The following is a 113,603-nucleotide window of genomic DNA, read 5'->3' on the forward strand; positions in this document are numbered from 1 at the left end:
GCGATCAGTTCCCCGCCGGAGACCGCCTTCAGGAAGTCGGTCTGATTGGCCACCCCCACCACCCGGCCCTCGTCACCGAGCCAGGTCGCCGCGCCGATGCTCGCCGCGCTCTCCACCAGCGCGCAGTACGCCCCGCCGTGCACGATCCCGAACGGTTGGTGCAGCGCCGGGGTCACCGGCAGCCGCAGCTCCACCCGCTCCGCGGAGATCTCTTCGGCCCGTACGCCGAGCTGTGCGTCGAACCCACCAACTCGCCTGTCCATGGTGCCTCCCGTCGGAGGGCGGTGCCGCCCCGTCGGCGAGCGTAGTCAACCGGTGAGAGCGTCCCGCCGGGGATCCGGCCCGGTCTGCCGCCGGTCCCGCGTCGGCGGTTCGGGTGGTCCGGGCGGAGTTGCCGGCGGAGTCGGCCTGAGTCGACGCATCGCCGGCAGCTCGACCCACCGGTGTAGCGGCACCGCCAACAGGTAGGACCCGACCAGGAACGCCAGCGTCAACCCGACCGCCTGCCCGGTGGCCCACTCCCGGTCCCGGCCGACGAGGTGCATCACGGTCACGATCACCACGAGATGAAGCAGGAAGAACGCGTATGACACCTCGCCCAGGTGGACCGCGACCCGGTGGCGCCACCAGGACCGCCGGCCGTGCAGGTCGGCCAGTGCCGCCGCCGGGACCAGCAGACCGATCGTCACGATCGTCGCTGCGGTGTCGCGGGCCTGCGCCGGCAGCCACTCGACGGCGAGATAGTTCACCACCCACAGAGCGGTGGCCACCCGCAGTCCCGGACCCCGCCAGGCGCCCCGCCGCACCAGCAGCGCCAGCACGATGCCGAGCAGGAACTCCAACATCCGTACCGGCGGGAAGATGTAGACGAACCAGCGGCGGTGTTCCGCCGCGATCAGCAGGTCGGCCACCACCGGCATCAGCCAGACGGCGGCCGGCAGGGCGACGGCGGCGACCCGCAGCGCCGTCGTGCCGAGCCGGCGCAGTCCCGCGTACAACAGGGGGAACGCCAGGTAGAACGCCATTTCGCAGGACAGCGACCAGGTGACCGGGTTGATCCCCAGGTAGTACACGTCCGACGGATGCCAGGCCTGGACCAGCGGTGCTGAGAAGGCCAGCAGCCGCGGCCAGATGTCCGGCAGTCGTGCTGTCAGCATCAGGCCGACGACGGCCGGCACCAGGGCGACCAGATGCGCCGGGTAGACCCGCGCCAGGCGTCCCCACCAGAACCGACCCGGCCGGTAGCCGGGGCGGACCGACCAGGTGAGGACGAAACCGGACAGCACAAAGAAGAACGAAACGCCCAGGTCACCGCCGTTGAACAGGATGCCGGCGACCCGGTCGGCCGGCGGGTCAGCCAACGGGATGAACGAGTAGGCGTGCACGCCGAAGACCAGTAGCGCAGCGGCGAACCGCAGCCCGGTCAGCGACGGCAGCCGGCCCGGCGAGGGAGGGGTGGCAGGCACCGGGTCAACATATCCACCGACTTCGCACGTCAAACCGGCGATATCCGACCGAGCCATACGCCAAACGGACGATTGGTCGGCGGTGCGGCAGCGACCATCAGCCGCGACCGATCGGCCCCACCGTGGCGGGCCCGGCCTGACCAGGCTGACCGCCCCGTCACCTTGGTAAGGTGTCGGCCTGTTCGACGAATCAGCCGGTGAATGACATGTGCGCAGGGGCCATCGTGACGCGACCCGCGGCGCCGGGGACGGGACAAGCCTTGTCGTCATCGTTGCCGGCACTGGTGTTCGTGGCCTTCGGCGTTGTCGCCGCCGTGCTCTACGCGGCGTTCGACACGCCGATGATCGCCGGACCGGCCTTCACCGTCGCCGGGGTCGGTGGCGCGCTCGCCGTGACCCTGGGCCCCCGTTGGCACCGGGCCCAGCCCCGCTGGGCCTGGTGGCTGCTCGCTGTCGCCTGCGTGTGCTTCCTCACCGGGGCGCTGGCCCGGCCGTGGGCGGTCGAGCAGGACGGGCCGTACGCATTGGCCGCCGACGCCGCCACCGTGCCGGGTTACCTGTTCATGCTGCTCGGCCTGGCCGGGCTGCTGCGCACCCGGGGCCGGCTGCCGTCACACGCGGTGATCGACGGTCTGATCGTCTTCATCGGTGCGGCGCTGTGCTCCGTACTGCTGCTGGCGGTGCCGGCGGGCAGCATCACCGACCGGCCGGCCCTGGTCTCCGCCCTCGCCGCGCTGTATCCGATCTTCGACGTGATCCTGATCCTGCTGCTGGTCAGCCTGGCCTTCACCACCGCCGTTCGGCGGCCGAGCTACCTGCTGCTGGTCGCCTCCATGAGTCTGCTGGTGGTCGGCGACGTGCTGTACGCCATCATCGGAGTCTCCGGTCAGCTCACCGGATCCCGGCTGCTGGATCTGCCCTTCATGCTCGGCTTCCTGCTGATCGGCGCCGCCGCCCTGCACCCCTCCGTGGTCGACCTCGGTCAGGCGGCCCGGCTGCCGGTGCAGGCCTGGTCGTGGCAGCGGCTGCTGCTGATCGGCCCGGCGCTGGCCGCGCCGTTCGTGCTCACCGTCTTCGTCTCCGGGCGATCGACGGCCGACCGGCTGGTGCTCGGCGTGGGCGGTGCTGCCATGGTGGTGCTGCTGATGATGCGGGCGGTCTCCGCCGTCCAGGGGTACGCTGCCGCGCAACGCCGCTACGAGCACCGCGCCACCCACGACCCACTGACCGGCCTGCCGAACCGGTTGATGCTCGCCGCCGAGGTGCGCCGGTTGCTCACCGCCGGTCGGCGGCCAGCGGACGCCGGGGTCTGGGTGTTCTTCCTCGACCTCGACGGGTTCAAACTGGTCAACGACTCGTGGGGGCACCACGCGGGTGATCAGCTGATCGCCCAGGTGGCGGCCCGACTGCGGGCGGCGCTGCCGGCTGCGGCGACGGTCGCCCGGGTCGGTGGGGACGAGTTCGTCGTGGTCCAGCTGGGAAGCCGCGCGCAGGCCGTGGCGCTGGCCGACCGGATCATCGACTGTGTGCACGAACCGCTGCGGATCAGGCAGGTCGAGGCGGTGATCACCGCCTCGGTCGGGATCGCCGGGACCCAGCTCGACGACGGTGGCGCGGGCAACGATCCGCCGGTGACCGCCGACGCGTTGCTGCGCGACGCCGACACGGCCATGTACCAGGCGAAGGCCGACGGTCGCGGCCGCTGGGTGATGTTCGACGCGTCGATGCACGAGCGGGTCCGCGAGCGGGTGGAAATCGAGCAGGCCCTGCGGATCGCCCTCGGCGAGGACGATCTGCGGATCGCCTTTCAACCGATCGTCGACCTGGAAAGCGGCAGCCTGATCGGTGCCGAGGCGCTGCTGCGCTGGGAACATCCGGGCCGGGGCAACATCTCACCGGCGGTGTTCATCCCGATCGCCGAGGACACCGGGCTGATCGGCCCGATCGGACGCTGGGTGCTCGACCGGTCGGTGCGGCAGCTGGCGCAGTGGCGGGCGGACGGCACGGTGACGGCGGATTTCTGGATGTCGGTCAACGTGTCGCCCCGCCAGTTGCGTGACCCGGGTCTGATCCGGGCGCTGGACGACGCGCTCGACCGGCACCGGGTGCCGGCCTCCGTCGTCGTCCTGGAGATCACCGAGTCGGTGATGATCGACCCGACCAGCGTCACCGGCCAGGTGCTGGCTGACCTGCGGCAGCGGGGGATCCGGATCGTCGTCGACGACTTCGGCACCGGGTTCTCCGCATTGGGCTATCTGCGCAAGCATCCGGTGACCGGGGTCAAGGTGGACCGGGCGTTCGTCGCCGGCCTCGGCCAGAGCGCCAAGGACGAGGAGATCGTCCGGGCGGTGGTGGCGATGAGCAGCGCCCTGCACCTGACCGTGGTCGCCGAGGGGGTGGAGACCCCGCTGCAGCAGGGCGTGCTGGCCGTCCTCGGCGTGCTGTTCGGACAGGGCAGGCTCTGGGGAGAGCCGGTCGGCCCGGCTGAGTTCGCCCGACGGTGGGCGAGCCGACCCGCCGACCCGGTGGACGGGCCGGCGGTGCCGGCTGCCAGGCAGGTTCAGGGGCGCGGCGGCAACTCGTAGAGCCAGTACGTCTGCTCGTCCAGCCGGGTCGCCCGCGCTCCCTCGGTCAACGTCCCCAGGGTCTGATGGATGGCCCGGCCGAGCCCGATCTGGTCGTTGCGGCGGCAGATGTCCAACGCCGCGACACCGTCGCTGTCCTGCACGCGTTGCCACATGTCGGCGATCACCGATTCGAAGATGCCGCTGCCGCGGTACTGCGGATGGACGGCGAAGAAGCCGATGTACCAGATCCGGCGTTGCGCGTACAGGTCCGGCCAGCGGTGGGCGAAGTAGTCCGGGGAGATCAGCGGCATCGAATCCAGCTCGTTGGTGAAGGTGGCGAGCGCGGTAAGCAGATCGGGGGACCGGTCGTCGCGCCCCAGATACTTCAGCACCCGGGCGTCGCTCAGCACCTGGTCGAACTCGACCCGGTCCATCACGTGCCGTTGGACCGCGGTGACCCGGAGTTCGTCGAACGCGGTGGTGTACAACTGCCAGGTCGGTTCGGACAATTCGGGTGGTATGCTCGTTTCGACCTGAATGCGCATCACTGTCCTCCGGGGCTCGCGGCGGGTAGGCGGGGGTGGACGCGAGCCCTGACACCGAGTATGAGTGACCGCTGAGCCCAAGGTCAGGCTGCGGCCGGCATCCGAAACTTTCCGGCAGCGGCATCGATCCGCCGAACGTCCGGCTGCGTACTGCTGTACGGGCACAACGGTGCGCCGTGCCCGCGAACGCCGAGGAGGGGCAGCCATGCAGCGACCGGCACAGGGGGGCGAACCAGCCGCGATCGAACTCGGCGAGGTGCAGGCTCCGGCACCTGCGCGGGAAACCAGTCCGGTGCGGCGATCCGGTCCTGCCTGGCATGGTCCCACGGCCGGGTATCCACCTGAACCGGCTCACCACCCGCAGCGCCTCGACGACGAGCCGGTGACCGTGTCGCCACGTCTGTTGCCGCCGCCGCCGTGGCTGGCCCGGGAACTGGACCGACCGGAACCGGTCACCCCGGCGGTGCCGTTCTTCGACCCGGAACCCGACATGACCGGGCCGGCCGACGGCCGACCACGCCGACTCGCGATGGTCGTCACCGGGCTGGTGGCGCTGTTCCTGGTCGCCGCGCTGGTCGGGGCCGGCGTCGTCGACGCGCTGCGGACCACATCGGACACCACGGTCGCCGACTCCCCGCCGCCGGCCGACGGTCCCGGTGTGGTCGACCCGGCCGCCGTCGATTCGGAACCCGCCACCGAACGCCTGGTGACCGGCCCGCTCGGCGAACTACAGCAGGCTGAATTCGACCTGGTCAGTGGTACCACGACGGTCAACATCGTCGCCGCCGATCTCGGCGGCGACCTGTACCGGGTCCGGACCCCGATCGACGCCGACGTGCAACCACGGGTGATCGCCGACGGCAACCGGATCAAGCTGCACCTGGTGCCCAACGACCAGTCCGGACCCGGTGTCGTCGACATCGAGCTGCACTCGTCGGTGCGCTGGCAGTTGCGGCTCACCGGCGGCGTCGCGGAACACTCGATCGACCTGACCGGTGCCGAGCTGAGCGGAGTGGACATCGTCGGCGGGGCGGCCCGCATCGAGCTGTCCCTGCCCGCGCCGGACGGCACCCTGCCGGTGCGGATGACCGGCGGCGCCAACCAGTTCCTGATCAACGCCCCGGATGGGCCCCCGGCCCAGGTCCGGTTCGGGTCCGGGGCGGCCAGTGCCACCATCGACACCCGCAGCCACGACGGCATCGCCCCCGGTGCGGTCTTCACCGGCCAGGGCTGGGCGGGCGCGACCGACCGGTACGACATCGACGCCGTCGCCGGACTGTCCGTGCTCACCCTGCAACGGAACTGACCGGCACCGCTCAGACCGACCGGACCGACCCGGTCGGCGGCGGGACCGACCGGCTCACTCGGCCTGCTCGGCCTCGTCCATCGCCCGGTAGATCCGCTGCTCCGACACCGGGTACGGGGTACCCAGCGCCTGGGCGAACACGTTCACCCGCAGCTCCTCGATCATCCAGCGGATCCGCCGGGCGGCTTCGGTGTTGTGCCGGGCCGGCGGCAACCCGTCGAGCATCTGCTGGTACTCCCGGCGTACCGTGTCGATCCTGGCCTGTTGGTCGCGGTCCCGGCGCGGATTCTGCGGCAGCTTCTCCAACCGGCGTTCGATCGCGGTCAGATAGCGCGGCAGGTCCGCCAGCCGGGCGTACCCGGTGGCGGTCACGAACCCCGGGTAGACCAGGGCGGCGAGCTGCTCGCGGACGTCGCTGAGCGCCGCCACCAGCGCGAGATCGGTGGTACGGCCGAGCCGCTGCTGCACCGCGTACGCCGCCGCCAGCACCTGGCGTACCCGGGAAACGATCTCGACCGTGACGTCGACCAGCCCGGCGCGGACCTGCTCGCGCAGCGCGGTGAAGCCGTCGGCGTCCCAGGCCGGACCGCCCGCCTGCGTCATCAGCAGGTCCACCGCCGCCCCGGCGCAGTCGTCCAGCAGCTCGACGACGTTGCGGTACGGGTTGCGGCTCAACGCCAGCTTGTCCTGGTTGGACAACCGGCCGGAGACGAACTTCGCCGGGGACGGCAGGGTGAGCAGCAGCAGCCGCCGGGTGCCGGCCCACATCGACCGGTCCCGCACGGCAGCGCTGTCGAACACCCGGACCGCGACGCTCGCCCCCTCGTCGACCAGACCCGGGTACGCGGTGACCCGGTATCCGACCCGGTCCTGCTCGACGCTGCGCGGCAGCGCGCCGATGCTCCAGTCGCGCAACCCGCGGCGTTCCACGTCCGGCGCGGCGGCCGCCACCACCTTGCGTACCTCAGTGGTCAGCTCGCGGCGCAGCGCGGCCAGGTCCTTCCCCTCGGCCAGCGGCTTGTCGTTCTCGTCGACCACCCGGAAGGTGACCCGTAGATGCTGGGGCACCTTGGTCAGGTCCCAGGCGTCGTGCGGCACCATCACCCCGGTCAGCCGACGCAGCTCCCGACCCAGCGCGTCCAGCAGCGGTTCGGAGCCGGGGGTGATCGCGGCCAGCACCGCGCGGGCGAAGTCCGGCACCGGCACGAAGTTGCGGCGCAGTTGCTTCGGTAGCGACCGGATCAGGGCCACGACCAGCTCCTCGCGCAGCCCGGGCACGTGCCAGCCGAAGCTGTCGTCGGACACCTGGTTGAGCATCGCCAACGGCACGTCGACGGTCACCCCGTCGGTTCCGGTGCCGGGCTCGAACCGGTACGTCAGCGGCAGGGCTATCCCGTCGGAGTGCCACTCGTCGGGGAAGTCCGCCGGGTCGATGCGGCCCTTGCCCTGGTTGACCAGCATGTCCCGGTCGAAGGTGAGCAGGTCGGGCCGGTCCCGGCGGGTCTTCTTCCACCAGGAGTCGAAGTGCCGGCCGGAGACCACCTCGGCGGGCAGCCGCTGGTCGTAGAACTCGAACAGGGTCTCGTCGTCGACCACGATGTCCCGGCGGCGGACCCGTTCCTCCAGCTCGCCGACCTCGTCGAGCAGCGCCCGGTTGTCGTGGAAGAACCGGTGCGGGGTGTGCCAGTCGCCCTCGACGAGGGCGTGCCGGATGAACAGCTCCCGGCTCAGCACCGGATCGACCCGACCGAAGGTGACCTTGCGTCCGGCGATCAGCGGTACGCCGTACAGGGTGACCTTCTCGTAGGCCATCACCGCCGCCTGCTTCTTCTCCCAGTGCGGTTCGCTGTACGAGCGTTTCACCAGGTGGCCGGCGAGCGCCTCGACCCACTCGGGTTCGATCCTGGCGACCGTACGCGCCCACAGCCGGGACGTCTCGACCAGTTCGGCGGCCATCACCCAGCGGGGCGGCTTGCGGGCCAGCGCCGAGCCAGGGAAGACCGCGAACTTGGCTCCCCGGGCGCCCAGGTACTCCGGCTTGGCCGGATCCTTCACCCCGACGTGCGACAGCAGACCGGCCAGCAGCGACTGGTGTACGGCGGTCGGCGCGGCCGGCTCACCGCCCCGGTCGACCGGTACGTTCATCGACCGCAGCACCTGCCGGATCTGGCTGTTGATGTCCTGCCACTCGCGGACCCGCAGATAGTTGAGGAACTCGGCGCGGCACATCCGCCGGAACGCGCTGCCGGAGCGTTCCCGCTGCTGCTCCCGCAGGTAGCGCCACAGGTTCAGCAGCGCGACGAAGTCGGACTCCGGGTCGGCGAACCGGGCGTGCGCCTGGTCGGCCTGGGGTTTGTGCTCCGCCGGCCGCTCCCTGGGGTCCTGGATGGACAGCGCGGCGGCGATCACCGCGACCTCGTCGACGCAGCCGTTACTCTCGGCCGCGAGCACCATCCGGCCCAGCCGGGGATCCACCGGCAGCTGCGCCAGCCGCCGACCTACCTGGGTCAGCCGGGGCGGCAGGCCCGGCGACGGCGGCTCGATCGCGCCCAGCTCGTGCAGCAGGGCGACGCCGTCGGTGATCTGCCGGCGGTCCGGCGGCTCGACGAACGGGAACGCGGCGATGTCGCCCAGCCCGATCGACGTCATCTGCAGGATCACCGAGGCCAGGTTGGTCCGCAGGATCTCCGGATCGGTGAACTCCGGTCTCGACTCGAAGTCGGCCTCGTCGTACAGCCGGATGCAGATGCCGTCCGAGGTACGCCCGCAGCGGCCCTTACGCTGGTTGGCCGACGCCTGCGACACCGGCTCGATCGGCAGCCGCTGCACCTTGAGCCGGTTGCTGTAGCGGGAGATCCGTGCCGTACCCGGGTCGATGACGTACTTGATGCCCGGCACGGTCAGCGACGTCTCGGCGACGTTCGTGGCCAGCACCACCCGCCGGCCCGGATGCGACTGGAAGATCCGGTGCTGCTCGGCGGCGGACAACCGGGCGTACAGCGGCAGGATCTCGGTGTCGCGCAGCCGGGGCCGGTTGGCGACCAGCTTGCCCAGCGCGTCGGCGGCGTCGCGGATCTCCCGTTCGCCGCTGAGGAAGACCAGGATGTCGCCGGGACCTTCGCCGGCCAGTTCCTCGACCGCCGCGCCGATCCCGTCGACCTGGTCGAGGGTGATGGTGCCCGGCGTCGCGTCGGGGTCGTCCGGGTCGACGGTCTCCCGCAGCAGCGGCCGGTAGCGCACCTCCACCGGATAGGTACGCCCGGAAACCTCGACCACCGGCGCCGGTGGCCGGCCCGGCTCGCTGAAATGGTCGGCGAAGCGCTGCGGGTCGATCGTCGCCGACGTGATGACCACTTTCAGGTCGGGGCGGCGGGGCAGCAGCTGTTTGAGGTAGCCGAGGATGAAGTCGATATTGAGACTGCGTTCGTGCGCCTCGTCGATGATCAACGTGTCGTACTGGCGCAGCATCTTGTCGTGCTGCAACTCGGCCAGCAGGATCCCGTCGGTCATCAGCTTCACCAGGGTCTGGCCGCCGACCTGATCGGTGAATCGGACCTTGTAGCCGACCACGTCGCCCAGGGTGGTGCCGAGCTCGTCGGCGATCCGGTCGGCGACGGTACGGGCGGCCAGCCGACGCGGCTGAGTGTGCCCGATCAGCCCGCGTACGCCACGACCCAGCTCCAGGCAGATCTTCGGGATCTGGGTGGTCTTACCCGAGCCGGTCTCGCCGGCCACGATCACCACCTGGTGGTCGCGGATCGCCGCCGCGATGTCGCCGGCGCGTTCGCTGACCGGCAGCCCGTCCGGGTAGCGGATCTGCGGCACCGCGTCCCGCCGCCGCTGCACCGCCTGCTGCGCCGACGCGACCGCGGTGGCGATCTCGTCGAGCGCCGCCTGCCGGGCCTGCGGATCCCGGACCTTGCGTACCCCGTCGAGGCGTCGGTGCAGCCGCCGTTCGTCACGAAGAGTCAGCTCGGGGAGGAGTTTCAGCAGTTCAGAGGCGGAGCGCGCGGCAGAGGGCGGGTTCATGGCGCTGACCACGATACCCGCCGCCCCTCGCCCGGTCGCCCGGGTTTCCGGCCACCTGTCCCTGGTTCAGGCCACCGCGTTCAGCAGCCTCTCCAACGTCGTACGCGTCGGAAGCCGGGACAGCACGTGTCGCACACTGCGCTCGGCGTACCGCCGATCCTCGGTCGTCCGCGCAGCCAACGCTGCCTCGACCTGCTCGGACACGTAGTTGACCAGACCGGTCGCCGCGCCCCGGAAATCGGCCAGGCACCGTGTCGGCACGCCACCGGCCCGCCGACGGTAGCCGTCGACCAGCGCCCGCGCACCGACGGCGTCGACCCGACCGTGCGGTGCGACTGCCCAGTCCAGCAGGGCGTTCGCCAACTCCCAGGCCGGCGGCTGTCCACCGGCGTGCTCCCAGCCGACGACGACGAGGCGACCGTCGGGAGCGAGCCGGGTCTGCGCCGGCCCGAGCGTGTTGTGGGTCAGCACCGGATCCGGCACCGGCACGTCGCGGCCGACCGCCGCCAGGTCCTCCAGGGCCGGCACCGCCGCCGCCAGTTGCCCGGCCCAGGGCGCCTGCCGAGCGGTTGCGGTGGCCGCCAGCCCGGCCCAACTGGCCGGACCGATCCGTCTGGCGTGCCACGGGCTGACCCGACCGACCGGCAACGCCAGGCCGTGCAGCGTGGCGAGCACGTCGCCGACCGCACCGGCGACCGCCGCGCTCACCGGGGCCGCGAGCGGCGGTCCGGCCGGCAGATGCTGGTACGCCCGCCACCGGTGCCCACCGACGGACTCGACGACCTCGCTGTCGCGGCTGCGTACCGGGGTCGGCAGCAGCACACCGGCCGCTGCGGCGGCCAGCTGCAGGGCGACGTCAGTGTCGGCGTCGACGGTCGGCAGCCAGGTGTCCACCGTACGGACGGTGAAACGCCCTCGGTCGGTGTCGATCGACCAGCGGCGGCCGATGTCGTCCGGGCGGGCCAGTGAACGCATCGGGCCGGCGACGCTGCCCAGGTCGAAGCGGTCCGCGATCGCCTGGGCAAGCGACGGGTCGGCGGTGTCGGCCCGCCCGTGCATCCGGTCGACCTCGGCCTTGAGCTCCGGCCAGGTGCGGAAGCCGTACTGACCGGCCAGCGCCGCCTGCGCGTCGGCCAGGGTCGTGGTCGGAACGACGTCACGCAGCCCGGCCAGCAGCTCCTTGGCCTGTTGCCGCAGGTGGTCCAGGTGCGGATTGTCGGGGAGCGTCTTCACGGGAAACCTCGCTCTGCGCCCGGACTCGCACGGGCGGATTCAGAGCTCCGGCGTCCGTCGCTCGAACCTCGGACCTGGGGTGGCTTCGAGCCTTCCGGCGAGTCTCGGCGCGATCCCCGACGCGCTGCCGGTGAGCTTAACCGGCCACGGCGCTGCCGTCGACTGCCCCGCGCGCTGTCCGTCGCTTTCTGCCCGCCGCTCCCCGCTTCCCGCCCCCCGCCGCTTCCCCGCCCGGCCGCTCCGCGATGTGAGGCTGAGATACGTTATCTGGCGCGGAATAGGTATCTCAGCCTCACATCGATGCGTCAGGACCCGTGTGGACGTCGGGAATGGCCCGGAGTGCTCCGTCGCCCGCCCATTCGGTGGTGCCTCCCGGGCAGGGAATGCGGCCGGTCGGCCGCGCTGGACCGGCCGTCGTGGCGGACCCTCCCGGACGGGGGCTGGGGAGAGGACCGCCATGGGACCGGTCGCGGCGAGCGGGGGAGCGGAGCACCCCGGGTGTCTACGGGGGCTGGTCACTCGTCGTTGACGTCGTCACCCTGGTCGTTGCCTGCGTTGTCGTGCGGATAGCCGGCCGGCATCAGACCGGACAGTTGCAACACCGCTCGGACCCGTCGCGCCGAGCTCGGGTCCCACCGGTCCAGGATGGCGAGGGCGCGCAGCGACGGCCGGCACGGCGCGACCACCCCGCCGCACCGGTGGCACTCGCCGGTGGTCCGATTCGGAATATGCGTACGAGCCGTCTCGTTCGCCTGCCGGATCGCCGCCTCCAGCGCGGCGGAGCGTGGCTGAGCGCCCTTGAGCTGGAATGGCCAGTCGCGGTCCGGGTCGACCTGCCCAGGGGTTCGCTTCGGCAGCGGAGGCCGGTTCGGTGTCAAGTCGACATCGCGTGGCGTACTGATCGAGGTGTACCGGGCGAGCCGGGGCGTCCCGCCGATTCCGTCGTTCCTGGGCACTGTTCCCCCTACGTGGAGAGTGCGATTCGGGTGCCCCGGAGGGAACGCTTGCCGGTCATTCCCTCCGGGTCTGACTTCCACCCTGGACTATCCGTCGCCCGGCCGGGAAGATGTGTGGCGGTAATAGGATCACTACTTCATCAGCGTGGGGGAACAGATGGCGAACGCGAATGAGTTTCGGCATATCCTGCGGTTGCGGCGGACCGAGAAAGGACTGTCGCAGGACGCGCTCGGCTCACAGGTGCACGTGACCGGATCGCAGATCGGCCACTACGAGACGGGGCGCTCACTGCCGCCCGACGACCTGGCGGTCAGCCTGGACCGGGTGCTCGGCACCGGCGACGAGCTGCGCCGGTTGGCCGAGCAGGCGCGCGGCGAGGCGGTCGCCCCATGGATGCGCCCGTGGAAGCTGAACGAGTCCCGGGCGGTGCAGCTGCGCTGGTTCGAGCACTCGCTCATCCCGGGGCTGCTGCAGACCGAGGCGTACGCCCGGGAGGTCATCTCCGCCGGCACGCACACCGAGGTGCAGATCGAGGAGATGACCCGGGAGCGCATGGAGCGGCAGACGGCGGCGCTGGAGCGGGTGAATCCGTACCCGGTGCCGTTGACCGCCATCATCGGCGAGGCCGCGCTGCGGGTCGGGCCGTCGGCGCTGATGAAGGACCAGCTGGAGCATCTGGTCGACATCGGCCACCGGCAGACCGTGCACGTGCGCGTCCTGCCGTTCTCCGCCGGGCTGCACCCGGGGCTGGCCGGTGCGTTCGCGTTGGCGACCCTGCCGGACGGCGGAACGGCGGCGTACATTGACGACCAGATGGCAGGGCGGGTCTGCGAGACCGCCGACAAGCTCCGCCACCTGGTGCTCGCGTGGGAGATGGTCTGCGCGCGGGCACTGCCCTGTGACCAGTCCCGTGATCTGATCCTGAGAGTGATCGATGAGCATGAGCGAGCCGGTGTGGCGCACGTCCACCCGTAGCAGCAGCAACGGCGGCGCCTGTGTCGAGGTCGCCGACAACCTTCCCGGCCGGGTCCTGGTCCGGGACAGCAAGGACCGTGCCGGCGGGACGTTGACCTTCGCCCCGTCGGCCTGGTCCCGCTTCGTCACCTCGGCCAAGCATGCCATGTAACTGATCTTGGCGGTGGTCGTGGCAGCGCGAGCCTGCGTCGAGTGGCCACGGTCGAGGGCACCCACATGGTTGTCTCAGGGCCGGTTTGACGACAATGACGGTTCCCTCGACTTCGTGGATCAACGTTCCGAAGGTCGGGGCTGATCCGGTCGGCCCGAAAGGTCGTGACCTTGGGCCTGGTTGCCCGGGATCCCACCGGGAAAGGGTGGACGTGGGCGGGTCCGGGCGACCGGTCCGGGCCGCGCCGCCACAGGAGGTGGAACCCATGTCCGAGCAGCGGTACACGGGCAAGGTCGCGCTGGTCACCGGCGCCGGATCCGGCATCGGCCGGGCCGTGGCGCTGCGGCTGGCCGCAGAGGGAGCGACGGTGGTCGGCTGCGACGTCGACACCGACGGGCTGGACGGCACCGGCAAGCTGCTTGCCGCCGCCGGACACGCCGCTGACCTGGTCACCGCCGATGTGACCGTGCAGGCCGACATCGACGAACTGGTCACCCGGCTGCCCGGCGACCGGATCGACCTGCTGGCCAACGTCGCCGGCGTGATGGACTTCTTCCTGCCGGTGACCGAGCTCGACGACGCCACCTGGGACCGGGTGCTCGCGGTCAACCTGACCGGCCCGATGCGGCTGACCCGGGCCGTGCTTCCGCTGATGAAGGTGGCCGGCAAGGGAGCGATCGTCAACATCGCCTCGATCGGTGGGCTGACCGGTTCGGTCGCCGGGTCCGCGTACGTGGCGTCGAAGCACGGCCTGATCGGCCTGACCCGTTCGACGGCGTTCCTGTACGGCGCGGACGGCATCCGGACCAACGCTGTCTGCCCCGGCGGGGTGGAGACGAACATCGGCCGCAGCGCCCAACCGAAGGTCGAATGGGCGTACGAGCGACTGTCGAAGTCCTTCGCCGGTCACGTGACCCGGACCGCCGCACCGGACGAGATCGCGACCCTGGTCGCCTGGCTCGGCAGCGACGAGGCGGTCAACGTCAACGGCGCCGTCATCACCTCGGACGGCGGTTGGACCAGCTGACCCGCCACCGGAGGCAGCGCCCTACCGGACGGTTTCGCCGCAGCCGCCGGACGCGCTGCCGGGCCAGGGGGGCGCGGATGTCTGCCAGGTCAGCCGGACCCGCGCAACCGCTGGTACGCCCGGTCCAGCTCGGTCCGGGCGGGTGCGCCGCCGGACACCGGCTGCCAGAAGTCGGGGTCCGGCGGCGCTGTCACGTCGGCCCGCTTGCCGGCCGCGGTGTCGAAGCCGAGTCGCCAGGCGTGCAGATACGTGCGTACCCCGTTGGCGGCGGCTGCCCGGTCGAACAGCGGGTCACCGACGATCGGGTGGCCGATCCAGGCCAGGTGCACCCGGATCTGATGCCGGCGGCCGGTCAGCGGCGCGACGGCGAGCAGCCGGTGCGTGGCGTCGGCTGCCGCCGTACCGGATCCGGTGGTGCCCCCGTCGGACCCGGCGGTGACGGCGGTGATCCGGCTCTGTGACGGATAGCTCTTGACGTGGTCGAACTCGGCCCCGGCGGCGAGTGACCAGCGCGCGGTGGCGGCGTCGAAGCCGATGTCGGCTCGGTTGCCGGCGACCCGTACCCGGTTCTTGCGGCCGACACTCAGCGGCAGGTCGACGACGCCGACGTCGGGCAGCGGCGTGGTGCCGGCGGCGGCCGACACCACGGCCAGATAGACCTTCTCGACGGTACGGCGGTTGAACTGCCGGGTCAGGTCGCCGTGGTGGCGTAGCTCTTTGGCGAACAGGATCGCCCCGGAGGTGTTCTTGTCGATGCGGTGCACCGGGAAGACCGGCTCACCGGCCTCTTCGGCGAGGCGGGCCAGGTCGGTGCCGTGCCGTTCGCCCATCACCGACACACCGGGAGGCTTGTTCAGCACCAGGGCGGTGTCGTCCTCGAACAGGACGGCACCGGCGCGAAGTTCGGTCCACAGGTTCACCGGTGGCCGAGGATACGCCGCACGTGGCGGCGTACCCCCGGCGCACCCTGTGCTCGCATCAAGAGGCGATGCGCCGGACGGCTCAGCCGGCGGTGGACCAGATGGCGGTGAACGCGGCGGCCTCACCGGCCAGCCAGCGCTCCACCTGGTCGGGGCGGGAGGTGACGTCCGGGCGGCGGAAGGTGGTGCCGCGCCGCAGGTCGACCAGGACCGGCTCGGCGTGCGGCAGCACCTGGTCCATGTGCCGGGCCATCAGGTGCAGGGTCGCGGTGTACGCGTCGGGGCTGGGTGGCTGGTCGTCGAAGTGGATCCGGACCGCTTCGGCGTGCCCGTCGGCGTACCGCAGGCCGAAGTGTGGGTTGATCTTGACGGGGAGGTTGCCGACCATGCCGAGCGCGTCGTGGGTCTGCGCCAGCTCCACCTGGGTCAGATCCCCCAGCGACTCCAGGTAGCGCTGCGCGCCTGGGGTGAGGGTCGCGTACAGCGGCTGCCAGCGCTGGGCGACCTGCCCGACCACGGCCGCCAGGTGGCTGCCGCCGGTGCGGAACCGGATGTCGGCCTTGAGCGCCTTGACCAGCTGCCCGTGCGGGTTGAACCCGGAGCGGCTGACCCGCTGCCGGCGCAGCCCGCCGACGAAGGTTGCCTTCGCCGGCCCGGACTGCCCGACATAGCGGGTGAAACCGAGCAGAGTCGCGTACGGGACCGGGGCGGGGTTGGTCGGTGCTGCGGTGGGGGTCGAAGCGGTGGCAGGAGGGGGTGCGATCACGGCGTTCCTTCCCAGGTCAGGAGCCGGATTAGTACACCCATTCTAATCGAGATGTGACGCTGCGCCCAGTGTTTGATCACGCTGCGCCGACTGTCCTGCCCGCGCGAACTTTGTCGGCGTCCACGTTTGGTTGGCGTGTCGGCCGTGTCGATGGAGTGGTCGCGTCCAGGATGCTGGGCGTGTCGATGCTGCCGGCGGCGCTGGCCCTTCGGAGGGATCACGACGGTCTTATGACAGACGAACGCCACCACGTAGTCGCCCGACTCTGGGAAGAGCACCTGCAGGCCCCATTTCCGGCCCGGCTCAGGCGTGCCGAGGTTGCTGGTGCGGAGATGATCATGCTTGACGCTGACACTGCCGGATGCGTCAAGTCGTGGCTCGACAATCACGGGCGACTCGACGGCAGGCGGCGCGAGGTGATCGCATCCTGCCTGGACGAGCTCAACCGCGTCGTGCCGATCCTGGCCGACCAGGACGAAGTTGCCTACTGCGAACGGCTCCGTGAGCTCGCCGCGCTGATCTGTGGCCGGCCCGCGACGAAGTGAAGTAACGCACGCACCCAAGACCGCCGAGTCTGCCAACTTGGCCCGGACGTGCGGCGGCGGAGCTGTCGATGTCAACTGGTGAAGCCTGGTTCGGTGACTACCGCTCCGCCACGTGAATCCGGGCAAAACGGCGACGACTGGCGGTTGATGACGCCGACGCGGCCTGGTTGACGAGGTGGGCTAATGGTGTTAGCCTATTGGCTATCTAACTTAGCTGTCAGCCTGGAGGTTGCGATGACCGCGTACCTGTCCCTCGACGGCGGGCGCATCGCCTACGAGGTCACCGGGACCGGCGACGGCCCGCTCGTGGTCCTCGCGCCCGGCATGGGCGAGAGCCGTGCGGCGTACCGTTTCGTCGCCCCGCAGCTGGTCGCGGCCGGCTACCGGGTCGCCGCCACCGACCTGCGGGGCACCGGCGAGTCCAGCATCGGCTGGCCGGCGTACTCCCGTACCGACATCGCCGGTGACCTGGTCGCGCTGATTCGGCACCTGGGCGGTCCGGCCGTGCTGGTCGGGCACTCGATCTCCGGCGGGGCAGCCACCATCGCCGCTGCCACCGCCGCCGAGCTGGTCACCGCCGTGGTCGAGCTCGCGCCGTTCACCCGTAGACAGTCGATCAGCCTCGGTGACCTGCGGGTCAAGCGGTACCGGCAGGGCATGAGCCGGCTGATGGGCGCCGGCATGTTCGGCAGCGTCAAACAGTGGCTCGGCTACCTCGACGTCGCCTTCCCTGGGCAGCGGCCCGCCGACTGGTCCGAGCAGCTGGCCCGGACCGAGGCCCGCCTGCGCGAGCCCGGCCGGATGAAGGTGCTGCAGAAGATGGGCCAGTCCAGCCCGGCCGATGCCGGTGCGCAGCTCGGCAACGTCCGCTGCCGGGTACTGATCATCGAAGGGACGCTCGACCCGGACTGGGCCGACCCGCGTGCCGAGGGCGAGGCGATCGTCGCGGCGCTGCCCGCCGGCCTGGGTACGGTGGCGATGATCGACGGAGCCGGGCACTACCCGCACACCCAGTTCCCCGACCAGGTGGTCGCGCTCATGCTCCCGTTCCTGGCCGAGACGGCCGGTGCCGAGGGCCGGTCCTGACGAGTCTTCACCAGACAGTGCCGGATGACAGTATCGACAGATGGACAGCTCGGCGACCCGGGGCAACATCCGTACCGTCGCCGGTCTCGCCGGTGCCGCGCTGGCACTGGCTGTGGTCGTCAGCCTGGTGCCGCGCGACGAGCCGGGGCCGGCTGAGTCGTGGCGGCCACCCGCCGGTCACGTCGTCGTGGACACCGTCGACCTCGGTGACGACCGCGCGTTGCGGCTCTGGGTGAAACCGGGCAGCTGGTACGTGGAGAGCCTGATCGACGGCGAGCACGAGGCATTCATCGGCGCCGGGGGCGGGGGTGATCAGTTCACCGTCGCCGAGGTGTTCGAGGCGTACGTGGGGACGGTTCCCCTGCCGGACGCGCATGCGGTCCTGGTGCGGTCGTGGGGAGGCGTGGCCGTCCGCGTCGGGGTCCACAACGGGGTGTTCATCGTCGCGGATTCAGTGGCAGCGCCGGACGATCGGGAGTTGCTGGTGACCTCACTGGGCCCGGCCGACGTCATCCTTGCCGCCGAGGTGTACGTCCCGATCGCCGGGCGTGCCCAGTGAGGTCACCGTCATGATCACTTGACGTGCTGCAGGTCAGCTACCGGCGTGTCGGCCGGATTCTGCGCAAGTGATCACTCAGCTCTGGTCGCGGCGCGGCGCGGCACGCCACGGCTAACGTGCGTCCGACCGGTCGGCCGTCGCCAGGTCGAGGAAGGCCGACCAGGCGGCCGGCGCGAAGGTCAGGGTGCCGCCGTCGCGGTCCTTGGTGTCCCGGACCAGCACCCGCCCAGGCAGGTTCTCGGCGACCTCCACGCAGCTTGTGCTGTCGCTGTGCGTGCTCTTGTGCCACCGGGGCGCGGTGCTTACATCCATCTCTCAGCCGTCCTCATGATCAGTTCTAGGCTCTGCGGGCCAGATAGAGCGTAGTCGCGGATGCTCTCCCAGGTACGTTCAAGGCTGGACGCGTCGTCCGGATTTTCCACCACTCGCCCCTGCAGGTACCCCTCCAGGTAGCCGACGGATCTGCCGTCGACGGTGGCGATGACGAACGGTCCGTCCAGCCCGGGGTACGCCCCGGCGTCGGCCGGCACCACCTGGACCCGGATGTTCGGCTGCTCGCAGGCGGCCACCACCGCTGTCAACTGTTCGTGCATCACGCACGGGTCGCCGACCCGCCGGTGCAGGACGCTCTCGTCGATGACCGCGACGAGCTGGCAGGAGTCGGGCTGCCGGTAGAGGATCTCCTTACGGCCGAGCCGGGTGGCCAACGCGACGTCCATCGCCTCGCCGCGCTCGCCGTATGCGAGCAGCACCGCACGGGCGTACGCCTCGGTCTGCAGCAGTCCGGGCAGCGCGAGGGGTTGGAAGACCCGGATGAGCGTTGCCTTGCCCTCCTGCTCGATGAACGGCCGGTACCAGACCGGGGCGCGTTCACCGACGACGAATTCGCGATAGAACTTCACGAACGCGGTGCCGAATGCCCGGTCCACCGCGCCCAGATAGTCGGGCAGTGCGGGCCGTTCGCCGCGTTCTATCGAGCCGACGTGTGACGTCGAAAAGTGGATGCGCTCGCCCCACGCTTCCTGGGTGAGGCCGAGCATTTCGCGGACGCGCCGCAGCTCACCTACCAGATACTCGCTCCCGCTCACAATACCTTCACATCCCTCAATTTGCCGCGACTGACCCATCTGATCTTGTGTCAGTCATCGAATAGCTACGCTCGGTCGCCGATCATCTTCCGCTCGTCGGTCCAAACAGTCCAGGGTGGAAGCAGATCAGGTCCGATCAGGGCGACAATTCCACCCAGGAGGAACGGAAATGCGAAACGACGGCATCGGCGGAACGCCGCGCCTGGCCCGGTACACCTCGATCGGTACGCCGCCGCGCGGCCGACTGACCGGGCCGAACCCGAACCGCTCGCCGTCGGTGCGCCGCAGCACGACCGAGTCGGTCGTGCTCCGGGCCCGCGACATCGTCACCACCCACCTGCCGAGCCGCGTCGGCGAGTGCCGGGTGTGCGGCGGCGTCGCGATGTGCGAACCGTTCGCCAAGGCGATCGCGGTCCTGGACCGTTGGGATCCGGTTCGGGCCCGGCGGGTCAGGTCGGTGCTGGAGTACGCGGGACTGTGGCCGGACAGCCACCTGCCGGAGGCGGCGCGGGATAGCGACGCCGACCGTCAGAGCTGACCGACGGCGGACGGTCAGAGCTGACCGACGGCGGTGACGTGCAGCACCGCGCTGCCCGCCTCGTCCGAGGCGGCGAGGTCCACCTCGGCGCTGATCCCCCAGTCGTGGTCCTCGGCCGGGTCGGCGAAGATCTGCCGGACCAGCCACCGCTCCCGCTCCTGCGTGATCAGCAGCAGCGCCGGTCCACGGGCGTCCGGTCCGGTGCCGATCTCGTCGTACTCGTCGAAGTACGGCTCCAGCGCGTCGGCCCAGGCGTCGGCGTCCCAGCCGGAGTCGGCGTCCAGCTCGCCGAGCTCGTCGTAGCGGCGCAACGCGGCCAGCTCCACCCGGCGGAACAGCGCGTTGCGGACCAGCACCCGGAACGCCCGCGGGTTGCCGGTGACCGCCGGTGGCCGGTCGTCGGCAACCACGGCGGCCTCGGGGTCATCGGTCGGATTGCGCAACCGCTCCCACTCGTCGATCAGGCTGGAGTCGACCTGGCGGACCAGCTCACCCAGCCACTCGATGAGGTCGATCAGCTCCTCGGTCTTGGCGTCGTCGGGCACCGTCTGGCGCAGCGCCCGGTACGCGTCGGCCAGGTACCGCAGCACCAGACCCTCCGACCGGGACAGCCCGTAGAAGTTGACGTACTCGACGAAGGTCATCGCCCGCTCGTACAGGTCGCGGACCACCGACTTGGGCGCCAGCTCGTAGTCGGCCACCCACGGATGCCCCTGCCGGTACGTCTCGTACGCCATCTCCAGCAGCTCGGCCAGCGGCTTCGGGTGGGTGACCTCGTCGAGCAGTTCCAGGCGGGCCTCGTACTCGATGCCGTCGGCCTTCATCTGCGCGACCGCCTCGCCGCGGGCCTTGTGCTGCTGCGCGGAAAGGATCTGCCGGGGGTCGTCCAACGTCGCCTCGATGATCGACAGCACGTCGAGCGGGTACGTCGGCGACTCCACGTCGAGCAGTTCGATCGCGGCCAGCGCGAACGGCGACAGCGGCTGGTTGAGCGCGAAGTCGAGTTGCAGGTCCACGGTGAGTCGGACCCGGCGGCCCTCGGCGTCCGGCCCGGGTAGCTGCTCGACCACCCCGCCGGCGCGCAGCGCCCGGTAGATGGCGATCGCCCGGCGGATGTGCCGGCGCTGCGCCGCCCGGTCCTCGTGGTTGTCGGTCAGCAGGTGGCGCATCGCGGTGAACGCGTCGCCGGGCCGGCTGATCACGTTGAGCAGCATCGCGTGGCTGACCCGGAAGCTGGAGGTCAACGGCTCCGGCTCGGCCTCGACCAGCCGTTCGAAGGTCGGCTTGCCCCAGCCGATCGACCCCTCCGGCGGCTTCTTGCGGACCACCTTGCGCCGTTTCTTCGGGTCGTCACCGGCCTTGGCGAGGGCCTTCTCGTTCTCGATGACGTGCTCCGGGGCCTGCACGACGACGGTGCCCAGGGTGTCGAATCCGGCCCGGCCGGCCCGCCCGGCGATCTGGTGGAACTCGCGGGCCTTGAGCAGCCTGGTGCGTACCCCGTCGTACTTGGACAGGCCGGTGAACAGCACCGTGCGGATCGGCACGTTGATCCCGACGCCGAGGGTGTCGGTGCCGCAGATGACCTTGAGCAGCCCGGCCTGGGCGAGGGTCTCCACCAGCCGGCGGTACTTGGGCAGCATGCCGGCGTGATGCACCCCGATGCCGTGGCGGACCAGCCGGGACAGGGTGCGTCCGAAGCCGGAGGAGAACCGGAAGTTGCCGATCGCCGCAGCGATCGCGTCCTTCTCCGCCCGGGTGCACACGTTGATGCTCATCAGCGCCTGGGCCCGTTCCAGTGCCGCCGCCTGGGTGAAGTGGACCACGTACACCGGGGCCTGGTGGGTGCTGAGCAGCTCTTCCAGGGTCTCGTGCAGCGGTGTCGTCGCGTAGGTGAACATCAGCGGCACCGGCCGCTGCGCCGAGGAGACCACGGCGGTGGCCCGCCCGGTCCGCCGGCTCAGGTCGTCGACGAACCGGGTCACGTCGCCGAGCGTCGCCGACATCAGCACGAACTGGGCCTGCGGCAGCTCGATCAGCGGCACCTGCCACGCCCAGCCCCGGTCCGGCTCGGCGTAGAAGTGGAACTCGTCCATCACCACCTGGCCGACGTCGGCCGCGGACCCGTCGCGCAACGCCAGGTTGGCCAGGATCTCGGCGGTACAGCAGATGATCGGCGCGTCGGCGTTGACGCTGGCGTCGCCGGTGAGCATCCCCACCTCGGACGCGCCGAAGATCTCGCAGAGCGCGAAGAACTTCTCCGACACCAGCGCCTTGATCGGCGCGGTGTAGAAGGTGACCCGGTCATCGGCCAGGGCCGCGAAGTGCGCGCCGGTGGCGACCAGGCTCTTGCCGGAGCCGGTCGGGGTGTTCAGGATGACGTTCGCCCCGGAGACGATCTCGATGAGCGCCTCGTCCTGGTGCGGGTACAGCTCCAGGCCACGGCCGGCCGCCCAGCCGGCGAACGCCTCGTAGACGGCGTCCGGGTCCGCGCCGCGCGGCAGCAGGTCGGTCAGGGTCGGGGCGGTCTGTGTCATGTCTGTCCATCCTGCCTGTCGCCGCCGCCGGCCGCCAACGTGGGTGACCGTCGTCAGCCGTCGGGCGTACCCCCGACGCGTTCGAAGACCAGGTCCAGCGCCGGTCGGCCGGCGCGGACCCCGCGCCGTTCGAACTTCGTCTCCGGCCGGTACGCCGGCCGGGGCGCATACCCGTCGTGCAGGTTGCGCAGCTGCGGGTCGGCGGTCAGGGTGGCCAGCATCGCCTGGGCGTACGGCGCCCAGTCGGTGGCGCAGTGCAGCCGCCCGCCGGGCCGCAGCCGGGAGCGCAGCAGCGCCACGTGCTCGGGTCGGACCAGTCGCCGCTTGTGGTGGCGCGCCTTCGGCCACGGGTCGGGGAAGAACGCGTACACCGCGTCCAGGCTGCGTTCGGGCAGGCAGCGGCGGGCCAGGTCGAGGGCGTCGCCGGTGGCGACCCGGACGTTGGTCAGCGCGTGCTGTTCGATCAGCGCCAGCAGGTTCGCGATGCCCGGGGTGTGCACCTCGACGGCCAGGTAGTCGCGGTCGCGGTCGGCCGCCGCCATCGTCGCGGTGGCGTCGCCCATGCCGAAGCCGATGTCGAGCACCACCGGTGCCGTCCGGCCGAACAACGCCGCCGGGTCCAGCGGCGCCGGCAGGTCGTCAACGACGGTCCGGTATGCGGCGGACAGCCGGTCGAGCGCGTCGTGGTGTCGGCCGCTGAGCCGTCCCCGGCGCGGGTGGTAGGTGCGGATGCTCACGTGGCGACAGCCTATATCCGACACCGAGCGTGTCCGGGGTGTCATCCAGGGCTGCGTGGTGAGAGGATCCCGGCAGCGTCGCGGAGAGGATGGTGACCGATGCCCGTACGCCGTTCACTGGCCACCGCAGGGCTCGGCGTGACCCTCGCGGTCGTCGCCGGGCTGCTCGGCGCGGCCCCGGCCCGGGCCGCCGACGTGTTCGTCGATCTCAATCCGAGCACGGTGGAGTCCGGTTACCTGGTGGGCATCCGGGCCAGTTGTACCGACAACACCGCGCCGGCCACCGTCGAGTCCGACGCGTTCGGCACGGTCGAGGTGCGGCCGCAGTTCGAGGAGCTCACCGCGGCGGTGACCGTGCCGGCCGAGACGGAGGCGGGCAGCTACCGGGTGCGGTTGACCTGCCCGGACGACCGGTCGGCAGCCACCACGCTGTACGTGCTGGACCCGACCCGGCCCAGTCGTGGCCCGGCCACCGGCTTCGGTGGCACGGCCGGTGACGACGGTGCCGGCGGCCTGCTGACCGGGGTCGGCGTGATCGCTCTGGCCGCCGGTGCGGTGCTCGGCGTACTGACCCTGCGTCGGCGCCGGTCGGCCTGACCAGGCGCGGCAGGGGAGGGGACGGGCCGTGGCGAAGGGCGGTGGCCGGGGCTGGACCGGGCCGGCTGCGATCGTGCTGGTGCTGGTCGGGCTCTTCGCGATCGGGTCCGGCGGCGACGGCGACTGGCGGGACATCCTGGCCGGTGGCAACAATCCGCCGCCCCGGGAGTTCCCGGTGCTGGAGCCGAGCCGGCCGATCCGGATCGCCGTCCCGTCGCTCGACATCCGCGCCCCGGTGCACTCGGTCGGGCTCGCCGACGACGGGTCGATCGCCGTACCGGCGCTGCACCGGCACAACCAGGCCGGCTGGTACGACGGGGGACCGACGCCCGGTCAGTTCGGGCCGGCGATCATCGTCGGGCATGCCGACACCCGGGACGGGCCGTCGGTCTTCCATGATCTGGCCGACATCGAGCCGGGGGCGACCGTCGAAGTGACCCGGCGGGACCGGGTGGTGGCCGTCTTCGAGGTCAACTCGGTCGAGCACTTCGGCAAGGACGAGTTGCCGGTCGAGCAGGTGTACGGCGACTACGCCCGACCCGGCCTACGGATGATCACCTGCGGTGGCGAGTGGCTGGGCGACGGCATCGGGTACGCGGACAACATCGTGGTGTCCGCCTCTCTGGTGTCGACGAGGAAGGCCTGAGGTGCCACTACGAACAGTGATGAACTGAGCGGTGGTCGGGGTACGTGTTCGCAGACATGACCTCAACAGCCAAGCCCAGACCGTCCCGAGTCGCTCGTAAACCCGTCCTGGTCGCTGGCGCTGCCGCTACCGCTGGGATCATGCTGGCGGTGACCGCAATGGCCGGAGCGGAAACGACGTCACCGGCAGCCGGTGAACCGGCTAGCACTTTCGCGGCCGAGCTCGTCGGATGGGCGACACAGAACGGTGGTACCACCGGTGGCGCCGGCGGCGAGACCGTTCAGGTGGACAGCGTGGCGGCGTTCACCGAGGCGGTGACCGACGGGCAGGCACGGGTGGTTGAGGTGACTGGAGCGCTCGCGCTGCCCGACATGACGCCCGTGGGGTCGAACAAGACGATAGTGGGGGTCGGCGGCGATGCGACCATCACCGGCGGCGGCCTTACCCTGAGTGAGTCGACCAACGTCATCATTCAGAATCTGACCTTCGACGACTGGAACGACGACGCGATCAACATAGAGGACGAGTCGACCAATGTCTGGGTCGATCACAACAGCTTCGGTGTCGGCTTCGACGGCGCGGTCGACATCAAGCGCGGCTCGGACTTCATCACGGTGTCCTGGAACCGCGTGACCGGCCACAACAAGGTGATGCTGCTGGGCCACTCGGACAACAACGGCGCGCAGGACATCGGCAAACTGCGGGTGACGTACCACCACAATTTTTTCGAGGGCACTGTGCAGCGCAACCCTCGTGTGCGATTCGGCAATCCGGTACACGTGTTCAACAACCTCTACCAGGACGTGTCCGGCTACGGCGTGGCGTCCACCGAGGACGCGGGGGTGCTGGTCGAAGGCAACGTGTTCGTCGGCGTCGACGACCCGTTCCACCTGGCCGAGGCAGCATCCGGCCCCGGCACCTTGATCGCCCGGGACAACCTGCTACTCGATTCGGGCACCGGAGAGGCCGGTGGCGACGTCGCTGACATCCCGTACGCGTACCAGCTTGATCCAGCCTCGGAGATCGAGGCGCTGGTGACCGCCGGGGCGGGAGCTGGCCGGCTGTAGGCCGCCCCGGCCGACCTCCGGGGCGGCCGGTGGAGCGTGCCCCCGTCGCCACCGGCTGCCCCGGAGTGTCCCGCCATCCGGAAGGCGGAAAGATGGTCAGCACACCCAGCAGCACCGAGGAGGATTCATGAGCCAGACGGCGCAGATCGGGGTCACCGGTCTGGGGGTGATGGGCCGTAACCTGGCCCGCAACCTCGCGCGGCACGGCCATGTGGTGGCGGTCCACAACCGGTCGGCCGGCCGGACCAAGGAGATGATGGCCGAGTTCGGCCACGAGGGCACCTTCCTGCCGGCGGAGAGCCCGGCCGAGTTCGTCGCCTCGTTGGAACGCCCCCGCCGCGTGGTGATCATGGTCAACGCGGGTGCCGCCACCGACGCGGTGATCAACGAGTTCGCGCCCCTGCTGGAGCCGGACGACATGATCATCGACGGCGGCAACGCCCACTTTCTGGACACCCGTCGGCGGGAGGCGGAGCTGCGCGAGCGCGGGCTGCACTTCGTCGGCACCGGCGTCTCCGGCGGCGAGGAGGGCGCCCTGCACGGGCCGAGCATCATGCCCGGTGGTTCGGCCGAGTCGTACGCCGCGCTCGGCCCGCTGCTGGAGGACATCTCGGCCAAGGTCGACGGTACGCCGTGCTGCGTGCGGATCGGCCCGGACGGTGCCGGCCACTTCGTCAAGATGGTCCACAACGGCATCGAGTACGCCGACATGCAGCTGATCGGTGAGGCGTACGACCTGCTGCGCCGCGCCGGCGGGCTCACCCCGGCGCAGATCGCCGACGTGTTCCGCAGCTGGAACTCCGGTCGGCTCTCCTCGTACCTGATCGAGATCACCGCCGAGGTGCTCGGCCACACCGACGCCGTCACCGGCAAGCCGTTCGTCGACGTCGTGCTCGACCAGGCCGGCCAAAAGGGCACCGGCCGGTGGACCGTGCAGGGCGCCCTCGACCTCGGGGTGCCGGTGAGCGGCATCTCCGAGGCGGTCTTCGCCCGGTCGCTGTCCGGCCACGCCGACATCCGGGCCGCCGCCGCCGACCTGCCGGGCCCGGTGGAGAGCTGGGCCGGGTCGGCCGACGAGCTGATCGCCGATGTCGAGCAGGCGCTGTACGCGTCGAAGATCGTCGCGTACGCGCAGGGTTTCCACCAGATCCAGGCCGGCAGCGCCGAGTACGACTGGGACATCGACCTTGGCGCGGTGGCCCGGATCTGGCGCGGCGGCTGCATCATCCGGGCCGCGTTCCTGGACAAGATCCGGGCGGCCTACGACGCGGCGCCGCAGCTGCCGACGCTGCTGACCGACGGGTACTTCGCCGAGGCCCTAACCGGTGCCCAGCTGGGCTGGCGTCGGGTGGTTGCCACGGCGGCGCAGGTCGGGGTGCCGGCTCCCGGGTTCGCCTCCGCGTTGGCCTACTACGACGGGCTGCGCGCGCCCCGGTTGCCGGCCGCCCTGATCCAGGGGCAGCGGGACTTCTTCGGCGCGCACACCTATCGCCGGGTCGACGCCGAGGGCAGCTTCCACGTGCTGTGGGCCGACGACCGCAGCCAGGTCGAATCCCGCTGATCCGACCCGGCCGTCCGGTTCGCCGTGGCGGGCGTGCCCCGTCAGCCACGGCGACCGGCACCGGCGGCCGGTGTCAGCGACCCCGGTGTCAGTGCCCCGGCACCGCGGGCTCAGTCCAGGTCGACGACGACCGGGGCATGGTCGGACGGGGTCGGGCCCTTGCGGGCGTCGCGGTCCACGTAGGCCGCCCGGACCCGTCGGTTGACGGTGCCGCTGGCGTAGACCAGGTCGATCCGCATGCCCATGTTCTTCGGGAACATCCCGGCCCGGTAGTCCCAGTAGGTGTACGGGTGCGGGCCCTTCATCGGCTGCGGCACCACGTCGACCAGGCCGAGGGCGAGCAGGTCGGCCAGCGCGGCCCGTTCGGCCGGGGTGACGTGGGTGGAGCCGGCGAAGACCGTCGGGTCCCATACGTCGGCGTCGGTGGGCGCGACGTTGAAGTCGCCGCAGATCAGCAGATCGGTGGCGGCCTCTGCGGCGAGCGCGCGGCGCAGCCCGGCCAGCCAGTCCAGCTTGTAGGTGTAGTGCGCCGAGTCGGGGCTGCGCCCGTTCGGCACGTACACCGACCAGACCCGGACCCCGGCGCAGGTCGCCGCGACGGATCTGGCCTCCGGCAGCGGGAAGCCGGGCTCGGCGTCGAACCCGGTCCGGACGTCGTCGAGCCCGACCCGGGACAGCACCGCGACGCCGTTCCAGCGTCCGTCGCCGTGCGCTGCCACCGCGTAGCCGAGGTCACCGACCTCGGCGGTCGGGAACGCGGCCGCCGCGCACTTGGTCTCCTGCAGACACACCACGTCCGGGGTGGTGTCGGCCAGCCAGCTGAGCAGCCGGTTCAGCCGGGCCTTGACCGAGTTGACGTTCCAGGTGGCGATCCGCACCCGGCCAGCGTGCCACAGTACCGGCCGGGTGACCCGGGGGAGGGCCGCCCCCGGGCCGGTCAGCCGGGCAGGTCCCCGGGCCGGGTCTGCTCGGCGAGGAAGCGCTCCAGCTCCGCGCCGAGCTCGTCGGCGGTCGGCAGCGGCCCGCTGGACTCGGCGAGCAGGTTGGTGCCGGACCGACCCCGGGTGAAGCTGTCGTACTGCTCCTCCAGCGCACTGACCAGGGATCCGGCCTCTTCGGTCTGGGCGACCTGCCGGTCGATGTCCTCCCGGACCGCCTCGGCAGCGCTGTGCAGCTGCTCGGTGGGCAGCAGCAGACCCGTGGTCCGCGAGACGGAGTTGAGCAGTAGCTCGGCGGCGGCCGGATACTCGGCCTGGGCCACGTAGTGCGGGACGTGCACGGCGAAGCCCACCGCGTCGTGGCCCTGCTGACCGAGGCGGTACTCCAGCAGGTGCCCAGCGCTGCCTGGCACCTGGACCCGCTGCAGCCAGGGTTCGTAGCCGCTGATCAGCTCGCGACGGCTGGCGTGCGCGGTGACCCCGGTCGGCCGGGTGTGCGGCACCGCCATCGGGATGGCGTTCAGCCCGATCGTGGTGCCGACGTTGAACTGGCGGTGCACCGCGATCGCCGCAGCGGTGAACCGTTCCCACTGCAGGTCAGGCTCGGGGCCACCGAGCAGCAGGAACGGCGTGCCGGCGTCGTCACGCATCAGGTGGACTTCGAGCCGGGGCTCCTCGTAGTGCTCCCAGTGGTCCTCGACGAAGAGCATCACCGGCCGGCGGGACCGGTAGTCGAGCAGCTGGTCGATGTCGAAGGTGGCCACGACCTCGTGCTCGAGGGAGGCGAGCAGGTGTTCACGGGCGAGTCGGGTCGCGTTGCCGGCGTCGACGAAACCCGTCATCGCCTGGATCAGCACCGGCTGACCGAGCTCGGGCACCTCGTCGACGACGTCGTAGAGCTCGTGTGGGTCGAGCACCGGGCGCAACCTCCTCAGAACGGTACGGCGGGTACGGCATCTCCAATTGCGGCAACGCTAGTCCCATGCCGGCGCATTCCGGTTTCCGGGCGTCGATCCGACGCGGCGGACTACTCACGGTCCGGTAGCGGACACGACAAGTCGGCAGTCGCTGGTCGGCTCCTGCCTGTCCGGGGGATGCCGCATTCGGCGGGACGGGTGATGCCCGCCGGTCGGACGGGGGAGTGGCGGGGTGGTGGCGGGAGGTGGTCAGTTAACAGGTGATAAAGGCTGTAGTAAACAATGATGGGCGAAATATCGTTTACTGGCGGTTTGCCGTGATCGACGTGTCATGCCGATGTCGCTGAGGGATCGCCCGATTACCTGGTGAAGAATTGTGGTGTCCATCACAAAATCACCCTGGGTGATCGAGCTGCGGTCTGCCTAGCCTCGTCGAATGCCTGATGACGACACCACAAGGAGCGAGGACACCACCCTGAGTCGCGATGACCGTTCGGCTGATGTCCCCTCGGACACCACGCCGACCGGCGCGGCCCGGGCCGTCGCCCGGTGGGAGCGCCTTCGCAACCGGCTGCCCGCCCTGTCATACCCACACTCCGCCCGACCAACCCTCCCATCGCTCGGAGCTACCCTGCGTCACCGCGCCAATGCCCGGACGGCGCTGGCCGCCGCCGTCGTCTGCGCCCTCGGCGTAGTCGCGGCGGTCGAGTCGACCGCCGATTCGCCGGCGGCGACCGGGCCGGCTCCGGCCGCTGCCGAGGCCGACCTGCAGCGCCGGGCCGACGCGGCCGACGCCGCGTCCCGGGCCCAGCGCCCCGAGCCCGGCGAAGGGGAACCGGCGGCCGCCGCCGCAGCCCAGGCCGCTGAGACCACCGAAGCACCGGCCGACCCGGACGTCGCCGCTGCGGAGCCCACCGAGACCGCCGAGCCCGCCCCGGAACCGACCTCGACCACCGTCGCCCCGGTCGCCGGGCTGTCCCAGGTGCAGATGGACAATGCCACGGCCATCGTCGACGCCGGCCTGGCGTTGCAACTGCCGCGCCGGGCCATGGTGATCGCGGTGGCCACCGCGATGCAGGAGTCGACCCTGCTCAACCGGGCCAGCGAGGTGCTGCCGGAGTCCAAGAACTACCCGCACCAGGGCACCGGCTGGGACCACGACTCGGTCGGACTGTTCCAGCAGCGCACCAGCACTGGCTGGGGGGCGGTGGCAGACCTGATGAACCCGACCTACTCGGCGACCCAGTTCTATCTGGCCCTGCAGCGGGTGGCCGGTTGGGAACAGCTGCCGTTGACCGTCGCCGCCCAGGCGGTGCAGGTCTCGGCGTACCCGGGGCACTACGCCCAGCACGAGGCCGCTGCCGACGCCGTGGTCACCGCGGTGCTCGCGGCCCGCTGAGTACCGCCTGTCCCGTTCCGCCCGTCCCACGGACCGACCGGAACACCGGTCACGCCCTTCGGCGGCGTACGCCGCCAGCGGCCCTTGGTCACCCGGCCAGGCCGCTGGCGGCGTACGCCACTTCGGCCAGCAGGTTCTGTCCGTCGGTGTCGGGGTGGAAGTAGTCCAGCCGGTTCAGCTGGTCCACGGTGAACCGGGTGTCGTGCACCGCTCCGTCGTCGAACCGGCACCGGTCGCCGTACGCCCGGCAGACCCCGGCCAGCTCCCGGTTGTACGCCGCGACCCGGTCGCGTACCGCCGCCCGGCGCTGTGTCGCGGCCTCGTCAGTCGCTGTCGCGTTGGCCAGCAGCGACGGACATACGCCACGGTCCCAGGCCCGCACCACCCGCTCCTCCCCGTGCCCGATCTCCCACAGCCGGTACAGGTCGGGGATGCTCAACAACAGGACCTCCGCCTGCGGCACACCATCGCCCAGCACCCGCAGGGCCCGGTCGACGTCGTCACGGAACGCCGCGACCGGGGTCATGTCCTGCGGCGTCGCCCGGCAGGCGTCGTTCGCGCCGATCAGCACCGTCACGTACTGGGCCGAGACGTCCACCGCCGACGCGGCCTGGTCGGCCAGTGCCGCGGCCCGCGCCCCTGGCACCGAGAAATCGTGCTCCTGCCCGTTCATCGCTGGATTGACCTCGGCGATCCGCTGGTAGAGACTCTCCACCCGAAAACCGTCGCCAGTGGACCACGAATTGCGCCGGCAACTGGTCAGCACGACGCAGGAGCCGTACCCGGCGGTGATCGAGTCGCCGAGCGCCGCCATCGACGACGGTAGGTCGGTGCCCGGCGGTGGCGGCGATGTCGGGTCCGGCCCGCCGCCGTCCTCGCCGGCTTCGCAGGCCAGCGCCACGAGGGCGCAGACGGCGGCGGCGCCGGCCACCCAACGTCGGTGCATCCGGACCTCCAACGAGACGGAAAGCGACGGAAGGATAACTATATGCGTCGGCGTGGATCTGGCGATACCTACCGGGCCGGGCCGGTCGACAGCTCCGCCAGGAAACCGGGCAGGGCCCGCCGGGGCACCCACCCCTGGGCGTACGCCCGATCCAGATCCAGCACCGTGCCGTACGCCAACTGCTCCACCGCGTACCGGGAGATCCGGCCGGTGCCCGGCAACCCCAGCCGGGCCGCACCATCGACCAGCACCGCCGCGCCCAGCGCCACCGGCACCGGCACCCGCAGCGGCCGCGCCGGCCGGCCGGCCGCCGCAAGCACCCCGGCGACCACGGCGTCGCGTGCGTACGGCGTCGCGTCGGCCACGTTGAACGGACCCGGCGGCCAGCTCAGCGCCGCCAGGCACGCGTCCGCCAGGTTCTCCACCGCCGTCAGGCTCATCGCAACGTCCGGACCGGGCACCGGCACCCGACCCCGCCGGACCGCAGCCAGCAGCCGGGGCAGCAGATGCGGGTCACCGGCCCCGTAGACCGCCCTGGGCCGCAGCACCACCGCACCGGCCGCCAACGCCAGCCGCTCCCCGGCGGCCTTGGTCCGCCCGTACCCGGTGCGCTGGCCGTCCGTCGGGTGATCCTCGCGGATCACGGTGCCGTGTCCACCCGGCCGGTAGACGCTGGCGCTGCTCACCCAGACCACCGGCCGGTCGGCCGCTGCCCGCAGCAGCCGGGCCGTGCCCGCCACGTTCACCGCGTGGTACGCGGCCTCCGCCGCCGCGCCCGGCGGCGGATCCCCGACCGCCGCCGCCAGATGCACCACGACGTCGACGCCCCGCAGGTCTGGAACCTCCCGGGCGGCGTCCCACGGCACGTGCCGACCCACCGGGCCGGGTCGACGGCCCACCGCCACCACCTCGGCACCGGCCGCTGCGGCGGCCCGTGCCACCGCCGATCCGCAGAAGCCACTGGCACCGGTCACCGCGACCCGCAGCCCGGCCAGCCGGATGCTCACCACCGGGTCGCCCGGACCGTCAGCCGGGCCCAGCCCGGCAGCGCCGAACGCCGGTCCACCCGCGCCCCCGTCACCACCGGCCGGTACGGGGCCAGCGCGGCGAGCACATCGTCGAGCTGGGCGTGGGCCAGCCGGGCACCGGGGCAGTGGTGCGCCCCGGTGCCGAACACCAGATGCCCGACCGCCACCGGCACCGGCACATCCGGATTCGGGTGCGGCGCATCGGCGCGGGCCGCGTGCCGGGCGACCAGCAACAGCCGGTCGCCGGCCCGCAGCCGGGTACCCGAGCGCAACCGGCTGCCGGCCCGTCCGGCGGTGCCGGCCAGCTCGGCGGCACCCGCCACCACCCGGGGCAGCACCGGGCTCGGCGCGGTCACCCGCAGCAGCTCCGACACCAGCACGGCCCGCGAGTCGGCGCGGTCCGCCGCCGGCCACAGCCGGTCGTCGGCACACCAGGCGACGGCCCGGGGGATCGCCGCCACCGTGGTGTTGACCGAGGCGACGGCCAACATGCCGGCCCGGGCCGCCTCGTCCGCCGGACCGCCGAGCAGCCGGGCCAGCTCGGCGGCGGCCGACGCCGTGGCGGCGCGGTCCCGGGCGGCCCGGCCCGGCCAGCGCAGCCCGGGCAGATGCTCTCGGGCTGCGTGCGCCGCAGCGGACCTGGCCGCGGCGGTCAACGCGTGCGCCGACACCGACACGTCCAGCATCGCGGCGGTACTCGCCCCGGCCAGCTCGGCCACCAGATCGACGACATCCACCTCGGCCCCGTCGCCCAGTGGTACCAGCCGCCGCCGCAGCACGTCCAGCCAGACCGGGCGTAGCCGGACGACCCCGTCGGCGCCGTACACCGACGCGGCGGCCCGGCGGGTCCGCCGGTGCCCGGCGCCGTCCTGGTCGAACAGGAACCCATCGCCGCCGGTGGCCCGGCGTGCCGTCCCGGCGGTGGTCCGCTCGGCCGAGCGGTCCAACGGGACCCGACGCAGCGCTTGGGCGAACGGCGCGGCGTCGTGCACCAGAACGGTCCGGCCGATCCGGCGCACCGGCGCGCGTCGGGTCGCCGCCAACAGGGCGAACAGCACCGGATGGCTACCCAGGTAGACCAGCCGGTCCCGGCGGCGGCCCCGCCGGGTCGGTCGCTGTTCATCCATCGCCGGCCACCCGCGCCGCAGCTCGCGCCGTTACCTGCGCCGCCACCTGAGCCGCCGCCTGCCGGTCCGGCTTGCGGGACCGCCCGGCCAGCGGAACCCGGGCGAACACCACCCGGTCCGGCCGGGCCGATCCCATCCGGTCCAGCACCGGCCGCAACGCGACCCGCAGCCGGGCCCGGTCGGCGCCCGGCTCCGGCTGCACCACGGCCACCAGCCGTTCGTCCCCGTCGTCGGCCGGCACGCCGACCAGCACCGCCAACGCCACCCCCGGCACGTGCAACGCCGGCTCGTACAGGCCCGGGTAGATGTTCTCCGCCGCCCGCAGCACCATGTCCTTGCACCGGCCGGCGAGCACCAGCCGGTCGCCGTCGAGCCGGCCGACGTCGCCGGTGGCCACCTCGGCCATCGGCGGTTCGCCGAGGTACCGGTCGGCCTGCCCCGGACCGGACAGTCGCACCTGCCCGGTGTCGTCGACCCGGGCGGTCACCCCCGCCAGCGGCCGGCCCACCAGGTCCCCGTCGGCGGCGTACCCGCGCTTGTCGGCCTCCTCAACGGCTGCGGCCGGGAACAGTTCGGTCAGCGCGTACACCCCGTACGCCCGGTCCGCGCCGGCCCGCTTGACCCGGCCCAGCAGGGCGGCGCTGACCGGGGCCGAGCCGCTGAACACCCGCCCGGTCAGTCGGGGCGAGTGCTCCAGCACCGCGCGCAGTTGCGGTGGTGTCAGGTACGTCGCCTGCGGCCGCAGCCGGATCAGCTGCCGGGCCAGCAGCGACGGCGACCGGGCCGGCAACGCCACCGGCGCGCCGGCCGCCAACGCCGGCACCAGCACGAAGAACGTGCCGCCCAGCACCGGCACATCGGGCTGCGGGCCGACCAGCCCGGTCACCGCCCGCATCCCGGCGGACAACCCGGCCCGGGTGTGCACCACCGCCCGTGGCCGGCTGGTCGTCCCCGAGGTGAAGACGATCACCGCGTCACCGTCGCCGTCGAACGCCGCTGGTAGCGGGCCGGTGCCCGCCGGCAGCGCCGGCGCGCAGCCCGGCAACCGGCGCCCGACCGTACGGACCGGGGCGATCCGGGTCAGATCCGGCAGCGCCAGGTGCGCGCGGCGGGCCAGCGGACCGGCCCAGCCGGCCACCGCCTGCGCCACCGAGTCGGCCAGCACCAACGCTGGCTCGGCCACGGCGAGCCGGGCGGTCAGCACATCCGGACCGGCCGTCGGGTCCAGCACCGCCACCCGCACCCCCAGGTGGTACGCGGCCAGCAGTACCGCCAGCGAGCGGAGGCCCGGGCGTACCGCCAAGCCCAGGGTGTCCCCGGCGGCGAGCCCGTGCCGGGCCAGCGTGGCGGCGTACCGGTCGGTGAGACCGGTCAGGTCACCGGTGGTGGCCCGGACCCGGCAGCGGCCGGTCAGTGCCGTGGCGGTCAGCACCGCCGGCCGGTGCGGGTCGGCGCGCAACGTGGCCGCGAGTCGGTCCAGCATCAGCGGCCTCCGTCCCGGCGTGCGGTCACCGGGGATCCTCGGTCAACGGGCCGGCACCCCGGTCCAGGTACCAGGCGGCGGTGCGCCGCAGGCCGTACGCCCGCAGCCGCCGGGTCGAGTTCTCCACCACCATGTCCCGGCGGTGGATGATCGCCGACGTGTTGCTGCGTACCCGGTTGAGGAAGGTCCGGTCGGTCGGTGACGGCCGGCGCGGCATGCCGCCGCACGCCTGGTACAGCTCGGTGGTGACCGCCATGTTGTTGCCGGCGTGCATCCGGTACGGCGCCAGGTAGCCGTCGCCGCGTCGGTGTGCCGGCCGCAGCCGACCGAACGCCGCGGCGAGGAGCACCAGCAGCCGGAACCCGGCCCGACCCAGCGGGCCGTGCTCGTCGCGGCGGGCCCGGATCGCGCCGCAGACCAGCCCGGCACCGCCGGCCAGCCCGGCCCGGGCCGCCGCCACCCAACCGGGGTGCGGCAGACAGTCGGCGTCGGTGCGGGCCAGCCACCGGGCGCCGTGCGCGATGGCGTACCGGAAACCGGTGTCGACCGCGGCGCCGACGCCCTTCTGCGGTTCCTGCAGCAGCCGGACTGGAAACGGCGCGGCCGCGGCGAACCGTTCGACCACGGCGGCGGTGCCGTCCGTGGAGCCGTTGTCGACCACGACCAGGGTGAAGTCCCGGTCGGTCTGGTCGGCTAGCGCGGCCAGCGTGGCACCGATCCGGGCCTGCTCCTGGTACGCCGGCACCACCACCCACAGCGGCCCCGCACCGGCCGCCGCCGGTGCGGCGGGTGGCTGCTCGACCGCCCGGGTCACGGCTTCTCCCAGACCATCGTCATCACACTGACCCCGCCACCGAGGCCGACCGCCAGCACCCGGTCGCCGCTGCGCAGTCCGGCGTCGATCCGGGCCAGCTGCACGCCGAGGGTGGCGCTGGCCAGGTTGCCGAACTCGGTGACCGTCACCTCCAGCTTCTCCTTCGGCACCCCGGTGACCTCGATGAAGCGTTCCAGGTACGGCACGCTGACCTGGTGCACCAGGACGCGTTCGTAGTCGACCCAGTCCCAGCCGGTGCGCCGCCGAACCCGGTCCAGGATGTCGGTGCCGATCCGCTCGAAGACCGACCGCAGGGCGTGCCCGTCGCCGTGGAAGTAGGTGTGCTCGTCACCGCGCGGATGCCGGGAGCCACCGCCGAAGATGCCACCGACCGCCCAGTGCCCGGACCGGGTCTCGGTGTCGACGTCGACGATCCCGCCGTTTGACACCGGCTCGACCAGCACCGCCGCCCCGCCGTCGCCGAACGTGTAGCCGGCGAACGACGACCGGGCCTGCGCCATGCTGTCCAGCCGGGGACGCATGACCCGGGTCGGGGTCTCACCGGTGACGACCAGCGCCCGCCGCGCCCGTCCGGCCACGATCATCGACCGGGCCAGGTCGATGCCGTTGATGAAGCTGTTGCAGGCGTTGCTGACGTCGACCGCGTGCGCCGATCCACCCAGCTCGGCCTGGACGATGTGCGCGGTCGCCGGCTCGACCATGTCCCGGCTGGCCGAGGCGAACAGCAGCAGGTCGACGTCGTCGGCGGTGCGTCCGGCGGTGTCGAGCGCCCGCCGGGCGGCCCGCACCGCGAACGTCGAGGCGTACTCGTCGTCGGCGGCGACCCGGCGCTGTCCGATGCCGGTCATCGTGGCGAACAGGCCGGGTGGCAGTGCGACGTCACTGGCGGCGGTGATCCGGTCCTGCAGGTCGGCGGTGGTGAGGGTACGGTCGGGGAGGCTGACGCCGACCCCGGTGATGCCGACCCGGGGGACGGGCCACTCCGGTCGCGACGAAACGTTCATCGGCTCAGCTTCCTGCCGGACCGGCCGGTCCGGATGAGTAGGGGTGCTCAGCCCGACCTGGTGGTGCGGGCCGACGTCGGTAGCTCGTCGTCGAGCCTCAACGGGCGCGTTCGCGAGGTTACGGCCCGGTGTCTGCCGGGTACAGCCCGGGGATGGCCACGAAGTCGCAGCCCAACAGGGCCCGGGGTACCGTCGGTCACGCCTACAGCGCGTTGAATCTGCGGCTGGCGATGGCCGGTTTCGGGCTGGTCTTCTGCACCGTGCTCGGGGCGCTCGCCTGGCGGGCCGACCTCACCGCCGGCGCGGTCGTGCTGTGGGTGTTGGCCGTGATCGCCGTGGTCGACCTGGTCGTCGTCCAGCGTCGTCGCCGGGCCCGCCGGCGGGAGCAACCGGGCGTACGGCATTCACTGTTCGAGTGACGCGGGGCTCGCGCCGTCCGCGCGACCCGGGGTCTCGCCGTTGGTGTGAGCCGGAATTCGATGGCCCGGCCCGGCGTTACCGGCTAGCGTGACCACCATGTTCGGCACCGTCGGCGCTGTGCGGCCCGCAGGTCTTCACCTGCCGGGCGCCGCCGTCGTGTGCGCGTGGCTGGCTGATACCCGAGGCTGACCCTCCTCCCGCTGCGGCAGAACCACGGAGGAGGGTGGCCCGGTCCTTCCGGCGCTGCCCGTCGACGGGCGCGCCGGGCGGCGTGGTTCTGACGCGGTCGGGCGGTCTGGCACCCGCCCGCGTTCGTCGTCCGCCAGCTCGTTTCCCATCCCTGGAAGATCATCATGGCGAAGAGTCAGTTCGTGCGGGCGAAGCCGCACCTCAACATCGGCACCATGGGTCACGTCGACCACGGCAAGACCACCCTGACCGCCGCGATCACCAAGGTTCTCGCCGACCGGGACCCGGCGGCCAACCGGTTCGTGTCCTTCGACGGCATCGACCGGGCGCCGGAGGAGGTCTCGCGGGGCATCACCATCAACATCTCGCACGTCGAGTACGAGACCGCGACCCGGCACTACGCCCACGTGGACATGCCGGGCCACGCCGACTTCGTCAAGAACATGATCACGGGGGCGGCGCAGGTGGACGGGGCGATCCTGGTCGTCTCCGCGCTCGACGGGGCGATGCCGCAGACCCGCGAGCACGTGCTGCTGGCCCGTCGGGTCGGGGTGCCGTACCTGGTGGTGGCGATGAACAAGGCCGACGCGGTCGACGACCCGGAACTGCTCGACCTGGTCGAGCTCGAGGTCCGCGACCTCGTCACCGAGTACGGGTTCCCCGGCGAGCAGGTGCCGGTGGTCCGGGTGTCGGCGCTGCGGGCGCTGGAGGGCGACCCGCGCTGGGTGGACTCCATCGTGGAGCTGCTCGACGCGGTCGACCGGTACGTCCCGGTGCCACCCCGCGAGCTGGGCGAGCCGTTCCTGATGCCGATCGAGAACGTGCTGACCATCTCCGGTCGGGGCACCGTGGTGACCGGCGCGGTCGAGCGGGGCACCCTGCGGCTCGGCGACCCGGTGGAGGTGGTCGGACTCGGTCCGACCCTGTCGACCGTGGCGACCGGGCTGGAGACGTTCGGCAAGTCGCTGGACACCGCCGAGGCCGGCGACAACGCCGCCGTACTGCTGCGCGGGGTCAAGCGGGACCAGGTGCAGCGGGGCCAGGTGGTGGCGGTGCCCGGCAGCGTCACGCCGCACCAGCGGTTCCGGGCCCGGTTGTACGTGCTGACCACCGCCGAGGGGGGCCGGCACACGCCGTTCTTCGCGAACTACCGGCCGCAGTTCTACTTCCGTACCACGGACGTGGTCGGGTCGGTGCGGCTCGCCGACGGCACGATGGCCATGCCGGGCGACACCGTCGAGGTGACGGTGGAGCTGGGCAGGCCGGTCGCGATGGACGTCGGGCTCGGCTTCGCGGTCCGTGAGGGCGGCCGTACGGTGGCCGCCGGCACGGTGGCCGAGCTGCTCGACTGAGCCACGGGGTACGGCCCTCCGGCCCGGCCGGAGGGCCGTACCCCGTGGACGGCGCTCGGATCGCCTTCTGCTCACAGCAGATCTCCTGTCAGCAGAAAGGGCAGCGGTCCGGACCGTCGCCAGTCGAAGCTGGTAGCCACATCACCGTGATCGAGAGGGGCGTCACTGATGCGGCACACCAGTCCCGCGATGGCTGCGGACGGCGCGACCACCGGCTTCGGCGACCAGGTCTTCCAACAGCTGCTCAAGGAGCGGGTGATCTTTCTCGGCACCCAGGTCGACGACACCTCGGCCAACACGATCTGTGCGCAGATGTTGCTGCTGGCGGCCGAGGACAGCGAGCGCGACATCTTCCTCTACATCAATTCGCCGGGCGGCGTGATCAGTGCCGGCATGGCGGTCTACGACACGATGCACTACATAGGAAACGACGTGGCGACCGTCGGCCTCGGTCTCGCCGGGTCGATGGGACAGTTCCTGCTCTGTGCCGGCGCGCCCGGCAAACGGTACGCCCTGCCGCACACCCGGATCATGATGCACCAGTTGTCCGGCGGGATGGGCGGCAGCGCCGCCGACATCGCCATCCAGGCGGAGAACATGCTGCACATCAAGCGGACGACGATCGAGCGGATCGCGTTCCACACCGGGCGCACCCGCGAGGAGATCGAGCAGGACTCCGACCGGGACCGGTGGTTCACCGCAGAGCAGGCCCGCGAGTACGGCATCATCGACCAGGTGATCGCCACCACTGCGCAGCTGTCCGCCGGTGGCGTCTCCAGCTGACCGGGCGAGCCAGGACGGAGACTTTCGATGCTGCTGCGACAGGTCATCGGGCGGGTGCTGCGCCGGCTCCGGCAGGACCAGGGTCGCACCCTGCAGGACGTCGCCCGCGCCGCCGGCCTGTCCACGGCGTACCTGTCGGAGCTGGAGCGTGGACGCAAGGAACCGTCCTCGGAGATGTTGGCGTCGATCTGCCGGGCGCTCGGCGTCGCGCTGGAGGAGCTGTTGGCGCAGGCGATGCAGGAGCTGACCCGCAGCCGTCCGATGGCCACCGTCCGCTGTCGACGATCTGTCCGGCCCTCGGGCGGGTCTCCGTCGGCCACCCGAGGGCGACGGGGACGGGTGGGTCCGTCCGCCGGTCGGCCGGGCGAGCGGTGGGCCGGCCGGCTGGTGGCCGACCCGCCGCTCGCGGCGCAGCGGCGGGTCGGCCAACAGCACAGGTTCAGGAGCAGGCCACCCCGTTGACGGTGATCAGCTCCGGTGCCGGGTTGGCTCCGCCGGCGGTGGTGGCGTTCAGCCCGAACATTGCCGTCTCGCCGGGCTCCAGCCGGCCGTTGTAGGTCTCGCTGCGGGCCGTCACCGTCGCCCCGCTCTGGCTGACCTTGGCCATCCACGCCTCCCGGAGCCGCTGGTCACCGGTGAACGCGAAGCGGACCGTCCAGCCGTCGACTGTGGCGTCCCCGGTGTTGGTGATGTCGACCTGGGCGGTGAAGCCTCCGCCGCCGGCCCATTTGCCGTAGTTGATGTACTCGGCCCGGCAGCTCAACGGCGCCGGTGCCGGCACCGCGTCGCCCTGGTCGGCCAGGAAGGAGGCGATCCAGCTCAACGCCGAGTTCCAGTTGATCGCCACTTCGTTCGTCGCGTACGACTCGATGTCGTCGACGTAGCAGAACATCGGCGCGCAGCCTTCCAGCAGGTCCCGGGCGAACGGGTCGTCCAGGCCGGCGTTGGCACCGCCGGCGATCGACCCGGCCGGCGGGATCGGCAGGTCCGGGTCGAGCTGGTTGCCGAAGATTCGGCTGTGCTGGTTGCGCGGGTACACCGAGCCCCAGCCGGTGACGTACGAGTGGTTCAGCGCGTTGCGACCGAAGATGTAGTCCATCGCCTGCACGGCACCGTCGCGGTACCCGGTGTCCCCGGTCATGTCGTACGCCGTGGCGAGCACCACCGCATTGTTGATGATGTTGCTGTTGGCACCCCAGAAGTAGGCACCCCGGTTGCCTGGCATCGGCAACCCGTACGCCTGACCGTCCCCGGTATCGAGGTAGGAGTCGGCGGCGGCCACCACCGAGGCACGGATCCGGTCCCGCTCCTGCGGGGCGAGCCCGTTCGGCACGGTGGCCAGGTCGAGCCGGCCGAGCGCGGCGGTGGAGCCCCAGCCAAAGCCGGTCGCGTCGAAGACGTCCCGGGTGTGGTGCGGCGAGGCGGTGACGTCGTCGAGGTAGCTCTGCTCGCCGGTGGTCAGGTACATCTCGGCCGCCGCCCAGTAGAACTCGTCGCTGACGTCACCGTCGCTGTAGGCGCCGCCACCGTTGCCGTCGGCCGGGTCGGCGAGCCGGGCCGGGTTGGCCTTGGCAGCCGCGTAGGCCGTCGTCGCCGCAGTCCGGCACTGGTCGGCGAACGCGGTGTCGTACGGGGCGTACAGCCGGGCGCACTGGGCGGTGACGGCCGCCAGGTTCAGCGTGGCTGCGGTCGACGGCGGGTGCAGCTCCCGCAGCTCCGGGTCGTCCTCCGGCTGCAGCGGCAGGCCGGTCCAGTTCCGGTCGTGGATCTTGTGGTGCGCCATCCCGGCGAGCGGTTCACCGGCCGGCACCTGCATCCGCATCAGGAACTCCAGCTCCCAGCGGGCCTCGTCGAGGATGTCCGGCACGCCGTTGTCCCGCTCGGGCACCCGCAAGGTGCCGTCGCCGAGCCCGGCCCCGCCGTCGGCGCTGGGCGCGGTCTTGGTCCGCTCGAACGCGCTGAGCAGCTGGTAGGTGGCGATGCCACCGTTGACCACGTACTTGCCGTGGTCGCCGGCGTCGTACCAGCCGCCGCGTACGTCGAGTCGGTAGTCGCAGACGCCGGGCTGGCACGGCACGTCGATGTCGCCCTGGTTGGGCGCGACGCCGACATGGCCGGCGGGGCGGGCGTACTCCTCGCCGACCAGGTCTGCGTCGATGGCGATGCCGCTGCGCTGGATGTAGAAGAACTGCAGCGCGTCGGAGCGCAGCTGCTGGTAGATGTCGCCGGAGATGGCGAACGGGTAGCTGGTCTCGCCGTCGGTGACCAGGGTGAACCCGGTGCCGGTGCCCCGGTACGCGGAGAAGTCGATGCTGTGCGTCTGCTCGCCGGAGGCGCTGTCCAGCCCACGTACGGTGCTGGTGCCGCTGGCCACGACCGTCCCGTCGGCGTCGTGCAGTTGCCAGTCGAGCGGCTCGGTGGCGTCGGTGACGACGGTGGCGTTCTTGGGTCCGCCGGGCAGGTAGCCGACCTGGTTCACCCGTACCCGTGGCCCGGTGTCCGGCATGTACGGCGGCTCCTCCTCGCCGCCGCGCAGCGAGACGTCGTCCAGGCAGAAGGTGTATTCGTCGGCGTTGCCGCCGACCTGGAAGGCGAGCTGGGCCCGTTCGGTGTCCTCGCTGGCGACGAAGGTCGCCTCGACCCGCGAGGGTTCGGCGGTCAACGCCAGGTCGCGGCCGAAGTAGCCGGTGTACGGGTCGGCACCGAGCTGGACCACCGCCCGTACGGCGGCGGCCGGTTCGGCGGACGCCGTGAAGCCGATGGTGTACTCCTCGCCGGTGATCAGCGGCAGGCCCTCCTGCAGGATGCCGGCGTCCCACGGGTTGGCCAGCCCGGTCGGGACGGTGGCGCAGAGCCGTCCGTCGACCACCCGGGGGCTGGTGGTGCCGTAGCTGATCCAGCTGTCGGTGCCGTTGCTGAAGTCGCCGTTGGTGATCTGCTCCGGCCCGCCGGGTGGGGGACCGACAGTGTCGTCGCTGAGCAGCGAGACGTCGTCCAGGCAGAGGGTGTAGTCGGCGGCGCCGCCGCCGAGTTGGAAGGTGAGGGTGCCGTCGGGGGAGTCGAGGTTGGCGGTGAACTCGTAGGTGAACGTCTCGGCGTCTGGCACGAGGTCGAGCTCGCGGCTGAGCACGGTGGTGTAGGGCTCCGCGTTGAGCTGAACGTTTGCCCGTACGGACGCGGGAACGTCGCTGGCGGCCGTGAAGGCCAGTCGGTACGCGGCACCGTCGATGAGTTCGATGCCGTTGTGTCCGATGCTGGCGTCCCACGGGTTGGTGGTGCCGCCGGGCACGCTGGCGCACAGTTGGCCGTCGGTGGCGGCCAGGGTGACGTTCTCGGTGCCCCACCAGGGGGCTGTTCCGTCGTCGAAGGTGCCGTTGACGATATGTTCGCGTTCCTCGGCGTACGCCGTCGTCACGGTCAGGGTGGTCAACGCCAGGACGCTGGCACTGGTGCCGGCGAGCAGCGCGACCGTCCGGCGTCGTCTGGATCGGGTCACGGGGTTCCTTCCGCGCGGGGGACTGGGAGCGCTCCCATTGATCTGAGACGATGTTGCCAGGGCGTTACCGGCGTGTCAATCACGTCATGTGTGGCGGGTCGCGCGACCGGTGCTAGGTGTCCGTTATGCGGTATTTAGTAGTTTATGCCCAGCGGGCGGCTGTGATTCTCCATGATCTTTAACATCTGCATGCTGATCTACTAGAGACATTTCGGCCCTGTTCCTGGCAGGCTGCCAGCCATGACCCTGAAGCTGCGTTCCGCGGCGGTGACCGACCGCGGCCTGATCCGGAGCGGGAACCAGGACTCCGTGCACGCCGGCGACTGGCTCGTCGCCGTCGCCGACGGCATGGGTGGGATGGCCGCCGGGGATCTGGCGAGCAAGATCGCGATCGAGGCGATCGCCCCGCTCGATGCGGCCGTCGCGGACGATGAACTGGTACCGAGGCTGCAGTCGGCGGTCGAGACCGCCAGCGCCGGAATCCGGCAGGCGATAGCCGAGGATCCGGCGCGGGAGGGGATGGGAACGACCCTGACCGCCCTGCTCTTCGCCGGGTCCGGCGTGGCGATCGCACTGGCACATATCGGCGATTCGCGGGCGTACCTGCTGCGGGGCGGCGCGCTGGAGCAGGTCACCCGGGACGACACGTTCGTGCAGATGCTGGTCGACGAGGGCGTCATCACTGCCGAGCAGGCCGCCAGCCATCCGCGCCGAGCGGTGGTCACCCAGGCGTTACAGGGGGAGAACGTCAACCCCGCCTACCAGGTCTTCGAACCGCAGACCGGCGACCGTTGGCTGCTGTGCAGCGACGGGCTGTCGAACGTGGTGCGGGCGGAGAGCATCGCCGAGGTCCTGGCCACCTACGCCGACCCGCAGGCGGGCGCGCAGCGGCTGGTCGACCTGGCGATCCGGGCCGGCGGGCCGGACAACATCACCGTGGTCATCGGCGACATCACCGAAGTCACCGGCGACATCACCGGGTAACGGTCGCCGAGACGCCGGCTGCGGCCGGCCCGGGAGGTCGGGGCCGGCCGCAGCCGGTGGGAGCCTTCAGCGTGGGTCGCAACCAGGCGGCGGGCACCGTCGGACCCACCGATCGGGCCGATCAGTACGTCGACTGCAACTGCCCGCGGAGCTTGGTCAGTGCCCTGGCGAGCAACCGCGACACGTGCATCTGGGACACGCCGATCTGATCGGCGATCTGCGACTGGGTCAGGTTGCCGTAGAAGCGCAGGGTGAGGATGCGCTGCTCGCGTTCGTCGAGGGTGGCCAGCGCTGGGCCGAGCGCGACCCGCAGCTCCGCCAGCTCGTACTCGCGGTCCTCGGCACCGAGCATGTCGGCCAACTCGGTGGCGCGCTCGCCGTCGCCGGTCGGTGTGGACAGCGACACCGCGTTGTACGCGCGGGCACCTTCCAGGCCTTCGAGCACCTCCTCCTCGGTGATCCGCAGGTGTGCGGCGATGTCGGCGACCGTCGGTGACCGGCCCAGCGTCTGCAGCAGGGTGCTGTTCGCCTCCGAGATGCTCAGCCGTAGCTCCTGCAGCCGGCGGGGCACCCGGATGTCCCAGGTCCGGTCCCGGAAGTGCCGCTTCAGTTCACCGATGATCGTCGGGATCGCGTAGCCGGCGAAGTCGACGCCGCGCGCGGGGTCGAACTTGTCGATGGCCTTGATCAGGCCGACGGCTGCGGTCTGAGCGAGGTCGTCGGTTGGCTCACCCCGGCCGCTGTAGCGCTGGGCGAGGTGCTGAGCCAGCGGAAGCCATGCCTCGATGGCTCGGTCGCGCAGTGCCTCCCGGGACGGGTGACCGGGCGGCAGCGCCGCCATCGCGGCCAGCAGATCGGCTGCGCTGTCCTCCGGTGCGGTCACCCGCCGGTCCAGTGTGGCCGGCGCTGTGATCGTCCGGTCCGGTGTCATCGTCCGGTCCACTGTATTCGGCTCGGCAAGTGTCGTCGGCTCGGTCACCGTGCGGTGTCCGGTCAGTGTCGCGGTCATGGTGGTCCTCCCTGCACCTCGTCCGCGGATATGGAAAGTGGTGCGTTCTGCTGTGTCCGCTAGGGTCTTTCGGCCTCCAACACTAACCCGGTCGGTCAATCAAAAGCTAGCCGAAAGTACGATGTATTTATCGCCCATGACAGATCAAGTCGGACATTTCGCTGTGCACTCGCACCGCTTCCGGGCCCCGGTTACCCCGTTCAGGGTCAATGAAGCGCCACCAGCGCCTCGTGCTCGTCGACCGGTAGGTCGCCTGGGGCGACCGCGAGGACGGACATCCCGGTCAGCTCCGACACGCCGTCGAGGGCGGTCGCGAAGGCGACATCCGCCGCGTCCCGGCCGGTCGCGATCCGCACCATGCTGGGCCGGGGTGCCAGCCGGGTCGCGTCCCACACGTACCACCGGTCACCGACGGCGGCCTCGGCGACCAGATGGAAATCCATCGGAGCCAGGCCGGGTGCGTAGACCGCGACCACTCGCGCCGGGATGTCGACGGCCCGGCAGAGCGCCACCGTCAGGTGTGCGTAGTCGCGGCAGACGCCGACCCCGCTCAGCAACGTCTCGGCGGCGTCGGTGCCGGGCCCGCTCGCCCCGGCCGTGTACGAGGTCCGGCTGTGGACGTAGTCACAGATCGCCCGGAGGGAGTCGACGGAGTCGGGGTAGCCGGCGAACCGGGCGGCCGCGAATCCCGTCATCCGGTCCGACGGACAGTAGCGGCTCGGCCGGGTGTAGATGACGCGATCCAGTTGACTGACCGCTGACCCGGCCGCTGCCGGGGCCTGGTCCGACGCCGGAGGCGGCAGAGTGGTCACGCGGTACGAGACCGTGAGATCTCCGACCGGTGCACTTACCAGATGCTGACGGCCGCCGGCGGCCCAGCTCCCGTCGATCTCCGTCACGGCAACGTCGTCGCCGTCCGCGGTGCTCGCCACCAACCGGGCCGGCGGGGCCGGCCGGTACGCAGTGACCTGCAGTACCAGTGTGGCCGGCGCTTCGATGTGGTAGCTGAGCCGGCAGCCAATCTCTCCTGTAGCCGGAGTCGTCCGATGGTCACCTATCGCCCATTGGTACCCGTCGGACGCAATCGTCGCACCGGCTGCCGGGAGCGACCCCGTCACGTCCGGTGGATGGTTGAACCCTTGATCAGAGCGTACGCTGCAACCGGTGGATGTCTGGTCGGAGTCGATGACGCGGCCGCCAGCGCAACGCGCACATCGCCCGGAAAACCAGCGCAAAGCGCATATCGTCCGGAAATGAGGACTCCGATGCCAGCCATCACCGTCGACGACGTACTCGTACTGCCGCGCCTGCCGGCCCACGATCCGGCCGCCGGCACGATCCGGCCGGTCCACCGGGTCACCACCGCCCCCAGCGGCTTCGAGGGCGAGGGTTTCCCCGTCCGCCGGGCGTTCGCCGGCGTGCCGGTCGGCGAGCTCGACCCGTTCCTGCACCTGGACCAGATGGGCGAGGTGGAGTACGCGCCGGGTGAGCCGAAGGGCACCGCCTGGCACCCGCACCGCGGCTTCGAGACTGTCACGTACATCATCGACGGGATCTTCGACCATCAGGACTCGCACGGTGGTGGGGGCACGATCACCGACGGGGACACCCAGTGGATGACCGCCGGTTCCGGACTGTTGCACATCGAGGCACCACCGGAACACCTGGTCGCCAGCGGCGGGCTCTTCCACGGTCTCCAGCTGTGGGTCAACCTGCCCCGGTCGAAGAAGTTTGCTTCGCCCCGGTACCAGGACATTCGGGGCGACCAGGTCGCCCTGCTCAGCACCCCGGACGGAGGAGCGCTGATCCGGGTGATCTCCGGCTCGGTCGCCGGGAACGACGGTCCCGGCTCCACCCACACCCCGATCACCATCAGCCATCTGACGGTGCAGCCGGGGGCGCAGGTGGACCTGCCCTGGCGGGCCGACTTCAACGCGTTGGTGTACGTCCTGGGTGGTCGGGGATCCGTCGGCCCCGATCTGCGGCCCGTGCACACCGGTCAACTGGCTGTCCACGGGCCCGGCGACACGCTGCGGATCGCCGCCGACGTCCGACAGGACAGCCGCGTACCGCAGCTCGACGTGTACGTCATGGGCGGTCGGCCGATCCGGGAACCTGTCGCGCGGTACGGACCGTTCGTGATGAACACCCGGGCGGAGCTGCTCGCCGCGTTCGAGGACTACCAGGCAGGTCGACTGGGGGTGGTGCCGGCGGTCGACGTCCCGCACGGCACCGGTCAGCAGCTGCCACGTTGAGTTCACCGACGTGCTGACAGCCGGACTGGGCGGTCAGGACACCAGGAACACCCCGAGTACGCCCAGCACCACCATCACCAGGACCGCGAGGAGCAGTCCCTGTTCACTCTGGACGGTCCGGTTCGAGTAGGTCTGCTGGGGATCCGGGGTTACGATCTCGGTGCTCATCGTGCCTCCTCAGCGTGCTGCCCTGGCATCTCGACAATGACGGTAGGCGCCAGGCCGCGTCCGTGAATCCCGGAGCTGTGCCATCTGTGGGTGTCGCCGCAGCAACCGGGTACCCGGCCGGCCCCGCCCAAACACCCTCCTGGGAATAGCAAAGTGACGGGTGCCGGAGGCACGGGCAGGTGGTGGGGTGCCGGAGGTGCCGGCAGGTGGTGGGGTGCCGGAGCGGCGCGGGACAACACCCGGGGTGCCGTCCCGCCCCGCCACTCGTGATTGCCGGCTGGGGCCGGCCCTCGTCAACGGGATGTGCGTCCGGCCTGCTGGGTCGACTCCCGTAGCACCTGGTGGGCCCGGTCGGCGTATTCGGCGTCGACCGTCACGCCGTACTGGCTGGCCTGTAGCAGGCTGCGGGAGGAGAAGTCCCGCCGGCCTCCGGTCATCGCGTGCGCCACCGCACCGAACACGGCACCCCAGACCGCACCGATCACCACGGCGGTGACGATGATGCCCAGCCAGTTCACCACCGCGAAGATGCCGATCAGCAGGCCGATGAACAGTCCGAACCAGGCGCCGGTGCCCGCGCCGGCCAACGCTGCCCGGCCGGTGGTGAGTCGGCCGGTGACCTCTTCCACCAGCCGCAGGTTGGTGCCGACGATGGCGGTGCGTTCCACCGGGAACCGGTTGTCCGACAGCCGGTCGACGGCGCGCTGCGCGGAGGCGTAGTCCGGATGGCTGGCGACGGTCACACTGGTCCGTGCGGGACCGCCGTTCTGTGGCGCGGCACCGGGTGCGGTGGCTGGTCCGGCTGGTCCGGCCGGCAGGTTGCTGGCCGGGAAGTTGGCGGTGTCGCCGAACATGCCCGGCGACGGATTATCCGTACGGGTCGTGGATCTGGTCATGTTTGGCCTCCTCTCCTCGGCAGGAGTGCCCGGTGAGCCGCCCGGGTAACCCGGTCCCCGCACGGACTTCGGCCCCTCCCGATGCCGGGAGGGGCCGAAGTGTACCTGGGGATCCTGACTTGGGCGTCAGCTCGCGCAGGCCGCGCCGTTGAGGGTGATGTTGCTCAGCGGCGGCAGGGTGCTGCCGGAGAAGGTCCCCTGGAAGCCGATGCTGACGGTGGCACCGGAGGCCAGTGAGCCGTTCCAGGCAGCGTTGCGGACCGTGATCTGGCTGCCGGACTGGGACCAGTCGCCGTTCCAGCCGTTGCTCAGGCTGACGTTGGATCCTGCGGTGAAGGCGAGGGTCCAACTGCTGACCGAGCCACCGGTGTTGGTGATCCGGACATCCCGGGTGAAGCCGCCAGGCCACTGGTTCGTGGTGTAGCTGACGCTGCAGGCGCCGGCCGGCGGGTTCGTGGTGGGCGGCGGAGCGGTGGTGGGCGGGGGTGCCGTGGTGGGCGGGGGTGCCGTGGTGGGCGGTGGAGCCGTGGTGGGCGGTGCGGTCGTCGGCGGTGCGGTGGTCGGCACAGGGCCGGCCGCAATCGCCAGGTCGTACGCCCGTTGCGGTACGAACTGGCCCGCGTTTGCGATGCAGCCGTCAGCTTCGCCGGGCAGTTTCACCCAGAGGTATGCCTCGATCTTGCTGTCGCCGGTGTTGGTGGTGCTCGCCGTGCCGATGGCCCGACCTTCCGGGTCGCACCACTCGGAGCCGAGCGGGCCGTTGCCGTTACGGCTGGTGTCGATGACCGCGGTGAGGTGGTTGGCACCGGTGGCGCTGATGACCGCCTTGACGTAGTTGACTGCCTCGCTGGTGCTGCGGTAATTGGACACGTTGCTGGAGATGCCGTCCGCGCTGTTCGCCACGTCCGCACCGACCAGCAGGCCCGCCATCGTCGACGGGGCGTGCCAGGCCGAGTGTCCGGCGTCGAAGAACACCTTGGCCTGGGACGATCCCGCCTTGAGCGCCCTGCCGGCGTAGGCCATCGAGGCGCGTACCTCGGCCTGCTCCGACTGGCTCATGCAGGTGCCCATGAGGGCGAGCACGTCGGGCTCGAGCACGATGTATGCGGGCCGGTTACCGAGCCCGGCCGCGACCTGGTCGACCCACTGCCGGTAGGCGCTGTGGTTGGGCGCGCCACCGCTGCTGTGGTTGCTGCAGTCGCGGTTGGGGATGTTGTAGACCACCATGATCGGGATCTTGCCGGCCGCGGCGGCGGCACCCACGAAGGCGTCGACCTGGCCGCGTACCTCGCTTGGGTTGTACTGGGTTAACCAGCGGCCCTGGGGCACCGAGGCGATCCGGTCGCGGATGACATTCGCCCGGTAGTCACCGGGGTTCGCCGCCACCCAGCGAGCGGCCGAGGTGTCCGGGTCGACGTAGAAGGCGGAGTCGGCGGCCTGGGCTGCCGTGGGCTGCAGCAGCCCGACACCGACCGCGGTGGCCGCTGTGAACGCCATGACGGCGGCGGCGCCAACTGCGGTGAGCGCAGATCTTCTGCGCATGCGTGCTCCCTCCGGATAGGGACGATATATTGAGAGCGTTCAGTGGAAGCGCTCCCATGGATATCGACCACCGTACGGGGATGTTGCTGATATGTGAAGAGCTTGTGACGCCAACTGCCCCAAAGGCGGTATAAAGTGAAATATCAGACGCGGCCGGCAGTCGGGTCAGTCGAGCGGCGTGCGGAACTCCGGACGCACGGCGATGATCCCGAACGCGGCACCGAACGGGTCGGTCAACTGTGCGTAGGTACCCGGACCAGCCTGGTACGGACCAAAGGAGACCGTTCCGCCGAGCGCCTGGCAGCGCTGCACCGCCGCCTCGCAGTCGTCGACCTCGAAGGTCGTCCGCCAGTGCGCCGGAACCTGCGGCGGGTACATCTCGCCCATCTCGATCAGCCCGGCCACCTCACTGGTCTCCCGCAACCACTCCTGGTATCCGGACCCTTCGCTGTAGATGCTGGGTCGCGTGGTCCACCCGAAAACCGAGCCGTAGAAGGCCCCGGCACCGGCCACGTCCCGGGTGGCGAGTTCGTTCCAGCAGGTAGCGCCGGGCTCGCCGGTCACCTGCGCGCCCGGGAAGGCCCTCCGCTGCCAGAGCCCGAACACGGCACCCTGCGGATCGGCGATCAGGGCGAAGTGGCCCCGCTCGGCAACCGGGGCGGGCGGTGAGAGTGTCGATCCGGCGGCCCGGGCCACGCTTTCGACTGTCGCGGCCAGATCGTCCGAGGCGAGGTAGGTCAGCCAGGCCGCCGGCTGGCCTGCGGCGAGGGGCGGGGCGAGCCCAGCGACGGCCATGTCTCGCAGGTGGAACTCGACACCGGTGCTGTTCGGCTCGTCAACCGGCTTCCACCCGAACAGTCCGTGGTAGAAGTCGCTCGAACCCGCGGTGTCGCTGGTGCGTAGTTCGGACCAGCAGGGGGTTCCCGTGGCGTAGCCTCTGATTCGCACCGCTTTGTACCTCTTCGCGTCGTTTATCCGATTGGCGTAGTCAGTTACCCTACGCCACGGAGACGCCCGCTGCGACTCGGCTGAATGGCCCAATTGATGTCACTTTGGGTAAACATCGGAGTTACGAGTCGATCGGCAACATGATCTCGAACCACACGGTTGAACCCCGTACCGAGGGGTCCGTGCCCCAGGTGTCGCTCAACTGCTCGATCAGACCCAGACCCCGGCCGCGGCTACTCAATGTGTCGATGTGCGCCCGACTGACCGTGCCCCGGGTGCCACTGTCAGCTACCGAGACGAGTAGCCGCTCCTGGCTGAGATCGATCTCGACCCGTGCCTCGGTGCCGGCGTGCAGCAGGGCGTTCGTGGTCAACTCGCTGGCACAGAGCACCGCCGGCCCGATCACCGACTCGGGAACCTGCCACCCGGCCAGTTGGCCGGCCAACCAGTGCCGTACTCGGCTCGGTGCGATCGGCTCGGCAGGAACCAGCAACCCCGCCGACCGGCTCGGCGCGGCCGCATGCTCCACCGCGAGTACCGCCACGTCGTCGTCGGTGGTACCGGGCACCGCCGCACTGGCCACCGCGCAGAGATTGCGCGGATCGCTGGTGCTGGTCTCGGCGACGGCTGCGGCCAGAGCGGACATCCCGTCGCCGAGATCCTGACCGCGTCGTTCCACCACGCCGTCACTGAACATCAGCAGCGTGTCGCCGGGGCGCAGCTCGACCCGGGTCGGTCGCCGTGGCCCGGCCAGACCGAGTGGCGGCCCGGGCGGCACCGGGACGAACTCGGCGCTCGCGGTGGTCGACGACCAGCGTCGTATCAGCGGAGCGGGATGACCAGCGCTGGACACGGTCAACCCGCCGGTCGCCGGATCGAGCACCCCGTACAGCACGGTCACGAACAGTTCCTCGTTGCGGCTCTCCGCGCCCAGGCTGTGCACCAGCCGGTCCAGCCCGTTCAGCACCGCCGTCGGCTCCGGTTCGGCCAGCGCGAGCCCGCGCAGCGCGGCCCGGACCTGGCCCATCAGCGCCGCTGCCCGCACATCGTGCCCGACGACATCGCCGAGCACCACGGCCAGCCCGCCATCGGGAAGCCGGAACGCGTCGTAGAAGTCGCCGCCGGCCGAATTGCCGTCCACCCCCGGGTCGTAGCGTGCGGCCAACCGCAGCAGCGGCAGGTCCGGCAACTGCTCCGGCAGCATGCTGCGCTGCAGCAGTTGAGCCGTACCATGCTGGGTCTCGAACCGCCGGGCTCGCTCGGCCGCCTGGGTGACCAGTTCGGCGACGGCCGAAAGCAGTGCCCGTTCGGCCGGCGCCCACGAATGTGGATCTCGGTACCCGAAGGTGATTCCACCGCGTAGTGATCCGGCTCGCAGCGGCAGGGCGGCGAGCGCCGTCACCAGCTCGTCGTGCCGGTCCGTGGCGTACCGGGCGAGCGGCCGGCCCTCCCCGGTGAACCGGGGGACACCGGTGCCGGCGACGGTGGCCAACGGGGTGGCCGCGTCCCGGGGGATGCGGCGCCACACCGGAGGCAACCGCTCGTCGGCTTCGTCGAGCAGCTCACCGCGGACCCGGCGGACCACCCGCCACCCGCCACCGTCGTCGATGCCGAGCGCCACCTGATCGACGTCGAGCGAGGCCAGGCCGTACCGCAGCGCGACCCGGGCGACGTCGTCGAGGGTGAGTGTGCCGGCCAATGCCGAGGTCAGCTCGCTGAGGCTCTGCAACCGGTGGGTGATGGTGCCGGTCTCGGTCGCGACTGAGAGCATCCCGACGATCCGCCCGTCGCTGTCCCGGACCGCCGAGTAGCCACGAGTGAATGCCGTACCGCCGAACGGGCCCGACTCGCCGGTGCCAAACGGTGCCACGGCCTCCGACTCGAGGAACGGTTCGCCGGTGCGGTAGACCCGTGCCACCACGTCGCCGACGCCCGGCCGGTGCCACGCGTCGGCGAACACCGCGGCGGCGGGCTGGGCGAACGCCTCCGGGTGCTTGGCACCGAGCAGCTCCGCGTAGGCGTCGTTGTAGATCATCAGGAAGTCGTCGCCGTAGACCAGAGCCATTGGCACCGGTGAAGCGAGCACCAACTCGACCGCTGCCCGTACCGCAGGATCCCAACCATCCGACCGACCGAGCGGCGTGCTCGCCCAGTCATGCCGGTCGACTTGCCCGGCTGGTACGGCGTTGTCCGGTGCGGCGTTGTCCGGGTTGGTGCCGGCCGGGGTGGCGGAACGCGCAGCCGGAACCCCCGACGGGGTGTCCCGGGTCTGCCCGGCGGTGCCTGCCATGGGTGGCAGCCTATCCGGGGCCGCCGTCGGCGGGTGGCGTGGACCGGCGCAAGGTGGGTATGCGGGCCGGCGGTAGGCGATGCAGCGCGTCCGTACGACAACGAGGCGACGCATCGGTAGATGAGCCGGAGAGGGGGGACCGGATGTCCTCGACGTACGCGTCGGCGCAGGTCGACATCGGCAACGCGCTGACTGACATGTGGCGGTCCGTGATACTTTTCGTGCCCCGGGCCATCGCGTTCATCGCGATTCTGGTGGTCGGATGGTTGATCGCACGGGCAGTGCTGAAGGGCGTCGACAAGGCGCTCGAACGGGTCGGGTTCGACCGGGCGGTGGAGCGCGGCGGCATCGGCAAGGCCTTGGAACGGACCCGGTACGACGCCAGCGACATCCTGGCCCGGTTGGCGTACTACGCGGTGCTGCTGTTCACCCTGCAGTTCGCGTTCGGAGTCTGGGGGCCGAACCCGATCAGCGACCTGATCAGCGCGGTTGTGGCGTGGCTGCCGCGGGCGTTCGTCGCGATCGTCATCGTGGTCGTCGCCGCTGCCATCGCGACCGCGGTACGTGACCTGGTGTCGGGTGCGCTCGGCGGGCTCTCCTACGGCCGGCTGCTGGCTACCGCCGCGTCGGTGTTCATCGTCGCGCTCGGCGTCATCGCCGCGTTGAACCAGGTCGGCATCGCCACCACGGTCACTACCCCGGTGCTGATCGCGGTACTCGCCACCATCGCCGGTGTGCTGATCGTCGGCGTCGGCGGTGGCCTGGTCCGACCCATGCAGCAACGGTGGGAGGGCTGGCTGACCCGGATGGCGGAGGAGTCACAGGCGATGCGGGACAGCGCGCAGGCGTACCAGGCCGGCCGGGACGACGCCGGTGGCCGGATGAACGAACCGACGCAGGTGATTCCGCAGACCCAGCAGGCGCCGGCGATGTCCGGTGGCCGGGAGGCGGCCAGCGGTCGGGGCATGGCCGGCCCGGGCGCCAACCGGCCCGGTGGTATGACCGGACCGGGCGGAACGTCCCGCGGTTGATCCGTCCGGTCGGGCCGGTGAGCCGGTACGGGCCGGGGTCAGCGCGGGGCCGCGCCGCTGATCCCGGCCAGCTGGCAGACGGCGACCAGCCGCAACGTCACCCAGTCGACCGTCGTCCACTGGGTGGTCGGCCCGACCACCGGGGGGCGCCAGCCGGCCTCGGTGGCCGCGTCGCGCACGCCATCGGCGTACCGGGCCAGCGTCACCGGGCTGAGCGGACGCAGATCCGCGAACAGCCGGTCCCGGATCGCGGCGGCGTGCTGATCCAGCTCGGCCAGCAGGCCGGGCAGGACTGCGGCGGCGGCCAGGCCGGCGGCGCCGAGCGAGGTGTGCAGATCGGCCAACGAGGTCTGCGCCGCCCTTCGGGCGGCCGGGACGGCCAGCATGCCGTGCGGGGCGGCGGGGAACGGACTCATGTGCGGTGCCCGCCCGGCTACTCGACGCGTCGGATGTCGGCCGGGGCCGGGCGGCGGCGGGCCGCGTCGTCGGCGAGGATCACCGTAGCCACCATCAGCGCCACGCAGACGCTGAACAGCCAGGAGCCGTCCGGCAGCAGGTAGGCGGAGACCGGCGCCTGGATCGCGGTCAGCAGGAAGCCGAGCCAGGCCCAGCGTCGCTGGCGCGGCGTGAGGAATCCGGAGGCGGTGGGGCGCATCCGAAAAGTCTCGCTCGGATGATCCTCACCGCCGTCAGCCGATCGGACGAGGTTGGCTGACCGATGCGTCAGGGGCCGGACTGGCGACCGACTGGCGACGTCAGTGCGGACCGGTCCGGCCGGTGGTCGACGGCCGGTACGGCCGCTCGGGGTCGGTCGTCGCCGGTCCGCCCGGGCGGCCGCCGATCCGGTCCACCGCTTCCGCGTCGTGGCCGAACTCCTCCTCGGCCGCGGCGTCGTTGCCCGTCATGTCGTCGACCTCACCGTCGCCCGCTGGTGCGGCTACAGCCCGCTCCAGCTCACGGACCGGCAGCCGGTCCTCGTCGCGCCAGACTTCGTCTGCGGAATCAGTCATGCCGGCCGGGTTACCCGGCCGGGTTGTCGCCAAACAGGGGCCGGCGGACGAGTACGGCTTGCGGCCGGACCCGGCCGGTGGCTGAGCGGGGCCGGCGGACGCGGCCGGGGCGGGTGGGCCGGTTTCGGCCCACCCGCCCCGGCCGTCAGGCCCACCGGTCGGCCGGCTCGGGAGGAGTCACCGCCGGCCGGCGGGCGCTGTTCGAGGTGCGGTGGTCGGTCGAATTGTCACGGCTGCGGTCGGGGGACCTCGCCACGCCAGGCCCCGGTCTCCACGCCGTGCCGGCTCTCGATGAAATCCTTGAAGCGCTTCATATCACCCTTCACCCGGCGGTCCACGATGCCCAGCTTGTCGCCGGCCTGCTCCGCCACTCCCTCCGGGTCGAACTCCATCTGCGCGGTGACCCGGGTGTGGGCATCGTCCAGGCGGTGGAACGTGATGACACCGGCCTGCTTCACCCCGCCGGTCGCGGTCCAGGCGACCCGCTCGTCGGGAATCTGCTCGGTGATCTTCGCGTCGAACTCACGCGACACCCCGGCGATCTCGGTCGTCCAGTGCGTCAGCGTCTCCGACACTTGAGTCACCTCGGAGACGCCCTCCATGAACTGGGGGAACTCCTCGAACTGCGTCCACTGGTTGTACGCGGCGCGTACCGGCACCGCGACATCGACGTACTCGGTCACTGCTCCCATGTGAGTCCCTCCTTTACTTCCGCCGGGCCGCAGGCGGCGCGGTCACCAGCGGGTCGTCTCGTTGGCATGGCCGAGTTCGGCCCACACCTCGGACACCGTCTGGAACGTGCGACCCGGCGGCAGCTGATCGATCTCGTCGAGCACGTCGTCGGGTGCCTCGTTCTCCAGCGCGCTGTCGCGCAGCGTGCTGCGGTCCCCGGGCAGCGCCGAGAGGTTGATGTAGCGGCCCAGCCTGCTCCGCTGCTCGACCTCCTCGCTGGTCATGCCCTGCGGCGTACCGGAGCGGTTGTCGCCGGCCGGAACCGCAGCCGGCTCCGGCTGGTCCTCGCCCGGGGGCTCCGCCTCGTGCCACTCCTCGGCCCGGCCTCCGGTGGTGCCCTGCGTGGTCCCACGGGTGTCGTGGGCCATGCTGTCGTCCACCCGGGGACTGTGCTTGCTGTTGCCGCGTTCCATAGCTGTTTGACTACCCGTGAGCGGCGTGGCTAAACCGGCGTGCGTGGCGGCAGCACCGGGTCGGCCGGTTCCGACTCACCGGCCTGGGCGGCCCGGCCGCGCTGCACCTCCGCGTTGATCTCGACGCCCAGCATCACCGCCAGGTTGGTCAGGTAGAGCCAGACCAGGAATGCGATCACCGCGCCGAGGCTGCCGTAGGTCACGTCGTATGAACCGAAGTACGCGACGTAGGTGCCGAACCCGGCGGAAGCCAGCGCCGCCAGCAGCAGGGTCACCACGCCGCCGACGGCCAGCCAGCGAAGCCTCGGCTGGCGGACGTTGGGAGCGAACCAGTACAGAAGAGACAAAAGCGTCGTGACGATGGCGATCAGCACCGGCCATTTGAGCAGACTCCAGGCGGTACGCGGGGCCTGGCCCAAACCGAGCCGGTCACCGAGCGCATCGGTGACCGGGCCGCTGACGATCAGCATCACGGCGACCAGCGCGAGCAGCATCAGCCCGGCGGTGGTCAACCCGAGTTGCTGCGGCTGCAACCGGTAGAAGGGGCGACCTTCGGCCACCCCGTAGATGGCGTTCGCTGCGCGGGTGAACGCCCGAACGTACCCCGACGCGGACCACAGTGCGGCAACCAGGCCGAAGCTGAGCAGCACACCGGCGGAACTGCGCTGGGCGACCACCTCGTCGATGATGTCGACGAAACCCTCGTCGCCCACCACCGCCCCGGCTCCGAGCTCCTCGGCCAGGCCGACCACGGTGTCCACCGTGCGTTCACTGTCGGAGACCAGACCGACCAGGGCGACGACCACGATCAACGAGGGGAACAACGCGAGCACCCCGTAGTAGGTCAACGCGGCGGCCCAGTCCACGCAGTTGTCCCGGACGAACCGGCGTCCGCTGCCGACCAGCACGGCGCGCCACGTCGTCAACCGGATCTCGCGTAACCGCGCCGGCCGTGCCGGACTGCTCACCAGCGGCCGTCCGGTCCACCCGGGGCCTGCAGATGCAGCACCTTGACGACGGTCATCTCGTCGAGCAGTTCCGGTCCGAATCCGAGGCCCTCGCCGCTGCCGCGCCGGGGGTGCGCGGCACCGCCCGGCGCTCCACCGAACACCGAGTTGATCTTCACGGTGCCCACCGGCAGTTCGCGCCAGGCCCGCTGCGCGTGGCTCATGGACCGGGTCAGCACGGTCGCCGACAGGCCGTACGGGGAAGCCGCCGCCCGGGACAGCGCCTCGTCGAACGACCCCACCGTCATCACCGGGGCGACCGGGCCGAACGTCTCCTGCCGCATCACCGCCATGTCATCTGTGCATCCGGTCAGCACCGTCGGCGGGTAGAAGGCACCGGGCCCGTCCGGGATCCGGCCCCCGCACCGCGCCGTCGCCCCGGCCGCCAGCGCCGCCGAGACCTGCGCATGCACCTGGTCGCGGTGCCGGCGGTCCACCAGCGGACCCAGCTCGGTGTACGGGTCACGGGCAGGCCCCAACCGCATCCCCGAGCAGAGGCCGGTGAGCGCCTCGACGAACGGCTCCGCCACCGTGCTGTGTACATAGATCCGCTCCACGCTGACACATACCTGGCCCGAGTTGGCCAACGCGCCGGCCGCCGCCTGCTGCGCGGCCCATCGCGGATCGACGCCCTCGTCGACGACCAGCGCGTCGCTGCCGCCGTTCTCCCGCAGCACCTTGGCCCCGGTCCGGGCGCACGCCTCGGCGACCGCCCGCCCGGTGTCGGTCGCCCCGACGTGGGCGACCAGGTCCACCCCGTCGGAGGCGGCGATCCGGGCACCGACGCCCCCGTCGCCGGTCAGCAGGGCGAAGACCCCGTCGGGAACCTCGTCGGCGACCATCCGGGCGAGCAGCGCGCCGGTCGCCGGGCAGCGTTCACTCGGCTTGTGCACCACCGTGTTGCCGGTCACCAGCGCCGCGCCGAGCAGCCCGCAGGCCACCGCTACCGGGTCGTTCCACGGCGTCAGCACCGCCACCACCCCACGCGGCACGTACGCCATCAGATCCAGGGCGGCCGGGTCGCCGGCCAGCGCCCGACCCCGGTGCACCGGCCCCAGTTCGGCGTACTGCCGCAGGGTCGCGACACCGGCAGCGATCCCGGCCCGAGCCCCAGCCAACGGCTTGCCCATCTCCGCACTCTGCGCCTCGGCCACCTGGTCGGTGGCACCGGCCAGAGCGTCCGCGATTCGTCGCAGCGCGGCGGCCCGATCCGCCGCCGGTGTCGCAGCCCACCCCGGCGCCGCCTCGCGGGCCGACTTCACCGCCGTGTCGACGTTCGCCTCGGTGGCGAGCGGACTGCGGCTGACCGGGGTGCCCTCGGACGGGTCCTCGACGACGATCTCGGCACCGTCGCCGAACCGCCCCCACCCACCGTCGATGAACTGCTCCACGTCGTACATCCGGCGGTCGTTCCCGGAGGTCGCGCCGGTAAACGTTTGGCCGCGCCCGGCCGGGGTAGCCGCGCGGAGATGGCAGAAACGGATGTGGAGACGGCGGACGCGGTCGTCATCGGCGCCGGACACAACGGCCTGGTCGCCGCCAACCTGCTCGCCGACGCCGGCTGGGACGTGCTGGTCCTGGAGGCGACCGGGGCGCCGGGTGGTGCGGTCCGGTCCGCCGAGGTGACCGCCCCCGGCTATCTCAGTGATCTGTACAGCTCGTTCTATCCGCTCGGATTCGCCTCGCCGGTGCTGCGGGAGCTGCGGCTGGCCGAGTTCGGGCTGCGCTGGCGGCACGCTCCGGACGTCTTCGCCCACCTGCTGCCGGACGACCGCGCGGCGGTGGTCAACCTGGACCCACGGCGGACCGCCGAGTCGCTGGAAGCATTCGCCGACGGCGACGGCGAGCGCTGGCTGTCGGCGTACGCCGAGTGGCGGGCCGTGTCGGCGCCGCTGATCGATGCGCTGTTCACCCCGTTCCCGCCGGTGCGGGCCGGCGCCGCGCTGCTGCGCCGGCTCCGGACCGCCGGATCGCTGCGGCTGGCCCGGCGCCTGGTGCTGCCGGTCCGCCAACTAGGCCGGGAGACCTTCGCCGGCGCCGGCGGTCCGGCGCTGCTCGCCGGTTGCGCGCTGCACACCGACCTGGCCCCCGACGATGTCGCGTCCGGCGTGTACGGCTGGCTGCTGACCATGCTCGGTCAGGAGATCGGCTGGCCGGTACCGGCGGGCGGCGCGCAACGGATCACCGACGCGTTGGTCGCCCGGCTGCGTTCCCGGGGCGGCCGGCTGGTCACCGGCGCCGCCGCCGACCGGGTGCTGATCGCCCGCAGCCGGGCGGTCGGCGTGCGTACCGTCGACGGCCGGCGGTGGCGGGCCCGGCGGGCGGTGCTCGCCGACGTTCCCGCTCCGGCGCTGCTGCTCGACCTGGTCGGCGACCGGTGGCTGCCTCCCAGGATGGTCGACGACCTGCGCCGGTTCCGGTGGGACGGGTCGACGGTGAAGGTTGACTGGGCGCTCGCCGGCCCGATGCCGTGGCGCAATCCGGCGGTCGCCACCGCCGGTACCGTGCACCTCGGGGCCGACCTGGACGGCCTGACCCGGTACGCCGCCGAATTGGCCTGCGACGAGGTGCCCCGTGACCCGTTCCTGCTGCTCGGCCAGCTGACCACCACCGACCCGCAGCGATCGCCGACGGGCACCGAGTCGCTGTGGGCGTACACGCACCTGCCGCACCGGACCCGGTGGCACCCCGAGGAGATCGTCGAACACGTCGCGCGGATGGAGGCGGTGCTGCAGCGGCAGGCGCCGGGCTTCGGCGCCCTGGTCCAAGCCCGTCATGTGGCCGGTCCGGTGGACCTGCAGGAGCACAATCCGAGCCTGGTCGGGGGAGCGGTCGGTGGCGGCACCTCGGCTGCGTACCAGCAGCTGTTCTTCCGGCCGGTGCCCGGCCTTGGCCGCGCGGACACCCCGGTCGACCGGCTCTTTCTCGCCTCGGCGTCGGCGCACCCCGGCGGCGGGGTGCATGGCGCGCCCGGGTCGAACGCCGCGCGGGCGGCGCTGGTCCGCGACCGCGCGGCGACCGGGTGGATGTACGGGGCCGTGGTGTCGGCGGCGCAGCGGGCGGTCTACCGCTGAGCCGGTGTCGGAGCTCCGGCTGGAACCGCCGGGGTCACTGGCCGGGGGGACGCGGCCAGGACTCCTCAACCGGCGTCGGTGCCGGTGCGCGGGGCGCCGGTGGTGGTGCGGCTGCCGGTGTCGGTGGCGGTGGTGCGGCTGCCGGTGTCGGCGGTGCTGACGCCGGATCGGTCGCCGGTGCGACAGCAGGCGTGGCGGACTGGTCCCGCCCGGCCGGCGCGACAGCGGTCGGCGCGACCCACAGCGGGGCCTTTGGCAGCAGCGAACGGAAGTCGAACGAACACTTGCTGCAGGACCGCAGCGCCGTCTCGGTACGTCGGTCGCCGCACTGCCGGCAGAAGGTCACCACCGACTCGTCGGCCGACAGACCCTGGCAGCGTGGGCAGGCGAAGGCCGGACCCTTGGTCTGGGCCAGCCGCCCGGCCAGCACGAACGGGCTGATCACCGCGCTCACCGTGGTCGCCAGGTCGCGGGTCCGGCGGTTGCGTTCCTGCAGTCGCTCCAGTTCGGGGTTGACGATCTTCTCCAGCTTGCAGGTCGTGCAGATCAACAGCGTCCGAACCGGCAGCATCTCCCGTAGCTGGGCCTGCTGGTGCAGGAACGTCACCACCGGCACGTCGGCCGGGTCCACGGTGAACCGGAACGGCGTCGATGTGCCGGCCGAGGCGGCTGCCGCCGCGATGTACTCCTCGACCCGGTACACCAGCCCTTGGATCTGGGTGACCAAGTTCGCCGGCATCTGCCCGGGCCGGCTGGTGATCAGGGTCCCGACGGTGAGCATCCCGTCGGCTAGCTGGGTCGGCACCTCGGCGACCGTTTCCGCAGCGACGAAGGTGAACGTGCCCGCCCCGGTCCGGCTCACCGGGGCACCCTTTGCCGGGTCGGACCCGTCGAGGAACCGGGTGGTGTGGCGGGAGATCAACGAGCCGGCCTGGGCCGCCCACCCGGCGGCGTTCTGCATGGCGGCGACGTCTCCGTTCCCGGTGTTGCGCCACCAGCCGGCGAAGCCGGCGGCGGCGGCCGGGTCGAGACGGGCCAGAGCGGCGTCGACGGCGGCCAGGACGGACCCGAAGACGTCCTGGTAGACAGCGGTCGCGCCCCAGTTACGGCCGACCTTCGCCGGCCAGCGGTCGCTCACCTGGACGGTGACCCGGCAGGCGGCAGGGCCGGCCTCCAGACCGATCTGCAACTGCACCGGCATCCGGGCCGGTTGCAGGGTGACCGCGCCGAGCTTGGAGCCGCGTACCGCCTGGATGACGCTGAGCTGCTCGACGGTGAGCTGGAAACCCAGGTTCCGTACGGCGGCGAGCAGATGCTGCCGTACGACGGTGAGTGGAGCGGCGACGGTCCGCTCCGCTCCGGCGGCGAGCTGGTCGGCCTGCCGATCGTCGTCGGTGCCGATGCCGGTGGCCGGCGCCCTGCCGTTGCTGTCTGCCCAGGTCATTCCGTGCCGAATCCGGTGTCGAAGCTGGTGCCGGTGTCGAAGCTGGTGCTTTCGTAACTGCTGCTGCTGTCGTATGTGCTGATCTCGGCGGCCGCGGCGTCGACGCTGTAGTCCGTCGCGGCCGCGTAGTCGCTCGCCGTACCGGCCTCGTCGGCCGCCAGCGAGTACTGCCGGTCGGCAGCCTCGATCGAGGCGGTCGGGTCGAAGCCGGCGGCGACGCTGTCCGCCGCGTCCTGCAGGTGACCGTCGGCGGACTCGGTCCACGAGTCGCTCACGTCGGCGTGCCAGTCGGACCACTCCTGGTCGGCCACGGCCTGGTCCAGATGGGTCTCCACCGCGTCGGCGACCGGCTCGGGCAGCGTGGTCGAGCTACCTGCGAAATCCGTCGTGCCGGTGTCGGCGCTGGTGTCGCTGATCAGGTAGTCGTCCCAGCTCGGATCGGTTGTCATTGACCGCCCCCTCCTGGTCGGGGCGCGTCATTCGCCGCCCCATGATCGTCATCTGCGATCGATGATGCATCGGTGGGCGGGCGGGCTGTATCCCCCTTGTGTGCCTCGGCCGCCGGTTCGACGGCAGCGACCGGCGGCCCAACGGGCGGTGGCGGTGTCAGACAGTCACGCCGCCCGCCCGACCGGTCGACGGACCGCAGCCCGCAGCCGGGCCGGCCCGCTGCCGACCATCGCCCGCGCGGTGCCGAGCGCGGCGGCCAGGACTGCGGCGGTGACGGTCTGCTTGTGCGTCACGGCCCACAGCGCCAGCGAACGCCGACGTGCCTGGTCGTCGAAGGCGCCGTGTGCACCATGATCGACCTCGGCATCGGCCGGTACGTCCACATTGTCCCGCCAGTGGGCCCGGTCGATGACCTCGTCGGTCTGCTGGGAGTCGAATCCGACCTGCCGGATCGCCAGCAGCCGGTCGAGCAGCCCCGGGGCGATGATGTCGGCGAGCCGGGCCTGTAGGGTGGGGCCACCGACGTTGACCTCCCGCTTGCCGTTGTCGGCGGCCCAGCAGATCGCCGCAGCGGCCACCTCGGGTTGGAAGATCGGCGGTACCGGTTGCGGGTGTCGGGGCAGATGGGTACGCACCCAGGAGAACTGCGGCGTGTTCACCGCCGGCAGCTGGACCATCGACAGCTTGATCTCGGGGCTGGCCTGGAGCAACTCGGCCCGTAGCGAGTCGTTGAATCCCTGGATGGCGTGCTTGCTGGCGCAGTACGCCGACTGCAGCGGGATGCCCCGGTACGCCAGCGCCGAACCGACCTGCACGATCGTGCCGATTCCGGCCGGGCGCATCTGCCGCAGCGCCGCCAGCGTGCCGTGCACGGTGCCGAGGTAGTTGACCTCGGTGACCCGCCGGAACTCGTCAGCGCTGATTTCCCAGGTCGGGGCGAAGACCGACACCATCGCGTTGTTGATCCACACGTCCAGGCCGCCGTTGCGTCGGTGCAGGTCGTCGGCGGCCTCGTCGACCGCTGCGGCGTCGGCGACGTCCACCTGGTACGTGGCCACCGCCTCGGCACCCAGCTCCCGACACTGTGCGGCGGCTGCGGCCAGGCCGGCCGCTCCCCGAGCGAGCAACCCGAGCCGGGCACCGCGGCGTGCGTACCGCTGGGCGGTGGCGCGTCCGATGCCGGCGCTTGCGCCAGTGATCATCACGGTCTGGTTCATTCCGATCACCTCCCTGCGGGTGCCGTCCGGCACCCGTCCACTGACCTGCCCTGACTTGGTCTGCCCTGGCTGGCCCCTGCTGACGTGGGCCCGTCCGTCGGGCCCACGGCCGTGGCGTGCCGGCGTCACCCGACGGTCTGCCGGGTTGCGATGTCGGACAGCCGGCGCAGCGTCTCCCGGTTGCGGTGGTGCAGGACCAGATCGTCGAGCTTCGTACGGACCCAGCGCAGCGGCCCTCCGGTGAACGACTCGGCGATGGTGACCCGAGTGCCGTTGCCCGGGGTCGGCGCGAGCCGGAACACGATCGTCGCCTCGCCCAGCGGCCACAGCCCGGCCCGTAACGTCAGCTCGTCGCCCGGCTGGCAGGAGATCACCGTGGAGGCGTCGGACAACGACAGCGGCCAGGGACCGGCGGTGTGGTGCAGCCGGGCCCCGGCCTGCGGCCAGTGCCCGTCGACATCGCGGATGTGCACGGTCCCGACCACCCAGTCGCTGTACGACCAGCCGTTCGCCAGCACGGCGAACACCTGGTCCTGCGGGGCGGGGATCACCCGCTGCACGACAGCCACGATCAGCCGGGTACCCCGCGGGCGACCCGCTAACCCGGCCAGCGGCGAAATGGTGCGGACCGGACGAACGCCGTGGTTGGTTTACTCGCCCCGCACCCGGGAAACGGAGCCAGGTGCGAAGCGAACTGATCAGTCGGGGCCGCGGGCTCTTCGACGCGGTGCTCTTCGACCGTGACGGGACGCTCGTGCACGACGTGCCGTACAACGGCGACCCGGACCTGGTCCGCCCGGTGCGCGGTGCCCGCGCCGCGCTTGACCGGCTTCGCGCCGCCGGTCTGCGGCTCGGAGTCGTCACCAACCAGTCCGGCCTGGCGCGCGGCCACTTCACCACCCACGACATGCGTCGGGTGCACGACCGGATCGAGGAACTCCTCGGCCCGTTCGACACCTGGCAGGTCTGCCCGCACGACGACGGCGACGGCTGCCGGTGCCGCAAACCGGCACCGGGCATGGTCCTGGCCGCGGCCCGGGAGCTGGGCACCAGCGCCGGGCGGTGCGTCGTGGTCGGCGACATCGGCCGGGATATCGTCGCCGCCGGTGCCGCTGGCGCGACCGGCATCCTGGTACCCACCGAGACGACCCATCCGCAGGAGACGGCTGCCGCTCCCGCCGTCGCCGGTGACCTGGCCGGCGCCGCTGATCTCATCCTGCGTCGCCACCGGGCGACCGCTCCCGACGAGCCCGGCCCGCGCGGTGGCCGGGTCCTGGTCGTGCGCTCCGACTCGGTCGGCGACGTGCTGGTCACCGGGCCGGCGATCCGCGCCGTGGCGGCCGGGGCGGACGAGGTGGTCATGCTCTGTGGACCGCAGGGCCGGGCCGCCGCCGAACTGCTGCCCGGTGTGGGCGACCTGATCGAGTGGCCGCTGCCGTGGATCGACCCGGATCCCGGTCCGGTGGACCCCGCCGACCTGACCCGGCTGACGGAGCGGCTGGCCGAGGTCGGCGCCGACGAGGCGATCATCTTCACCTCCTTCCACCAGTCGCCGCTGCCGCTGGCGCTGCTCCTGCGGCAGGCCGGGGTGGATCGGATCGCGGCGATCAGTGACGACTACTCCGGCTCTCTGCTCGACGTGCGTCACCGGGTGCCGCCCGGCGTACCGGAGCCGGAACGCGCGTTGTCGCTGGCCGCCGCCGCTGGATTCGCGCTGCCCGGCGACGACGAGCCGGTGCTGCGGCTACGCCCGGGCTGTCTGCGGCCAGCCGCCGGGCCCGCACCACAGGAGCCCGGCTCGGGTGTGCGTCACCGGATGCCGGAGCCGGACCGGGCCGGGCCACCGGGCTACGTCGTCGTGCACCCCGGATCCTCCGTCGAATCCCGCGCCTGCCCGCCGGAGCGGTGTGCCGCGTTCGTCGACGCGCTGCACGCCGCCGGGCACCGGGTGGTGGTCACCGGCGGCCCCGGTGAGCAGGCGCTGAGCCGTCGGGTCGCCGGCCGGTCCGGTGCCGATCTCGGCGGGCAGACCTCGCTGGCCCGGCTCGCCGCGATCATCGCGGGGGCCGGCGCGCTGGTCGTGGGCAACACCGGGCCGGCACACCTCGCGGCGGCGGTCGGCACCCCGGTGGTCAGCCTGTTCGCGCCGACGGTGCCGTTCGGCCAGTGGGGACCATACCGGGTGCCCTGGGTCCGGCTCGGCGACCCGGTCGCCGGCTGCCGCAATACCCGGGCCGCCCGCTGCCCGGTGCCGGGCCATCCGTGTCTGTCGACGGTCTCCCCGGACAGCGTGGTCGAGGCCGTCGAACTGATCTGCGGGACGGCCGGATGAACATCTTGCTCTGGCACGTCCACGGATCGTGGACCACCGCGTTCGTCCACGGCAAGCACCACTACCTGGTGCCGGTCACTCCGGACCGGGGGCCGTACGGGCTGGGCCGGGCGCGCACCTACCCGTGGCCGGACGGCGTCACCGAGATCCGCCCCGGGCAGCTCGCCACCGCCGAGGTCGACCTGGTGATCCTGCAACGCCCCGAGGAGCTCGACCTGGCCACCAGCTGGCTCGGCCGGACCGTCGGTCGGGACGTGCCGGCGGTCTACGTCGAGCACAACACGCCAAAGGGTGACGTGCCGACCAGCCGGCATCCGATGGCCGACCGTGACGACCTCACCGTGGTCCACGTCACCCACTTCAACGACCTGTTCTGGGACACCGGCGGCACCCGGACCCGGGTGATCGAGCACGGCATCGTCGCCCCGGCCGCCCGCTACAGCGGCGAACTCGACCGGCTCGCCGTGGTCACCAACGAGCCGGTACGCCGCCGTCGGGTCACCGGCACCGACCTGATGCCCCGGTTCGCCCGGGTCGCCCCGCTGGACGTGTACGGGATGGGAGTCGCAGGGCTGCCCGGGGCCCTCGGCGGGACAGCGGCCGGTCGGTTGGCCGTCCACGACGACGTGCCGCAGTCGGCGATGCACGCCGCGGTGGCCCGCCGCCGCGCGTACCTGCATCTGTGCCGGTGGACCTCACTCGGCCTGAGCCTGATCGAGGCGATGGCGATGGGCATGCCGGTGGTCGTCCTCGGCACCACCGAGGTGGTCGCCGCGGTACCACCGTCGGCCGGGGTGCTCGCCACCCGGGTGCAGACCCTGGTCGATGCCGCCCAGTGGCTGATCGACGAGCCGGATTCGGCCCGCCGGCTCGGCGACGGCGCGCGGCGCGCGGCGCAGGACCGATACGGACTGGACCGGTTCCTCGCGGACTGGGACGAGCTGCTGGAGGAGGCGCTATGCGCATCGCGATGATCTCGGAGCATGCCAGCCCGCTCGCCGCGCTCGGCGGGGTGGACGCCGGCGGCCAGAACACGCACGTCGCGGAGCTGTCCACCGCGCTCGCCGCCGACGGTCACGAGGTCCGAGTGTTCACCCGACGGGACGCTGCGGACCTGCCGGAACTGGTGCAGCTGGACAACGGGGTTGCGGTGGTGCACGTGCCGGCCGGACCGGCCGAGCACATCGCCAAGGACGACCTGCTGCCACACATGGCGCAGTTCAGCCAGTGGCTGGCCGGGCAGTGGAGCCACGACTGGACTCCGGCGGTCGCACACGCGCACTTCTGGATGAGCGGGCTGGCCGCGGTGCACGCCGGCCGGCTGACCGGGGTTCCGGTGGTGCAGACCTACCACGCGCTGGGCACCGTCAAGCGTCGCCACCAGGGCGCGATGGACACCAGTCCACCCCGGCGCATCGGCTACGAGCGGGCGTTGGGCCGCAGCGTCGACCGGGTGGTCGCGCAGTCCCAGGACGAGGTCGCCGAGCTGATCCGGATGGGGGTGCCCCGGGGCCGGCTGTCGGTGGTGCCGTCCGGCGTCAACGAGCAGACCTTCGCCCCCGACGGACTGTCCGTGCCGCGCGACGAGGGCCGACCTCGGGTGCTGACCGTCGGCCGGCTGGTCGCCCGCAAGGGTTTCCAGGACGTCGTACGGGCCATGCAACTCGTACCGCACGCGGAGTGCGTCGTGGTGGGTGGTCCGCCGGCCGCCGAACTGGACACCGACCCGCAGGCCCGGCAGTTGCGCCAGTTGGCCGAGTCGTGCGGTGTCGGTGACCGGATCCGGCTGGTCGGCGGGGTACCCCGGGAACAGATGCCGTCCTGGTACCGGTCGGCCGACGTGCTGGTCGCCGCCCCGTGGTACGAGCCGTTCGGGCTCACCCCGCTGGAGGCGATGGCCTGCGGCGTGCCGGTGGTCGGCACCGCCGTGGGTGGGCTGACCGACACCGTCGTCGATGGACTCACCGGCGATCTGGTGCCGCCCCGGGACCCACGGGCGCTCGGCATGGCGCTGCGCGGGTTGCTCAACGACCGGGTCCGGAGGTTCGCCTACGCCACCGCCGCGCTGGACCGGGCGCGGCAGTGCTACTCGTGGCAGCGCGCTGCCACGCAGCTCACATCGATCTACGGCACCGTCAGCGGGGTGCGGCAGCCGAGCCGGGTGGTGGCCTGAGATGTCCGACGTGAACTCGCTCATCGACACCCACCTCGCCGGGCTGGCCGAGGCGTTGCTGCCGTACCGCCAGGTGGCCGCGCGGCTGGGGCGCTGGGGCGCCGAGCTGGCCTGGACGCTCGGTCACGGCGGCCGGCTGCTGGTCGCCGGCAATGGCGGCAGCGCCGCCGAGGCCCAGCACCTCGCCGCCGAGCTGGTCGGCAAGCTGCGCGACGACCGGACGCCGCTGTCCGCGATCGCATTGACCGCCGAAACCTCCTCGCTCACCGCGATCAGCAACGACTTCGGCTTCGACGAGGTCTTCGCCCGGCAGGTACGGGCCCACGGCCGCCCCGGCGACATCCTGCTGCTGCTGTCCACGAGTGGACGTAGCGGCAACCTGCTCGCCGCCGCCCGGGCCGGCCGTGACGTCGGGCTGCGCTGCTGGGCCTGCACCGGCCCGGCGCCGAACCCGCTGGCCGAGGCGTGCGCCGAGGTATTGGCGGTGCCGGCGGCCGATCCGCAGGTGGTGCAGGAGCTGCACCTGGTCACCGCGCACCTGCTGTGCGGCTACGTCGACCAGACACTGCCCGGCGTACTCGGTCTCACCGGTGCGGTCGACGTCCCCGCCCGTGCGGTCGATGCCGTCGCCGGCGCGCCCACGGCGCCAGCCGTGCCGGCCGGTCTGCCGGTGCTGGACGTGCGCGGCGGTGTCAGGTGACCGCCGGCCCGATCGTGGTGGTCGGCGACACTCTGCTCGACCGGGACGTCGACGGCGCGGTCACCCGGGTCTGCCCGGACGCCGCCGCGCCCGTGCTCGACGAGCGGTATGTCACCGACCGGCCCGGTGGTGCCGGGCTGGCCGCGGTGCTCGCCGCCGGGCAGGGGCACCCGGTGGTACTGGTCAGCGCGCTCGCCGCCGACCCGGCCGGATGCCGGCTCGCGGCGCTGCTCGCCGCAGCCGGCGTGGACCTGCATCCATTGCCGTTGGCCGGCGCGACCGCCGAGAAGATCCGGCTGCGAACCCGGGGTCAGGTGCTGCTGCGGTTGGATCGGGGCGGGGACGGCCGGGTGCACGGCGATCTGCCGCCGGCCACCGCCGAGGTACTCGCGGCTGCGGCGGCGGTGGTGGTCAGCGACTATGGCAGGGGAGTCGCGCGGATGCCGGGCCTGCGGGCGGCGCTGGCGGCGACCGGCGCACCGGTGGTGTGGGATCCACATCCGCGCGGTCCGGCGGCGGTCGCCGGTGCCCGGCTGATCACCCCCAACGAGGCCGAGGTCCGCCAGTTGACCGGGCAGCCTGTCGGGGACACCCGCGTGGCCACCGCCGCGCGTGGCGCTGACGAGCTGCGTCGCCGCTGGCGGGCCGGGGCGGTCGCGGTGACGATGGGCGGCGACGGTGCGCTGCTGTGCCACGCCGGTAGCGTGCCGCTGATGGTGCCGACGCCGATCAGCACCGACGGGGACACCTGCGGCGCGGGGGACCGGTTCGCCACCGCGGCGGCTACGGCGCTGGCCGCCGGAGCCGTGGTGTCCGAGGCGGTCCAGGCGGCGGTTGCCGAAGCGTCCCGGTACGTCGCCGACGGCGGTACGGCCGGGCTGCGTCGGCTACTGGCCGGGCCCGACCAGGCTGCGGTGCCGGTGGAGACCGGGGCGCTGGCTACGGCGGCGGCGGAGCAGGTCGGTCCGCGCGCCGCCGGGTCGCTGGCCGCCCGGGTACGGTCCGCCGGGGGCACCGTGGTGGCCACCGGCGGCTGCTTCGACCTGCTGCACGCCGGACACGTGTCGGCGCTGCAGGCCGCCCGGCAACTGGGTGACTGCCTGGTCGTCTGCGTCAACTCCGACGCCAGCGTGGCCCGGCTGAAGGGGCCGCAGCGGCCGGTGGTCGGCGAGCGTGACCGGGCCCGGCTGCTCGCGGCACTGGGCTGCGTGGACGCGGTGGTCGTCTTCGACGAGGACACCCCGCACGCGGTGCTCAGCTGGCTGCGGCCGGACATCTGGGTCAAAGGTGGCGACTACGCCGGTGGCGGCACCGCCGAGCCGGACCTGCCCGAGGCCGAAATGGTACGCCGGTGGGGCGGGCAGACGGCGATCGTGCCGTACCTCGACGGCCGCTCCACCACCGGCATGATCGCCGCCGCCCGGGCCGCGCGGCCCGTCCCGTCGACCACCACTGTGGAGGAATCACCGTGACGAACCATTCCGGCGGCCCGGCGGTGCTGGTCACCGGCGGCGCGAGCGGTCTCGGGGCAGCCGTCGTCGACCTGCTGGCCAAGTCCGGATACCGGCCGTGCGTCATCGACCGGCAGCCGCCAGTGGACGGCGTTCCCTGGCTCGACTGCGACCTGGCCGACACCCGGGCCGCCGAGGCCGCCACCCACCGGCTCGCCGAGCAGACCGGCGGGCTGAGCGCGGTCGTCACCGCAGCTGGGATGGACGTGCCGGGCCGGCTCGCCGACACCCCCGCCGAGGTGTGGGAACGGGTCGTCACGGTCGACCTGCTGGCCACCGCGGCGGTGATCCGGGCGGCGCTGCCCTGGCTGACCTCGGTCGGCGGTTCGGTGGTGACGATCGCCTCCACTCTGGGAATGAAGGCGGTAGGTGACGCCACCGCGTACTGCGCGGCCAAGTTCGGGGTGGTCGGGTTCACCCGGGCGTTGGCGGCCGAACTCGCCGGCACCGTCGGCGTCACCCTGCTGGTGCCCGGCGGGATGCGGACCGCGTTCTTCGACGAGCGCGATGCCCAGTACCGGCCGGCGGCCGACGCCGCGCTCAACGACCCCGACAACGTGGCGGCGGCGGTGCTGTTCGCGTTGCAGCAGCCGGCCGGGTGCGCGGTGCGCGAGATGGTGATCTGCGCGGACCGGGAGACGTCCTACCCGTGATCCTGGTGCTGCGGGCCCTCGGCATCGGCGACCTTGCCACCGCCGTACCGGCGCTGCGCGGGCTGCGGGCCGTCTACCCGGCCGAGACGATCGCCCTGGCCGCGCCGACCTGGCTGGCCCCGCTGGCCGGCCTGACCGGCGCGGTGGACCGACTGGTGCCGCTGTCCGGGCTGGACGCGGAGCTGGCGCTCGGATGCAGCCCGGACTGGGCGGTCAACCTGCACGGTTGTGGCCCGCAGTCGCACCGGTTGCTCGCCGCGACGCGGCCGGGCCGGTTGTGGGCGTACCGGTGTCCGGCGGCGGCGCACCACGACGGCCCGCCGTGGCGCGACGACGAGCACGAGGTGGTGCGGTGGTGCCGGTTGCTCACCTGGTACGGCGTCGACTGCGACACCACCGACCTGCTGCTGCCCCGTCCGGTACCGGACCGGGTGCCGGTCGGGGTGACCGTGCTGCACCCCGGTGCGGCGGCGCCGCGCCGCCGGTGGCCGGTCGACCGGTTCGCCGAGCTGGCCGGTCGGCTGACCGCCGCCGGGCACCGGGTGGTGGTGACCGGGTCGGCACCCGAGCGCCCGCTCGCCGAGGCGGTCGCCACCGATGCCGGGCTGCCCGGCACCGCGGTCCGCGCCGGGCGGATGGACCTCTACCAGTTCGCCGCGCTGCTGGCGCACGCCCGCCTGCTGGTCGCGGCCGACACTGGCGCGGGGCACCTGGCAACGGCCTTCGGTGTACCGTCGGTGCTGCTGTTCGGTCCCACCTCGCCGGCCCGCTGGGGCCCGCGGGTGCACCGGCCGCGGCACCGGGTGGTCCACTACCCGCTGCTGTCCGCCGGGGCCGAGGAGCCGGCGGCCCTCCCCACAGCCGCCGACTCCGCAGCCGGCGACCCGCCGGCCGCCGATGGACCGGCCGCCGACTGGCACCCGTCGATGGCCGCCATCTGCGTCGACGAGGTGCTCGCCGCGATCGGCGAGGTGGAACGCGATGCGCTTGCGGCGCAGTGAACTGCACCGACCGGGATACCGACGCCGTCACCGGGGCCGGGGGACCGCCTTCCTCGACACCCGGGGCCAGCCGGTCACCGACCCGGCGGAGCTGAAGCGGCTGCGTGAACTGGTGATCCCACCTGCCTGGCGGGACGTGTGGATCTGTCCGCACCCGTCCGGTCACATCCAGGCCGTCGGTGTGGACGCGGCCGGCCGGCGGCAGTACCTCTACCACCCCCAGTGGCGGGTCCGTCGGGACGTTGCCAAGTTCCAGCACGTCCGGCGGGTCGCGGACCGGCTGCCCCGGCTGCGGAACCGGGTCGACGCCGATCTGCGTGGCCGGGGTCTGGGCCGGCAACGGGTGCTGGCCGCCCTGGTGCGCCTACTGGATCTTGGGATGTTCCGGATCGGCAACGACCAGTACGCCGCCGGCGACGAACCCACCTTCGGGGTGGCGACGCTGCGGCCCGCACACGCCCGGATCGAGCGGGGTTGTGTGGTCCTCGAGTTCCCGGCCAAGGGTGGCGTCGCCCAGGTCCGGCGGATCGACGACGCGCAGGTGTGTGCCGTGCTGCGGGCGTTGCGTCGTCGCCGGCACGACGGGCAACGGCTGTTCTGCTACTGGGACGGGCGGCGCTGGCGGGACGTGCACAGCGACGAGATCAACGAGTACCTGCGTCAGGCCAGCGGCACCGAGATGACGGCCAAGGACTTCCGTACCTGGCATGCCACCGTGCTCGCCGCGACCCGGCTGGCGGCCGTCGGCGTGCCGCGCTCGGCGGCGGCCCGGCGGCGGACGGTGGCCGCGGTGATGCGGGAGGTCGCGGAGCTGCTCGGCAACACCCCCACCGTGGCCCGCGCCTCCTACGTCGACCCCCGGGTGGTCGAGTCGTTCAACCAGGGCCGGGTGGCCCGGCTCGCCGCCGTCGAGCCCAGTCGGACGGCCGCCGAACAGGCGGTCCGTCGACTGCTTCCGTTACGCTGAGTCGGCCCGGTCGGCGCTGTCCGTACCGCCGGACGCCGCCGGCTGCTCCTTGACGAACGTCGGGTGCAGGCTGACCGGTGCCGCCGCCTGTTTGCGCGACCGTAGCCGCAGGTTGAGGAACTCCACGAAGACGGAGAACGCGATCGGCCCGTACACGTACCCCTTGGGGATGTGGTGGCCGAGCCCTTCGGCGATCAGGCTGCCGCCGATCAGCAACAGGAACGACAGGGCCAGCATCTTCACCGTCGGATGCTGGTTGACGAACCCGCTGACCGCCCCGGCCGACACCAGCATGATGACCATCGCGACCACCACGGCGGCGACCATGATGAACAGTTGGTCGACCATGCCCACCGCGGTGATCACCGAGTCGAGCGAGAACACCACGTCGAGCACCAGGATCTGGGCGATCACCCCGGCGAACGACGCGGTCTTGCCGCTACTGGCGTGGTCGGCGCCCTCCAGGTGCTCGTGAATCTCGTAGGTCGCCTTCGCCAGCAGGAAGCCCCCGCCGAGCAGCAGGATCAGGTCACGACCGGATATCTCCTGCCCGAACACCTCGAACAGTGGTGCGGTCAACCCGATCACCCAGGACAACGAGGCGAGCAGCAGCAGCCGGGTGACCAGGGCCAGTGACAGCCCGATGGTGCGGGCCCTGGCCTGCTGGTGCTCGGGCAGCCGACCGGCGAGGATCGAGATGAACACAACGTTGTCGATGCCCAGCACGACTTCCAGCAGCAGCAGGGTCGCGAACGCGATCCACAACTCGGGGCTGGTCAGAAGCTCCATCGATGCTCCCGGGAGAGGGGTGTCCACCGGGCCGGTGCGGCCCGCGATCCCAGACCGTACTGGCGGCGGTCAACCGCCCGCACACCGGGAGTCCTCCCATTCAGTCGTTGAGCACGTGGGCGAGCCGGTCGCGGAACCGCCGCTCCGACTCGGTCACCGCCTCGCCGCCGATACCCAGCACCCCGCCGGTGCTCGCGGCGCCTACCACCTGTTCGGCGATGCCGACCAGCCAGTGCTTGTACGCCCCGGCCTCACCGTCGTCCACCCGGTCTGCGAGCAGTCGGGCCGCCGCACCCGCCCGGGCCAGCACGTCGGCGATCAGCGCCTGCGGGTCGGCCGGTTCGATCACCGGCAACTCCTCGCCGGTCTCCGGATCGCCGACCCGGCTGACCAGTTCCCCGGCGACCGCGGTGACCAGCGGGCTGGCCGACTCCCGGCCGGCGCCGATCGTCTCCAGCCCGGCGGCGTTCTCCGCCCGGGTCCGCCGTCCACCGTCGGACTCGGCCGCGCTGGCCGCGTTCAGCACCGCCTGCGGCAGCCCGACCAGCAGCCCCCATTCCTCGTCGGAGAACCCGAGTTCGGTGTACACCGGCAGTTCCGTCACGCTTTGCCCCTCTCAACCTGCTGTCCGCCGGACCGGTGTCCGACGGTGGCGATCCTCAGCGCTGCTCGGCGGCCAGCAGACCCTGGTCGCTGACCACCGGCACCGACAACGTCTTGTAGCCGACACCGTCGAACAGGACCGTCATCCGGTCCTGCTCGTACCCGAGCACCAGGCCGGCCCCCCATTCCGCGTGTCGCACCATACTGTGTACCGGGAACGGGCCGGCGGCGCCGTCGTCGGCGGTACTGGTCCCGGCGTGGCAACTGTCGCAATGACCACAGACGTCCGTCACATGCTCCCCGAAGTAGGCCAGCAGCCCCCGGGTGCGGCAACCCGTCGCCTCGGCGAAGGCCCGCATCATGTCGGTACGGGAGCGCTGCACGGTCTGGCGACGTCCGGCCGCCGCCACCGCGTCGGCGGCGGCCCGCGCCGGGTCCGGCGCGTAGAAGGGACGGACGGTCTGGGTGCCGGCGACGGTCCGGGCCGCGCCCACCTCTTCCAGCAGGGCGAGCAGCTGGCTCAGCTTGCGGGCGCCGAGCCCGGTGCGGCGGCGCAGCTCGGCGCGGGTCGCCGGCTCGACGTCCAGCACCTCGGCGACGTCCCGCAACTCGTCATGATCGGGCGGGCTGGTGGTGAAGTACCGCTGCAGACCGATGTCCTCGGCCCGCCACAACAGCAGCGCCCGGGCCGGCCGGCCGTCCCGGCCGCCGCGACCGATCTCCTGCAGATAGCTGTCGGGCGAGTCCGGCAGCGCGGTGTGCGCCACCCACCGTACGTCCGGTTTGTCGATGCCCATGCCGAAAGCGGACGTCGCCACCATGACCGGCACCTGCCCGGCGAGGAACTCGTCGTGCAGCTGCTGCCGGGCGGTGGCCGACATCCCGGCGTGGTAGCAGCGGGCCGGGTAGCCGGCGGCGACGAGCTGACCGGCCAGGTCTGTCGCGGCCCGCCGGGTCGGCACGTAGACGATGCCGGGCGGCTGTTCCACGTCGAGCAGGGCGACCAGCCTGCGCCACCGGTAGTCCTCGGTTGGGCAGTGGGCCACCTCGAGGAACAGGTTGTCCCGGTCGAGTCCGGCCACCACCAGGTGCGGATCGGTCAGCCCGAGCCGGTGGACGATGTCGTCGCGCACCGGCGGCGAGGCGGTGGCGGTCAGCGCCACCACCGGAGGGCGGCCCAACTGCTCCACCAGGTGGCCGACGGCCAGGTAGTCGGGTCGGAAGTCGTGCCCCCAGGCCGAGACGCAGTGCGCCTCGTCGACCGCGACCAACGCCGGGGACAGCTGACGTACCTCGGCCAGGCGGTCCGGGTCGCACAGCTGCTCCGGTGTGGTGAACAGGAACCGGGCCCGACCCTCACGGACGTCGTCGAGCGACGCCCGTCGCTGGGCCGGGCTCTCCGCGGAGCTGATCCTTACCGCCCGCAGCTCGGCCTGGCCGCGTTGGTTGAGCGCGGCGATCTGGTCCTGCTGCAGCGCGAGCAGCGGAGAGATCACCACGGTCGGGCCGGGCAGCATGGTGGCCGGGATCTGGTAGACGGCCGATTTTCCGGCGCCGGTGGGCAGCACCACCAAGGCGTCGCGGCCCTTCAGCAGGGCCCGCATCGCGCCGAGTTGGCCGGGCCGCAACGCTGACCAGCCGAAGCGTTGGCGCGCAGCGCGGCGCAGCCGGGGTGAGTGCAGGGGCAGCTTCATCGGATTCCGTGGTTACCCGGCGCCGACCACGGCCAAACGGCCGGTCGGTCCGGTGACCGGTCCGGCCGACCGGTCGGGGCGCTCGCCGGACCCGCGCTCACCGCCCTTTGCCGAACATTGCCCGCAACGCGGCGAGCAGGAGCAGGACACCGAGGACGGCACCGATCACCTGGACACCGGGGATGTCCTGCCAGCTGGTCTCCTCGGCGGCGTACTGGACGAACGGAACCACTCACGCACTGTGCCACACCGGGGCTGCCCGGCGACAGACCGTGCCGTACGGCGGGACCGGCGTCGTCGCCGCAGCGCGGGTCCCGGTTAATAGGAAGGTTTATTGACTAAAACTGTCCGTGATGTGAACATGAGCCGCATGGCCGATTCCAGTCCCAGTGTGCGGCGGATGGCGGCCACCGTGCTGCAGCCCGGATTCCTCGGCACCGGCCCACCGGACTGGGTGCGCCGGTGGGTCGCCGACGGGTTGGGCGCCGTGGTGCTGTTCGCCCGTAACGTCCGCGACCCCGAGCAGGTCGCCGCGCTCACCGCCGCGCTGCGCGCCGAACGGCCGGACGTGCTGGTCGCCATCGACGAGGAAGCCGGTGACGTGACCCGGATCGAATCCGGACACGGCAGCTCCCGACCCGGCAACCTGGCCCTCGGCACGGTCGACGACCCGGAACTGACCCGGCGGGTCGCCTACGATCTCGGCCTGGAGCTGGCCGGCGCGGGAGTCACCGTCAACTACGCCCCGGTTGCCGACGTCAACTCCAATCCGGACAATCCGGTGATCGGGGTACGCGCGTTCGGCGACGATCCGCGCCTGGTAGCCCGGCACACGGCCGCCTGGATTCGCGGGCTGCAGGACGCCGGAGTCGCCGCCTGCGCCAAGCACTTCCCCGGACACGGTGACACCAACGTGGACTCCCACGACGCCGTGCCCCGTATCGACGCCGACCGGATCCGGCTGGACGCGGTGGAGCTGACCCCGTTCCGGGCCGCCATCGCCGCCGGCACCCGGACGATCATGACCGGACACCTGCTCGTGCCGGCGATCGACCCGGCCAACCTGGCCACCCTCAGCCGTGCGGTCCTGGTCGACCTGCTGCGGGACCGGCTCGGGTTCACCGGCGCGGTGATCACCGACGGGATCGAGATGCGGGCGGTGACCCGGCGCTTCGGTCTGGCTCGCGCGACCGTCCGGGCGCTCGCCGCCGGGGTCGACGCGGTCTGCGTGGGCGGCGAACACGCCGACGAGGAGACCGTCCGGCGACTGACCGACGCGATCGTCGACGCGGTCGTCACCGGTCGGTTGCCGGCCCAGCGGCTGGCCGAGGCGGCGGAGCGGATCCGGCAACTGGCGGCCTGGTCGGTGCGGCACCGCCAACCGCACGGCAACGGCTCCGTGCCGGACAGCAACGGGGCCACCACGCTGGTGTCCGCCGGAGCGCCGACCGGCCCGGTACGGTCCGCCATCGGGCTCACCGCCGCCCGGCGCGCGCTGCGGATACGGGCCGAGACCCAGCTGCCACTGACCCGGCCCGCGTACGTGGTGGAGTTCGCGCCGCCGCACAACATCGCCATCGGGGCCGAGACTCCGTGGGGCATCGGCCAGGCCCTGGCCGCGCTGCGGCCCGGGACGCTCACCGTCCGACTGACCGAGCGGGATCTCGACGCGTCGACGGCGGCCGAGGTGGCTGGCCGACCGGTCGAGCCGCTGGACACCGCGCTGCTCGCCGCCCGCCACCACGCCCTTGTCCTGGTGGTCCGCGACCTGCACCGGCATCGGTGGATGTCGGTGGCGGTCGACCGCGCGCTCACCGTCCGACCCGACGCCGTCGTGGTCGAGATGGGGGTACCGGTCCGGGTCACCGGTGACGTGCACCTGTCGACCTACGGGGCGAGCTGGGCGAACAGTCGGGCCGCCGCCGAGCGGCTGGCCGGTTGGCAGACGTCGGTGGCCAGGACCGGCACGCCGGGTCCGACGGTGCCTGTCCCGACCGGGCCGGACCCTACGGCGGACCGGTCAGCCGCTGATCCGCAGGATCCGGTCGTCGTCGCCGGTGGGTGAACCGCGCCCGTCCCGGTTCGAGGTGAGCACCCACAGGCTGCCGTCCGGCGCCACCGCCGCGTGCCGCAGCCGGCCGTACTCGCCACTGAGCAACGTCTCGGCGTCGGTGCCGTCCGGGGCGACCCGGTACAGCCGCTGGCCACGCAGACACGCCAGCCAGAGCCGGCCCTGGTGGTGGGCGAGACCGCTGGGGGAGGCGTCCCGGGGGGCCCAGGTGGCCACCGGATCGACGAACTCCGCCCGGTCGGCCACCCCCTCGACCTCCGGCCAGCCGTAGTTGCCGCCGGCCTCGATTGGGTTCAGTTCGTCGTGCCGGTTCTGCCCGAACTCGCTGGCGTACAGCTGCCCGGCCGGATCCCAGGCCAGTCCCTGTACGTTGCGGTGGCCGAGGCTGAACACCGGCGACCCGGCAACCGGGTTGTCCGCCGGGACGGTGCCGTCCGGTCGCAGCCGCAGGATCTTGCCGGCCAGCCCGGTCGGGTCCTGCGCGGCCCCCCGCTCGCCGGCGTCACCGGTGCCGACGTACAGCATGCCGTCCGGACCGAAAGCGATCCGGCCGCCGTTGTGGGTCGACGCCCGGGGAATCCCGGTCAGGACCGGCTCAGGGGACGTCGTCGGGCCGTCTGGCCCGAGCCGGAACCGAACGATCCGGTTGTCCTCGGCACCGGTGTAGTAGAGGTAGACCCAGCCGTCGGTGGCATGCTGCGGGGACACCGCCACGCCGAGCAGGCCGCCCTCCCCGTCCGGGACAACCCCGTCGACCCCGGTGATCTCCCGGGTGCTGCCCTGCGCGTCCACAGCCAGCAACCGCGCGGTGTCCCGCTCCGTCACCAGGGCCGTGCCGTCCGGTAGGAACGCGAGATCCCATGGTGCGGCGAGTCCGGTCGCGACGACCTCGACGTCGGCCGACGCCTCGGGCGCGTCGGAGATCGTCGGATCGCTGAACCAGCCGAGCCAGCCGCCTGCCGCCACCACCGTGGCGGCCAGCACGAGTACGCCGGCCACCGCGACCGCCGTACGCGCCAGGCCGGGCCGGCGCTGCTCAGTCACCGGCGACCAGCGCGGCGAACTCGGGATGCCGATCGATGTAGGCGGCGATGAACGGGCACTGGGGCACCACCTGCTCTCCACGGTCGCGGATCTGACTGAGCAGCCCGTGGGCGAGGGCGTCACCGGCACCTCGTCCCCGGTACGCGGGATCGATCTCGGTGTGCGTCACGGTCACCGTCGCCGGACCCGGACGGTAGCTGGCGAACCCGGCCAGGCCGTCGTCGATCAGGATCTCGAACCGGTTTCGCGCCGGATTGTCCTCCACCAGCATCGTCACGGTCGGACACCTCCTCGGTTCAGGGGCCGACTCGCCTCAAGGCCGACTCAGCCGGGGCCGACGCGGTCGGCAGGCCGGCACGGCTTCGAGCCTAACCGTCGGCCCGCCGCCTCGCCGGCTGGGTGCGGTGGCTGGCACGAGTGCTCCGGGGCGCCGTCACGAGCGCCAAGTACGCTTGGCCGGTGACCATCGCACCCCAGCTGCCATCCGCCTCCAGCGCCGCCCGATCCACCAGCCGGCGGGCCGGTACCACCTCCCGGATCGCCGCTCTGGCCGCCGGGTTGGCGTTCGGCGCGGCGTTGCTCGCCGGTTGCAGCTCCGAGGGCGCCAGCACCGACTGCGGGCTGGACGCCTGCACGGTGACCTTCTCCCGGGGAGTCGAGGCCAGTGCGAGCTTTCTCGGCATCGAGGCCCGGTTGATCGGCGCCGAGAGCGACCGGGTCACTGTCGAGGTGGCCGGCGAGCAGGTCACCCTGACCGTCGGCGAGCAGGCCACCGAGGTCGGCGGGTTCGACGTGAGCCTTGAGCGGGCCACCGATTCGGAGGTGGCGATCCGGGTCGCCCGGCAACTGGGCTGACCACCGGTCGGGCACGTTTGGTGGCGGCGCTGACCGGTCATATGGAGCGCCATGCCGAAAACCAGGGATGCCCAGCGCACCGCCCACCAGCTTGGTAACAGTCGATCCTTGAAGCTGCTCGCCAGAGCCGGCTTCCTCGGGTACGGCCTGGTGCACCTGCTGGTGGCCTGGCTGGCACTGCAGATCGCCTTCGGCCGCCCGGCCGCCGACGGCGACCAGTCCGGCGCGCTGCGTACCCTCGCCGCGCAGCCGCTCGGCGGGGTGCTGCTGATCGCCGTCGCGGTCGGGTTGGCCGCGATGGCGGTGTGGCAGGGCATCGAGGCCGCCGTCGGGCACCGTGCCGAGCAGGGCAACAAGCGGACGGTCGAACGGGTCATCTCGGTCGGGCGGACCGTGGTCTACCTGTCCTTCGCCTGGACCGCCGTCCAGGTGTTCCGCAACGCCAACGCCGACACCGCCGACCAGCAGCAGGCGATGAGCGAACGGGTGATGTCCGCCCCCGGCGGCCGGTGGCTGGTCGGGTTCGCCGGCCTGGTGGTGATCGGCATCGGTGCCGGGATGGTCGTCAACGGCGTCACCCGGCGGTTCGCCGAACACCTGCGGACCGGGGCGATGAACGCCCGGGTGCGCAAGGTCGTCTGCCGGCTGGGTACGGCCGGCTACGTCGCCAAGGGTGTCGCCTACGGCACCGCCGGGGCGCTGCTGGTGACCGCTGCCGTCCAGTTCGAGCCGGAGCAGGCCCGGGGCCTGGACGCAGCCCTGCACACCCTGCGCGAGCAGGCGTTCGGGTCTGTCCTGTTGGCACTGGTAGCGGCCGGCTTTGCCGCCTTCGGTGTCTACTGCTTCGCCCAGTCCCGCTACCGGAAAGTGTGATCTAGCACCCATGGCATGGCCCAACTTCACCCGGCATCATTGACCTTTTGTCACTATTGATGGCGATGTGGAGGGGGATCCATCCGTGCATCCGGTTGTCTGGACGGTGCTCGTCACGGTCGCGGCGGCGGTACTCGCGGTGACCGCGGTGGCGATCGGCCACCGGGTCGTCCGGCGTCTCGGCCGACGTTCCGTACTGCTCGCCGAGGTCTCGACCCACGCGCACCGGGCGACGCGGGCGGCCGCGACCGTGACGGCCATTCAGCTCGCGGTCCGTTTCTCGACCGGTTACGCGGTCGGTGAGCCGTGGCGGCGTACCACCTTGCACCTGCTGGTCCTCGCGATGATCGCGGCGTGTGCCTGGCTGGTCGGGGCGCTGCTGCTGGCCATGGAGGACACCACGCTGGCCCGGTTCCGCACCGACGTGCCGGACAACCGGCACGCCCGCCGGCTGCACACCCAGGTGGTGATGCTGCGTCGGGTCACCATCGCCGTGATCGTCATCCTCACCGTCGGGGTGATGCTGATGACCTTCCCGGCGGTACGCGGTGTCGGCGCGAGCCTGCTCGCCTCCGCCGGGGTGATCGGTGTGGTCGGCGCGCTGGCCGCGCAGAGCCTGCTGAGCAACGTCATCGCCGGGCTGCAGTTGGCCTTCAGCGACGCGGTTCGTATCGACGACGTCGTGGTGGTCGAGGGTGAGTGGGGCCGGATCGAGGAGCTGACGCTCAGCTACGTGGTGGTGCACATCTGGGACGATCGGCGGCTGATCCTGCCCACCTCCTACTTCACCACCACGCCGTTCCAGAACTGGACCCGGACCAAGGCCGCGGTGCTGGGCACCGCCGAGTTCGACCTGGACTGGTCGGTTCCGGTCCAGGCCATGCGCGAGGAACTGCGCCGACTGGTGGAGGGCACCGAGCTGTGGGACGGCCGGGTGTGTGTGCTGCAGGTGACCGACGCCACCGGCGGTACGGTCCGGCTGCGGGCCCTGGTCAGCGCCGCCGACTCGCCGAGCCTGTGGGATCTGCGGTGCCAGGTCCGCGAACACCTGGCCAGTTGGGTCCGCGAACAGCGACCGACCGCGCTGCCCCGGTGGCGGGCCGAGGTCGGCGACGGGGACAGCCTGCTGGACTGGCTGGACCTGCGGCACCGGCCGGTCACCGGCGGGCAGCGCAACGGCCGTCACCCGGCCGGACCGGTTACGTCCACCACTGGCGGCGGGCACGAGGTACCCGACGACGCCCGGCTGTTCGGTGGTGACGCCGAGGGCGACGCCCGTGCGTCGGTCTTCGTCGGACCCGAGGAATCCGCCGCCGGGGATCGCAGTCAGCAGGATTGACGAAGGTCCGGGCCGGGCATACAGCGGCGAACAGCGGGAAAGGAGGCACCATGGCCGACACTTTGCACCGGCCGCCCGCCGAGCGGTCCACCGCGGAACTCGTGCAACAGGCCGGTGAGCAGATATCGCGACTGGTGCGCGACGAGATCGCGCTCGCCCGTGCCGAACTGACCGAAAAGGGAAAGCATGCCGGACTGGGGATCGGGCTGTTCGGCGGTGGCGGGGTCATCGCGCTCTACGGCCTCGGTGTGCTGATCGGCGCCGGCGTGCTGCTGCTCGCCCAGGCCTGGCCGCCGTGGCTGGCCGCCCTGGCCGTCGCGGTGCTGCTGTTCCTGGTCGCGGGCGTGTTGGCGCTCGCCGGGCGACGGCAGGTCCGTCAGGCGGCACCGCCGGTGCCGACGGCGGCGGCGGACAGCGTACGGGCGGACGTGACGGTGGTCGGCGCGGCAATGAAGCGGGGGCGGCAGTCGTGACGTCGCACAACGGCAGGTCCGGTAACGGCACCGGCGATCTTGACCTGCTCCGGGCCGAGATCCGGCAGACCCGGGCCGAACTGGGCCAGACGGTGCAGGCGCTGGCCGCTAAGACCGACGTGAAAAGCCGGCTGCGGCTGGGGGCCGACCGCGCCCGGCTGCGGCTGCGTGATACGGCCCGACAGGCGGCGGCCACGGCGCGCCGGCCCGACCGGCGTACCGTCACGGTCCCGGCCCTGGTGGTGGCCGGCACGGTGGTGACGGTGGTACTGGTGTGGTTGACGAGGAGAGGGAGGCGCGGGTGAGCAAACCGCTCAACAAGTTGGCCTACCGGCCGGTCGGCCTGGTGCTCGGCCTGGCGGCGGGTGCCCTGGCCGGGGCGATATTCCGGCAGGTGTGGAAGCTCGCCGCCGGCGACGACGAGGCACCCAACGCCATCGACGAGGAGCGTGGTTGGGGCGAGGTGCTGGCTGCGGCCGCACTGCAGGGGGCGATCTTCTCAGTCGTCCGGGCCGCGGTGGATCGCGGCGGCGCGACCGGCGTGCGCCGGCTCACCGGCCGTTGGCCGTCGTGAGCGCCGCCGCCGCTGGTCAGAGGCGCGACGACCAGACCGGACCGGGCCCGGACGGCGACCAGATTCGGGCACGCCACGAGGGCGCGAACGGCGTCTCAGGTCACATGTCGGAGACGTTCGTCAGGTAGGCTGTGCGAAGTTTTTGCGTACGTGGTTTGCTGTCCACGCTGTTGCGAGACAGCGTGGGTTGAGAGAAGTCCTCCTTCGTCGGGGGCCACCTCAGGCGCCGCTGCTCGAAAACGGCCAACCGGCCGCACGGCGTGCTTGGCCGCCAGTTTCAGAAGGAGATACACATGGCGCAGGGAACCGTGAAGTGGTTCAACGCAGACAAGGGCTTCGGCTTCATCACCGTCGACGGCGGGGGTGCTGACGTGTTCGTCCACTTCTCGGCCATCCAGACCAGCGGCTACCGCACGCTGGAGGAGAACCAGCGGGTCGAGTTCGAGATCGCCCAGGGCCAGAAGGGTCCGCAGGCCGAGCAGGTCCGCCCGATCTGACCTCGGTCGCCGGTGCCGTCCGGCGGTCGGGCTGGCACCGACCCGCGAAGGTCGTGACGAGGGCCCCGTTGTTCCGGCCGGAACAACGGGGCCCTCGCTCGTGCGCGACCGGGCCCCTGCTCGTGCGCAGCGCCGGGCGGCGGGTCACCACCGGTGGTGCACCTGGGGCCGGATCAGGTCGTCGTAGACCTCCCGCACCGTCCGCTGGGTGGCGTCGTCCAGCGGCGCGAGCTCCGCGGCTGCCGCGTTGCCCTGCGCCTGGGCGGGGTTGCGGGCACCAGGAATCGCCACCGTCACCCCGGGCTGGTCCAGGATCCAGCGCAACGCGAACTGGGCCATGGTGGCCTGCGGCGGCACCAGTGGGGCGAGCCGACGCACGGCGGCCAACCCGGTGTGGAAATCGACTCCGGAGAACGTCTCACCGACGTCGAACGCCGAGCCGTCCCGGTTGAAGGTGCGGTGGTCGTCGGCGGCGAACCGGGTGTTCTCGTCGTACCGGCCGGAGAGCAGGCCACTGGCCAGCGGCACCCGGGCGATGATCCCGACCCCGGCGGCGGCAGCGGCCGGCAGCACCCGCTCCAGCGGCTTGAGCCGCAACGCGTTGAGGATGATCTGCACGCTGGCCACGCCCGGCCGGGCGATCGCGGCCAGCGCCTCGTCGACCGTCTCCACGCTCACGCCGTACGCGGCGATTCGCTGCTCGGCGACGAGGGCGTCCAGCGCGTCGTAGACCGCGTCGGTGCGCAGCACCTCGGTCGGCGGACAGTGCAACTGGACCAGGTCGAGGCGGTCGACGCCGAGGTTCGCCCGGGACCGGTCGGTCCAGGCCCGGAAGTTGTCCAGCACGTACGCGGACGGGTGCTGCGCCACCCGGCGTCCCATCTTGGTGGCGACGAACAGATCGTCGCCGGCCGACTCCCGCAGGAACCGGCCGATGATCCGTTCGCTGCGCCCGTCGCCGTACACGTCGGCGGTGTCCAGGAAGGTGGTGCCGGCTTCGACGGCGGCGCGCAGCGTTGCCTCCGCCTCGTCCTCGCTGACCGTCCCCCAGTCGGCGCCGAGTTGCCAGGCACCCAGACCGATCGCCCCTACCGTGCGGCCGAGCCGCGGAAACGTACGCTTGTCCACCGGGCGAGCCTAGACGACCGCCCGAGCGGTACGCTCGGCGCAGCCGGGCCCCCGTCGGGGATGTCCGTTTTCCCGAGGAGGTCGAACGCCACGGTGAGCCAGCAACCGTCGTCTCCGCCCGTGCTGTCGGAGTCTCAGTCCGTGCTGTCGGACTTCATCGCCGGGCTGCCGAAGGTCGAGCTGCATGTGCACCATGTCGGGTCGGCGTCGCCGCGGATCGTCGCCGAGCTGGCCCAGCGGCACGAGGGGCGGTCCCCGGTCCCCGCCGACGAGGCCGCGTTGGCCGACTACTTCGTGTTCCGCGACTTCGCACACTTCGTCGAGATCTACCTGAGCGTCGTCGATCTGATCCGCGACGACGAGGACGTCTGGGTGCTCACCCATGAGGTGGCCCGCGAGTTGGCCGCCCAGCAGGTCCGGTACGCCGAGCTGACGGTGACGCCGTACTCGCACGTGCGGCGTGGCATTCCCGCGCCCGCGTTGTGCACGGCGATCGAGGACGCCCGGCGACGGGCCCGCGCCGACTTCGGCATCGAGCTGCGCTGGTGTTTCGACATACCGGGGGAGGCGGGGCTGCCGGCGGCCGAGGAGACGCTGCGGATCTGCCTCGACGAGGCCCCGGACGGTCTGATCAGTTTCGGTCTGGGTGGGCCGGAGATCGGCGTCCCCCGGCCCCAGTTCAAGCCGTACTTCGACCAGGCCCGGGCGGCCGGGCTGCATTCGGTGCCGCACGCCGGCGAGACCACCGGTCCGGAGACGGTCTGGGACGCGCTGCGCGAGCTGGGCGCCGAACGGATCGGCCACGGCACGTCCAGCGTGCGGGACCCGGAGCTGGTGGCGTTCCTGGCGGAGCGGCGGATTCCGCTGGAGGTGTGCCCGACGTCCAATCTGCGCACCGGCGCGGTGCCGCAGCTGTCCGCGCACCCGCTCGCCGACATGGTCGCCGCCGGCGTGCTGGTGACGATCAACTCCGACGACCCGCCGATGTTCGGCACCAGCCTCAACCAGGAGTACGCGGTGGCCGCGTCCCTGTTGCGGGCCGGCCCGCAACAGCTCGCCGGCCTGGCCCGCGACGCGGTGACCGCCTCGTTCCTGTCCGCCGCCGAGAAGCGGCGGCTGCGGGACGAGATCGACGGCTATCTGGCGGCGCAGGTCGCGTAGCTCGGGTCCTGCCAGCAGGCGAGGACCGCGACCACCAGCGCGCCGATCACCGTCATCCAACGCAGCACCTGCCGTGTGGTGATCGGCCTGGCTTCGTCCTGGTCGACGGTGGGTGATCCGGCTGGCGGTGGCTCAGCGGCCGGCGGCGGCGCAGCGGCTGACGGTGACACGTCGACCTGCCTCTGTCCAGGGTGGGCGCGCGGCGGGACATCGGTGTTGGGGACCGGGCCCCGCCGCGCGCAAGCGTCCCTGGACTGGGGATTTGGGACGGTACTGCGGGTGAGTCGTCCAGGAAACGCCGATGGGTTCGGAGCAGATGCTGCCATCCGGCGCAGGGCCTGCGGAACGACGTTAAGCCAGACCTAAGGAATACTTGTGCCGGCGAAGACCCGGCCGTGATCTGCCGGTCAGCGCGGCGCCGGCCGGCGACGGGTCCGGCCCCGGTCCCGGTCCCGGTCCCGGTCGCGTTCCCGGGCCAGCCGGCCGACCAGTCCGAACCGACTCATCGGCCGGGGCGGGGCGGCCTCGGCGTCGGCGAGCAGCATCACCACGCTCGCCCCGCCGAGCCGGGCCCGGTCCAGGCTGACCGACCCGTTCGCCTGCAACGCCACCCGGCGGGCGATGTCCAGGCCGAGCCCGGTGGAGCCCTGGTCGCTGGCGCCGCGCCGCAGTGCCCGGTCCGGGTTGGCGATGCCCGGCCCGGCGTCGTCGACCCGGATCGCCACGTAGCCGTCCCGACGGGACACCGCCACCTCGAACGCGGTGCCCTGCGGCGTGTAGCGGAACACGTTGCCGAGCACCGCGTCGAGCGCGGCCGCCAGCTCGGCCCGGGGCACCGGCACCGGGGTTCGCAGCTGCGCGCCGATCACGTTGTACGGCCGGTTCTGGTCGCCGGCCAGCGCCGACCAGAAGACCATCCGGTCGCGGACCACCTCGGCGACGTCGCAGCTGCCCTGGCCGACCTCCTGGGTGACCGTCTTGCGGGTCGTGTTGATCAGAACGTCGACCTCACCCTCCAGGGTGACGATCGCCTGACGGATCCGGCGGATCGTCCGCCGCCGGTCCAGCTCGGCCTCGCTGAACGAGCCGACGCTGGTGTCGTCGGAGTCGAGCGCGTCGGCGTCCAGCCGCAGCACGGTCAGCGGGGTGCGTAGCCGGTGGGACAGGTCGGCGACGAGTTCACGTTCGTCGGTCCGGGAAGTGACCAGCCGGTCCGCCATCCGGTTGAACGCGTACCCGGCCTCGGCCAGCTCGCGCGGCCCGTCAGGCTGGATGCGCACCGCTAGATCCCCGTCACCGACCGCCATCGCCGCGTCGACCAGCCCTTTCGTCGCGGCGACGGCGCGCGCGGCGATCCGGTCCACGACGATGACCGAGCAGACGACCAGACCTGCGGCGATGCCGACCAGCAGCAGCCAGGTGCCGGCCGCACCCCGGTTGAGCTCGCCGTCGGCGACGAAGACCTCGACGACGGTGACCGCCTCACCGACCGTGACCGGCTCCAGGTGCAGCACCCCGCCGTCGGTGGCCACCACCGTCGGCCCGGTGCCGGCGGCGGCGTCGGTGACCTGCTGGCTGGTCGCGCGTACGGTGCCGGCCGGGTCGAGTCCGTGCACCACCGGCTGCCGGTCGGTGCTCTCGCCGAGACCGGCCACGGCCCGGCGGACCCCTTCCGGGTCGTTGCTGACCGCCAACGCGCCGCGCGCCACGGCGGCACGCCGGGCCGCGTCGGCCAGTGCCTGCTCGCGGGTCTCCCGCTGCAGCTGCAGGCCGAGCGGGATGAGGAAGGCCAACGCGATGATCGATGCCATGCCGGCCCCGAGGTAGGCCAGCGCCAACCTCAGTCCGGTACCACCAGCCGGAAGCCGACCCCCCGCACGGTGCGCAGGTAGCGCGGCTTCGCTGCGGATTCGCCCATTTTGCGGCGAAGCCAGTAAAGATGCACGTCGATGGTCTGGTCCTCGCCGACCGACGGCTGCCGCCATACCTCCTCCAACAGCTCCCGGCGGGACACTACCCGACCTGGGCGGGCGGCCAGATAGGCCAGCAGGTCGAACTCCTTGCGGGTCAGCGCCAGGGCCTCGCCGTCCAGCGTGGCGCTGCGTTCGCCGACGTCGACCCGCAGCCCACCGACCTGGTGCACGGCGGGCGGCACCGACCGGCTCGCCCGGCCGGCCCGGCGCAGCACCGTGGTGATCCGGGCGTCCAGGTGCGCGCCGGTGAACGGCTTGACCATGTAGTCGTCGGCCCCGGCCCGCAGCAGCCGGACGATCGCCTGCTCGTCGTCGCGGGCGGTGGCGATGATGATCGGCACGTCGGTGATGCCGCGCAGCATCCGCAACGCGTCCGACCCGTCCAGGTCCGGCAGGCCCAGGTCGAGAACCACCAGGTCGGGGGTTTCCGCGGCGACCCGGCGTAGCGCGTCCAGGGCGGTGCCGACCGCATGGACCGCGTGCCCGCGGTCGGCCAGCGAGCGCAACATGGCGCCGCGCACAACGTGGTCGTCTTCGACCAGGAGCACCGTAGCCACCTCACGACCGTACTGCCCCTGGCAAGTCGGCGGTGACCGCGGTCACCGCGCACGGCGGCGCAGTCCGACGTACGTCGCGGTCCCGTCGACGACGATCGCTGGGTCGGTCGCCGCCGACGATGGCTCAGGGCAGCCGCAACACCCAGCGGTACGCCTGCACCATCCCGGTGTCGAAGCCGGCCGCCGACCCCCACAGGAAGATCCGGAACCGCCGGTACATCGGCTCCCCCCAGCGCTGCACCACCTCGTCCCGGGCCGCGTCCAGCCGCCGGGCCCATTCCCGGCAGGTCAGGTAGTAGTTGTGCCGGTCATCGGCGATGCTGCACAGCTCGAACGGGGAACGGGCCACGTGCCGCAGGTACTGGTGCAGCAGCAGCGGCGCGGACCGGCCCGGATAGATGTAGCGCTTCATGAACGCCGACGCGACGTGCTTGCGCCGCATCGCCAGCGCGTCGAGGTAGACCCGCCCGCCGGGCCTGAGCAGCTCCGCGTACTTGCGCAGGCTGCGGCGGTAGTCCGGCAGGTGCTCGGTCACCCCCATGTTGACGATCGCGTCGTAGCGACGCTCGTCGGTGAAGCCGAAGATGTGCTGCCGCACCACCCGTACGTCGAGCTGCTCCCGATCGAACAGGTCGACGAGGTAGCGCTCCGACTCCCGCGACAGGGTCGTGGTGGTCACCTCGATGCCCTGCCGGGCCGCGTGTTCGGCGAACGCACCCCAGCCGCCGCCCACCTCCAGCACCCGGTCACCCGGCTTGACCCCGATCGCCTCCAGCGCCAGGTCCATCTTGCGGGTCATCGCGTCCTCGAGCGGCTCGTCGTCGGCGGCGAACACGCCCTCCGTGTAACAGCGGTGCCGGGTGTCGAGGAAGGTCAGGAAGAACTCCGACTCCGAGTCGTAGTGGTGGGAGATCGCCCGTCGGTCGTCCTCCCGCCGGCCGCGCAGCAGCCCGGTGAACACGCCGGAGAACCGGGCCACCGGATGCAGGTCGGTGAAGAACGCCCGCATCCGCAGCGCGGCGGACAGGTCACCCTCCACGTCCAGCCAGCCCTGCAGGTACGCCACGGCGACCGCGAACTGGTCCAACGCGGCCAGCGCCCGGGCACCACGGGGGTGACGTACGGCGATGGTGAACTGCGGGTCGCCCGGGCCGAAGCGGTGCTCCGTCCCGGCGACGTCCAGCACGGCGAACGGCACCGGCCGCCGGCTGGCGAAAAATGAGTCGTATCGGCGCCGCAGAGCGCCGACCATGTCGGTGGCAGCCACGGCGTCAATCTAACGCCGGAACCGGGTCGACGTCAGGGCGTTGCAACAGGACCGACACCCGGTGACGCCGACGTGGGGCGATAGCATCATGGCCGGCCGGGCCCGCCCCGGCCACCGGAGCGTCGTCGCCGACCCTGCCGGACCACCGAGCCACCGAGCCACCGTACGCACCGATTCATCGACCGTGAGGAGCCCGTCGTGTCCGCAAGCGCAGCCAGTCCCCAGGCCGAACCCGTCGTGGTCCCGGCCGGGACCACGGCCGCGGACGCGATCGCCGCCGCCGGTCTGCCGGTGAACGGCCCGAAGGCGATCGTCGTGGTCCGCGACCCCGACGGCACCCTGCGTGACCTGGACTGGTCACCGGAGGCCGAGACCGGGGTCGAGCCGGTCGCCCTGGACTCCCCGGACGGGCTCGCGGTACTGCGCCACTCCACCGCGCACGTGCTCGCCCAGGCGGTGCAGGACCTGTTCCCGGAGGCCAAACTGGGTATCGGCCCGCCGATCACCAACGGCTTCTACTACGACTTCGACGTCGCCCGGCCATTCCAGCCCGAGGACCTCGACAAGCTGGAAAAGCGGATGCAGGAGATCATCAAATCCGGGCAGCGGTTCCGGCGGCGGCGGTTCGCTGACCTCGACGCCGCCCGGGCGGAGCTCGCCGACGAGCCGTACAAGCTGGAGCTGGTCGACGTCAAGGGCACCGCCGACTTCGACGCCAGCGAGGTGATGGAGGTCGGCGGCGGCGAGCTGACCATCTACGACAACCTCGACCCGAGCTCCGGTAAGACCTGCTGGTCGGACCTGTGCCGGGGCCCGCACCTGCCGTCCACCCGGCTGATCGGCGCGGTCAAGCTGATGCGCAGCGCGGCGGCGTACTGGCGGGGATCCGAGCGCAACCCGCAGCTGCAGCGGATCTACGGCACCGCCTGGCCGACCCGCGACGCGCTCAAGGCGTACCTGAAGCTGCTCGACGAGGCCGCCCGCCGCGATCACCGCAAGCTCGGCGCGGACCTCGACCTGTTCAGCTTCCCGGACGAGATCGGATCCGGGCTGGCGGTGTTCCACCCCAAGGGCGGCATCATCCGTCGGGAGCTGGAGGACTACTCGCGCCGTCGGCACGAGCAGGCCGGGTACGAGTTCGTCTACTCCCCGCACATCAGCAAGTCCCAGCTGTTCGAGACCTCGGGGCACCTGCCGTACTACTCCGACACCATGTTCCCGCCGGCGGAGATGGAAGGCGCGCAGTACTACCTCAAGGCGATGAACTGCCCGATGCACAACCTGATTTTCCGGTCGCGGGGGCGGTCGTACCGGGAGCTGCCGCTGCGGCTGTTCGAGTTCGGCACCGTCTACCGGTACGAGAAGTCCGGCGTGGTGCACGGCCTGACCCGGGTGCGCGGGTTGACCATGGACGACTCGCACATCTACTGCACCCGGGAGCAGATGCCCGGCGAGCTGCGCTCGCTGCTCGCCTTCGTGCTCGACCTGTTGCGGGACTACGGTCTCGACGACTTCTACCTGGAGCTGTCCACCCGCGACGACTCGGACAAGTTCATCGGCGACCCGGCCGAGTGGGCCGACGCCACCGAGACCCTGCGGCAGGCGGCCATCGACTCGGGGCTGGAGCTGGTGCCCGACCCGGGCGGCGCGGCCTTCTACGGCCCGAAGATCTCGGTGCAGGCCCGTGACGCGATCGGCCGGACCTGGCAGATGTCCACCATCCAGCTGGACTTCAACCAGCCGAAGCGGTTCGGCCTGGAGTACCAGGCCGCCGACGGCACCCGGCAGCAGCCGATGATGATCCACCGGGCGTTGTTCGGGTCGATCGAGCGGTTCTTCGGCATCCTCACCGAGCACTACGCCGGCGCGTTCCCGGCCTGGCTGGCCCCGGTGCAGGTGACCGGCATCCCGATCCGCACCGACCACGGCGACTACCTGGCCGAGTTCGTCGCCATGCTGCGCGCCGAGGGCATCCGGGCCGAGGTGGACTTCTCCGACGACCGGATGCAGAAGAAGATCCGCACCGCCCAGCAGCAGAAGGTGCCGTTCATGGCGATCGCCGGCGACGCCGACGTGTCGGCCGGGACCGTTTCATTCCGCTACCGCGACGGTTCGCAGCGTAACGGGGTGCCGTTGGCCGAAGCGGTGGCCCACGTCGTCGACGTGGTGCGGTCCCGGACCAACGTCAACCCGACCGCGACCGTTCCCGACAGTCAGTCGGGGTCCGACGGTCAGCAGGGGCCCGCCGGGCAGTGAGCCGGGTCGCCGTCGGGTGAGTCCGGCCGGCCGAGCCCGTACGATCATGGGGTGACTGGCACGACCGGACAACCGGGCCCGGATGGCCTGGAACGACTCTGGACACCGCACCGGATGGCGTACATCTCCGGTGCGGACCGGCCCGACGGTGGCTACGACTCGCCGACCGGCTGCCCGTTCTGCCTGGCCCCCGGTCGGCCGGCCGAGCAGAGTCTGGTGGTGGCCCGGGGCGAACGGGTCTTCGCCGTGCTCAACCTCTACCCGTACAACCCCGGTCACCTGTTGATCTGCCCGTACCGGCACGTCGCGGACTACCCGGAGTTGGACCGGGCCGAGACCGCCGAGCTGGCCGAGTTCACCCAGACCGCGATGCGGGTGATCCGCGCCGTGAGCAGCGCGCACGGCTTCAACATCGGGATGAACCAGGGTGGGGTGGCCGGTGCCGGCATCGCCGCCCACCTGCACCAGCACGTGGTGCCCCGGTGGGGCGGGGACGCGAACTTCATGCCGGTGATCGGCCGTACCAAGGTGCTGCCGCAGCTGCTCGCCGACACCCGCGACCTGTTCAGCGGGGCGTGGCCGGCGACCTGACAGGGGTATCCCCGTTAGCGAAAACTAGTTGTCGAAAACTTGATTTCGGTATCTGGTTTTCGTAGTGTCGGTAGGGGCGAGGAGGTGACGGTGTCGGAGACGCAGGCCAGACCGCGTCGCAGCCGGCTCTCGGCGGAGCGCGAGCAGGAGCTGCTGACGGTCGCACTGGCGATGGTGCGCGAGCGCGGCTACGACGCGGTCACCATCGACGACATCGCGGCTGCGGCAAAGGCCAGCACCGCTACGTTGTACCGGCGCTGGGAGAGCAAGTCGATGCTGGTCATTCGGGCTCTGCAGGCGCAGAAGCCCGCTCCGGCGATCGAAATCGACACCGGCTCCCTCCGCGGCGACCTGCTGGCACTGGCGACGATAGCCAGCGACGCGGCCCGAATCAGGGACTCGCATGACGCGGCCATGACGGGTCTGGCCCGGGACGTGTTGCTCAATCCCGAGCTGATGCTCGCCCTCCGCGAGCTCATGATCGAGCCGCAGATCCAGGCGATGCGTCGGATGCTTCAGCGACACGTCGACGCCGGGCGGATCGGCCCGGACAACCCGGTCCTCGATCTGGTGGACCAGATCCTCCTCGGGCCGTTGCTGGCCGGCCAGCTCTACCTCGGTCACCGGCCCGGCCTGGCCGCCCGAATCGTCGATGAGGTCCTGTTGCCGCTGCTGAGCGCGACGCGCGGCTGAGTCAGCTCCCGCGCCGTCTGGCCCAGGTCATCCGACGAGCTCGTTGCCTGTCCCGAGCGATCACGGTCCGTGATCGTTGGTTCGCGCTGTCAAGTTTGGGGAATCTCGATGTCAACAAACCGTATCCTGGTCACCGGTGGCACCGGCTTCGTCGCCTCGTACGTGATCCGAGGTGCCCTGGCCCGCAACTTCCAGGTCCGGACAACCGTACGCTCGCCGGCCCGGACCCCCGAGCTACGCCGCACCGTCGGCGACGACTCCATCGAGGTGGTGACCGCCGACCTCACCGAGGACGCCGGCTGGGACGCCGCCGCACAGGGCTGTCGCTACATCCTGCACATCGCCTCCCCGTTCCCCGGAATCCGACCGGCCAACGAGAACGATCTGGTCTTGCCGGCCCGCGACGGCACGCTCAGAGTGTTGCGGGCCGCCCGCGACGCAGGAGTACATCGAGTGGTGATGACGTCGTCGTTTGGGGCGGTCGGCTATGGCCAGCAACCGCCGGACCGTCCCTTCACCGAACAGGACTGGACGGATCCCGACGCGCCGGGTATCGACCCGTACATCAAGTCCAAGACCGTCGCCGAGCGGGCGGCATGGGACTTCGTCGAGGGTACCGACGGAGGTGTGGAGTTGGTGGTCCTCAACCCCACCGGAATCTTCGGGCCGGTCCTCAGCAGCGACCATCCCCCCTCGGTAGGCATCATCCAGGCGATGCTGTCCGGCCGGATGCCGCGCGTTCCCGACCTGTGGGTGTCCCCGGTCGATGTGCGGGACCTCGCAGACCTGCAGATGGCCGCCATGCTGACGCCGGAAGCCGCCGGGCACCGCTACCTCGCCGCCAGCGGCGCCCTGCTGTCGTTGCGGGATATCGCCGCGATCCTGCGCCGCCGGCTCGGCGCGGACGCAGCGAAGGTCTCCATCCGAGCGATGCCATCGACGCTGGTGCGGATTCTGGCCCCGTTCGTCCCGCAGCTGCGGGCAATGGTCGGCAACCTGGGGGTGCGTCGCCCGGTCTGCACCGACGCCGCCCGCGAAACCTTCGGCTGGACACCGCGGCCGGCAGAGGACACTGTCGTCGACACCGGACGCAGTCTCGTTCACAGCAGTCGGACCGGAGGCTGAGGGTCAACTGGACGATACGCGTTCGTAGCGGGCGAACGCCCGCCGGAACGTGCCGGCACCTCCGGTGATCGAGCGCAGCTGCACCGCGTACCGCAGCAGTTCGGTCGCCGGCACCTCGGCGCGGATGACCGTCCGGTCGCCGGATTCGTCATCGCCGGTGGTGCCGAGCACCCGGGCGCGTCGGCCGGCCAGGTCGCCGAGCACCGACCCGACCGCACCGGTCGGCACCCGCACCATGATCGCATCGACCGGTTCCAGCAGCGTCGGTCGGCCGGTGGTGGCCGCGTCCCGCAGGGCCAGCGCCCCGGCGGTCTGGAACGCCGCGTCCGACGAGTCGACCGGATGTGCCTTGCCGTCCACCAGGGTCACCCGCAGGTCGACCACCGGATGTCCGCTGACCACGCCCCGGTCCATCTGGGCCCGCACGCCTTTCTCCACCGATGGGATGTAGTTGTGCGGCACCGCCCCGCCGACCACCCGGTCGACGAACTCGAAGCCGCTGCCCTCCGGAAGCGGCTCCACCTCGATCTCGCACACCGCGTATTGTCCGTGCCCGCCGGACTGCTTCACGTGTCGTCCGTGCCCCCGGGCCGGCGCGGTGAACGTCTCCCGCAGCGGCACCCGGACCGGCTCGACGTCCACCTCGACGCCGCCGGAGCGCAGCCGGTCCAACAACACGTCGGCGTGCGCCTCGCCCATGCACCAGAGCACCAGTTGGCGGGTCTCGGCATTGCGTTCCAGCCGCAGCGTCGGATCACCGGCGACCAGCCGGCCCAGGTTGCGGGCCATCGCGTCCTCATCCGACCGGGTACGGGCGACGACCGCCACCGGCAGCAGGGGTTCGGGCATCTCCCACGGCTCGACCAGCAGCGGATCCGTGGCCGCCGAGATGGTGTCACCGGTCTCCGCGCTGCCCGACTTGGTCAACGCGCAGATGTCCCCGGCGACGCAGAACTCGACCTCCCGCAGCTGGGCACCCAGTGGGCTGTAGATGTGCGCCGCCCGTTCGTCGGCGTCGTGGTCGGGGTGGCCCCGCTGGCTGAGGCCATGCCCGGCCACGTGCACCGTACGGTCGGTGCGCAGCGTGCCGGAGAAGACCCGGACCAGCGACACCCGGCCGACGTGCCGGTCGACGGTGGTCCGGACCACCTCGGCGACCAGCGGGCCGGCCGGGTCGCAGCCCAGCGGCGGCCGGGGCGTGCCGTCCAGCCCGGTCACCGCCGGAAGGGTGTGCTCGGGCGGTGCCGGGAAGGCAGCGGTCAACAGCCACAGCAGCGCGTCGAGCCCGACCCCGGTGTGGGCGCAGACCGGCAGCACCGGATGGAAGTGGCCCCGGGCCACCGCTGTCTCCAGGTCGTCGACCAGCATCTTCGGGTCGATCTGCTCGCCGGCGAGGTACCGGTCGAGCAGGGTCTCGTCCTCGCTTTCGGCGATGATCCCCTCGATCAGTTCGTCGCGTGCCTCGGCGATCGCCGGCAGGTGCTCCGGGTCCGGCTCCCGCACCTGCGGGGGATGGCCGGTCGAGTAGTCCAGCACCTGCCGGGCGAGCAGATCCAGCAGCCCGGCGATGCCCACCCCGTCGTCGGCGAGCATCGGCAGGTGCAGCGGCAGCACGTTGTCGCCGAAGACCCGTTGACACAGCGCGACGGTTTCGTCGACGTCGGCGCGCGGATGGTCGAGACGGGTGAGCGCCACCGCCCGGGGCATGCCGACCGCCGCGCACTCCTCCCACAGCGCGGCGGTGGCCGCGTCCATCCCGTCCGCCGCGCAGACCACGAACAGCGCGGCATCGGCGGCGCGTAGTCCGGCCCGCAGTTCGCCGACGAAGTCCGCGTACCCCGGGGTGTCCAACAGGTTGACCTTGATGTCGCGGTGGAACAGTGGCGCGCAGGTCAACGCGACGGAGCGTAGCTGGCGTACCGCGGCCGGATCGTGGTCGCAGACCGTCGTGCCGTCCGGGACCTGCCCCGCCCGGCTGATCGTCCCGGTGGCGGCCAGCAACGCCTCGATCAATGTGGTCTTGCCGGCACCGGAGTGCCCGACCAGCACCACATTGCGGATCCGTTCGGGATCGGTGACCACCGCAACGGACCCGGCGGGCCCCCTGTCGTGGTTCTTCTGCGCCATGACTGCGCACCTCCTGGCTGCCTGACTGGGTGGGGCGACCGCGCTGCGGACCAGGCCGGGCTCCGGTCCGGACCGGAACGGCCGGCCGGGGACCGCAGAGGATGACCGCGGGGTGAATCCGCGGCGACATCTTCAGGCGGGCGGGACCTGCTCGGTAACGTGAACCGGGCCCGGGTGAGCTCGCTCACGTTCACGTGTCGATCCCACACCCGCGACGCGCCGTACACAAGTCCGGCGCGCGAGGTGACCGCCACCGGTTCACGTTCGTGGCCACCGTGCCGACCCTTTCCGTCGACCGTTATCGTGGGACCGCCATGGCGAAGATCTTCAGAGTGTCCGTCCGCGCGGGCATCACCCGGGTGATCGAGCCGGTAGCCCGCGGACTGCTCGGCGCAGGGATCTCGCCGAACGCGGTCACGGTCGCCGGCACCGTCGGTGTGCTCGTCGGGGCGATCGGCTTCGGCGCCCGTGGCCACCTGATCACCGGTCTGGTGATCGTCACGCTGTCCGCCCTGACCGACGTGCTGGACGGCACGATGGCCCGGCTGCGCGGCGGGTCGAGCACCTTCGGCGCATTCCTCGACTCGAGCATGGACCGGATCGCCGATGGGGCGATCTTCGGCTCGGTGGCGTACTGGCTCGCGGTCAGCGGCAACCGGGCGGGTGCGGTCGCGGCGCTGATCTGCCTGGTCGCCGGTGGCATCGTGTCCTACGTGAAGGCGCGCGCCGAAGGGCTCGGGATGACCTGCAACGTCGGCGTCGCCGAACGGGCCGAGCGGCTGATCCTGGTCGGCGTCGGCGGCCTGCTCAGCGGCCTCGGTGTCAGCTGGGGGCTGCCGGCCGCGCTCTGGCTGCTCGCCGCGCTGTCGCTGGTGACGGTCTGGCAGCGGATCGCCCACGTGCACCAGCAGACCACCGCTGCGGCGGGTCCCCGGCAGGCGGCGCAGGGCGTGGACGCGTGACCCCGGTCGAGCTGGGCTACGCGGCGGCCTGGCGGCTGATCCGGACGCTGCCCCGGCCGGCCGCCGCCGCCCTGTTCCGCGTCGGCGCCGACCGGGCGCACCGGCGCGGCGCGGCGTCGGTCCGCCGGCTCGCCGCCAACCTGCGCCGGGTGGTCGGCCCGGATCTGCCGGCGGCCGAGTTCGACCGGCTCACCCGGGACGCGGTGCGTTCGTACGCCCGGTACTGGATGGAGATGTTCCGGCTGCCGTCACTCAGTCGACAGCAGCGGCTCGCCGGTTTCCACCTGGCCGGTGCGCAGATGCTCGCCGCCAACGTGGCCGCCGGGCGCGGCTCGGTGGTGGCGTTGCCGCACGCCGGCAACTGGGACGCGGCGGGTGCCTGGGTGGCGGCCAACGACTGGCCGCTGACCACGGTCGCCGAACGACTGCGACCGGAAGGCGTATACAACCGGTTCGTCGCCGTCCGGCAACGTCTCGGCATGGAGATCGTCCCGGCCTCTGGCGGTCCCCGGCCACCGTTCGACGTCCTGATTGACCGGCTCGCCGCCGGCCACGTCGTGCCGCTGCTGGCCGACCGTGACCTGTCCGCCCGGGGCGTCGAGGTCAGTTTTTTCGGCGGCCGGACCCGGATGCCGGCCGGTCCGGCGCTGCTCGCGCTGCGTACCGGTGCCCCGCTCTACGTCACCACCATGTGGTTCGAACCGGACCGCGCACACGGCGCGTTGGACGGGCCGGTGCCGCTTCCCGACCCGTCGGTCGGCCCGCTGGACGTGCGGGTCCGCCTGCTGACCCAGCAGATCGCCGACCGGCTGGCGGTCGGTATCGCCCGCCACCCGCAGGACTGGCACATGATGCAGCGGCTGTGGCTGGACGAGCGGCCCGACCCCGACCCCGACCGGGACCGGTCGGGCAGCTCGGCCACCGGGCCGGGATGAGCGGGGGCCACCGTGCGGATCGGCATCGTGTGCCCGTACTCCTTCGACGTCCCCGGAGGGGTGCAGAACCACGTCGTCGACCTCGCTGAGGCGCTGATCGATCTCGGCCACGAGGTGAGCGTGCTGGCACCGGCGGACGAGGACGCCGCGCTGCCGCCGTACGTGGTGGCCGCCGGCCGCTCGGTGCCGGTGCCGTACAACGGCTCGGTGGCCCGGGTGAGTTTCGGCCCGGTGGTCACCGCCCGGGTCCGGCGCTGGCTCAACCGTGGCCAGTTCGACGTACTGCACGTGCACGAGCCGTTCGCGCTCAGCGTCAGCCTGCTCGCGGTGCTCTGCGCCCGGGGTCCGGTGGTGGCCACCTTCCACACCGCGATGACCAGGTCCCGGGCGCTGGCCGCCGCGCAGGGCATGCTGCAGCTGGTGCTGGAGAAGATCACCGCCCGGATCGCGGTGTCGGCGCTGGCCCGCAGGGTGCAGGTCGAACACCTCGACGGCGGCGCGGTGGAGATCCCCAACGGGGTGGCGGTGGCGAAGTACGCCAACGCCGAGCCGCTGCCCGGCTGGCCGGGTGACTGCGGTCCGGGCACCGGCGGCACGCTCGGCTTCCTCGGCCGGTTCACCGAGCCGCGCAAGGGCTTCGGTCTGCTCCGTGAGGCGTTCGTCGCGCTGGCCCCGGACCGCCCGGGCCTGCGGCTGCTGGTGGCCGGTCCGGGCCGGCCCGACGACCTGTACGCCGCCGTCCCGGCCGGGCTGCGCGACCGGGTGACCTTCCTCGGGCTGGTGTCGGAGCCGGACAAGGCCCGGATGCTGCGCAGCGTGCACCTCTACGTCGCGCCGAACATCGGCGGTGAGTCGTTCGGCATGATCCTCACCGAGGCGATGGCCGCCGGCGCGGCGGTGGTCGCCAGTGACCTGGACGCGTTCCGCCGGGTGCTCGACGACGGCCGGGCCGGGGAACTGTTCCCCACCGGTGACCCGGTGGCGCTGCGCCGGGCCGTCGCCCGGCTGCTGGACGACGCGCCGCGCCGGGAAGCGCTCGCCGACCACGCCCGGCAGGTGGTGGCGACCTTCGACTGGCCCGCGGTGGCCCGCCAGGTGCTGGAGGTGTACGCCGCCGCGATCGAAGCCACCGACGGGCGGGTGCTCTACCAGGAGTGGGCGGAGCCACCATGATCGGGTCCACGGGGCCTGCACCGGCGGCACTACGATGCCGGGAATGCGGTGGGTGGTCGGTGTGAGCGTCGCGGTCGTCCTGCTGTCGGCGTACCTCACCTGGACCGCGGCCCGGGTGGACCGGCTGCACGTCCGGGTTGCGGCGGCCGCCCGGGCGCTCGACGCGCACCTGCTGCGCCGGGCGGCGGCCGCCGCGGTGCTCGCCGAGGAGGAGTACGCGGTGGAGCTGTACGCGGCGGCCCGGATCGCGTTGGACGCCGCGTCCCCGGAGGAGCGTGAGGCCGCCGAGAACGACCTCACCCGGCAGTTGCGGGCGACGGCGCTGACCAGCCCGGATCCGGCGACCGAGGCGGTGGTGGTGGCCAGCCGCCGGCTGGTGCTGGCCCGTCAACTGCACACCGACCTGGTCCGCGACGCGTTGCTGGCCCGCCGGCGGCCGCTGGTGCGGCTGCTGCGCTTCGGCCGCCGGCACGACGAACCTCGCTACTTCGACATCGACGATCCGACCCTTACCCGGGTGGTGGACCCGACCCGCCGGTGATCGCGCCTACCCGCCGGTGACCTGGGGCTACTTGCCGGTGATCTGGGCCACAGGGCAGGCCACCGGGTTGTCGATTGGCTGTCGGTGGACCCCGCCGGCGGGCGTAGCATCCCAGGCGTACCCCCTGTCGCGCACTTCGCCGAGGAGCCGATCCGTCGTGTCCGAGACCCCCGCTGCTCAGGTCGCCGCCCCGGGTGCCGTCGCGCCCGCCTCCGTCACCGGTACCGCCCGGGTCAAGCGCGGCATGGCCGAGATGCTCAAGGGCGGCGTGATCATGGACGTGGTCACGCCCGAGCAGGCGAAGATCGCCGAGGACGCCGGGGCAGTCGCGGTGATGGCCCTGGAACGGGTGCCCGCCGACATCCGTGCCCAGGGCGGTGTGTCCCGGATGAGCGACCCAGACATGATCGACGGCATCATCGAAGCGGTCTCCATCCCGGTGATGGCCAAGGCCCGGATCGGACACTTCGTCGAGGCCCAGGTGCTGCAGGCGCTCGGCGTGGACTATGTCGACGAGTCCGAGGTCCTCACCCCGGCCGACTTCGCCAACCACATCGACAAGTGGGCGTTCACCGTGCCGTTCGTCTGCGGGGCGACCAACCTCGGTGAGGCGCTGCGCCGGATCACCGAGGGCGCCGCGATGATCCGCTCCAAGGGCGAGGCCGGCACCGGCGACGTCTCCAACGCCACCACCCACATGCGGCGCATCGGCGCCGAGATCCGCCGGCTGACCTCCCTGTCACCCGACGAGCTGTACGTCGCGGCGAAGGAGCTGCAGGCCCCGTACGACCTGGTCCGGGAGGTCGCCGAGACCGGGAAGCTGCCGGTGGTGCTGTTCACCGCCGGCGGTATCGCCACCCCGGCGGACGCGGCGATGATGATGCAGCTCGGCGCCGAGGGGGTCTTCGTCGGCTCCGGCATCTTCAAGTCCGGCAACCCTGCCCAGCGGGCGGCGGCGATCGTCAAGGCCACCACATTCCACGACGACCCGGACGTGCTCGCGAAGGTCTCCCGTGGGCTCGGCGAGGCGATGGTCGGCATCAACGTCGACGACATCCCGGTGCCGCACCGTCTCGCTGAGCGCGGCTGGTGACCGGCGCGGCCCAGTCGGCTCCCGACGCGCGGGTGCGGGTCGGCGTACTGGCGCTGCAGGGCGACGTCCGCGAGCACCTGCGGGCGCTGACCGAATGCGGTGCCACCGCCCGCCCGGTCCGTCGCCCCGAGGAGCTGGAGCAGGTCGACGCCTTGGTGGTGCCCGGCGGCGAGTCGACCACGATCAGCAAACTGGCGGTCGAGTTCGACCTGCTGGAGCCGATCCGCAAGCGGATCGCCGCCGGCATGCCGGTGTACGGGTCCTGCGCCGGCATGATCATGCTGGCCGACGAGATCCTCGACGGCCGGCCCGACCAGCTGTCCTTCGCCGGCATCTCGATGGCGGTGCGGCGCAACGCGTTCGGCCGGCAGGTGGATTCCTTCGAGGCGCCGGTGGTCATCGACGGTGTCGACGGCCCGCCGTTCCACGCGGTTTTCATCCGCGCGCCGTGGGTCGAACGGGTCGGCGAGGACGTCGAGGTGCTGGGCCGGGTAGCCGCCGGAGCGGCCACAGGTAGGATTGTCGCGGTTCGGCAGGGCAATCTGCTCGCCACGGCCTTCCACCCAGAGCTGACCGGCGACGGTCGGGTGCACCGACTGTTCGTGGAGATGGCCGTCGCGGCAGGCTGACCCCGCAGGTGGGAAGCGACGGAGGTGCACATGTCCGGCCACTCCAAGTGGGCGACGACCAAGCACAAGAAGGCGGTCATCGACGCCAAACGCGGCAAGATGTTCGCCAAACTGATTAAGAACGTCGAGGTCGCCGCCCGGACCGGCGGGGGTGACCCGGCCGGCAACCCCACCCTGTACGACGCCATCCAGAAGGCGAAGAAGAGCTCCGTACCCAACGACAACATCGACCGCGCGGTCAAGCGCGGCTCCGGCCTGGAGGCCGGCGGCGCCGACTGGCAGACGATCATGTACGAGGGGTACGGGCCGAACGGTGTCGCCCTGCTCGTCGAGTGCCTGACCGACAACCGCAACCGGGCGGCGACCGAGGTGCGTACCGCGCTGACCCGTAACGGCGGTTCGCTGGCCGACGCCGGCTCGGTGTCGTACCTGTTCTCCCGCAAGGGCGTGGTGATCGTGCCCAAGGGCGAGCACTCCGAGGACGACGTCATGCTCGCGGTGCTCGACGCCGGTGCCGAGGAGGTCAACGACCTTGGCGAGGCCTTCGAGGTGGTCAGCGAGCCAGGTGACCTGGTCGCGGTGCGCACCGCGTTGGTCGACGCCGGCATCGACTACGAGTCCGCCGAGTCGTCCCTGGTGCCGAGCATGAACGTGCCGCTGGACGAGGACGGTGCCCGGCGGATCTTCAAGCTGATCGACGTCCTGGAGGACTGCGACGACGTGCAGAACGTCTACGCGAACTTCGACGTCTCCGACGAGATCATGGCCGCCGTCGGCTGACCGGCCAGGGCTGTTGATGCTGCCTACTGTCCGCTGGTCAGCAGCGGAAAGCCCCGGATCCCGTTGAGATGGGGCCGGGGCTTGTCGTCTGTCCGTACGCGGATTCAGCTGTGCGTCTTCGCCACCTCGACGAATCGGGACCAGACGGCCGGGTGGAAGGTCAGGGTGCCGCCATCGCGGTCCTTGGTGTCCCGGACGTGGACGCGGCCGGGAAGATTGTCGGCGACCTCGACACAGTTGCTGCTGCCGTTGCTGCGGGTCGACTTGCGCCAGCTCGGCGTGGTCACGTCCATGTATCCACTGCTTTCATGATCAGGTCGAGGCTCTGGTCCTGCGGCAGAGCATACTCCCGGATCGCTTCCCACTGATGTTCCAGCAGGTCCACCCCGGCAGGGTCCTCCACCACATCGCCAGCACCGGGCGCATCTCTCACCCCGACGGTCCGCCCAGGTCTGCAGAGTCCTCGGTGGCCGCCCGGTCCCCGGAGCTGTCCCGGGCGGTCCACGACGCGAACTCGACCGCCCGCACCCACATCCCGAACCGGACCACCGGTGAGTGCCACCGGTGCGGCGGCGTACCCGGACCCTGCCGGCCGTTCCTGCGGGCGGTCGCCATCCTGGATCGGTGGGACCCCAGTAGTGCCCGGCGGATCCGAGCCGTACTGCATCTCTCCGGGTTGATGACCGCCGGCTACCCGCACGACGACCAGGACGAGTCCGCCGAGTCGTACGGGGCGTCGGACGATGCCTGACGACGAAGCTCTGGTGTGCCCCGGTGATCTGGTGGCGCTGCGGCAGTGTGACCACGTGGACGCCGATCGCCCGGTCCGGCTCCGGGTTGAGGAGGTATGGCCGTCCCCGGAGTGGTTCTCGTGGGTGACGCTCTACGGTCGGGAGGTCAGCGACGACCCACGGCGGCACGGCAGCATCACCAGCGTGCGGGCGTACCGCGACGCGTTGCGCCAGCCCGGGGCGGTCACCAGGACGCCCGCCCCGGTGTGCGCCTACTGCCGTGAGCGACTCGCGGCGGGCAGTCCCATCATTTCCTCTGCCCCTCCTCGGGACCCAAGGCTTCCGGGTCCCAGCTGAACGCCCCCGGGGCCTAGCACTTGTTGAGCCTGATGCCACAGGTGCATCTTGATGCACCTGTGGCATCAAGCCGTCGGAGCACTGTTGGGTCCCGAGAGCCGGCACGGGCACAACGTGCACCTGCCGGCCGAGCGGAGAACCATCCCCTAGGAGATGTCCATGGCCGCGACGCACCTGCATCTTGATGAGGACCTGTTGACGGAAGCCGCTGCCGCGTTGGGCACGACCACGGAGCGGGAGACGGTGACCGACGCTCTCCGGCAGGTGGTGAGAGTAAGCCGCGAACGGCGGCGACGAGCACTGGCTGACCTGCAGGAGATCGCCGCCTCCGGTGGCTTCCACCTCGACCGCCTCGATGGACTCGACCGGTGAGACCAACTGGTCGAGACCGGAGTCTTGCGCTGCACGCCCTCGCTGCTGGGCTACGCGATCGTGGCCACGGCTGTCTGCCGCTCGGTGCCGCGCGGTTTGACAACGTCTCCTAGCGTCACGGGGACGTCAAAGATCACCTGAGCCGGCGGCTCTCCACTGTCGTGGTTCGGGTGCGCAGATCCAGTCGCAACAGAGCCGGAAACGAGGACACGATGGCCAACAGGAAACTCGGTACCGCAGTTGCCCAGATCGCCGTGCTCGGCGTACTCGGGCTCATCGCCACAGGCTGTTCATCGACGGAGGGGACGCCGTCGTCGAGCGTCGAGGAAGCAGCGGCGCCGTCGCAGGCCGACGAACCGGCCGACGGCGCCGATGCCGGCGGTGACACCAGCACCGCGGCGGATCCACTCCCGTTCACCGAGGAACTCAACGGCCGCAGGCTCACCATCGAATCGTTCGGCACCTCCGCCGCCGGCTCCCCACTGTGGGAGGTCGGCGAGGGCAACGAGGTGCTGTACCTCCAGGTGAAGATCGAGAACGTCGACGCCGAACCCTGGGAGTCGAACGTCGTGCAGTTCTTCCTCCTCGACGAGTCGGACGAGACCTACGCGCCGTCCTTCTACGACGCCGAGGTCGGGGAAGCCCCGGACGCGGTCACCCTCGCCCCCGGTGATTCGGTCGAGGGGTACGTCCCGTTCGAGGTCCCCGCCGGCACCACCGGCCTGCGTCTGGAGTACGCGGTCGACCTGAGCCAGAACGCGGTCATCGACGTACAGCTGAACTGACGTACCGGCCGGGTGGCTCCGGTACGCGTGTCGGCTGTCCCGGCCTGCTACTGGTTGGCTAGGGTGTCGAACACACGTACGTGTGGCGGCGGTGTCGGCTGGGGGAGGATCGGTGGTGCGGGTGCTCGGGGTCGACCCTGGCCTGACCAGGTGCGGGGTCGGCGTGGTGGAGGGCGTGCCGGGTCGGCCGTGCCGGCTGGTCGCGTACCACGTGGTGCAGACCGACCCGGCCGACGACCTGCCGGACCGACTGTTGCACCTCGATGAGCGGCTGACCGCCCTGGTCGCCGAGCATCAGCCGCGCAGCGTGGCGGTCGAGCGGGTGTTCAGCCAGCACAACGTGCGTACCGTGATGGGCACCGCGCAGGCCAGCGCGGTGGCCGTGCTGGCCGGCGCGCGGGCCGGGCTGCCGGTGCGGACCTACACCCCGAGTGAGGTGAAGGCGGCGGTGACCGGTTCCGGCCAGGCCGACAAGGCCCAGGTGACCGCGATGGTCACCCGGCTGCTGCGGCTGGACCGCCCACCGCGCCCGGCGGACGCCGCCGACGCGCTCGCCCTGGCGATCTGCCACATCTGGCGAGGTGGTACGCATGACCGGCTGGCCGCCGCACAGCGGGCGGCCCGGAGCGGAGGTGCCCGATGATCGCGAGTCTGCGCGGGGTGGTGCTGGCGGTCGCGCCGGACAGTGCGGTGATCGAGGTCGGCGGGGTCGGTCTGGCGGTGCACTGTGCCCCGGGCACCCTGGCCAACCTGCGGCCCGGCGGCCCGGCCCGGCTGGCCACCAGCCTGGTGGTCCGGGAGGACTCGCTCACCCTGTACGGCTTCGCCGACGACGACGAGAAGCAGCTGTTCGAGCTGCTGCAGACGGCCAGCGGGGTCGGGCCCCGGCTGGCGCAGGCGGTGCTGTCGGTGCTCACCCCGGACGCGGTGCGCAAGGCGATCGCGAATGCCGACACGGCGGCGCTCACCCGGGTGCCGGGGATCGGCAAGAAGGGCGCCGAGCGGCTGGTGCTGGAGTTGCGGGACCGGGTCGGGCCGGTGCCGGTGGGTGCCGACGGCGCGGCCGGGGTGACCGCCGGGGCGTGGCCGGAACAGGTCCGGCAGGCGTTGGTCGGGCTGGGCTGGACCGCCGGGCAGGCCGACCAGGCGGTGGCCGCCGTGGCGGAGAGCCTGGACGGCCCGCCGCCGCCGGTCCCGGTGCTGCTCAAGCAGGCAATCAGGCTGTTGGGTAAGAGCCGGTGAGTGGCGACGTCGAGGGCCTGGTGTCGGCGTACGCCAGCGACGCCGAACGCGACGCGGAGGTCAGCGTCCGGCCGCGCCGGCTGGCCGAGTTCATCGCCCAGCACCGGGTCCGCGACCAGCTGGACCTGCTGCTGCGGGGCGCGATGGGCCGGGGCGCGCCGCCGGACCACATTCTGCTCAGCGGCCCGCCGGGGCTGGGCAAGACGACGCTGGCCAACATCGTCGCCGCTGAGCTGGGTTCGGGTATCCGGGTGACCAGTGGGCCGGCGATCGAGCGCTCCGGTGACCTGGCGGCGATCCTGACCAGCCTGGCCGAGGGCGACGTGCTGTTCATCGACGAGATCCACCGGATCGCTCGGCCGGCCGAGGAACTGCTCTACAGCGCGATGGAGGACTTCCGGGTCGACGTGGTGGTCGGCAAGGGGCCGGGCGCGACGGCGATTCCGCTGGACGTGGAGCCGTTCACCCTGGTCGGTGCGACCACCCGGGCCGGTCTGCTGACCGGGCCGATGCGGGACCGGTTCGGGTTCGTCGCGCATCTGGACTTCTACGAGTCGACCGAGCTGGAGGTGCTGCTGACCCGGTCAGCGGGGATTCTCGCGGTGCCGATCACGCCGGACGGGGCGGCGGAGATCGCCGGCCGGTCCCGGGGGACTCCGCGGATCGCCAACCGGCTGCTGCGCCGGGTCCGCGACTACGCCGAGGTGCGGGCGGCCGGGGTGGTCGACCGGGATACCGCCCGGGCGGCGTTGGCCGTGTACGACGTCGACGAGCTGGGTCTGGACCGGCTGGACCGGTCGGTGCTGACCGCGTTGATCGGCTCGTTCGGTGGCGGCCCGGTCGGGTTGTCCACCCTGGCGGTGGCGGTGGGGGAGCAGCCGGACACGGTCGAGGAGGTCTGCGAGCCGTTCCTGGTGCGGGCGGGGCTGCTGGCCCGTACCCCCCGGGGGCGGGTGGCGACCGAGGCGACCTGGCGGCATTTCGGCCGGGTGCCGCCGCCGGGAACGCTCGGCGGTCCGGCCGTGCCGGGTGTTCAGTCCCGGGCCGGTACGGCAGGCGGCATGGTGTCCAATATGCCTGATTTATTCTCGGATGAGGCTTAAACTATCTCGTGATCTGAACGTGATCCGTGCCGATCACAGAGTTCACAGTCACAGCGACTAGACTCGCCGCGGTCTGTACGGCACGTGAGATCCCGCCTCCGCAGAGCGTAACGGCGTCGCGAGTGGCTGACGAAAGGTTGTTGTTGTGTTCTTGGCGCAAGAGGGCGCGGGCGGCGCCAGCTTTATGCCCATCCTGATGATCGGCCTGCTCTTTGTCGTCATGTACTTCATGATGATCCGGCCGCAGCAGAAGCGGCGCCGCGAAGCCGAGCAGATGCAGTCGTCGATCAGCACCGGCGACGAGGTCGTCACCATCGGCGGCCTGTACGGCACCGTGTCCAGCATGGACGACGAGACGGTGATGCTCGAGGTCTCGCCCGGAGTGCACGAGCGCTACGCCCGACCGGCGATCGCCCGGGTGGTGCCTAGGACCGACGTCAGCGCGACGACCGAGTCCGCCCCGGCGGACGAGGTGCCGACCAAGGACTGAGCCACCCCGGGTCGCCAGACCCGAGTTACATCGATGATACTGATCGTTGTGTTGCCGGTCACGACCGCTCGACCTGACGGTCGCGGCTGGTACGACGACCATCCCACCGCCGCTCGCACCAGTGGCACCAACCGCTGCCGCCCGGGGCACCAGCGGCCGAACCGCGCAGGGAGACAGGACCGCCGTGGCACCACCTCAGGGACAGATGCGCCCCGGGCGGCAACTCGCCGCACTCGGGCTTATCTTCGCCGTCCTCTACCTCATGGTGTTCTTCGCCGGAGCCAGCGGCAGCTGGCAGGACCGGCTGGAGCCCAAACTCGGCCTGGACCTGATCGGTGGTACCCGGGTCACCCTGGAGGCCACCACCGAGGACGGCAGCGCGCCACCGGCCGCATCGCTCGACCGGGCCCGCGACATCATCGAGAACCGGGTGAACAGCCTCGGCGTCTCCGAGGCGGAGGTGGTCACCGAGGGCGACCGGAACATCGTCGTCTCGCTGCCCGGCCAGAACCGCGACCTGACCGAGATCGGTAACGCGGCCGAGCTGCGGTTCCGCAAGGTACTCAAGGCCACCGACGGCGGTGAGCCGATCCAGCCACAGGCGTCCCCCACGCCGAGTGAAGGTGCCGGCGAGGAGGGTGCCGACGCGTCGCCGTCACCCGGTGCCTCGCCCGACGCCGAGGCGTCTCCTGGCGCGGAGCCGTCGCCGCAGGCGGAGGCCGAGCAGAGCCCGGCCGCTGGTGGCGAGGGCGGCATGGCCCAGCCGGACCCGACCGACTCGGCCAGCCCCGATGCCAGTGTCAGCCCCAGCCCGCAGGCAAGCCCGAGCGCGTCCCCGACGCCCGCCGCCGACACCGACGGGCCGGTCGACCTCGCACAGGTCCAGGCAAAGGTCGGCGAGGCGGCCTGGGCGGCGGCGACCGGCCTGCAGGCCCCGGCCGACTTCAGCGCAGACCCGACGCTGGCCGACACCCTGGCCCCGTTCGGCGAACTGACCCCGGCGGAGATCCGGGTGCTGCCGGCCGGCGTGCAGTACAACGTGCCGTACGTGACCTGTGACAAGCTCCTGCTGCGCCAGGCTGGTTCGATCCGCGACGAGTCCCAGCAGGTCGTCGCCTGCGAGGGCCTGGTCAAGTACCTGCTGGACGAGGCGAAGGTGGTCGGCACCGACGTCAGCGACGCCAGCGGCGTGCTGGACCAGACCACCAGCCAGTGGGTGGTCAGCCTCAACTTCACCGGCTCCGGCCAGCGCGCCTGGACCGAGCTGACCCGCGAGGCGTTCAACAACACCGACCAGGAGTGCGAGGCGAGCGCGCTCGGCCAGGACGGTAAGTGCCGGGTCGCGGTGGTCCTCGACAACGAGGTGATCTCCTCACCGGAGATCCAGGGCGTGCTCACCGGCGACTCGCAGATCACCGGCGACTTCACCAGCGCCACCGCCAACGAACTGGCCAGCAACCTGCGCTACGGTGCGCTGCCGCTGACCTTCGAGCAGCAGGAGGCGCAGAGCATCTCCGCCACGCTCGGAACCGAGCACCTGCGCGCTGGCCTGCTCGCCGCCGGCATCGGCATGCTGCTGGTCGCGGTCTACTCGTTCTTCTACTACCGGTTGCTCGGCATCGTGATCTTCCTCAGCCTGATCCTGTCGGCGCTGCTGGTCTTCGGCGCGATGGTGGTGCTCGGCCGGCAGATCGGCTTCACCCTGACCCTCGCCGGAATCGCCGGTCTGATCGTCTCGCTGGGTGTGGCGGCCGACTCGTTCGTGCTCTACTTCGAACGCCTCAAGGACGAGATACGTGAGGGTCGAAGTCCACGCAGCGCCGTACCCCGGGCCTGGCTGCGCGCCCGGCGGACGATCATCTCGGCGAACGCCATCACCCTGATGGCGGCGGTCGTGCTCTACATCGTGTCGGTGGGCACCGTGAAGGGCTTCGCCTTCGCTCTCGGCCTGGCGACCGTGCTCGACCTGGTCGTGGTGTTCCTGTTCCGGCACCCGATCATGTCGATGCTGGCCCGGACCAAGGCGTTCCTGTCTCCCCGGGTCAGCGGCCTCGGCCGCGCGGTGAAGACCGAGGACGAGACCCCGATTCGCAACCCGCGCGTCAAGGAGGCCTGACATGAGCGGTTTCGCTGGACGCCTCTACCGGGGTGAGGCCAACCTCCCGATCGTCAAGCGGCGTAACACCTGGTTCGTGATCGCCGCGGTGGTCGTCGTCCTGTCGATCGCAAGCTTCTCGATCCGGGGCTTCAACCTCGGCATCGACTTCCGGGGCGGCAACGAATTCCAGGTGCCGGCGAGCGTCGGCACCCTGCTGCAGGCCGAGGACGCCCTCGACGCCGAGCTCGCCGAGTTGGACACCGAGGAGCCGCTCGAGGTGGTCTCCGGCCAGGAGGTCGGCGGCACCACCTACCTGTTCCGCACCGCCGAGCTCACCTCCGAGCAGACCGAAGCCTTCAAGCAGGGTCTCGCCGAGCGGCTCGACATCGAGCAAGCGGCGATCAGCGACAGCCGGGTCAGCGGTGCCTGGGGTAGCCAGGTCACCCAGCGGGCGCTGCTCGGCCTGCTGGTCTTCATGGTGCTGGTCACCATCTACCTGGTGCTGCGGTTCGAGTACCGGATGGCGATCGCGGCGGTCGCCGGCCTGGTGCTCGACCTGCTGCTGACCGCCGGCATCTACTCGGCCTCCGGCTTCGAGGTCACCCCGTCGACGATCATCGGCTTCCTGACCATTCTCGGCTTCGCCCTCTACGACGTCGTGGTGGTCTTCGACAAGATCCAGGAGAACACCCGGGGCGTCACCGGCGGCAGCAGCCAGACCTACGGCGAGGCCGCCAACCTCGCGGTCAACCAGACCCTGATGCGGTCGATCAACACGTCGATCGTCGCGTTGCTGCCGGTCGGTGGGCTGCTGTTCATCGGTGCCGGGCTGCTCGGCGCCGGAACCCTCAAGGACCTCGGTCTGGTGCTGTTCGTCGGTATGGGCGCGGCCTTCTTCGCGTCGATCTTCTTCTCCTCGCCACTGGTGACGGTGCTCAAGGAGCAGGAGCCGAAGTACAAGCTGCACACCCAGCGGGTGCAGGCCAAGCGGTCCTCCCTGGCGGAGCGGGACAAGGCACCGAAGCGGTCGCGTACCAGCGCCGGTGCCTCGACCACAACGTCGGCCGACGAGCCCGCCGAGACCGAGCCCGCCGCGGACGCCGCTCTGGCCGGCACCGCGCCGAAGGCCGGTGCCCGACCGGCCGGCAAGCGTCAGTCCGGCGGCGGTCGTGGCGGCCGACCCGGCGGTGGGGGCCGCAAGCGCCCCAGCGGCGCGAAGCGTCGCTGACGATTTCCCTCGGTGGTGTTCCGGCGGCGACACGCCGCCGGAACACCACCGGTCTCACCCGGCACGGAAAGGGCGGAAGGTGACGGAGACCGAGGCAGTGATCGTCGGGGACAGCGGTGCCGAGACGGCCGCGTTGGTGGCCAGTCGGGTGATCGACGTACCGGACTTCCCCAAACCCGGCATCGTATTCAAGGACCTGATGCCGCTGTTCGCCGACGGGCCGGCGTTCCGGGAGATCACCGACCGGATCATCGCCCACCACGGAGCGGACTCCTTCGACGTGGTCGCCGGCATCGAGGCGCGTGGGTTCGTGCTGGCGGCGGCGATCGCGTACGCCACCGGCACCGGGGTGGTCCCGGTCCGCAAGGCCGGCAAGCTGCCCCGGGCATCGTTCTCCGCCTCGTACGCGTTGGAGTACGGCGAGGCGGTCCTGGAGGTGCATCAGGACGCCTTCACGGTCGGTCAGCGGGTCCTGGTGGTCGACGACGTGCTGGCCACCGGCGGAACCGCCGCCGCCACGCTGGACCTGGTCGACCGGGCCGGGGGAACGGTGATCGGCTTCACCGTCCTGCTGGAGCTGGGATTCCTCGCCGGGCGGGACCGGCTCGCGCCCCGGTCGGTGCACGCCATGTGGCGGGTGTGAGCCGGCCGACGGGCAGCTCGGCCGCCGGGCGCAGCACCGGCCGGACGGGTAATATTGCGGTCCCTGTCAGTCAGGGGCGCTGTCTCCTGGCTAGCGCGGTAGCAGCTCAGCCCGATACGGTCGGCTGAGTTCCGGCAGAGGTGAGGGAGGCCGGTGTCCCCCGACGTCGTCGCTCCTTCCATGGAGGGCACTGTGCATCCGACTGGCGAGGTCAACCCCACTGGGGGCGTGACCAACGGCGAGGCACCCGGTTCTGCCGTCAATCCGGGCGGCCCCGACGTCGCCGGTGACCGCAGCGCGGCACCCCCGGCGGCGAACGGTGCGACAGCTGCGGCGGCGAACGGTGCGGGCGACCACGCCGGCGCGGGCGCGGCCGGCACTGGTTTCGCGTTCAACGGTGCGCCGACCGGGCGTCGGGTACGGGCCCGGCTGGCCCGGTTCAACGCGCCCTGGCAGGCGCCGCACATCCCCGAGGTGCTGGAACCGCTGATCGCCACCCACCAGCAGAGCCACCCGAAGGCCGACCCACGGGTGCTGCAGCGGGCCTTCGAGATGGCCTCCAAGTGGCACTCCGGGCAGTACCGCAAGTCCGGCGATCCGTACATCACGCATCCGTTGGCGGTTGCCACCATCCTCGCCAATCTCGGCATGGACACCACGACGCTGGTCGCCGCGCTGCTGCACGACACGATCGAGGACACTGATTACACCCTCGACGAGATGCGCGCCGACTTCGGTGGTGAGGTGGCGCTGCTGGTCGACGGGGTCACCAAGCTCGACCGGGTCAAGCTGGGCGACGCGGCCAAGGCCGAGACCATCCGCAAGATGGTGGTGGCGATGGCGAAGGACCCCCGGGTCCTGGTGATCAAGCTCGCCGACCGGCTGCACAACATGCGGACGCTGACCTTCCTGCCCAAGGCGAAGCAGGAGCAGAAGGCCAAGGAGACCCTGGAGATCCTGGCGCCGCTGGCCCACCGGCTCGGTATGAACACCGTCAAGTGGGAGCTGGAGGATCTGGCATTCGGCACGCTGTTCCCGAAACGGTACGAGGAGATCAACCGGCTGATCGGGGAACACCAGCCGCAGCGCGACACCCAGCTGCGCAAGGTGACCCAGAAGGTGCAGGTCGACCTGCGCGCCGCGAAGGTCAGGGCGGAGGTCACCGGCCGGCCGAAGCACCTCTACTCGATCTACCAGAAGATGATTGTCCGGGGGCGGGACTTCAACGACATCTACGACCTGGTCGGCGTACGCATCCTGGTCGACACGGTCCGCGACTGCTACGCGGCGCTCGGCGTGATCCACGCGAACTGGCAGCCGGTCCCCGGCCGGTTCAAGGACTACATCGCGATGCCGAAGTTCAACATGTACCAGTCGCTGCACACCACGGTGATCGGGCCCACCGGCAAGCCGGTGGAGATGCAGATCCGCACCTACGCGATGCACCGTACCGCCGAGTTCGGCATCGCCGCGCACTGGAAGTACAAGGAGCAGAAGGGCGCCACCGTCGTCGGCCCGCCGGCGCACATCGACGAGATGACCTGGCTGCGGCAACTGCTCGACTGGCAGCGGGAGGCGAGCGATCCGAGCGAGTTCCTCGACGCGCTGCGCTTCGACCTGTCCAGCCAGGAGGTTTACGTCTTCACCCCCAAGGGCGACGTGATCCCGCTGCCCACCAGTTCCACCCCGGTCGACTTCGCCTACGCCGTGCACACCGAGGTGGGGCACAAGTGCATCGGGGCGCGGGTCAACGGCAAGCTGGTGCCATTGGAATCGACGCTGTCCAACGGCGACGTCATCGAGATCTTCACCTCCAAGTCGGCGACCGCCGGCCCGACCCAGGACTGGCTGGGCTTCGTCAAGAGCCCTCGGGCCCGCACCAAGATCCGGCAGTACTTCAACAAGGAACGCCGCGAGGAGGCAATCGAGACGGGCAAGGACGCGATCGCCAAGGCGATGCGCAAGCAGGGCATGCCGTTGCAGCGGATGCTCACCACGGACTCGCTGATGGCGATCGCCCGCGACCTGCACCTGGCCGACGTCGCCGCGCTGTACGCGGCGGTCGGCGACAGCCAGGTGTCCGCGCAGTCGGTGGTGCAGCGGCTGATGGTCAGCCTCGGCGGCGAG

The 113,603-nt window shown here is 71.6% G+C and carries 113 protein-coding genes (2 of these 113 cut by a window edge); 61 read left to right on the forward strand and 52 right to left on the reverse strand.

What is annotated here, in order from left to right:
- Together O7610_RS03930 and O7610_RS03935 are read right to left on the reverse strand one after the other, a co-directional pair.
- Positions 1-263, reverse strand: the 5' portion of a protein-coding gene (locus O7610_RS03930; RefSeq protein WP_281554389.1) for a PaaI family thioesterase. The gene continues 136 nt to the left of window position 1, outside the view; 263 of the gene's 399 nt are visible here — the first part of the coding sequence; its start codon is at positions 261-263; the stop codon falls past the left edge of the window.
- Positions 264-308: 45 nt separating this feature from the next.
- Positions 309-1,466, reverse strand: a complete 1,158-nt coding sequence (locus O7610_RS03935; protein WP_281554390.1) for an acyltransferase family protein — start codon at positions 1,464-1,466, stop codon at positions 309-311.
- A 260-nt stretch (positions 1,467-1,726) separates the two neighbouring features.
- Between O7610_RS03935 and O7610_RS03940 the strand changes: the two genes are divergently transcribed.
- Positions 1,727-4,051 (forward strand): putative bifunctional diguanylate cyclase/phosphodiesterase, encoded by a 2,325-nt coding sequence (locus tag O7610_RS03940; protein ID WP_289212670.1) that lies wholly within the window; start codon positions 1,727-1,729, stop codon positions 4,049-4,051.
- Here O7610_RS03940 and O7610_RS03945 read toward each other — a convergent pair.
- Positions 4,027-4,542, reverse strand: coding sequence for a GNAT family N-acetyltransferase (locus O7610_RS03945; protein ID WP_281554392.1), 516 nt, complete (start codon positions 4,540-4,542; stop codon positions 4,027-4,029). The genes O7610_RS03940 and O7610_RS03945 overlap by 25 nt on opposite strands.
- A gap of 241 nt (positions 4,543-4,783) precedes the next feature.
- Between O7610_RS03945 and O7610_RS03950 the strand changes: the two genes are divergently transcribed.
- Positions 4,784-5,884 (forward strand): hypothetical protein, encoded by a 1,101-nt coding sequence (locus tag O7610_RS03950; protein WP_289212671.1) that lies wholly within the window; start codon positions 4,784-4,786, stop codon positions 5,882-5,884.
- A 54-nt stretch (positions 5,885-5,938) separates the two neighbouring features.
- Here O7610_RS03950 and hrpA read toward each other — a convergent pair whose 3' ends face one another.
- The 3 genes from hrpA to O7610_RS03965 all read right to left on the reverse strand — a co-directional run bounded on the left by hrpA (position 5,939) and on the right by O7610_RS03965 (position 12,102).
- Complete coding sequence (gene hrpA, locus O7610_RS03955) at positions 5,939-9,913, reverse strand: ATP-dependent RNA helicase HrpA (RefSeq protein ID WP_289212672.1); 3,975 nt, start codon at positions 9,911-9,913, stop codon at positions 5,939-5,941.
- Between the two features lie 66 nt (positions 9,914-9,979).
- Positions 9,980-11,146, reverse strand: coding sequence for a phosphotransferase (locus tag O7610_RS03960; protein WP_281567373.1), 1,167 nt, complete (start codon positions 11,144-11,146; stop codon positions 9,980-9,982).
- 515 nt (positions 11,147-11,661) lie between these two features.
- Positions 11,662-12,102: a hypothetical protein gene (locus tag O7610_RS03965; protein ID WP_281554396.1), complete on the reverse strand. Its 441-nt coding sequence runs from the start codon at positions 12,100-12,102 to the stop codon at positions 11,662-11,664.
- A gap of 157 nt (positions 12,103-12,259) precedes the next feature.
- On the opposite strand from O7610_RS03965, the gene O7610_RS03970 reads away from it, so the two are divergent.
- The 3 genes from O7610_RS03970 (at position 12,260) to O7610_RS03980 (ending at position 14,256) form a co-directional block, all read left to right on the forward strand.
- Entirely contained in the window at positions 12,260-13,078 is an 819-nt protein-coding gene (locus O7610_RS03970) for a helix-turn-helix domain-containing protein (protein ID WP_289212673.1), read from the forward strand.
- Positions 13,038-13,229, forward strand: a complete 192-nt coding sequence (locus O7610_RS03975) for a DUF397 domain-containing protein (protein ID WP_289212674.1) — start codon at positions 13,038-13,040, stop codon at positions 13,227-13,229. The genes O7610_RS03970 and O7610_RS03975 overlap by 41 nt, the downstream gene beginning before the upstream one ends.
- A 265-nt stretch (positions 13,230-13,494) precedes the next feature.
- Positions 13,495-14,256: an SDR family NAD(P)-dependent oxidoreductase gene (locus tag O7610_RS03980; protein WP_289212675.1), complete on the forward strand. Its 762-nt coding sequence runs from the start codon at positions 13,495-13,497 to the stop codon at positions 14,254-14,256.
- Positions 14,257-14,345: 89 nt separating this feature from the next.
- Here O7610_RS03980 and O7610_RS03985 read toward each other — a convergent pair whose 3' ends face one another.
- The gene (locus tag O7610_RS03985; RefSeq protein WP_289212676.1) at positions 14,346-15,176 is read right to left on the reverse strand and encodes an RluA family pseudouridine synthase; all 831 of its coding nucleotides are present in this window, start codon (positions 15,174-15,176) and stop codon (positions 14,346-14,348) included.
- Between the two features lie 82 nt (positions 15,177-15,258).
- Entirely contained in the window at positions 15,259-15,939 is a 681-nt protein-coding gene (locus O7610_RS03990) for a hypothetical protein (protein ID WP_502959102.1), read from the reverse strand.
- A 182-nt stretch (positions 15,940-16,121) separates the two neighbouring features.
- Here O7610_RS03990 and O7610_RS03995 point away from each other — a divergent pair, with 182 nt between their 5' ends.
- The 3 genes from O7610_RS03995 (at position 16,122) to O7610_RS04005 (ending at position 18,132) form a co-directional block, all read left to right on the forward strand.
- Complete coding sequence (locus O7610_RS03995) at positions 16,122-16,487, forward strand: hypothetical protein (protein ID WP_289212677.1); 366 nt, start codon at positions 16,122-16,124, stop codon at positions 16,485-16,487.
- 234 nt (positions 16,488-16,721) lie between these two features.
- A complete protein-coding gene (locus O7610_RS04000; RefSeq protein WP_289212678.1) occupies positions 16,722-17,573 on the forward strand; it encodes an alpha/beta fold hydrolase in 852 nt (283 codons plus the stop codon).
- Between the two features lie 40 nt (positions 17,574-17,613).
- Positions 17,614-18,132: a hypothetical protein gene (locus tag O7610_RS04005; protein ID WP_289212679.1), complete on the forward strand. Its 519-nt coding sequence runs from the start codon at positions 17,614-17,616 to the stop codon at positions 18,130-18,132.
- Positions 18,133-18,243: 111 nt separating this feature from the next.
- Here the strand turns inward: O7610_RS04005 and O7610_RS04010 are convergent, their stop codons facing one another.
- Positions 18,244-18,444 (reverse strand): DUF397 domain-containing protein, encoded by a 201-nt coding sequence (locus tag O7610_RS04010; RefSeq protein WP_281554403.1) that lies wholly within the window; start codon positions 18,442-18,444, stop codon positions 18,244-18,246.
- Positions 18,435-19,220, reverse strand: a complete 786-nt coding sequence (locus tag O7610_RS04015) for a helix-turn-helix domain-containing protein (protein WP_281554404.1) — start codon at positions 19,218-19,220, stop codon at positions 18,435-18,437. The genes O7610_RS04010 and O7610_RS04015 overlap by 10 nt, the downstream gene beginning before the upstream one ends.
- A 169-nt stretch (positions 19,221-19,389) precedes the next feature.
- On the opposite strand from O7610_RS04015, the gene O7610_RS04020 reads away from it, so the two are divergent.
- Positions 19,390-19,758, forward strand: coding sequence for a hypothetical protein (locus O7610_RS04020; protein ID WP_281554405.1), 369 nt, complete (start codon positions 19,390-19,392; stop codon positions 19,756-19,758).
- 14 nt (positions 19,759-19,772) lie between these two features.
- Here the strand turns inward: O7610_RS04020 and O7610_RS04025 are convergent, their stop codons facing one another.
- Both O7610_RS04025 and trmB read right to left on the reverse strand, forming a co-directional pair.
- Positions 19,773-22,292, reverse strand: coding sequence for a DEAD/DEAH box helicase (locus O7610_RS04025; RefSeq protein ID WP_281567370.1), 2,520 nt, complete (start codon positions 22,290-22,292; stop codon positions 19,773-19,775).
- A gap of 53 nt (positions 22,293-22,345) precedes the next feature.
- Entirely contained in the window at positions 22,346-23,029 is a 684-nt protein-coding gene (trmB, locus tag O7610_RS04030) for a tRNA (guanosine(46)-N7)-methyltransferase TrmB (protein WP_475054453.1), read from the reverse strand.
- Positions 23,030-23,128: 99 nt separating this feature from the next.
- Here trmB and O7610_RS04035 point away from each other — a divergent pair, with 99 nt between their 5' ends.
- The 4 genes from O7610_RS04035 (at position 23,129) to gnd (ending at position 26,900) form a co-directional block, all read left to right on the forward strand.
- Positions 23,129-23,626, forward strand: coding sequence for a hypothetical protein (locus O7610_RS04035; RefSeq protein ID WP_281554408.1), 498 nt, complete (start codon positions 23,129-23,131; stop codon positions 23,624-23,626).
- A 28-nt stretch (positions 23,627-23,654) separates the two neighbouring features.
- A complete protein-coding gene (locus O7610_RS04040) occupies positions 23,655-24,272 on the forward strand; it encodes a class F sortase (protein WP_281567368.1) in 618 nt (205 codons plus the stop codon).
- A gap of 140 nt (positions 24,273-24,412) precedes the next feature.
- On the forward strand, positions 24,413-25,339 hold the full coding sequence (locus O7610_RS04045; protein ID WP_281554410.1) for a pectate lyase family protein: 927 nt from the start codon (positions 24,413-24,415) through the stop codon (positions 25,337-25,339).
- Positions 25,340-25,466: 127 nt separating this feature from the next.
- Positions 25,467-26,900 carry an NADP-dependent phosphogluconate dehydrogenase gene (gnd, locus tag O7610_RS04050; protein ID WP_281554411.1) on the forward strand — a complete coding sequence of 478 codons (1,434 nt, stop codon included), beginning with the start codon at positions 25,467-25,469 and terminating at the stop codon, positions 26,898-26,900.
- A gap of 110 nt (positions 26,901-27,010) precedes the next feature.
- Here gnd and O7610_RS04055 read toward each other — a convergent pair whose 3' ends face one another.
- Together O7610_RS04055 and O7610_RS04060 are read right to left on the reverse strand one after the other, a co-directional pair.
- Positions 27,011-27,778, reverse strand: coding sequence for an exodeoxyribonuclease III (locus O7610_RS04055; RefSeq protein ID WP_289212680.1), 768 nt, complete (start codon positions 27,776-27,778; stop codon positions 27,011-27,013).
- Between the two features lie 59 nt (positions 27,779-27,837).
- A complete protein-coding gene (locus tag O7610_RS04060; RefSeq protein ID WP_281554413.1) occupies positions 27,838-28,755 on the reverse strand; it encodes a proteasome assembly chaperone family protein in 918 nt (305 codons plus the stop codon).
- 436 nt (positions 28,756-29,191) lie between these two features.
- Here O7610_RS04060 and O7610_RS04065 point away from each other — a divergent pair, with 436 nt between their 5' ends.
- Positions 29,192-30,154 carry a hypothetical protein gene (locus O7610_RS04065; RefSeq protein WP_289212681.1) on the forward strand — a complete coding sequence of 321 codons (963 nt, stop codon included), beginning with the start codon at positions 29,192-29,194 and terminating at the stop codon, positions 30,152-30,154.
- A gap of 88 nt (positions 30,155-30,242) precedes the next feature.
- Here O7610_RS04065 and O7610_RS04070 read toward each other — a convergent pair whose 3' ends face one another.
- The 6 genes from O7610_RS04070 to O7610_RS04095 form a co-directional block, all read right to left on the reverse strand.
- Entirely contained in the window at positions 30,243-31,100 is an 858-nt protein-coding gene (locus O7610_RS04070) for a GDSL-type esterase/lipase family protein (protein WP_289212682.1), read from the reverse strand.
- 68 nt (positions 31,101-31,168) lie between these two features.
- The gene (locus tag O7610_RS04075) at positions 31,169-32,107 is read right to left on the reverse strand and encodes an NAD-dependent epimerase/dehydratase family protein (RefSeq protein ID WP_289212683.1); all 939 of its coding nucleotides are present in this window, start codon (positions 32,105-32,107) and stop codon (positions 31,169-31,171) included.
- Entirely contained in the window at positions 32,104-33,255 is a 1,152-nt protein-coding gene (locus O7610_RS04080) for a cytochrome P450 family protein (protein WP_281554417.1), read from the reverse strand. Before O7610_RS04080 ends, O7610_RS04075 begins: the two co-directional genes overlap by 4 nt.
- Complete coding sequence (locus O7610_RS04085) at positions 33,248-34,738, reverse strand: class I adenylate-forming enzyme family protein (RefSeq protein ID WP_281554418.1); 1,491 nt, start codon at positions 34,736-34,738, stop codon at positions 33,248-33,250. Before O7610_RS04085 ends, O7610_RS04080 begins: the two co-directional genes overlap by 8 nt.
- 25 nt (positions 34,739-34,763) lie before the next feature.
- Positions 34,764-35,552 (reverse strand): glycosyltransferase, encoded by a 789-nt coding sequence (locus O7610_RS04090; RefSeq protein WP_281554419.1) that lies wholly within the window; start codon positions 35,550-35,552, stop codon positions 34,764-34,766.
- The gene (locus tag O7610_RS04095; protein WP_289212684.1) at positions 35,549-36,577 is read right to left on the reverse strand and encodes a 3-oxoacyl-ACP synthase III family protein; all 1,029 of its coding nucleotides are present in this window, start codon (positions 36,575-36,577) and stop codon (positions 35,549-35,551) included. Before O7610_RS04095 ends, O7610_RS04090 begins: the two co-directional genes overlap by 4 nt.
- 152 nt (positions 36,578-36,729) lie before the next feature.
- Between O7610_RS04095 and O7610_RS04100 the strand changes: the two genes are divergently transcribed.
- The 4 genes from O7610_RS04100 (at position 36,730) to O7610_RS30825 (ending at position 39,783) form a co-directional block, all read left to right on the forward strand.
- Entirely contained in the window at positions 36,730-36,996 is a 267-nt protein-coding gene (locus O7610_RS04100; RefSeq protein ID WP_281554421.1) for a DUF6343 family protein, read from the forward strand.
- A gap of 354 nt (positions 36,997-37,350) precedes the next feature.
- The gene (tuf, locus tag O7610_RS04105; protein ID WP_289212685.1) at positions 37,351-38,538 is read left to right on the forward strand and encodes an elongation factor Tu; all 1,188 of its coding nucleotides are present in this window, start codon (positions 37,351-37,353) and stop codon (positions 38,536-38,538) included.
- 168 nt (positions 38,539-38,706) lie between these two features.
- Positions 38,707-39,321 carry an ATP-dependent Clp protease proteolytic subunit gene (locus O7610_RS04110; RefSeq protein WP_289212686.1) on the forward strand — a complete coding sequence of 205 codons (615 nt, stop codon included), beginning with the start codon at positions 38,707-38,709 and terminating at the stop codon, positions 39,319-39,321.
- A gap of 27 nt (positions 39,322-39,348) precedes the next feature.
- On the forward strand, positions 39,349-39,783 hold the full coding sequence (locus O7610_RS30825) for a helix-turn-helix domain-containing protein (RefSeq protein ID WP_502959076.1): 435 nt from the start codon (positions 39,349-39,351) through the stop codon (positions 39,781-39,783).
- Here O7610_RS30825 and O7610_RS04120 read toward each other — a convergent pair.
- Positions 39,761-42,817 carry a glycoside hydrolase family 9 protein gene (locus O7610_RS04120; RefSeq protein WP_289212687.1) on the reverse strand — a complete coding sequence of 1,019 codons (3,057 nt, stop codon included), beginning with the start codon at positions 42,815-42,817 and terminating at the stop codon, positions 39,761-39,763. The genes O7610_RS30825 and O7610_RS04120 overlap by 23 nt on opposite strands.
- Before the next feature lie 240 nt (positions 42,818-43,057).
- On the opposite strand from O7610_RS04120, the gene O7610_RS04125 reads away from it, so the two are divergent.
- A complete protein-coding gene (locus O7610_RS04125; protein ID WP_281554425.1) occupies positions 43,058-43,801 on the forward strand; it encodes a PP2C family protein-serine/threonine phosphatase in 744 nt (247 codons plus the stop codon).
- Positions 43,802-43,922: 121 nt separating this feature from the next.
- On the opposite strand, the gene O7610_RS04130 is transcribed toward O7610_RS04125, so the two are convergent.
- Entirely contained in the window at positions 43,923-44,732 is an 810-nt protein-coding gene (locus tag O7610_RS04130) for a SigB/SigF/SigG family RNA polymerase sigma factor (RefSeq protein ID WP_281555542.1), read from the reverse strand.
- 284 nt (positions 44,733-45,016) lie between these two features.
- Positions 45,017-45,505: a transglutaminase-like domain-containing protein gene (locus O7610_RS04135; protein ID WP_281554426.1), complete on the reverse strand. Its 489-nt coding sequence runs from the start codon at positions 45,503-45,505 to the stop codon at positions 45,017-45,019.
- A 570-nt stretch (positions 45,506-46,075) separates the two neighbouring features.
- On the opposite strand from O7610_RS04135, the gene O7610_RS04140 reads away from it, so the two are divergent.
- Positions 46,076-47,065 carry a pirin family protein gene (locus O7610_RS04140; protein WP_289213564.1) on the forward strand — a complete coding sequence of 330 codons (990 nt, stop codon included), beginning with the start codon at positions 46,076-46,078 and terminating at the stop codon, positions 47,063-47,065.
- Between the two features lie 33 nt (positions 47,066-47,098).
- Here the strand turns inward: O7610_RS04140 and O7610_RS04145 are convergent, their stop codons facing one another.
- The 5 genes from O7610_RS04145 to O7610_RS04165 all read right to left on the reverse strand — a co-directional run bounded on the left by O7610_RS04145 (position 47,099) and on the right by O7610_RS04165 (position 52,909).
- Positions 47,099-47,233 (reverse strand): hypothetical protein, encoded by a 135-nt coding sequence (locus O7610_RS04145; RefSeq protein ID WP_281554428.1) that lies wholly within the window; start codon positions 47,231-47,233, stop codon positions 47,099-47,101.
- Between the two features lie 293 nt (positions 47,234-47,526).
- Positions 47,527-48,129 (reverse strand): YflT domain-containing protein, encoded by a 603-nt coding sequence (locus O7610_RS04150; protein ID WP_281554429.1) that lies wholly within the window; start codon positions 48,127-48,129, stop codon positions 47,527-47,529.
- 126 nt (positions 48,130-48,255) lie between these two features.
- Positions 48,256-49,671, reverse strand: coding sequence for a glycoside hydrolase family 6 protein (locus O7610_RS04155; protein WP_281567363.1), 1,416 nt, complete (start codon positions 49,669-49,671; stop codon positions 48,256-48,258).
- Positions 49,672-49,836: 165 nt separating this feature from the next.
- Positions 49,837-50,619: a VOC family protein gene (locus O7610_RS04160; protein ID WP_289212688.1), complete on the reverse strand. Its 783-nt coding sequence runs from the start codon at positions 50,617-50,619 to the stop codon at positions 49,837-49,839.
- Between the two features lie 121 nt (positions 50,620-50,740).
- Entirely contained in the window at positions 50,741-52,909 is a 2,169-nt protein-coding gene (locus O7610_RS04165) for an ATP-binding SpoIIE family protein phosphatase (protein WP_281554432.1), read from the reverse strand.
- A 143-nt stretch (positions 52,910-53,052) separates the two neighbouring features.
- Between O7610_RS04165 and O7610_RS04170 the strand changes: the two genes are divergently transcribed.
- Entirely contained in the window at positions 53,053-53,940 is an 888-nt protein-coding gene (locus tag O7610_RS04170; protein WP_281554433.1) for a mechanosensitive ion channel family protein, read from the forward strand.
- 38 nt (positions 53,941-53,978) lie between these two features.
- Here the strand turns inward: O7610_RS04170 and O7610_RS04175 are convergent, their stop codons facing one another.
- The 7 genes from O7610_RS04175 to O7610_RS04205 form a co-directional block, all read right to left on the reverse strand.
- Positions 53,979-54,356 carry a DUF6401 family natural product biosynthesis protein gene (locus O7610_RS04175; RefSeq protein ID WP_281554434.1) on the reverse strand — a complete coding sequence of 126 codons (378 nt, stop codon included), beginning with the start codon at positions 54,354-54,356 and terminating at the stop codon, positions 53,979-53,981.
- 17 nt (positions 54,357-54,373) lie between these two features.
- On the reverse strand, positions 54,374-54,595 hold the full coding sequence (locus O7610_RS04180; RefSeq protein WP_281554435.1) for a hypothetical protein: 222 nt from the start codon (positions 54,593-54,595) through the stop codon (positions 54,374-54,376).
- 100 nt (positions 54,596-54,695) lie between these two features.
- Positions 54,696-54,950, reverse strand: a complete 255-nt coding sequence (locus tag O7610_RS04185; protein WP_289212689.1) for a hypothetical protein — start codon at positions 54,948-54,950, stop codon at positions 54,696-54,698.
- A gap of 227 nt (positions 54,951-55,177) precedes the next feature.
- Complete coding sequence (locus tag O7610_RS04190; RefSeq protein WP_289212690.1) at positions 55,178-55,642, reverse strand: SRPBCC family protein; 465 nt, start codon at positions 55,640-55,642, stop codon at positions 55,178-55,180.
- Positions 55,643-55,684: 42 nt separating this feature from the next.
- On the reverse strand, positions 55,685-56,095 hold the full coding sequence (locus O7610_RS04195) for a DUF2795 domain-containing protein (protein WP_281554438.1): 411 nt from the start codon (positions 56,093-56,095) through the stop codon (positions 55,685-55,687).
- Between the two features lie 29 nt (positions 56,096-56,124).
- Positions 56,125-57,063 (reverse strand): YihY/virulence factor BrkB family protein, encoded by a 939-nt coding sequence (locus tag O7610_RS04200; protein ID WP_289212691.1) that lies wholly within the window; start codon positions 57,061-57,063, stop codon positions 56,125-56,127.
- Positions 57,060-58,502: an aldehyde dehydrogenase family protein gene (locus tag O7610_RS04205; RefSeq protein ID WP_281554440.1), complete on the reverse strand. Its 1,443-nt coding sequence runs from the start codon at positions 58,500-58,502 to the stop codon at positions 57,060-57,062. Before O7610_RS04205 ends, O7610_RS04200 begins: the two co-directional genes overlap by 4 nt.
- Positions 58,503-58,571: 69 nt before the next feature.
- Here O7610_RS04205 and O7610_RS04210 point away from each other — a divergent pair, with 69 nt between their 5' ends.
- Positions 58,572-60,176 carry a phytoene desaturase family protein gene (locus tag O7610_RS04210; RefSeq protein WP_281554441.1) on the forward strand — a complete coding sequence of 535 codons (1,605 nt, stop codon included), beginning with the start codon at positions 58,572-58,574 and terminating at the stop codon, positions 60,174-60,176.
- 34 nt (positions 60,177-60,210) lie between these two features.
- On the opposite strand, the gene O7610_RS04215 is transcribed toward O7610_RS04210, so the two are convergent.
- The 4 genes from O7610_RS04215 to O7610_RS04230 all read right to left on the reverse strand — a co-directional run bounded on the left by O7610_RS04215 (position 60,211) and on the right by O7610_RS04230 (position 63,856).
- The gene (locus tag O7610_RS04215; protein ID WP_281554442.1) at positions 60,211-61,620 is read right to left on the reverse strand and encodes a hypothetical protein; all 1,410 of its coding nucleotides are present in this window, start codon (positions 61,618-61,620) and stop codon (positions 60,211-60,213) included.
- Entirely contained in the window at positions 61,617-62,069 is a 453-nt protein-coding gene (locus O7610_RS04220) for a hypothetical protein (RefSeq protein WP_281554443.1), read from the reverse strand. The genes O7610_RS04215 and O7610_RS04220 overlap by 4 nt, the downstream gene beginning before the upstream one ends.
- A 165-nt stretch (positions 62,070-62,234) precedes the next feature.
- Positions 62,235-63,287 (reverse strand): SDR family oxidoreductase, encoded by a 1,053-nt coding sequence (locus O7610_RS04225; RefSeq protein WP_281554444.1) that lies wholly within the window; start codon positions 63,285-63,287, stop codon positions 62,235-62,237.
- Positions 63,288-63,412: 125 nt separating this feature from the next.
- The gene (locus O7610_RS04230) at positions 63,413-63,856 is read right to left on the reverse strand and encodes an SRPBCC family protein (protein ID WP_281554445.1); all 444 of its coding nucleotides are present in this window, start codon (positions 63,854-63,856) and stop codon (positions 63,413-63,415) included.
- 113 nt (positions 63,857-63,969) lie between these two features.
- Between O7610_RS04230 and O7610_RS04235 the strand changes: the two genes are divergently transcribed.
- Genes O7610_RS04235 through O7610_RS04270 form a run of 8 tightly spaced genes read left to right on the forward strand, consistent with a single transcriptional unit; the run spans position 63,970 to position 72,624 of the window.
- The gene (locus tag O7610_RS04235) at positions 63,970-65,619 is read left to right on the forward strand and encodes an HAD-IIIA family hydrolase (protein ID WP_281554446.1); all 1,650 of its coding nucleotides are present in this window, start codon (positions 63,970-63,972) and stop codon (positions 65,617-65,619) included.
- Positions 65,616-66,593, forward strand: a complete 978-nt coding sequence (locus tag O7610_RS04240; protein WP_281554447.1) for a glycosyltransferase — start codon at positions 65,616-65,618, stop codon at positions 66,591-66,593. Before O7610_RS04235 ends, O7610_RS04240 begins: the two co-directional genes overlap by 4 nt.
- Complete coding sequence (locus O7610_RS04245) at positions 66,578-67,792, forward strand: glycosyltransferase (RefSeq protein WP_281554448.1); 1,215 nt, start codon at positions 66,578-66,580, stop codon at positions 67,790-67,792. Before O7610_RS04240 ends, O7610_RS04245 begins: the two co-directional genes overlap by 16 nt.
- Before the next feature lies 1 nt (position 67,793).
- Entirely contained in the window at positions 67,794-68,492 is a 699-nt protein-coding gene (locus O7610_RS04250) for a D-sedoheptulose-7-phosphate isomerase (RefSeq protein ID WP_281554449.1), read from the forward strand.
- Positions 68,493-68,506: 14 nt separating this feature from the next.
- Positions 68,507-69,964 (forward strand): PfkB family carbohydrate kinase, encoded by a 1,458-nt coding sequence (locus O7610_RS04255; RefSeq protein WP_281555543.1) that lies wholly within the window; start codon positions 68,507-68,509, stop codon positions 69,962-69,964.
- Positions 69,961-70,656 carry an SDR family oxidoreductase gene (locus O7610_RS04260; protein WP_289212692.1) on the forward strand — a complete coding sequence of 232 codons (696 nt, stop codon included), beginning with the start codon at positions 69,961-69,963 and terminating at the stop codon, positions 70,654-70,656. The genes O7610_RS04255 and O7610_RS04260 overlap by 4 nt, the downstream gene beginning before the upstream one ends.
- Entirely contained in the window at positions 70,653-71,657 is a 1,005-nt protein-coding gene (locus tag O7610_RS04265; RefSeq protein ID WP_281554451.1) for a glycosyltransferase family 9 protein, read from the forward strand. Before O7610_RS04260 ends, O7610_RS04265 begins: the two co-directional genes overlap by 4 nt.
- Positions 71,638-72,624, forward strand: a complete 987-nt coding sequence (locus tag O7610_RS04270) for a DNA topoisomerase IB (RefSeq protein ID WP_281554452.1) — start codon at positions 71,638-71,640, stop codon at positions 72,622-72,624. Before O7610_RS04265 ends, O7610_RS04270 begins: the two co-directional genes overlap by 20 nt.
- Here O7610_RS04270 and O7610_RS04275 read toward each other — a convergent pair.
- The 4 genes from O7610_RS04275 to O7610_RS04290 form a co-directional block, all read right to left on the reverse strand.
- Entirely contained in the window at positions 72,616-73,413 is a 798-nt protein-coding gene (locus O7610_RS04275; protein WP_281554453.1) for a TerC family protein, read from the reverse strand. The two genes, O7610_RS04270 and O7610_RS04275, sit on opposite strands and share 9 nt — an antisense overlap.
- Before the next feature lie 100 nt (positions 73,414-73,513).
- Positions 73,514-74,017 carry a hypothetical protein gene (locus tag O7610_RS04280; RefSeq protein WP_289212693.1) on the reverse strand — a complete coding sequence of 168 codons (504 nt, stop codon included), beginning with the start codon at positions 74,015-74,017 and terminating at the stop codon, positions 73,514-73,516.
- Between the two features lie 55 nt (positions 74,018-74,072).
- Positions 74,073-75,710: a RecQ family ATP-dependent DNA helicase gene (locus O7610_RS04285; RefSeq protein ID WP_289212694.1), complete on the reverse strand. Its 1,638-nt coding sequence runs from the start codon at positions 75,708-75,710 to the stop codon at positions 74,073-74,075.
- A 97-nt stretch (positions 75,711-75,807) separates the two neighbouring features.
- A complete protein-coding gene (locus O7610_RS04290; protein WP_281554456.1) occupies positions 75,808-75,942 on the reverse strand; it encodes a hypothetical protein in 135 nt (44 codons plus the stop codon).
- Between the two features lie 138 nt (positions 75,943-76,080).
- Between O7610_RS04290 and O7610_RS04295 the strand changes: the two genes are divergently transcribed.
- Positions 76,081-77,775, forward strand: a complete 1,695-nt coding sequence (locus O7610_RS04295; protein ID WP_475049441.1) for a glycoside hydrolase family 3 protein — start codon at positions 76,081-76,083, stop codon at positions 77,773-77,775.
- Here O7610_RS04295 and O7610_RS04300 read toward each other — a convergent pair.
- Both O7610_RS04300 and O7610_RS04305 read right to left on the reverse strand, forming a co-directional pair.
- Positions 77,731-78,825 carry a PQQ-dependent sugar dehydrogenase gene (locus O7610_RS04300; protein ID WP_281554458.1) on the reverse strand — a complete coding sequence of 365 codons (1,095 nt, stop codon included), beginning with the start codon at positions 78,823-78,825 and terminating at the stop codon, positions 77,731-77,733. The two genes, O7610_RS04295 and O7610_RS04300, sit on opposite strands and share 45 nt — an antisense overlap.
- Positions 78,818-79,096, reverse strand: a complete 279-nt coding sequence (locus O7610_RS04305) for a GNAT family N-acetyltransferase (protein WP_348650124.1) — start codon at positions 79,094-79,096, stop codon at positions 78,818-78,820. Before O7610_RS04305 ends, O7610_RS04300 begins: the two co-directional genes overlap by 8 nt.
- Before the next feature lie 194 nt (positions 79,097-79,290).
- Between O7610_RS04305 and O7610_RS04310 the strand changes: the two genes are divergently transcribed.
- The 7 genes from O7610_RS04310 to O7610_RS04340 all read left to right on the forward strand — a co-directional run bounded on the left by O7610_RS04310 (position 79,291) and on the right by O7610_RS04340 (position 83,436).
- Positions 79,291-79,680: a hypothetical protein gene (locus tag O7610_RS04310; protein WP_475049479.1), complete on the forward strand. Its 390-nt coding sequence runs from the start codon at positions 79,291-79,293 to the stop codon at positions 79,678-79,680.
- Between the two features lie 108 nt (positions 79,681-79,788).
- Positions 79,789-80,553: a DUF1206 domain-containing protein gene (locus O7610_RS04315; protein ID WP_348650087.1), complete on the forward strand. Its 765-nt coding sequence runs from the start codon at positions 79,789-79,791 to the stop codon at positions 80,551-80,553.
- A gap of 85 nt (positions 80,554-80,638) precedes the next feature.
- A complete protein-coding gene (locus tag O7610_RS04320) occupies positions 80,639-81,892 on the forward strand; it encodes a mechanosensitive ion channel family protein (RefSeq protein ID WP_281554461.1) in 1,254 nt (417 codons plus the stop codon).
- Between the two features lie 50 nt (positions 81,893-81,942).
- Entirely contained in the window at positions 81,943-82,365 is a 423-nt protein-coding gene (locus O7610_RS04325) for a phage holin family protein (protein WP_281554462.1), read from the forward strand.
- On the forward strand, positions 82,362-82,670 hold the full coding sequence (locus tag O7610_RS04330) for a DUF3618 domain-containing protein (protein WP_281554463.1): 309 nt from the start codon (positions 82,362-82,364) through the stop codon (positions 82,668-82,670). Before O7610_RS04325 ends, O7610_RS04330 begins: the two co-directional genes overlap by 4 nt.
- Positions 82,667-82,939 (forward strand): DUF4235 domain-containing protein, encoded by a 273-nt coding sequence (locus tag O7610_RS04335; RefSeq protein WP_281554464.1) that lies wholly within the window; start codon positions 82,667-82,669, stop codon positions 82,937-82,939. The genes O7610_RS04330 and O7610_RS04335 overlap by 4 nt, the downstream gene beginning before the upstream one ends.
- A 293-nt stretch (positions 82,940-83,232) precedes the next feature.
- Positions 83,233-83,436: a cold-shock protein gene (locus O7610_RS04340; RefSeq protein WP_007075740.1), complete on the forward strand. Its 204-nt coding sequence runs from the start codon at positions 83,233-83,235 to the stop codon at positions 83,434-83,436.
- A 144-nt stretch (positions 83,437-83,580) separates the two neighbouring features.
- Here O7610_RS04340 and O7610_RS04345 read toward each other — a convergent pair whose 3' ends face one another.
- Positions 83,581-84,564: an aldo/keto reductase gene (locus tag O7610_RS04345; RefSeq protein WP_281554465.1), complete on the reverse strand. Its 984-nt coding sequence runs from the start codon at positions 84,562-84,564 to the stop codon at positions 83,581-83,583.
- A gap of 141 nt (positions 84,565-84,705) precedes the next feature.
- On the opposite strand from O7610_RS04345, the gene O7610_RS04350 reads away from it, so the two are divergent.
- Entirely contained in the window at positions 84,706-85,725 is a 1,020-nt protein-coding gene (locus O7610_RS04350; protein ID WP_289212696.1) for an adenosine deaminase, read from the forward strand.
- On the opposite strand, the gene O7610_RS04355 is transcribed toward O7610_RS04350, so the two are convergent.
- From O7610_RS04355 to O7610_RS04370, 4 genes are all read right to left on the reverse strand, one after another.
- Entirely contained in the window at positions 85,701-85,895 is a 195-nt protein-coding gene (locus O7610_RS04355) for a hypothetical protein (protein ID WP_281554467.1), read from the reverse strand. The genes O7610_RS04350 and O7610_RS04355 overlap by 25 nt on opposite strands.
- Positions 85,896-86,132: 237 nt before the next feature.
- Positions 86,133-87,536, reverse strand: a complete 1,404-nt coding sequence (locus tag O7610_RS04360; protein WP_289212697.1) for a HAMP domain-containing sensor histidine kinase — start codon at positions 87,534-87,536, stop codon at positions 86,133-86,135.
- 29 nt (positions 87,537-87,565) lie between these two features.
- Entirely contained in the window at positions 87,566-88,255 is a 690-nt protein-coding gene (locus O7610_RS04365; RefSeq protein WP_123601096.1) for a response regulator transcription factor, read from the reverse strand.
- 124 nt (positions 88,256-88,379) lie between these two features.
- Entirely contained in the window at positions 88,380-89,522 is a 1,143-nt protein-coding gene (locus O7610_RS04370; RefSeq protein ID WP_281554469.1) for a class I SAM-dependent methyltransferase, read from the reverse strand.
- A 198-nt stretch (positions 89,523-89,720) separates the two neighbouring features.
- On the opposite strand from O7610_RS04370, the gene thrS reads away from it, so the two are divergent.
- The 4 genes from thrS (at position 89,721) to O7610_RS04390 (ending at position 94,187) form a co-directional block, all read left to right on the forward strand.
- Positions 89,721-91,778 (forward strand): threonine--tRNA ligase, encoded by a 2,058-nt coding sequence (gene thrS, locus O7610_RS04375; protein WP_289212698.1) that lies wholly within the window; start codon positions 89,721-89,723, stop codon positions 91,776-91,778.
- 114 nt (positions 91,779-91,892) lie between these two features.
- Positions 91,893-92,369 (forward strand): HIT family protein, encoded by a 477-nt coding sequence (locus O7610_RS04380; protein WP_281555545.1) that lies wholly within the window; start codon positions 91,893-91,895, stop codon positions 92,367-92,369.
- 84 nt (positions 92,370-92,453) lie between these two features.
- A complete protein-coding gene (locus tag O7610_RS04385; protein ID WP_281554471.1) occupies positions 92,454-93,062 on the forward strand; it encodes a TetR-like C-terminal domain-containing protein in 609 nt (202 codons plus the stop codon).
- A gap of 108 nt (positions 93,063-93,170) precedes the next feature.
- Positions 93,171-94,187 carry an SDR family oxidoreductase gene (locus O7610_RS04390; RefSeq protein WP_281554472.1) on the forward strand — a complete coding sequence of 339 codons (1,017 nt, stop codon included), beginning with the start codon at positions 93,171-93,173 and terminating at the stop codon, positions 94,185-94,187.
- 3 nt (positions 94,188-94,190) lie between these two features.
- Here the strand turns inward: O7610_RS04390 and O7610_RS04395 are convergent, their stop codons facing one another.
- Positions 94,191-96,314, reverse strand: coding sequence for an elongation factor G-like protein EF-G2 (locus O7610_RS04395; protein WP_289212699.1), 2,124 nt, complete (start codon positions 96,312-96,314; stop codon positions 94,191-94,193).
- Between the two features lie 314 nt (positions 96,315-96,628).
- Between O7610_RS04395 and pgsA the strand changes: the two genes are divergently transcribed.
- The 7 genes from pgsA to O7610_RS04430 all read left to right on the forward strand — a co-directional run bounded on the left by pgsA (position 96,629) and on the right by O7610_RS04430 (position 102,427).
- Positions 96,629-97,276, forward strand: a complete 648-nt coding sequence (gene pgsA, locus O7610_RS04400; protein ID WP_289212700.1) for a phosphatidylinositol phosphate synthase — start codon at positions 96,629-96,631, stop codon at positions 97,274-97,276.
- The gene (locus O7610_RS04405; RefSeq protein WP_281554475.1) at positions 97,273-98,211 is read left to right on the forward strand and encodes a phosphatidylinositol mannoside acyltransferase; all 939 of its coding nucleotides are present in this window, start codon (positions 97,273-97,275) and stop codon (positions 98,209-98,211) included. The genes pgsA and O7610_RS04405 overlap by 4 nt, the downstream gene beginning before the upstream one ends.
- Before the next feature lie 12 nt (positions 98,212-98,223).
- Entirely contained in the window at positions 98,224-99,384 is a 1,161-nt protein-coding gene (locus O7610_RS04410) for a glycosyltransferase family 4 protein (RefSeq protein WP_289212701.1), read from the forward strand.
- A gap of 34 nt (positions 99,385-99,418) precedes the next feature.
- Complete coding sequence (locus O7610_RS04415; protein ID WP_289212702.1) at positions 99,419-99,925, forward strand: hypothetical protein; 507 nt, start codon at positions 99,419-99,421, stop codon at positions 99,923-99,925.
- Between the two features lie 157 nt (positions 99,926-100,082).
- Positions 100,083-101,018 carry a pyridoxal 5'-phosphate synthase lyase subunit PdxS gene (pdxS, locus tag O7610_RS04420; protein ID WP_289212703.1) on the forward strand — a complete coding sequence of 312 codons (936 nt, stop codon included), beginning with the start codon at positions 100,083-100,085 and terminating at the stop codon, positions 101,016-101,018.
- Between the two features lie 32 nt (positions 101,019-101,050).
- Positions 101,051-101,647, forward strand: a complete 597-nt coding sequence (gene pdxT, locus O7610_RS04425) for a pyridoxal 5'-phosphate synthase glutaminase subunit PdxT (RefSeq protein ID WP_281555546.1) — start codon at positions 101,051-101,053, stop codon at positions 101,645-101,647.
- A gap of 30 nt (positions 101,648-101,677) precedes the next feature.
- Positions 101,678-102,427, forward strand: coding sequence for a YebC/PmpR family DNA-binding transcriptional regulator (locus tag O7610_RS04430; RefSeq protein WP_123601103.1), 750 nt, complete (start codon positions 101,678-101,680; stop codon positions 102,425-102,427).
- A 104-nt stretch (positions 102,428-102,531) separates the two neighbouring features.
- Here the strand turns inward: O7610_RS04430 and O7610_RS04435 are convergent, their stop codons facing one another.
- The gene (locus O7610_RS04435) at positions 102,532-102,720 is read right to left on the reverse strand and encodes a DUF397 domain-containing protein (RefSeq protein ID WP_281554478.1); all 189 of its coding nucleotides are present in this window, start codon (positions 102,718-102,720) and stop codon (positions 102,532-102,534) included.
- A 173-nt stretch (positions 102,721-102,893) separates the two neighbouring features.
- On the opposite strand from O7610_RS04435, the gene O7610_RS04440 reads away from it, so the two are divergent.
- The 11 genes from O7610_RS04440 to O7610_RS04490 all read left to right on the forward strand — a co-directional run.
- Positions 102,894-103,178, forward strand: a complete 285-nt coding sequence (locus O7610_RS04440) for a hypothetical protein (RefSeq protein ID WP_281554479.1) — start codon at positions 102,894-102,896, stop codon at positions 103,176-103,178.
- Between the two features lie 496 nt (positions 103,179-103,674).
- The gene (locus O7610_RS04445) at positions 103,675-103,887 is read left to right on the forward strand and encodes a type II toxin-antitoxin system VapB family antitoxin (protein WP_281554480.1); all 213 of its coding nucleotides are present in this window, start codon (positions 103,675-103,677) and stop codon (positions 103,885-103,887) included.
- Between the two features lie 212 nt (positions 103,888-104,099).
- On the forward strand, positions 104,100-104,672 hold the full coding sequence (locus O7610_RS04450) for a DUF4352 domain-containing protein (RefSeq protein WP_289212704.1): 573 nt from the start codon (positions 104,100-104,102) through the stop codon (positions 104,670-104,672).
- Between the two features lie 115 nt (positions 104,673-104,787).
- A complete protein-coding gene (gene ruvC / locus O7610_RS04455; protein ID WP_289212705.1) occupies positions 104,788-105,315 on the forward strand; it encodes a crossover junction endodeoxyribonuclease RuvC in 528 nt (175 codons plus the stop codon).
- Positions 105,312-105,914 carry a Holliday junction branch migration protein RuvA gene (gene ruvA, locus O7610_RS04460; RefSeq protein ID WP_289212706.1) on the forward strand — a complete coding sequence of 201 codons (603 nt, stop codon included), beginning with the start codon at positions 105,312-105,314 and terminating at the stop codon, positions 105,912-105,914. The genes ruvC and ruvA overlap by 4 nt, the downstream gene beginning before the upstream one ends.
- Positions 105,911-107,017, forward strand: coding sequence for a Holliday junction branch migration DNA helicase RuvB (ruvB, locus tag O7610_RS04465; protein WP_281554484.1), 1,107 nt, complete (start codon positions 105,911-105,913; stop codon positions 107,015-107,017). Before ruvA ends, ruvB begins: the two co-directional genes overlap by 4 nt.
- A gap of 145 nt (positions 107,018-107,162) precedes the next feature.
- Entirely contained in the window at positions 107,163-107,507 is a 345-nt protein-coding gene (gene yajC / locus O7610_RS04470) for a preprotein translocase subunit YajC (RefSeq protein ID WP_475049474.1), read from the forward strand.
- A 184-nt stretch (positions 107,508-107,691) separates the two neighbouring features.
- Positions 107,692-109,623 (forward strand): protein translocase subunit SecD, encoded by a 1,932-nt coding sequence (secD, locus tag O7610_RS04475; RefSeq protein WP_281554485.1) that lies wholly within the window; start codon positions 107,692-107,694, stop codon positions 109,621-109,623.
- Position 109,624: 1 nt separating this feature from the next.
- The gene (gene secF, locus O7610_RS04480; RefSeq protein ID WP_281554486.1) at positions 109,625-110,833 is read left to right on the forward strand and encodes a protein translocase subunit SecF; all 1,209 of its coding nucleotides are present in this window, start codon (positions 109,625-109,627) and stop codon (positions 110,831-110,833) included.
- 79 nt (positions 110,834-110,912) lie between these two features.
- A complete protein-coding gene (locus tag O7610_RS04485; protein WP_281554487.1) occupies positions 110,913-111,476 on the forward strand; it encodes an adenine phosphoribosyltransferase in 564 nt (187 codons plus the stop codon).
- Between the two features lie 180 nt (positions 111,477-111,656).
- On the forward strand, positions 111,657-113,603 hold the 5' portion of the coding sequence (locus O7610_RS04490) for a RelA/SpoT family protein (protein ID WP_281555548.1). It continues 525 nt past the right edge of the window; only the first 1,947 of its 2,472 coding nucleotides appear in the window; the start codon lies at positions 111,657-111,659; its stop codon lies beyond the right edge, outside the window.

Origin of the sequence: Solwaraspora sp. WMMA2065 (genome assembly GCF_030345075.1) — a bacterium.
Lineage (GTDB): Bacteria > Actinomycetota > Actinomycetes > Mycobacteriales > Micromonosporaceae > Micromonospora_E.

Excerpts from the sequence above, each read along its gene's own strand:
- O7610_RS03950 (WP_289212671.1), top strand. The coding sequence starts at position 4,784 with ATGCAGCGACCGGCACAGGGGGGCGAACCAGCCGCGATCGAACTCGGC.
- hrpA (WP_289212672.1), bottom strand. The coding sequence starts at position 9,913 with ATGAACCCGCCCTCTGCCGCGCGCTCCGCCTCTGAACTGCTGAAACTC.
- O7610_RS03970 (WP_289212673.1), top strand. The coding sequence starts at position 12,260 with ATGGCGAACGCGAATGAGTTTCGGCATATCCTGCGGTTGCGGCGGACC.
- O7610_RS03975 (WP_289212674.1), top strand. The coding sequence starts at position 13,038 with ATGAGCATGAGCGAGCCGGTGTGGCGCACGTCCACCCGTAGCAGCAGC.
- O7610_RS03980 (WP_289212675.1), top strand. The coding sequence starts at position 13,495 with ATGTCCGAGCAGCGGTACACGGGCAAGGTCGCGCTGGTCACCGGCGCC.
- O7610_RS04000 (WP_289212678.1), top strand. The coding sequence starts at position 16,722 with ATGACCGCGTACCTGTCCCTCGACGGCGGGCGCATCGCCTACGAGGTC.
- O7610_RS04005 (WP_289212679.1), top strand. The coding sequence starts at position 17,614 with ATGGACAGCTCGGCGACCCGGGGCAACATCCGTACCGTCGCCGGTCTC.
- O7610_RS04010 (WP_281554403.1), bottom strand. The coding sequence starts at position 18,444 with ATGGATGTAAGCACCGCGCCCCGGTGGCACAAGAGCACGCACAGCGAC.
- O7610_RS04020 (WP_281554405.1), top strand. The coding sequence starts at position 19,390 with ATGCGAAACGACGGCATCGGCGGAACGCCGCGCCTGGCCCGGTACACC.
- O7610_RS04025 (WP_281567370.1), bottom strand. The coding sequence starts at position 22,292 with ATGACACAGACCGCCCCGACCCTGACCGACCTGCTGCCGCGCGGCGCG.
- O7610_RS04035 (WP_281554408.1), top strand. The coding sequence starts at position 23,129 with ATGCCCGTACGCCGTTCACTGGCCACCGCAGGGCTCGGCGTGACCCTC.
- O7610_RS04045 (WP_281554410.1), top strand. The coding sequence starts at position 24,413 with ATGCTGGCGGTGACCGCAATGGCCGGAGCGGAAACGACGTCACCGGCA.
- gnd (WP_281554411.1), top strand. The coding sequence starts at position 25,467 with ATGAGCCAGACGGCGCAGATCGGGGTCACCGGTCTGGGGGTGATGGGC.
- O7610_RS04065 (WP_289212681.1), top strand. The coding sequence starts at position 29,192 with ATGCCTGATGACGACACCACAAGGAGCGAGGACACCACCCTGAGTCGC.
- O7610_RS04070 (WP_289212682.1), bottom strand. The coding sequence starts at position 31,100 with ATGCACCGACGTTGGGTGGCCGGCGCCGCCGCCGTCTGCGCCCTCGTG.
- O7610_RS04080 (WP_281554417.1), bottom strand. The coding sequence starts at position 33,255 with ATGGATGAACAGCGACCGACCCGGCGGGGCCGCCGCCGGGACCGGCTG.
- O7610_RS04085 (WP_281554418.1), bottom strand. The coding sequence starts at position 34,738 with ATGCTGGACCGACTCGCGGCCACGTTGCGCGCCGACCCGCACCGGCCG.
- O7610_RS04095 (WP_289212684.1), bottom strand. The coding sequence starts at position 36,577 with ATGAACGTTTCGTCGCGACCGGAGTGGCCCGTCCCCCGGGTCGGCATC.
- O7610_RS04100 (WP_281554421.1), top strand. The coding sequence starts at position 36,730 with ATGGCCACGAAGTCGCAGCCCAACAGGGCCCGGGGTACCGTCGGTCAC.
- tuf (WP_289212685.1), top strand. The coding sequence starts at position 37,351 with ATGGCGAAGAGTCAGTTCGTGCGGGCGAAGCCGCACCTCAACATCGGC.
- O7610_RS04110 (WP_289212686.1), top strand. The coding sequence starts at position 38,707 with ATGCGGCACACCAGTCCCGCGATGGCTGCGGACGGCGCGACCACCGGC.
- O7610_RS30825 (WP_502959076.1), top strand. The coding sequence starts at position 39,349 with ATGCTGCTGCGACAGGTCATCGGGCGGGTGCTGCGCCGGCTCCGGCAG.
- O7610_RS04125 (WP_281554425.1), top strand. The coding sequence starts at position 43,058 with ATGACCCTGAAGCTGCGTTCCGCGGCGGTGACCGACCGCGGCCTGATC.
- O7610_RS04130 (WP_281555542.1), bottom strand. The coding sequence starts at position 44,732 with ATGACACCGGACCGGACGATCACAGCGCCGGCCACACTGGACCGGCGG.
- O7610_RS04135 (WP_281554426.1), bottom strand. The coding sequence starts at position 45,505 with ATGACGGGATTCGCGGCCGCCCGGTTCGCCGGCTACCCCGACTCCGTC.
- O7610_RS04140 (WP_289213564.1), top strand. The coding sequence starts at position 46,076 with ATGCCAGCCATCACCGTCGACGACGTACTCGTACTGCCGCGCCTGCCG.
- O7610_RS04145 (WP_281554428.1), bottom strand. The coding sequence starts at position 47,233 with ATGAGCACCGAGATCGTAACCCCGGATCCCCAGCAGACCTACTCGAAC.
- O7610_RS04150 (WP_281554429.1), bottom strand. The coding sequence starts at position 48,129 with ATGACCAGATCCACGACCCGTACGGATAATCCGTCGCCGGGCATGTTC.
- O7610_RS04155 (WP_281567363.1), bottom strand. The coding sequence starts at position 49,671 with ATGCGCAGAAGATCTGCGCTCACCGCAGTTGGCGCCGCCGCCGTCATG.
- O7610_RS04165 (WP_281554432.1), bottom strand. The coding sequence starts at position 52,909 with ATGGCAGGCACCGCCGGGCAGACCCGGGACACCCCGTCGGGGGTTCCG.
- O7610_RS04170 (WP_281554433.1), top strand. The coding sequence starts at position 53,053 with ATGTCCTCGACGTACGCGTCGGCGCAGGTCGACATCGGCAACGCGCTG.
- O7610_RS04175 (WP_281554434.1), bottom strand. The coding sequence starts at position 54,356 with ATGAGTCCGTTCCCCGCCGCCCCGCACGGCATGCTGGCCGTCCCGGCC.
- O7610_RS04180 (WP_281554435.1), bottom strand. The coding sequence starts at position 54,595 with ATGCGCCCCACCGCCTCCGGATTCCTCACGCCGCGCCAGCGACGCTGG.
- O7610_RS04185 (WP_289212689.1), bottom strand. The coding sequence starts at position 54,950 with ATGACTGATTCCGCAGACGAAGTCTGGCGCGACGAGGACCGGCTGCCG.
- O7610_RS04190 (WP_289212690.1), bottom strand. The coding sequence starts at position 55,642 with ATGGGAGCAGTGACCGAGTACGTCGATGTCGCGGTGCCGGTACGCGCC.
- O7610_RS04195 (WP_281554438.1), bottom strand. The coding sequence starts at position 56,095 with ATGGAACGCGGCAACAGCAAGCACAGTCCCCGGGTGGACGACAGCATG.
- O7610_RS04205 (WP_281554440.1), bottom strand. The coding sequence starts at position 58,502 with ATGTACGACGTGGAGCAGTTCATCGACGGTGGGTGGGGGCGGTTCGGC.
- O7610_RS04210 (WP_281554441.1), top strand. The coding sequence starts at position 58,572 with ATGGCAGAAACGGATGTGGAGACGGCGGACGCGGTCGTCATCGGCGCC.
- O7610_RS04215 (WP_281554442.1), bottom strand. The coding sequence starts at position 61,620 with ATGACCTGGGCAGACAGCAACGGCAGGGCGCCGGCCACCGGCATCGGC.
- O7610_RS04220 (WP_281554443.1), bottom strand. The coding sequence starts at position 62,069 with ATGACAACCGATCCGAGCTGGGACGACTACCTGATCAGCGACACCAGC.
- O7610_RS04225 (WP_281554444.1), bottom strand. The coding sequence starts at position 63,287 with ATGAACCAGACCGTGATGATCACTGGCGCAAGCGCCGGCATCGGACGC.
- O7610_RS04240 (WP_281554447.1), top strand. The coding sequence starts at position 65,616 with ATGAACATCTTGCTCTGGCACGTCCACGGATCGTGGACCACCGCGTTC.
- O7610_RS04245 (WP_281554448.1), top strand. The coding sequence starts at position 66,578 with ATGCGCATCGCGATGATCTCGGAGCATGCCAGCCCGCTCGCCGCGCTC.
- O7610_RS04250 (WP_281554449.1), top strand. The coding sequence starts at position 67,794 with ATGTCCGACGTGAACTCGCTCATCGACACCCACCTCGCCGGGCTGGCC.
- O7610_RS04270 (WP_281554452.1), top strand. The coding sequence starts at position 71,638 with ATGCGCTTGCGGCGCAGTGAACTGCACCGACCGGGATACCGACGCCGT.
- O7610_RS04275 (WP_281554453.1), bottom strand. The coding sequence starts at position 73,413 with ATGGAGCTTCTGACCAGCCCCGAGTTGTGGATCGCGTTCGCGACCCTG.
- O7610_RS04285 (WP_289212694.1), bottom strand. The coding sequence starts at position 75,710 with ATGAAGCTGCCCCTGCACTCACCCCGGCTGCGCCGCGCTGCGCGCCAA.
- O7610_RS04295 (WP_475049441.1), top strand. The coding sequence starts at position 76,081 with ATGGCCGATTCCAGTCCCAGTGTGCGGCGGATGGCGGCCACCGTGCTG.
- O7610_RS04305 (WP_348650124.1), bottom strand. The coding sequence starts at position 79,096 with ATGCTGGTGGAGGACAATCCGGCGCGAAACCGGTTCGAGATCCTGATC.
- O7610_RS04325 (WP_281554462.1), top strand. The coding sequence starts at position 81,943 with ATGGCCGACACTTTGCACCGGCCGCCCGCCGAGCGGTCCACCGCGGAA.
- O7610_RS04340 (WP_007075740.1), top strand. The coding sequence starts at position 83,233 with ATGGCGCAGGGAACCGTGAAGTGGTTCAACGCAGACAAGGGCTTCGGC.
- O7610_RS04360 (WP_289212697.1), bottom strand. The coding sequence starts at position 87,536 with ATGGCATCGATCATCGCGTTGGCCTTCCTCATCCCGCTCGGCCTGCAG.
- O7610_RS04380 (WP_281555545.1), top strand. The coding sequence starts at position 91,893 with ATGGCGTACATCTCCGGTGCGGACCGGCCCGACGGTGGCTACGACTCG.
- O7610_RS04390 (WP_281554472.1), top strand. The coding sequence starts at position 93,171 with ATGTCAACAAACCGTATCCTGGTCACCGGTGGCACCGGCTTCGTCGCC.
- O7610_RS04395 (WP_289212699.1), bottom strand. The coding sequence starts at position 96,314 with ATGGCGCAGAAGAACCACGACAGGGGGCCCGCCGGGTCCGTTGCGGTG.
- pgsA (WP_289212700.1), top strand. The coding sequence starts at position 96,629 with ATGGCGAAGATCTTCAGAGTGTCCGTCCGCGCGGGCATCACCCGGGTG.
- O7610_RS04415 (WP_289212702.1), top strand. The coding sequence starts at position 99,419 with ATGCCGGGAATGCGGTGGGTGGTCGGTGTGAGCGTCGCGGTCGTCCTG.
- O7610_RS04430 (WP_123601103.1), top strand. The coding sequence starts at position 101,678 with ATGTCCGGCCACTCCAAGTGGGCGACGACCAAGCACAAGAAGGCGGTC.
- O7610_RS04435 (WP_281554478.1), bottom strand. The coding sequence starts at position 102,720 with ATGGACGTGACCACGCCGAGCTGGCGCAAGTCGACCCGCAGCAACGGC.
- O7610_RS04445 (WP_281554480.1), top strand. The coding sequence starts at position 103,675 with ATGGCCGCGACGCACCTGCATCTTGATGAGGACCTGTTGACGGAAGCC.
- O7610_RS04450 (WP_289212704.1), top strand. The coding sequence starts at position 104,100 with ATGGCCAACAGGAAACTCGGTACCGCAGTTGCCCAGATCGCCGTGCTC.
- ruvA (WP_289212706.1), top strand. The coding sequence starts at position 105,312 with ATGATCGCGAGTCTGCGCGGGGTGGTGCTGGCGGTCGCGCCGGACAGT.
- secF (WP_281554486.1), top strand. The coding sequence starts at position 109,625 with ATGAGCGGTTTCGCTGGACGCCTCTACCGGGGTGAGGCCAACCTCCCG.